79 protein-coding genes, 1 tRNA gene, 6 pseudogenes and 2 riboswitches (2 of these 88 cut by a window edge) are annotated in these 115,343 nt (G+C 59.7%); of the genes and pseudogenes, 50 read left to right on the top strand and 36 right to left on the bottom strand.

All coding sequences use genetic code 11. The features are described from left to right. The 3 genes from LPC22_RS00925 to LPC22_RS00915 form a co-directional block, all read left to right on the top strand. Positions 1-6 carry the end of a pyridoxal phosphate-dependent aminotransferase gene (locus LPC22_RS00925; RefSeq protein WP_229131692.1) on the top strand. 1,176 nt of this gene lie to the left of the window's left edge, so only the last 6 of its 1,182 coding nucleotides appear in the window; its start codon lies beyond the left edge, outside the window; the stop codon is at positions 4-6. A 131-nt stretch (positions 7-137) separates the two neighbouring features. After that, a complete protein-coding gene (locus LPC22_RS00920) occupies positions 138-1,514 on the top strand; it encodes an MFS transporter (protein WP_229131691.1) in 1,377 nt (458 codons plus the stop codon). A gap of 71 nt (positions 1,515-1,585) precedes the next feature. Beyond that, complete coding sequence (locus tag LPC22_RS00915; protein ID WP_229131690.1) at positions 1,586-3,823, top strand: exo-alpha-(1->6)-L-arabinopyranosidase; 2,238 nt, start codon at positions 1,586-1,588, stop codon at positions 3,821-3,823. 18 nt (positions 3,824-3,841) lie between these two features. Here LPC22_RS00915 and LPC22_RS00910 read toward each other — a convergent pair whose 3' ends face one another. Then, positions 3,842-6,100, bottom strand: coding sequence for a hypothetical protein (locus tag LPC22_RS00910; RefSeq protein WP_229131689.1), 2,259 nt, complete (start codon positions 6,098-6,100; stop codon positions 3,842-3,844). Positions 6,101-6,150: 50 nt separating this feature from the next. On the opposite strand from LPC22_RS00910, the gene LPC22_RS00905 reads away from it, so the two are divergent. The 3 genes from LPC22_RS00905 (at position 6,151) to LPC22_RS00895 (ending at position 13,402) form a co-directional block, all read left to right on the top strand. Continuing rightward, entirely contained in the window at positions 6,151-9,555 is a 3,405-nt protein-coding gene (locus LPC22_RS00905; RefSeq protein WP_229131688.1) for a tetratricopeptide repeat protein, read from the top strand. Further along, positions 9,548-12,136: an NAD-dependent DNA ligase LigA gene (gene ligA, locus LPC22_RS00900; RefSeq protein ID WP_229131687.1), complete on the top strand. Its 2,589-nt coding sequence runs from the start codon at positions 9,548-9,550 to the stop codon at positions 12,134-12,136. The genes LPC22_RS00905 and ligA overlap by 8 nt, the downstream gene beginning before the upstream one ends. A gap of 69 nt (positions 12,137-12,205) precedes the next feature. Beyond that, positions 12,206-13,402: an Mrp/NBP35 family ATP-binding protein gene (locus tag LPC22_RS00895; RefSeq protein ID WP_121914236.1), complete on the top strand. Its 1,197-nt coding sequence runs from the start codon at positions 12,206-12,208 to the stop codon at positions 13,400-13,402. A 44-nt stretch (positions 13,403-13,446) separates the two neighbouring features. On the opposite strand, the gene LPC22_RS00890 is transcribed toward LPC22_RS00895, so the two are convergent. From LPC22_RS00890 to LPC22_RS00870, 5 genes are all read right to left on the bottom strand, one after another. Then, a complete protein-coding gene (locus LPC22_RS00890; RefSeq protein ID WP_229131686.1) occupies positions 13,447-14,793 on the bottom strand; it encodes an MFS transporter in 1,347 nt (448 codons plus the stop codon). Positions 14,794-14,994: 201 nt separating this feature from the next. Then, complete coding sequence (gene glnA, locus LPC22_RS00885; RefSeq protein WP_024626535.1) at positions 14,995-16,431, bottom strand: type I glutamate--ammonia ligase; 1,437 nt, start codon at positions 16,429-16,431, stop codon at positions 14,995-14,997. Between the two features lie 142 nt (positions 16,432-16,573). Continuing rightward, positions 16,574-17,308 carry a DUF4191 domain-containing protein gene (locus LPC22_RS00880; protein WP_229131685.1) on the bottom strand — a complete coding sequence of 245 codons (735 nt, stop codon included), beginning with the start codon at positions 17,306-17,308 and terminating at the stop codon, positions 16,574-16,576. Between the two features lie 48 nt (positions 17,309-17,356). Then, a complete protein-coding gene (locus tag LPC22_RS00875; protein ID WP_229131684.1) occupies positions 17,357-18,844 on the bottom strand; it encodes a dihydrolipoyl dehydrogenase family protein in 1,488 nt (495 codons plus the stop codon). A gap of 141 nt (positions 18,845-18,985) precedes the next feature. Then, positions 18,986-19,612, bottom strand: coding sequence for a DUF3043 domain-containing protein (locus LPC22_RS00870; RefSeq protein ID WP_121914240.1), 627 nt, complete (start codon positions 19,610-19,612; stop codon positions 18,986-18,988). A gap of 66 nt (positions 19,613-19,678) precedes the next feature. Here LPC22_RS00870 and LPC22_RS00865 point away from each other — a divergent pair, with 66 nt between their 5' ends. The 5 genes and pseudogenes from LPC22_RS00865 (at position 19,679) to LPC22_RS08415 (ending at position 24,398) form a co-directional block, all read left to right on the top strand. After that, complete coding sequence (locus LPC22_RS00865) at positions 19,679-21,055, top strand: dipeptidase (protein ID WP_229131683.1); 1,377 nt, start codon at positions 19,679-19,681, stop codon at positions 21,053-21,055. 168 nt (positions 21,056-21,223) lie between these two features. After that, entirely contained in the window at positions 21,224-21,898 is a 675-nt protein-coding gene (locus LPC22_RS00860) for an ECF transporter S component (protein WP_229131682.1), read from the top strand. Between the two features lie 10 nt (positions 21,899-21,908). Next, positions 21,909-22,469: pseudogene (locus tag LPC22_RS08425) on the top strand (energy-coupling factor ABC transporter ATP-binding protein); the annotation flags it as partial. Between the two features lie 450 nt (positions 22,470-22,919). After that, positions 22,920-23,312: pseudogene (locus LPC22_RS08420) on the top strand (ATP-binding cassette domain-containing protein); the annotation flags it as partial. A gap of 36 nt (positions 23,313-23,348) precedes the next feature. Continuing rightward, the gene (locus LPC22_RS08415) at positions 23,349-24,398 is read left to right on the top strand and encodes a CbiQ family ECF transporter T component (RefSeq protein ID WP_373312875.1); all 1,050 of its coding nucleotides are present in this window, start codon (positions 23,349-23,351) and stop codon (positions 24,396-24,398) included. A 109-nt stretch (positions 24,399-24,507) separates the two neighbouring features. Here LPC22_RS08415 and LPC22_RS00850 read toward each other — a convergent pair whose 3' ends face one another. Further along, entirely contained in the window at positions 24,508-25,128 is a 621-nt protein-coding gene (locus LPC22_RS00850; RefSeq protein ID WP_024626528.1) for a superoxide dismutase, read from the bottom strand. 220 nt (positions 25,129-25,348) lie between these two features. On the opposite strand from LPC22_RS00850, the gene LPC22_RS00845 reads away from it, so the two are divergent. The 20 genes from LPC22_RS00845 (at position 25,349) to LPC22_RS00750 (ending at position 47,184) form a co-directional block, all read left to right on the top strand. After that, positions 25,349-26,269 carry a TrmH family RNA methyltransferase gene (locus tag LPC22_RS00845; protein ID WP_229131680.1) on the top strand — a complete coding sequence of 307 codons (921 nt, stop codon included), beginning with the start codon at positions 25,349-25,351 and terminating at the stop codon, positions 26,267-26,269. A gap of 69 nt (positions 26,270-26,338) precedes the next feature. Next, a complete protein-coding gene (gene pheS, locus LPC22_RS00840) occupies positions 26,339-27,406 on the top strand; it encodes a phenylalanine--tRNA ligase subunit alpha (protein ID WP_045935521.1) in 1,068 nt (355 codons plus the stop codon). 7 nt (positions 27,407-27,413) lie between these two features. After that, entirely contained in the window at positions 27,414-30,020 is a 2,607-nt protein-coding gene (gene pheT / locus LPC22_RS00835; RefSeq protein WP_229131679.1) for a phenylalanine--tRNA ligase subunit beta, read from the top strand. Between the two features lie 25 nt (positions 30,021-30,045). Further along, a complete protein-coding gene (locus LPC22_RS00830) occupies positions 30,046-30,654 on the top strand; it encodes a DUF4190 domain-containing protein (protein WP_229131678.1) in 609 nt (202 codons plus the stop codon). A 23-nt stretch (positions 30,655-30,677) separates the two neighbouring features. After that, positions 30,678-31,268, top strand: coding sequence for a DJ-1/PfpI family protein (locus tag LPC22_RS00825; RefSeq protein ID WP_229131677.1), 591 nt, complete (start codon positions 30,678-30,680; stop codon positions 31,266-31,268). A 108-nt stretch (positions 31,269-31,376) separates the two neighbouring features. After that, positions 31,377-32,471, top strand: coding sequence for an N-acetyl-gamma-glutamyl-phosphate reductase (gene argC, locus LPC22_RS00820; RefSeq protein ID WP_229131676.1), 1,095 nt, complete (start codon positions 31,377-31,379; stop codon positions 32,469-32,471). Then, on the top strand, positions 32,468-33,637 hold the full coding sequence (argJ, locus tag LPC22_RS00815) for a bifunctional glutamate N-acetyltransferase/amino-acid acetyltransferase ArgJ (RefSeq protein ID WP_229131675.1): 1,170 nt from the start codon (positions 32,468-32,470) through the stop codon (positions 33,635-33,637). The genes argC and argJ overlap by 4 nt, the downstream gene beginning before the upstream one ends. 71 nt (positions 33,638-33,708) lie before the next feature. Continuing rightward, entirely contained in the window at positions 33,709-34,656 is a 948-nt protein-coding gene (gene argB / locus LPC22_RS00810) for an acetylglutamate kinase (RefSeq protein ID WP_121914250.1), read from the top strand. Then, positions 34,643-35,938 (top strand): acetylornithine transaminase, encoded by a 1,296-nt coding sequence (locus LPC22_RS00805; RefSeq protein ID WP_229131674.1) that lies wholly within the window; start codon positions 34,643-34,645, stop codon positions 35,936-35,938. Before argB ends, LPC22_RS00805 begins: the two co-directional genes overlap by 14 nt. Before the next feature lie 47 nt (positions 35,939-35,985). Then, positions 35,986-36,960, top strand: coding sequence for an ornithine carbamoyltransferase (gene argF / locus LPC22_RS00800; protein WP_229131673.1), 975 nt, complete (start codon positions 35,986-35,988; stop codon positions 36,958-36,960). Beyond that, positions 36,960-37,496, top strand: a complete 537-nt coding sequence (locus LPC22_RS00795; RefSeq protein WP_229131672.1) for an arginine repressor — start codon at positions 36,960-36,962, stop codon at positions 37,494-37,496. The genes argF and LPC22_RS00795 overlap by 1 nt, the downstream gene beginning before the upstream one ends. Positions 37,497-37,555: 59 nt before the next feature. Further along, positions 37,556-38,791 carry an argininosuccinate synthase gene (locus LPC22_RS00790; RefSeq protein WP_024626517.1) on the top strand — a complete coding sequence of 412 codons (1,236 nt, stop codon included), beginning with the start codon at positions 37,556-37,558 and terminating at the stop codon, positions 38,789-38,791. A 17-nt stretch (positions 38,792-38,808) separates the two neighbouring features. Continuing rightward, positions 38,809-40,254, top strand: a complete 1,446-nt coding sequence (argH, locus tag LPC22_RS00785; protein WP_229132257.1) for an argininosuccinate lyase — start codon at positions 38,809-38,811, stop codon at positions 40,252-40,254. A gap of 92 nt (positions 40,255-40,346) precedes the next feature. Beyond that, positions 40,347-41,078 carry an SGNH/GDSL hydrolase family protein gene (locus tag LPC22_RS00780; protein ID WP_229131671.1) on the top strand — a complete coding sequence of 244 codons (732 nt, stop codon included), beginning with the start codon at positions 40,347-40,349 and terminating at the stop codon, positions 41,076-41,078. A 248-nt stretch (positions 41,079-41,326) separates the two neighbouring features. Next, entirely contained in the window at positions 41,327-42,658 is a 1,332-nt protein-coding gene (gene tyrS / locus LPC22_RS00775; protein WP_229131670.1) for a tyrosine--tRNA ligase, read from the top strand. A 23-nt stretch (positions 42,659-42,681) separates the two neighbouring features. Next, complete coding sequence (locus LPC22_RS00770; RefSeq protein WP_229131669.1) at positions 42,682-44,808, top strand: helicase; 2,127 nt, start codon at positions 42,682-42,684, stop codon at positions 44,806-44,808. Further along, positions 44,805-45,869: an HAD-IIA family hydrolase gene (locus LPC22_RS00765; protein WP_229131668.1), complete on the top strand. Its 1,065-nt coding sequence runs from the start codon at positions 44,805-44,807 to the stop codon at positions 45,867-45,869. Before LPC22_RS00770 ends, LPC22_RS00765 begins: the two co-directional genes overlap by 4 nt. Before the next feature lie 5 nt (positions 45,870-45,874). Then, on the top strand, positions 45,875-46,195 hold the full coding sequence (locus LPC22_RS00760; RefSeq protein WP_229131667.1) for a hypothetical protein: 321 nt from the start codon (positions 45,875-45,877) through the stop codon (positions 46,193-46,195). Between the two features lie 47 nt (positions 46,196-46,242). Then, positions 46,243-47,001: a TlyA family RNA methyltransferase gene (locus LPC22_RS00755; protein WP_229132255.1), complete on the top strand. Its 759-nt coding sequence runs from the start codon at positions 46,243-46,245 to the stop codon at positions 46,999-47,001. A gap of 106 nt (positions 47,002-47,107) precedes the next feature. Continuing rightward, positions 47,108-47,184 (top strand) — tRNA-Arg (locus LPC22_RS00750). A gap of 147 nt (positions 47,185-47,331) precedes the next feature. Here LPC22_RS00750 and LPC22_RS00745 read toward each other — a convergent pair. From LPC22_RS00745 to LPC22_RS00735, 3 genes are all read right to left on the bottom strand, one after another. Further along, positions 47,332-48,225: an Ltp family lipoprotein gene (locus LPC22_RS00745; protein WP_229131666.1), complete on the bottom strand. Its 894-nt coding sequence runs from the start codon at positions 48,223-48,225 to the stop codon at positions 47,332-47,334. 91 nt (positions 48,226-48,316) lie between these two features. Then, positions 48,317-48,517 carry a hypothetical protein gene (locus LPC22_RS00740; protein ID WP_229131665.1) on the bottom strand — a complete coding sequence of 67 codons (201 nt, stop codon included), beginning with the start codon at positions 48,515-48,517 and terminating at the stop codon, positions 48,317-48,319. 5 nt (positions 48,518-48,522) lie between these two features. After that, entirely contained in the window at positions 48,523-48,888 is a 366-nt protein-coding gene (locus LPC22_RS00735; protein WP_229131664.1) for a hypothetical protein, read from the bottom strand. Positions 48,889-49,673: 785 nt separating this feature from the next. Here LPC22_RS00735 and LPC22_RS00730 point away from each other — a divergent pair. Then, positions 49,674-50,153 (top strand): hypothetical protein, encoded by a 480-nt coding sequence (locus LPC22_RS00730; protein WP_229131663.1) that lies wholly within the window; start codon positions 49,674-49,676, stop codon positions 50,151-50,153. Between the two features lie 134 nt (positions 50,154-50,287). Beyond that, the gene (locus LPC22_RS00725; protein WP_229131662.1) at positions 50,288-50,605 is read left to right on the top strand and encodes a hypothetical protein; all 318 of its coding nucleotides are present in this window, start codon (positions 50,288-50,290) and stop codon (positions 50,603-50,605) included. Between the two features lie 1,840 nt (positions 50,606-52,445). Here the strand turns inward: LPC22_RS00725 and LPC22_RS00720 are convergent. From LPC22_RS00720 to LPC22_RS00710, 3 genes are all read right to left on the bottom strand, one after another. Then, complete coding sequence (locus LPC22_RS00720; protein ID WP_229131661.1) at positions 52,446-53,504, bottom strand: LacI family DNA-binding transcriptional regulator; 1,059 nt, start codon at positions 53,502-53,504, stop codon at positions 52,446-52,448. Between the two features lie 310 nt (positions 53,505-53,814). Continuing rightward, positions 53,815-55,257, bottom strand: a complete 1,443-nt coding sequence (locus tag LPC22_RS00715) for an MFS transporter (RefSeq protein WP_229131660.1) — start codon at positions 55,255-55,257, stop codon at positions 53,815-53,817. Positions 55,258-55,318: 61 nt separating this feature from the next. Beyond that, on the bottom strand, positions 55,319-56,263 hold the full coding sequence (locus LPC22_RS00710) for a nucleoside hydrolase (RefSeq protein ID WP_046323066.1): 945 nt from the start codon (positions 56,261-56,263) through the stop codon (positions 55,319-55,321). 1,426 nt (positions 56,264-57,689) lie between these two features. On the opposite strand from LPC22_RS00710, the gene LPC22_RS00705 reads away from it, so the two are divergent. Continuing rightward, a complete protein-coding gene (locus tag LPC22_RS00705; RefSeq protein ID WP_229131659.1) occupies positions 57,690-58,355 on the top strand; it encodes a helix-turn-helix transcriptional regulator in 666 nt (221 codons plus the stop codon). A 93-nt stretch (positions 58,356-58,448) separates the two neighbouring features. On the opposite strand, the gene LPC22_RS00700 is transcribed toward LPC22_RS00705, so the two are convergent. Next, the gene (locus tag LPC22_RS00700) at positions 58,449-58,919 is read right to left on the bottom strand and encodes a hypothetical protein (protein WP_121914269.1); all 471 of its coding nucleotides are present in this window, start codon (positions 58,917-58,919) and stop codon (positions 58,449-58,451) included. Between the two features lie 903 nt (positions 58,920-59,822). On the opposite strand from LPC22_RS00700, the gene LPC22_RS00695 reads away from it, so the two are divergent. Together LPC22_RS00695 and LPC22_RS00690 are read left to right on the top strand one after the other, a co-directional pair. After that, the gene (locus LPC22_RS00695) at positions 59,823-61,175 is read left to right on the top strand and encodes a 3'-5' exonuclease (RefSeq protein WP_229131658.1); all 1,353 of its coding nucleotides are present in this window, start codon (positions 59,823-59,825) and stop codon (positions 61,173-61,175) included. 235 nt (positions 61,176-61,410) lie between these two features. Further along, complete coding sequence (locus LPC22_RS00690) at positions 61,411-62,178, top strand: LOG family protein (RefSeq protein ID WP_229131657.1); 768 nt, start codon at positions 61,411-61,413, stop codon at positions 62,176-62,178. Positions 62,179-62,196: 18 nt separating this feature from the next. Here the strand turns inward: LPC22_RS00690 and LPC22_RS00685 are convergent, their stop codons facing one another. From LPC22_RS00685 to LPC22_RS00675, 3 genes are all read right to left on the bottom strand, one after another. Beyond that, the gene (locus tag LPC22_RS00685; protein WP_229131656.1) at positions 62,197-62,874 is read right to left on the bottom strand and encodes an O-methyltransferase; all 678 of its coding nucleotides are present in this window, start codon (positions 62,872-62,874) and stop codon (positions 62,197-62,199) included. 73 nt (positions 62,875-62,947) lie between these two features. After that, positions 62,948-64,021 carry a succinate dehydrogenase/fumarate reductase iron-sulfur subunit gene (locus tag LPC22_RS00680; protein ID WP_229132254.1) on the bottom strand — a complete coding sequence of 358 codons (1,074 nt, stop codon included), beginning with the start codon at positions 64,019-64,021 and terminating at the stop codon, positions 62,948-62,950. 208 nt (positions 64,022-64,229) lie between these two features. Continuing rightward, complete coding sequence (locus tag LPC22_RS00675) at positions 64,230-66,131, bottom strand: FAD-dependent oxidoreductase (protein ID WP_229131655.1); 1,902 nt, start codon at positions 66,129-66,131, stop codon at positions 64,230-64,232. Between the two features lie 78 nt (positions 66,132-66,209). On the opposite strand from LPC22_RS00675, the gene LPC22_RS00670 reads away from it, so the two are divergent. Then, positions 66,210-66,554, top strand: coding sequence for an MGMT family protein (locus LPC22_RS00670; protein WP_229131654.1), 345 nt, complete (start codon positions 66,210-66,212; stop codon positions 66,552-66,554). On the opposite strand, the gene LPC22_RS00665 is transcribed toward LPC22_RS00670, so the two are convergent. From LPC22_RS00665 to LPC22_RS00640, 6 genes are all read right to left on the bottom strand, one after another. Next, positions 66,470-68,101 (bottom strand): DNA-processing protein DprA, encoded by a 1,632-nt coding sequence (locus tag LPC22_RS00665; protein WP_229131653.1) that lies wholly within the window; start codon positions 68,099-68,101, stop codon positions 66,470-66,472. The two genes, LPC22_RS00670 and LPC22_RS00665, sit on opposite strands and share 85 nt — an antisense overlap. 1 nt (position 68,102) lies before the next feature. Beyond that, the gene (locus LPC22_RS00660) at positions 68,103-69,689 is read right to left on the bottom strand and encodes a YifB family Mg chelatase-like AAA ATPase (protein WP_229131652.1); all 1,587 of its coding nucleotides are present in this window, start codon (positions 69,687-69,689) and stop codon (positions 68,103-68,105) included. After that, positions 69,689-70,417 carry a YraN family protein gene (locus LPC22_RS08360; protein ID WP_284143450.1) on the bottom strand — a complete coding sequence of 243 codons (729 nt, stop codon included), beginning with the start codon at positions 70,415-70,417 and terminating at the stop codon, positions 69,689-69,691. Before LPC22_RS08360 ends, LPC22_RS00660 begins: the two co-directional genes overlap by 1 nt. 605 nt (positions 70,418-71,022) lie before the next feature. Next, complete coding sequence (locus LPC22_RS00650; protein WP_024626496.1) at positions 71,023-72,018, bottom strand: DUF5692 family protein; 996 nt, start codon at positions 72,016-72,018, stop codon at positions 71,023-71,025. An 82-nt stretch (positions 72,019-72,100) separates the two neighbouring features. Next, positions 72,101-72,724 carry a TetR/AcrR family transcriptional regulator gene (locus LPC22_RS00645; protein WP_229131650.1) on the bottom strand — a complete coding sequence of 208 codons (624 nt, stop codon included), beginning with the start codon at positions 72,722-72,724 and terminating at the stop codon, positions 72,101-72,103. 259 nt (positions 72,725-72,983) lie between these two features. After that, positions 72,984-73,874 carry a pyridoxamine kinase gene (locus tag LPC22_RS00640; protein WP_229131649.1) on the bottom strand — a complete coding sequence of 297 codons (891 nt, stop codon included), beginning with the start codon at positions 73,872-73,874 and terminating at the stop codon, positions 72,984-72,986. A 266-nt stretch (positions 73,875-74,140) separates the two neighbouring features. Here LPC22_RS00640 and LPC22_RS00635 point away from each other — a divergent pair, with 266 nt between their 5' ends. The 5 genes from LPC22_RS00635 (at position 74,141) to LPC22_RS00615 (ending at position 83,258) form a co-directional block, all read left to right on the top strand. After that, positions 74,141-75,460 carry an O-acetylhomoserine aminocarboxypropyltransferase/cysteine synthase family protein gene (locus LPC22_RS00635; RefSeq protein ID WP_229132252.1) on the top strand — a complete coding sequence of 440 codons (1,320 nt, stop codon included), beginning with the start codon at positions 74,141-74,143 and terminating at the stop codon, positions 75,458-75,460. 195 nt (positions 75,461-75,655) lie between these two features. Then, on the top strand, positions 75,656-76,546 hold the full coding sequence (locus LPC22_RS00630) for an ABC transporter ATP-binding protein (RefSeq protein WP_229131648.1): 891 nt from the start codon (positions 75,656-75,658) through the stop codon (positions 76,544-76,546). Positions 76,547-76,557: 11 nt separating this feature from the next. After that, the gene (locus LPC22_RS00625) at positions 76,558-79,251 is read left to right on the top strand and encodes an ABC transporter permease (RefSeq protein ID WP_229131647.1); all 2,694 of its coding nucleotides are present in this window, start codon (positions 76,558-76,560) and stop codon (positions 79,249-79,251) included. Between the two features lie 442 nt (positions 79,252-79,693). Beyond that, positions 79,694-80,578, top strand: coding sequence for an ABC transporter ATP-binding protein (locus tag LPC22_RS00620; RefSeq protein ID WP_229131646.1), 885 nt, complete (start codon positions 79,694-79,696; stop codon positions 80,576-80,578). A 31-nt stretch (positions 80,579-80,609) separates the two neighbouring features. Beyond that, positions 80,610-83,258, top strand: a complete 2,649-nt coding sequence (locus tag LPC22_RS00615; RefSeq protein ID WP_229131645.1) for an ABC transporter permease — start codon at positions 80,610-80,612, stop codon at positions 83,256-83,258. Positions 83,259-83,277: 19 nt separating this feature from the next. Here LPC22_RS00615 and LPC22_RS00610 read toward each other — a convergent pair whose 3' ends face one another. After that, positions 83,278-83,967, bottom strand: coding sequence for a response regulator (locus tag LPC22_RS00610; RefSeq protein ID WP_229131644.1), 690 nt, complete (start codon positions 83,965-83,967; stop codon positions 83,278-83,280). Between the two features lie 384 nt (positions 83,968-84,351). Then, positions 84,352-86,406, bottom strand: coding sequence for a histidine kinase (locus tag LPC22_RS00605; RefSeq protein WP_229131643.1), 2,055 nt, complete (start codon positions 86,404-86,406; stop codon positions 84,352-84,354). On the opposite strand from LPC22_RS00605, the gene LPC22_RS00600 reads away from it, so the two are divergent. After that, positions 86,386-86,559: a hypothetical protein gene (locus LPC22_RS00600; RefSeq protein ID WP_229131642.1), complete on the top strand. Its 174-nt coding sequence runs from the start codon at positions 86,386-86,388 to the stop codon at positions 86,557-86,559. The genes LPC22_RS00605 and LPC22_RS00600 overlap by 21 nt on opposite strands. A 147-nt stretch (positions 86,560-86,706) precedes the next feature. Here LPC22_RS00600 and LPC22_RS08505 read toward each other — a convergent pair. From LPC22_RS08505 to LPC22_RS00570, 6 genes and pseudogenes are all read right to left on the bottom strand, one after another. Then, a pseudogene (locus tag LPC22_RS08505) lies at positions 86,707-87,084 on the bottom strand (DUF7134 domain-containing protein); the annotation flags it as partial. Between the two features lie 610 nt (positions 87,085-87,694). After that, the gene (locus LPC22_RS00595) at positions 87,695-88,678 is read right to left on the bottom strand and encodes a ribokinase (protein ID WP_373312842.1); all 984 of its coding nucleotides are present in this window, start codon (positions 88,676-88,678) and stop codon (positions 87,695-87,697) included. A 54-nt stretch (positions 88,679-88,732) separates the two neighbouring features. After that, positions 88,733-89,767: a LacI family DNA-binding transcriptional regulator gene (locus LPC22_RS00590; protein WP_229131641.1), complete on the bottom strand. Its 1,035-nt coding sequence runs from the start codon at positions 89,765-89,767 to the stop codon at positions 88,733-88,735. Positions 89,768-90,246: 479 nt separating this feature from the next. Next, positions 90,247-93,865 (bottom strand): annotated as a pseudogene (locus LPC22_RS00585) (RCC1 domain-containing protein). 523 nt (positions 93,866-94,388) lie between these two features. Continuing rightward, positions 94,389-97,390 (bottom strand): annotated as a pseudogene (locus tag LPC22_RS00575) (RCC1 domain-containing protein). Between the two features lie 518 nt (positions 97,391-97,908). Then, a pseudogene (locus tag LPC22_RS00570) lies at positions 97,909-101,467 on the bottom strand (RCC1 domain-containing protein). 253 nt (positions 101,468-101,720) lie between these two features. Here LPC22_RS00570 and LPC22_RS00560 point away from each other — a divergent pair. From LPC22_RS00560 to LPC22_RS00540, 5 genes are read left to right on the top strand one after another with little or no spacing between them, the layout of a single operon-like run. Next, positions 101,721-103,100, top strand: a complete 1,380-nt coding sequence (locus LPC22_RS00560; RefSeq protein WP_229131635.1) for an alpha/beta fold hydrolase — start codon at positions 101,721-101,723, stop codon at positions 103,098-103,100. A gap of 10 nt (positions 103,101-103,110) precedes the next feature. Beyond that, the gene (gene proC / locus LPC22_RS00555) at positions 103,111-103,914 is read left to right on the top strand and encodes a pyrroline-5-carboxylate reductase (RefSeq protein WP_229131634.1); all 804 of its coding nucleotides are present in this window, start codon (positions 103,111-103,113) and stop codon (positions 103,912-103,914) included. A gap of 42 nt (positions 103,915-103,956) precedes the next feature. Further along, positions 103,957-105,063 carry a redox-regulated ATPase YchF gene (gene ychF, locus LPC22_RS00550; protein ID WP_229131633.1) on the top strand — a complete coding sequence of 369 codons (1,107 nt, stop codon included), beginning with the start codon at positions 103,957-103,959 and terminating at the stop codon, positions 105,061-105,063. Further along, positions 105,060-105,860 (top strand): alpha/beta fold hydrolase, encoded by an 801-nt coding sequence (locus LPC22_RS00545; protein ID WP_229131632.1) that lies wholly within the window; start codon positions 105,060-105,062, stop codon positions 105,858-105,860. The genes ychF and LPC22_RS00545 overlap by 4 nt, the downstream gene beginning before the upstream one ends. A 54-nt stretch (positions 105,861-105,914) precedes the next feature. Further along, positions 105,915-106,703, top strand: coding sequence for a L,D-transpeptidase (locus LPC22_RS00540; RefSeq protein ID WP_229131631.1), 789 nt, complete (start codon positions 105,915-105,917; stop codon positions 106,701-106,703). A gap of 308 nt (positions 106,704-107,011) precedes the next feature. Here the strand turns inward: LPC22_RS00540 and LPC22_RS00535 are convergent, their stop codons facing one another. Further along, complete coding sequence (locus LPC22_RS00535) at positions 107,012-109,345, bottom strand: KAP family P-loop NTPase fold protein (RefSeq protein ID WP_229131630.1); 2,334 nt, start codon at positions 109,343-109,345, stop codon at positions 107,012-107,014. A gap of 348 nt (positions 109,346-109,693) precedes the next feature. Between LPC22_RS00535 and LPC22_RS00530 the strand changes: the two genes are divergently transcribed. Further along, the gene (locus LPC22_RS00530) at positions 109,694-110,701 is read left to right on the top strand and encodes a bile acid:sodium symporter family protein (RefSeq protein ID WP_229131629.1); all 1,008 of its coding nucleotides are present in this window, start codon (positions 109,694-109,696) and stop codon (positions 110,699-110,701) included. 32 nt (positions 110,702-110,733) lie between these two features. On the opposite strand, the gene LPC22_RS00525 is transcribed toward LPC22_RS00530, so the two are convergent. The 4 genes from LPC22_RS00525 to LPC22_RS00510 all read right to left on the bottom strand — a co-directional run bounded on the left by LPC22_RS00525 (position 110,734) and on the right by LPC22_RS00510 (position 114,868). Beyond that, positions 110,734-111,114, bottom strand: coding sequence for a fluoride efflux transporter FluC (locus LPC22_RS00525; protein ID WP_229131628.1), 381 nt, complete (start codon positions 111,112-111,114; stop codon positions 110,734-110,736). Continuing rightward, positions 111,111-111,548, bottom strand: coding sequence for a fluoride efflux transporter FluC (locus LPC22_RS00520; protein ID WP_229131627.1), 438 nt, complete (start codon positions 111,546-111,548; stop codon positions 111,111-111,113). Before LPC22_RS00520 ends, LPC22_RS00525 begins: the two co-directional genes overlap by 4 nt. Positions 111,549-111,636: 88 nt before the next feature. Then, positions 111,637-111,709: riboswitch (Fluoride riboswitch) on the bottom strand. A gap of 46 nt (positions 111,710-111,755) precedes the next feature. Continuing rightward, the gene (locus LPC22_RS00515) at positions 111,756-113,108 is read right to left on the bottom strand and encodes an ABC transporter ATP-binding protein (protein WP_373312839.1); all 1,353 of its coding nucleotides are present in this window, start codon (positions 113,106-113,108) and stop codon (positions 111,756-111,758) included. A 20-nt stretch (positions 113,109-113,128) separates the two neighbouring features. Then, complete coding sequence (locus LPC22_RS00510) at positions 113,129-114,868, bottom strand: ABC transporter permease (protein ID WP_229132237.1); 1,740 nt, start codon at positions 114,866-114,868, stop codon at positions 113,129-113,131. Positions 114,869-114,965: 97 nt separating this feature from the next. Next, positions 114,966-115,124: riboswitch (M-box (ykoK) riboswitch) on the bottom strand. 142 nt (positions 115,125-115,266) lie between these two features. Between LPC22_RS00510 and LPC22_RS00505 the strand changes: the two genes are divergently transcribed. After that, positions 115,267-115,343, top strand: the start of a protein-coding gene (locus LPC22_RS00505; protein ID WP_229131625.1) for an NAD(P)H-dependent oxidoreductase. Its footprint extends 556 nt past the window's final position; 77 of the gene's 633 nt are visible here — the first part of the coding sequence; its start codon is at positions 115,267-115,269; the stop codon falls past the right edge of the window.

Below are 115,343 nucleotides of genomic sequence, written 5' to 3'. Positions count from 1 at the left end.
TTGTGATGAAAACCCTCCTCTTGCCTGGTTTGCTCCGATAATAAGTGCGGAATAATCACCCGTCATGGAAGGGGGAGATTGGTGGGGCTCAATGATGAGCCACTGATTGCAATGTTGCACACGAAGGAGCAGTAACGATGGGGAACGGAAACAAGGATCGAAGGGAAGACCCGGCAGAGGGGGTTGGTGCTCGAGTCGGAGAGGACATCAAAGCCATGGCCTCTGTAGATGAGACCGGAGGTGCCGTCGCAGACCAAGACGTGGATACGAGCCTGGCTCCGGATACTGGCAGAAAGCTCAACAGCAAGGAGAAGGTCCGTTTCGCCATTGGGTTCGCCCTGGTATCCCTGCTCTGGGCCGCGCCCTTTTCCATGGGTTCAGGCGTTCTTCTGCCTCAGATCTTCAATACCCTGCACGGGGTCAGCGCCGAAGCGGCCCTAGGGACGATGAATTCGATTGGCTGCGTATTCGCCTTGGTGGCCAACGTTGTTTTCGGCGCTCTCTCGGATATGTCCAGGTTCCGCGTCGGCAAGCGCACCCCCTGGATCGTGCTGGGCGGTATTATCGGTGCCCTCGGTTTTCTGATGATCATCCAGTCGCATACCCTTTTCATGATCATCTTTGGCTGGTGCATCGTCCAGGTGGGCATCAACTGCCTGATAGCCCCGGCTGTGGCGGTTCTCTCAGACAGGATTCCCGAATCGACCAGGGGAACTTATTCGGCTCTGTATGGTGCCAGCCAGGTGGTCGGCCAGCAACTGGGAAACATCATCGGCAGCTCGTTCATAGCCAACATCCGCACGGGCCTGATAGTCGGCATGATCATCTTCCTCTTCTCCGGAATCCTCACCGTGCTGATCTGGCCGCGCGAGAAGTCAGCTGCAAACACAGTCGTGGAACGGACTTGGGCTGACGTCGGCCGGTCCTTCATACCGCCCACCAAGAACAGCCGGGACTTCTACATGGCGCTTCTGGGCAGGTTCACTTTCATCGTCGGATGTTACATGATCCAGGGCTACCAACTCTACATTCTGCAGAAGTACTGCCGTTTGAGTGATGACCAGGCTGCATCCACACTCAAGATCATGGCTCTGCTCTCGGTAATCACCACCATTCTGGCCGCTGTGGTCTCAGGCCCTCTCTCGGACTTCCTGCAGAAGCGGAAAGTGATTGTGGCCATCAGCTGTCTGATCATTGCTCTCGGGATGGTTTTCCCCTTCCTGATGCCGACCGCAACGGGCATGTACATTTATGCCGCCTTGGCTGGAATCGGCAACGGTTGCTATATGTCAGTGGACCAGGCGCTGAATGTGGATGTGCTGCCGAATGCCAAGGAGGCCGGCAAGGACCTGGGCATCCTCAACCTAGCCAATACCATAGGCCAGGTGATCGCCCCCGGGTGCACCACCCTGGTCATCGGTATCTTTGGCGGCTACAGGATGATCTTCCCCGTTGCCATCGTCTGCCTGCTGGCGGGGACCTTCTTCATCATGATGATCCGCAAGGTCAAGTGAGTCTGAAAACCTGTAACCCGGACCTGTGCTGAGCAGCGGCCCGGCCAATCGAATCCGAAAGGAAAATAGACATGACGGAAAAATCGCATACCAAAGCCAAGGATTTGGATCTGCAAGAGGAGGCCTCGCTGACCTCGGGATCCGACTCCTGGCATCTGCAGGGACTTCCCGACAAGGGCTATGAAGGCTATATGATCACCGATGGCCCCTACGGCCTGCGCAAGGCCACTGGCTCCGACGTCTACGGATCGGTTCCGGCCACCTGCTTCCCTCCGACCGCTGGGTTGGCCTCCTCATGGAATCCTGATCTGACCTACCAGGTGGGCCAGGCCATGGGCGAGGAGTGCATCCAGGAGAGGGTGGCCGTGATTCTGGGCCCCGGCATCAACATCAAGCGCAGCCCGCTGGGCGGCCGCAACTTCGAGTTTTACTCGGAGGATCCGGTCCTGGCTGGGCATGAAGCCGCTGGTCTGGTCGAAGGGGTCCAGTCCAGGGGCGTGGGCACCTCTCTGAAACACTTTGCAGCCAACAACCAGGAGACCGACAGGCTCAGGGTCAGCTCTGACGTGGACGAGCGCACCTTGCGCGAGATCTATCTACCGGCCTTTGAATACGTGGTCAGGAATGCCAAGCCCTGGACCATCATGTGCGCTTACAACAAGCTCAACGGGGTCTTCAGCTCGGAGAACCGCTGGCTGTTGACGGACGTGCTGCGCGGCGAGTGGGGCTACCAGGGCATGGTCATGTCCGACTGGGGGGCCGTCCACAACAGGGTCAATGCCCTGCAGGCCGGGCTCAATCTGGAGATGCCGCCCTCCCACACTGACGACCAGGTGGTTCAGGCCGTGCAGGCTGGCAAGTTGGACAAGGAGCAATTGGATAGGATGGCCCAGGGGATCCTGGACCTGATCGACAAGGCTCGTCCAGCCATGTCGCAGCAGGGGTATCGCTACGATGTTCAGGCGCACAACGACATGGCTCGTCGAGCGGCTCAGGAGTCCATCGTCCTCTTGCGCAACGAGGATCGGATTCTTCCTCTTGACCACCAGAAGAAGGTCGCCGTTATCGGCGAATTCGCCCGGACTCCGCGCTACCAGGGCGGAGGCTCCTCGCACATCACACCCACCGAGGTCTCTTCAGCGCTGGATGGCTTCAAAGAGGCCGGAATGAATGTGGACTTCGCGCCCGGGTTCACGTTTGACGACAAGGAGCAGGATCCGGCTCTGACCCAGCAGGCGCTTGAGGTTGCGCGCGGAGCCGACACTGTGGTGCTCTTCCTGGGGTTGCCTGAAGATGCCGAGTCCGAGGGCTTTGACCGCACCAGCATGGATCTTCCCGACAAGCAGGTGGCTCTGCTCAAGGCTGTCTCCGAGGTCAACGATCGTGTGGTCGTCGTCCTCTCCAATGGTGCCGTGGTGGCTGTTGCCGACTGGATGGATAAGACCAAGGGTCTGCTGGAGACCTGGCTGCTGGGCCAGGAGGGCGGACGTGCCGTGGTGGATGTGCTCACCGGTGCCGCCAATCCCTCAGGCCATCTGCCTGAAACCATTCCGGTCCGGTTGGAGGACAACCCCACCATCACCTCCTTCCCTGGCGAGGAGGGACACTCCCGTTATGGCGAGGGCGTCTACGTGGGCTACCGCTATTACGACACCTTCCAGCGTCCGGTGGCCTTCCCCTTCGGCTTCGGGCTGTCCTACGCAGACTTCGATCTGGATCAGGTTGCAGTGACCAAGACCGGAGCCAACTCGGCTCGGGTGGAGGTGACGGTGACCAACACCTCGCAGGTGGATGGCGCTCAGACCGTGCAGGTCTATGTGGCCCCCTGCGCCAGCCGGGTGAACCGGCCCAGCCATGAGCTCAAGGCCTTCACCAAGGTCTTCCTGAAGGCCGGGCAGTCCCGCCGGGTGGGCATGGACCTGACCGAGCGTGACTTTGCCTACTGGTCCACGGCCATGGATACCTGGCATGTGGAGGAGGGCACCTACCGCATCCAGGTAGGCACTTCCAGCCGTGATCTGGTTGCGGAGCAGGATCTGCAGGTGGACGGCGACGGTAGGTTCATTCCCTTGAATGCCGAATCGACCATGGCTGAGTGGCGCGAGAATTCGATTGGCGGGCCCATCCTGCGCGATCGTATCGAGCAGGATGGTATACCGCTGCCTGACGATCCCAATACGGCCCAGCTTTTCGACACCATGCCTCTGGCCTCGGTCATCACCCTGTCGGGTGGCGATGGCAATGGCATCGTGGCCGACATGGTCGACCGGTATCACGAGGCCCTCAAACAGCAGGGCCTGGACTCCTGATACTGTAGTAGGTTGGGCTCAGGGTCCTAGGAACCAGACGGCCACATTCATGGCCTGACTGGAGTCGAAGTGCTCCAGCAGGACCATGGCGTTGGCCAAGGTCAGGACCAGGCCAGCCAGACAGGCCAGTGTCAGCAGGCTCATGATGGCCGCTCCCTCTGTGGAGCGGCCATCTTCGTATATTGAGGATGCAGCGGCCATGACCACCACGGCGGCCAGGCAGATCAGCCAGGCGAAATCAATGGTATAGCGCACTGAAAATCCGCCAATATAGGAGTCCGCGGCCATGACCAAGGCCGCCAGGGCCAGGGCCAGGATCAAGGTGGGCATCCATTCCCGGCGCTGCAGATCTTTTCGCACTCGGGGCAGGGCGATAAGGGCGATGGCCAGCAATAGTAACGGGGCGGTGACCAGGAGCCCTCCCAGGCCAGGTTCGGTGAAGTGCCAGACCCGCATGGGAGCGGGGGAGAATTGCAGGTAGGGGAAGATCGGCAGACTGGTCAACGGCTGCAACAGGTAGTAGCCAAAGATCTGAAGCAAGCCTTGGGTGCCGGGATGATAGTTGGTCAGATCCAGGACGGTCATCTGATACCGGTTGCCGAAGTCCAACAGGGATCCGAAGCGCCATCGGTTGTACCAGAGCAGGGGGGCGGCCACCAGGAGGACTGGCAAGAGGCCGCAGACCAGCAGGGATAGCGCCCGCCCCCGGGACAGGCCCTCAGGATGGCTTCCACGCGTGAACAGAGTACTGAACACTGCCTTTATTTCCCGGGCAAATAGGGGTAGTGCCAACAGACCGGCGGCCAGGAAGGTGGGTCGGCAACCCAGGGTGGCAGCCACTGACAGCGATCCCCAAAAGAGCCGGGTTCGGGACAGATGCCAGGAGTGGTCCCCGTCTTCTATGGTCCACATACGTGTTGACCGATGACTCGGATGTTCAGCAGCGTCTGCAGTCTGTCGCTGGACCCGTCTGGCCCCCATCCAGAGCCAGAGTCCGGTCATAACGGCCAGCAAGGAGGCATCGAAGGGAATCGTATAGAAGTTCCGGCGGCACCAGAGGTAGACCATGCCGGATCCTCCTAGCATGGTCATAAGGGCCATGCCGACCACGGCCAAGTTGACCCGAGGGAACCAGCGGGCCAGCAGGCGGATGGTGGCCAGAGTCGTCATGACAGTGGCCGCCGCAACCAGTAGGGCTGCAGCCGAACTGGTGGGCAGGGCATAGCCGCCTGGATGCACCAGGCTGGTTATCACTCGATAGGGCAGGAAGAGCAGCAGCACCGGCAGGACACCGAAGTAGGAGTACCAGTGGCCGCCCCGGTAGACGTAATCCCAATATATGGGTTGTTGGTCCTGGGCCAGCAGTGCGTTGCGGGTGGGTATGTCAAAGGGGTTGGCTGCTTTGGCCAGACCCGGCGCCTGGCCCAGATCCAGCCAGGGTCGTCCATGAAGAAGGGCCTGGGCCACGTGATCGTACTGGTTGAAGTCGTAGACGTAGGCATGCGGCTGGTGGTAGGCCATGGGGGTGAAGGTGGACAGATCATGCTGGATGTTCCAGCAGGACCAGGCTGCCAGTGGGGCCAGAATCAGGGCCAGAACCAGACGTTGGCTCACTGAGCGCGTATCCAGCCGGGTCCGCCAGAGGATCGAGCCGGGCAGGTAGCCCAGGATCAGTGCCGCCAGACAGGTCAGCATCAGTATCCGCGCCAAGTTGAAATCCAGGGGGACCACCTTGGCTGGGGTCACTCCTGTCAGTTCCAGCCGGGAACCGATGGGCTCCTGTATCCACAGGCGCATGGCCTGTATCCGGGCGCCACTGGGTTTTCCGCGGATGCGCAGGTAGTGGCTACGGGCCTGACCGGGGCAGATCAGCCCTCGGGTGCCCTGGATCCATCCCTTGCCGCCGGCCGGGCGCTGGTCCAGACGTACATGGATCTGCGACAGGAATGAACCCTCGACATCCTCTGCCATATGGGCCTGAACAAAGGATGCCTGTCCATCGACGACAGGGACATCCACCCAGGCGCCAGCCGGATCGGTGACTTTCAGTCCCCCGCCCGGCAGAGGGGACAGCCCTGGTCCCAGCCGACTTAGTGGGGAGTGGGCATCGGCCGTAGTCTGTGCCGGAGAGTTTGATGTGGAGCCCATCAGCGACTGCCAATGGGCCAGATTGAATACTCCCAGTTCGAGGATGAGCACCACAACAAGTGCTACCAGCAGGCGAATGGTCGTGCCCCTGGCCGGGGTGGGTCGTCGCAGGGCTGGCAGAGTCATCACGGTTTTATTCTAACGGCGACATGTCTGGCTGGATTGGGACAATCAGAGGTATGTCCAAGAACGCGAAGAAGTCCCGGGGTTTCGGTGATCTGTCCGGCCTGGGCCGTTCCATTCTTTCCGCACTGGAGGGATTGGTGGGCTCCTCTCGGCCGACCAGAGGGGGTCGTGGGGATCATCCCCTGGATTCTTCGGTGGCCGACATGGTCGATCTAATCAACCGGACGGGAGGCCATCCGGATGATCGGCAGATGCGCGAATTCCTGGCTTCTCACAGCCGTATTCTGGGTATCGCTGTCAAGCGTCGGCTCTTTCCCCGCCTGCAGGGCGTGCCCGAGGGACTGACGCTGGGCTGGGTCCAGTGGCCCGATGCCCCGGGCCGGGGCTTCGCGTTGGGCATCTTTACCGATCGCCGTCACTTTGCCCAGATCGCTCTGGCCGACGACCATGGCCGGGTCTTCATCGGCGAGCAGAGCCGGATGGACCTTCAGAACATGGAGCCTGCCTTCTTGCTGGGTCGGGAGGAGGAGGTGACCCTGGCCGACGGTCGTCGGTTGGGCCGCGATCCGGGTCAGGATTCGGGACCGGTCCATGCCCTGCAGGGTGCCGTAGCAGGCCGTGATGATGCCGGCCACATGCGTTGGTTGGCCTCCTGGCTGCGAGCCGATGGTCGCTATTGTCTGGAGCAGCTGCGTCCCCTCCTGCCTCCTGAGATGCGCCTGGATCTGGAGTATCGGGATGCTGTGGCCATCGCCTTCTTCGCTGCTTACCTATTGCCGCGCATCCAGGGAACCTTCACCGGATTCGGCTCGGGCAATATCTTCTACCGGCTCAACCGGGAGGCGCCTATGGGAGCCATCCGACGTAGCGTGGGCGACATGATCCAGGCACGCTCCCACGGACAGCGGGTCTCCGGACTGGAGGATCTGTTCGCCGACCTGATGCGTGAGGCCGGTGCTCTATCGCCCGTCTCAGGCCTTGAGGCCGTCCATGGGGCGGAGCCCCTGCATCTGTACGCTTCCTCATACTCCGGCGCCTACTTTTTAAGCTGGGACAACGGACTGGAGTTCACTGCCGCCCTTGCGGCACTGCGTATCGAGGGCAACCTCAACAGATTCGCCGCAGTCAGCGCCTGGCTGGAGCGCAATGCCCGTCTGGGAACGCTACCCACCGAGGACTCGATCAATCGCGTCCAGGCAACGCGGCTGGACCAGGCCCTATTGGAGGATCCTGCCATCGTCGCCCTGCTGCGCCCGGGAGACTATCCGATTCGCTTCGATCCCCTGGAGGATGACGGCCGAACTGCTATCAATGCCATGGTCGACAAGGCCGCAGCCACTGCTGTCATGGTCCGTCAACAGGCTCCCCAGGCGCTGCCCGTGCGAGCGGACGGCCAGGGCCAGGAGCCGGTGCGATCCGAGTGGGTCTACCGGCAGACGATGGCCATGCTGATACGATCCCTTCGATTGCCCTTCCGCTTCGACGTGGAGTTCAGGTCCAATCTTGCCCAGGGACAGGTAGCTCTGGCCTTCACCGCGGCAGGGCGCACCATGATGCCCTCCAGCCGCTATGAGGACCAGTCGCGGGCCTGGCGGGACTTGGACGAGGGCGAGCGTTCCGCCATGAGCGCCGACTACAACCTGCGCGTCGGGCTGATGATGGCCGCACTGGCCTTCGGGGCGGATCCGTCCGTGCGCGAGGTCAGCCTGCAGATCGACTCCATCGGTCTGGAAGAGGCTGTCGACCAGCAGAACTCGGCCATCAGGACCATGATGGGGCAGGCCTTGGAGGCCTTTGAGCGCATGCGTTCAGGCGAGGTGGCCCCTACAGGGTCCAAGGCTGATCCCAAGGATGGTGACGTGCATGGCGATCCCACCAAGCCCATTGCCTCCCGAATGGCTCCTGAGCAACAACAGGAAGACGGGGAGGACAAGGCCGAGGATCAGGGCGAAAAGGAATCCGTGGACCGCGAGTTCAAGGATCTCATGCAGGGCGTGGACCTTGACTCTGCCACCTTTGCGCCGCCTTCGTCAGCCAATGGGGATGCATCGAAGGAGGATGTCCCGAATGAAGATGCCTCCACAGATCAGACTGGCGACGACGCATCCCAGAATCCGCTCAGCGCCCTGCAGAGCAATCCGACCATCCGTACCCTGGTCTCGGTGGTCTTCAGCAGGGAGCTCTTCCTCTCCCGCATCCGTTCACAGGGTCTGAAAGATCCACGTGCCATCTACCGTTTCTTCGATGCGGCCATGCAGGTGGATCCCCAGGGCGGGCTCAAGCCCACCGAGGCTGTCTTCGACATGCACGATGACCGCTTCAGCCCCCATGGCAGCCAGGAGGAGCCCGAGTTTTCCGAGGTGGCCTTTGCCGACAAGTCTGCCCAGGCCCTGGGCGCACATAAGGCCGTCAATCTGTCCATCCAGCGTGCCGACCTGCTGCAGAGGGCTGTAGGCGGTTTCCATCAGCTGGCCTCCGACCGTACCATGACATCAGCGGCCAAGGCCCAGGCGGCCACGGGCATCATCCAGAGCATCGGCGACCCGGAGCTGGAACAGCTGGCCCCTCAGGTTGCCAGCGCCATGATCGACGGCACCCCTGTTCCCGACTTCGACTTCTCACTGTCCTCGCAGCTGGACAAGGAGCGTGTCAAAGCCCGCGACCTGCTCTTCTCCGGCGGCGCAGCCCAGGGCATACAGGTTGAGCAGGATGCCATCGCCCATATGGATGCCGTCTTTGCAGCCGAGGGTCAGGTGCCCCGCTACTTCAACTCATACGCCGAGCGGGTGGTCTATAACCGCCTCTTCGCCACGCCGGGGGAGCGGACCCTGCTCATTCCTGACAACCTCTTCTATGCCCACCTGGAGATAGCCGACCTGCTGGCCCAACTCAAGGAGGACCAGGCGGCCCTCAAGCATCTGAACGCCATGGTGGCCTATGCTCCCGCCTACCCGCTCTCTCATCTGAAGTTGGCGGTCATGCTGGCCAACCGGGAGGACTGGGATTCTGCCCGGGCTGCCACCCTGAACGCTCTGCGGGTGGCTCTGGATCGGGACGATGCCTCCTTCGCCTACTACCGTCTGGCCTATGCCTCATGGATGCGCGACGAGTTCGACGTGGCTGCAGCGGCCTATCTGATGAGCGAGCACATCAGTCCCGACCGGATACCAGCCCTCAAGACCGAGCTTGCCGAGCTGCAAGCCAGGGCCCGCTCCCAGTGCGTGGTTCTGCCCGAAGACCACAGGCAGGCCCGCCGAGTGCTGGCTGAACACGGCCTGCCGGTCTGGCCTCACACCGAGGTGGCTTCGATAGTGCGTCAGGCCGCGCGCATCTGTGTGGACGGCGGGCTCTTCGTCCCGGCCCGGACACTGTCAATGGCGGCCGCCAGGATGAACGACGACGATAATGAAGGTGTTGATGTGGTACAGGCACAGTTCATGAGGTCGCTCAATGCATGACAAAACAGCTCAGGAAGATATTCAGCAAACCGGTGATGCGGGTGGGGATGCCGAGTCCAGGCCCAGACCGGGCACTGACCGATGGATAGCATCCCTCCAGCCCGACGATGCTGATGCCATGCGATTGGGGGAACTGGATCTTGACTCCTTGGGAGCCCAGCAGGCCCAGCGTCTCTGGTCCAGGCTGGCCGCCTGGGTGGAGTCCGACCAGGTCGCCTACTACATAGACGACGCGCCAGTCTCCTCTGACGCGGCCTATGATGCCAGGATGCGCTGCCTGCAGGAGCTGGAGTCCCGCTTCCCCAGCCTGGATACCCCCCAGTCGCCGACGCACCGGGTCGGAGGGACCTTCTCCAACGACTTCGCCTCCGTCCGTCACCCCTCCCAGATGCTCAGTCTGGATGACGTCTTCAGCATTTCGGAGCTACGCCAGTGGTATGACGGGCTTCGCAGCGAGCTCGACTGGCCGCAGGACAAGGCCCTGCCCATGACCAGCGAGGTCAAGATCGATGGCCTGGCCCTGAACCTTCTCTACCGCAATGGAGTCCTGGAGCAAGGCCTTACCAGAGGAGACGGGGTGACTGGTGAGGACATCACCCTGAACGTCAGAACCATTCCAAGCATTCCGCAGAACCTGTCAGGTCCGTCCGGCGACATCCCTGAGTTCGTGGAGGTCCGCGGCGAAGTCTTCATGCGGTTTGACGACTTCAACGCCTTGAACGAGCAGCAGGAGCGGGAGGGCAAGGCGCCCTTCGCCAACCCCCGCAACGCCGCCGCCGGATCCCTTCGACAAAAGGACCCACGTATTACGGCCAGCCGCCGTCTGAGCTTCTACGCTCATGGCCTGGGCTCCCTGAGGTGGGGACCGGCCCATCCCAAGGGGACCCACGACGAGGTCATCGACCAGTCCCAGGCCTATGACCTCTATAAGCAGTGGGGGATTCCGGTCTCCCCTCACAACAGGGTCGTCACCTCCTTCGATCAGATCCTGGACATGATCGACTATTACGGCCAGCATCGCAATGACATCGAGCATGCCTTGGATGGCATCGTGGTCAAGCTTCAGGACCGGGATCTCCAGCGCAGGCTGGGTGCCACCTCACGTGCCCCCCGCTGGGCCGTGGCCTACAAGTACCCGCCGGAGGAGGTCAATACTCGGCTTCTGGACATCACCGTCCAGGTGGGCAGGACCGGGCGAATCACTCCGGTGGCTGTTCTCACTCCGGTCACCGTGGCCGGGTCCACGGTCTCCAGGACCACCCTCCACAACGCCTCCGAGGTCAAGCGCAAGGGCATTCTGATCGGGGACACGGTCGTGGTCCGCAAGGCGGGGGATGTGATCCCCGAGCTGGTCGGACCGGTCGTCGAGGCCAGGAAAGGGCGCGAAAAGGACCTGAGACCCTTCGTCATGCCCGAGACCTGCCCCAGCTGTGGCGCCCGCTTGGCCCCGGCCAAGGAGGGCGACGTGGACATCCGCTGCCCAAATGTGGAGTCCTGCCCGGCCCAGTTGACCGAGCGGATCATCCATATGGCCTCGCGAAAGGCCCTGGACATTGAGCATCTGGGGGAGCAGAGTGCCATAGCCCTGACCAACCCCGATGAGAACCGGCCCGATTCCGTTGAGGTATACGCCCCCGGCCTGCGTGAGGTCCTGGTCGACCAGGGCGGCCAGGCAGTCCCCTACCAGCCGGATCCGGATCTGAAGCTTCCGCCCCGGCAGGATCCGGTCCTGACCAGCGAGGCGGGCCTGTTCGACCTGAAGGTGGAGGACCTGCGCCAGGTCTATGTCTGGCGTGAGGTTCCCCTGATGGAGCAGGTGGAGGTCGAAGGCCGGCAGGGGCGTGCAACAACCAAGCGCCGGACTGGCGGCAGCGGTCTTTGGTACCGGGTGCCAGCCTTCTATAATCTGCCCAAGAGTGCCCAGGCGGGCCAGGGCGAGCGGGCCATGAACAGTCATGAGACACAGGTCCAAGAGGCTGCCCTGGGCAGTGCTGACGCCCAACCTTCCAGGAACACCCTGCAGATGCTTGAAGAGATTGACAAGGCCAAGCATGCCGATCTGTGGAGGGTCCTGGTGGCCTTGTCCATCCGGCATCTGGGACCGACCTCGGCCCGGGCCATCGCCACCCGCTTCCCCTCGCTCAAGGCCGTGGAGGAGGCCAGCATAGAGGACCTGTCCGAGCTGGACGGTGTGGGCCCCGAGATCGCGCACTCCATCTACGACTGGTTCCAGGGCGCCAGGCAGCCAGGTGACTGGCGTGGGCGCATCCTGGATGCCTGGCAGGCTGCCGGGGTGGGCGCTCATGTCGAACGCAGCACCAAGCCGCAGACTCTCAAGGGCATGACCGTGGTGGTCACCGGCAGCCTGGAGGACTTCTCCAGGGACTCAGCCAAGGAGGCCATCGTGGAACGCGGCGGCAAAGCCTCGGGGTCCGTCAGCAAGAAGACCACCTATGTGGTGGTGGGCGCCAACCCGGGTTCCAAGGCCGACAAGGCTGAGAGTCTGGGCCTGCCCATCCTGGACGAAGCGGCTTTCCACCGCCTGCTCGATACCGGCGACCCCAACCCGGCCCAAGGTTGATTGTGACATTCGCAATATCCGACCAGCCGCGCCCTAGCAGCCGATGGCTGGTCGCGATATGGTGACGGCATGGAACAAGTAGAGCATCGCAAGGAAGGGACCCGGAATCTGGAGGAGCTGCCTCGAAGAATCAAGGGGGAGGTCTATGAGCGGCTCAGCCGGGTCATCGATCCAGAGCTGGGACGGTCCATCACCGATCTGGGCATGATCACCGACATCATTGTCGAGCCAGCCAGGGATGCCCAGGCCGACTATGAGGTGACTGTGCGGGTGGAGCTGACCATCAAGGGTTGCCCGCTATCGACCACCATCACCAACCAGATCAATGGGACCGTGACTTCCTATCCGCGAGCCCGGTTGCGCCCCCATATCGATGTCTCCTCCATGAGCCGGGAGAAACTGGACAACCTGGTGGCCGATCTCAAGGCCGCCCGACGCAGCAACCCCTTCTCCAAGCCTGGCGTGGGTACCCGCATCTTCGCCATCGCCTCGGGCAAGGGAGGCGTGGGCAAGTCCTCGGTGACGGTCAACCTGGCGGCCACGCTGGCTGCCCTGGGCTATGACACGGCCGCCATTGATGCGGACATCTACGGATTCTCCCTGCCCGGGCTCTTTGGCGTACACAGTCGGCCCACCAATCTGCACGGCATGCTGATGCCGGTCACCGCATGGGGTGTCAAGCTGATATCCATCGGTATGTTCGCCGGATCGGACCGGGCCATCCTCTGGAGGGGTCCCCGCCTGCAGCGCTCGCTGGAGCAGTTCCTCTCTGATGTCTGGTGGGGCGACCCTGATGTGCTCCTGCTGGATCTGGCCCCAGGCACCGGGGACATGGCCCTGTCCGTGGCCCAGGCCCTGCCCAACAGTCGCCTGATCGTGGTCACCACCCCCCAGCCATCGGCCTCGCAGGTGGCCGTGCGTTCAGGTTTGGTGGCCCTCCAGCTACCCACCAAGGTCCAAGGTGTAATCGAAAATATGTCCTGGTACGAACACAATGGGGAACGGCTGCGCATCTTCGGTCAGGGAGGCGGCCAGCGTGTAGCCGACCAGCTGACCCGGGATCTGGGGTATCAGGTGCCTCTGCTGGAGCAGTTGCCCCTGCAGACCGACCTACGCGAGTCGGGGGAGTCCGGCCGTCCGGCTGTCTTAAGGTCAGATGGCTCCCTGGATGATTCGCCGCTGACCGAGCGATTCGTGGATCTGGCCAAGACCCTGATGGAAGGTTCGGAGCCTGGCGATGCTCGTCGGGCCGCCGGTGAGGACTGACTCTAAAACAAGGTTATTAGTCCGGTGCCGTGCTCTGCCTGAGGCTAGACGGCGGCCGAGCTCTTCTGGCTGGTGATCTGCCGCGAAGGGATGGCCAGGAACCAGGGGACTGCCAGCACGACCAAGCCGATGGCGCACATAGCCAGGAAGGGAATGACCTCATGTCCGGCCAGGATGTAGGAGGCGAACATGGGTCCCACGATGTAGCCCAGGGAGGCGGCCGTGTTGAGCAGGCCGAACATACGTCCGCTGAATGATGGCCCGGCCAGCTCAGCGGCCACCACCGGCTGGGAGATGCCCATCATGACCTCGCCCAGTCCGAAGATGGTGATGCCCAGGGAGGCCACGCTCAGAGCGCCGGGAGTGGAATCCAGGCGCAGACCCAGGACGATGATCACCCAGGCTGCAGCCCAAAAGACCGGCACGGTACGCAGCAGGCGTACATGGTTGGCGTCCTTGAGCCGAGGCAGCAGCACGATGTTCATGATGACCACCGAGAAGGTGTTGACCACGTCCACTACCGACAGGGACCAGCGGGGGATGTGCGGATCTGAGATCAGGGTGGTGACCAAGCCGGCGTCGAACTGGGAGTAGCCGAACACGTCCATGAAGAAGGTGCCCAGGGTCAGCAACGCCATGGAGGCCAGCACCCTGGTCAGCGAGCTGGTCCGCCCGCCGAAGGTGCCGTTGGCGGTCATGCTTTCTGTGCTGTCTGCCCGGCTGGCCTTTAGGGCATGGGTTGCCTCTGCGGATTCCTGGACGACCTCCCGTTCTGCCTTGGCCTTGAGCTCAGCCGTCAACCGTCGCAGCTGCCAGTGTCGTTCGATGACCAGCAGGGACAGGCTGAGCAGGGCGAATCCCAGGGCCCTGCCGCCAAAACCAATGCGATAGAGGAAGTCCTGACCACCTGCGGCCAGCAGACCGCCTACAGCCGCTCCCAGTCCGATGCCCAAGTTGAGCTCAGCCTGGTTGATGCCGTAGACGATCCGGTGCTGCTCCCTGGTGGAGATCTGCGTCAGAATGCTGGCCCAGGAGGTCTGCATGCCCATCCCCAGGCCCGAGACGAAGGCTCCCGCCACTGCTGCCCGGTAGTCGTGGGCCACGGTGAAAATCAGGGGGCCGATGACCGAGAAGATCATGGCCGTGTGCATGGCCAGCCAGGAGGAGCGACGATCCGAGACCCAGCCGATGATGGGGTTGGAGATCAGCGACCCTACCGAGCTGATGGTCACCAGGAGGGCGGCCTCGCTCATGGTGGCACCCAGGGAATGGGTGGCGAAGAGCAGTTCGATGGGCATAACCAGACCGATGCCGAAGTTGCACATGAGATCCACGATGAGCATGGCTCGCAGATATACGGGCAACTCCATGAACTCACGCAGCCAGCGCATCGGTTTCCACCTCCATCGGATCGGTTTTCGTACCTCTCCTCATTCTGGCCTGACCGCCTGCCGGGATGCCGGGGCTGGCGTGTTGCCATCAATGGGCGGATGCCGATGGTTGTGACGACGCAAAAAGGCCCGACCCTTCAGCAGGAAGGATCGGGCCCCATCTGACCTGGCCGGTCAGCCAGCGTCAGTCGTCATACGAACTCAGATGTGGAAGTAGAGCTCGTACTCCAGAGGTGTGGGGGCCAGACGGGTCTGGTCCAGTTCACCGCGCTTCAAGTCCAACCAGGTCTGGATCAGATCGTCGGTGAAGACGTCGCCCTCGCTCAGGAAGTCGTGGTCCTCTTCCAAGGCGTTCAGAGCCTCCTCCAGGGAGCCGGGCACCTGCTTGATCTGGGCATGCTCTTCGGGAGGCAGCTCATAGAGGTCCTTGTCGATGGGGGCCGGGGGCTCGGTGTGGTTGAGAATGCCGTCCAGTCCTGCCATCAGCTGGGCCGAGAAGGCCAGGAAGGGGTTGCAGGAGGGGTCGGGGGCGCGGAACTCGATCCGCTTGGCGGCAGGCGAGGTGCCGGCCAGGGGGATGCGGATGGCTGCCGAACGGTTCCGGGCCGAGTAGACCAGGTTGACAGGGGCCTCATAGCCGGGCACCAGACGCTTGTAGGAGTTGGTGGAGGGGTTGGTGAAGGCCAGAACAGAGGAGGCGTGCTCAATCAGGCCGCCCACATACCAGCGGGCAATGTCGGAAAGTCCGCCATAGCCGTTCTCGTCGTAGAAGAGGGGCTTGCCATCCTTCCAGAGGGACTGGTGGCAGTGCATGCCGGTCCCGTTGTCCCCGGCGATGGGCTTGGGCATGAAGGTGGCCGCCTTGCCGGCCAGGGCAGCGGTCTCATGGACCACGTACTTGTACTTCATCAGGTCGTCACCTGCATGCAGCAGGGTGTTGAAGCGATAATTGATCTCCTGCTGGCCGGCGCCGCCCACCTCATGATGGGAGCGCTCCAGAATCAGGCCCACCTTCTGCAGGTTGGCCACCATGTCGTCGCGCAGATCCTGGTAATGGTCGATGGGGGGCACAGGGAAGTAGCCCTTCTTGACCCGGTTCTTGAAGCCGATGTTGTCGGAGCCGTCTTCCTCGACGTCGACGCCCGAGTTCCAAGGAGCCTCGATGGAGTCGACCTCGTAGAAGGAGCGCTGCATGCTGTTCTCGAAGCGGACCTTGTCGAAGATGAAGAACTCGGCCTCGGGGGCGAAAGAGGCCGTGTCGGCGATGCCGGTGGAACGCAGGTAGGCCTCCGCCTTGGCGGCAATCTGTCGGGGGTCGCGCGAGTAGGGCTCGTCGGTCACCGGGTCAACAATGGAGAAGGCCACATTCAGGGTGCGATGACGGCGGAAGGGATCCATGTAAGCAGTCTCTGGATCGGGAATCAGCTTCATATCCGATTCGTTGATGGCCTGGAAGCCTTGGACGGAGGAGCCGTCGAAGGCCATGCCGTCCGTGAAAGCGTCTTTGAGGAATTCGCTGGCGGGGACGGTGAAGTGCTGCTGGACCCCGATCAGGTCCGTGAACCTGACTGAGACATATTCCACGCCCTCCTGGTTTATCAGAGCTTCGCAATCGGCCTTTGACTTAAGTTCGCTCACTGAACTGCTCCTTTCGTGGAAACCGTAACGGTCACCCAGTCTAGGGGACCGGTTTTTTCGGCAATGCACCGCTGAGGTTACGGGGGTGTTTCATGCGAAGGTCCCGGCGCCTCCCTGGGGAGATGCCGGGACCTTCAAAACATCAGCGCCCGCGCATGGCCTTGCGGCTGACGTGTATCTTGGTCGGATCAATGCCCTTGGGCATGCCCAGGGCGTTCTGCCGCTTTTGCAGGGTGACCAGCCGGTCGTTCAGGGTCTCCAGCTCGGTGGCGGTCAGCTTGACCTTCTTCTTGATCACGGTGCGCTGGAGCTTGTTGAGTGGAACCTGGTCAGGACCGTGGCCCACGCTGATCCTGTAGATGGGGATGGCCGACCCACGGGTGATGCGGCGGATCTTCTCCTCCTCGCGGTTCATGGCCTTGTTGACGCGGTTGTAGTCGCCCTCGGCTATCAGGTAGACCCCGGTGCGGCCGGTGCCCCTCCAAACGGCGTCCTTGGTCTTGGCATCAATCCATACAGGTTCCTGGGGGAAGGAGAAGCCCGCCTTGGAGATGCTGCTCAGCACGGCGGCGGCAGCGCCTGGACGGCCCTCCATCTTGGCGTAGCCGACCTTGTCGGAGCGCCTGGTCAGGGTCATGGTGGCCAGAAGCAGGCCGACCATGATGCCCAGAAGCACGGTCAGGATCCAGGACAGCCAGCCAAAGTGAGCCAGCAGGCAGATCACCACTGCTATCAGTGTGGGCACCAGGATGGCCGCGGCCAGCAGCCAGGGAAGAGCCTTGTCCTCTGCGTAAGTGAATTGGTAGATCTTGACGATCTGACTGATCGTGCTGTTCTTCTTTTTTTCTTTTTTGCCCTTGGTGTCCTCTGTAGCCATGCCATCCTCACTCGGAAACGTTCACTGGTTGACCAGTCTACCGCATGCCTACCGCATGTTCAGGGGTCTGCCGTCAGCCTTGAGCAGGGCCTCTCCAATGGCTTCCGAGAAGGTGGGATGGGGATGGATGAGCCCGGCCGCGCGGTGCAGGGGGATCTGGTTGCCCACCAGCTGCTGGGCCTCGGCGATGTTCTCGGAGGCCTGGGGGGAGACCATTTCCAGGCCGACGACTATCTGCTTCTCCAGATCGGTGGCTTGGCAGGCGGTGATCAGGCTGAGGGTGCCCTGCAGGCCGCTCATGCGCATGCGCGAGTTGGCCATCATGGGGTAGATGGTCTCCTTGACCTGGTTCAGCGAAGGATCGTCCTCGGCCTCCTGCCGGCTGAAGCCCACAGCTGCGGCCTGGGGGGAGGAGAAGACCACGCGGGGGATGGTGGCCTCGTTGACCGGTTCAGGATCCAGACCAGAGGCGGCATCGGCCAGGGTGATGCCCTGCTGGAAGGCCCTGTGGGCCAGATGGTGACCCGGGGTGATGTCGCCCAGGGCCCAGACCCGGTCACGGCTGGTGCGCCCCTGGGAGTCGGTCAGGACCTGGCCCTGCCCGTCCAGGTCGATGCCCAGCTCTTTCATATGCTCGGGGTTCGTGTTGGGGTCCCTGCCGATGGCCACCAGAACCAGATCAGTCTCGATCGCTCCTGCCTGGCCCTTGTCGTCGGTCGGCTGGTAGTCGACCTGCATGCCTCCATCTGCGGGCAGACGGTGTCCGCCCGAGCAGCGGGCATGGGTAATGATATGAATTCCCTGACGTTTCAGCTCCCGGGTCATGATCTGGCCGGTCCGCCGACCCCAGTGTGAGAGCACCCGGTCATGCCTGACCATCAGGGTCACCTGGCAGCCGGCTTGGTTCCAAATAGTGGCGAATTCCAGGGCCACCGCACCTGAACCGATAATCAGCGCCCGGCGGGGGAAGGGCTTGAGGGTCAGCGCCCGGTCCGTGTCGATGACCAGATCATCGAAGGGGAGCTCCTCCAAGGGCCTGGCGTGAGACCCAGTGGCCAGGATGGTATCGCAGGTGGTCAGCCGGGTTCGATTGCCGTCAGCAGCGGTCACCTCCACCAGGCCGTCGCCGACGATGGTGCCATGGCCGTGCACCACGGTGATGCCACGCTGCTTGAGCAGGCTCGCCAGGCCGCCGGTCATGGCGTCCACCATCCGGTCCTGATAATCCTGGAGTTTCTGGTAGTCGATGCTGGCCGACCCGATATTGATGCCCATGGCGGCTCCAAGGTCAGCCTGTTCAAGAACCTGGGTGGCGGTCAGCAGGGCCTTGGTAGGAATGCATCCGCGGTTCAGGCAGACGCCGCCGACTACGGGATCCTGCTCGACCAAGGCCACCCGTCCGCCCAGTTCTGCCGTGCGAAGGGCAGTGGCATACCCGCCTGGGCCGGATCCGATGATGATGGTGTCGTACTGGCGGCTGTCGGCATCCCAGGGGTCAAGAGACTCTGTGCCGGGTTGGTTGATCGATTGCTGCATAAGAATCCATGCTAGCCGTACCGGCTGGGAGAATGAAGAGCATTCGCACAATGTGGAGTGAGTACAAAAACCGCCCGGAGCCCAAAGGGCACCGGGCGGCGCTACCAGTCCATTGTTCGGTATGTCAGGACGATTCGCTTGTCAGTCGGGCCAGTGCCCACGCTTGCTCTGATTGGGCTTGGGAACCCGCCAGCGCCGTACCATCATGGCACGTTGCCAGGCGTAGGAGGCCGAACGTGAACCTTTGGCCACCGAGCGCTCGCCGAACTTGTCGATCAGCAGGCGCTTGAGCTTGCGCCACATCAGCCAGGTATCGATCAGGGCAATGATCAGGTAGCCATACAGCAGGACGGTCACCACCATGGTGAAAGTGGCATAATGCTGCGGACCCACGAACATGCCCATCAGGGTGGCGACGAACATAAGGATGATGGCCGGGAATATCCATTCCAGCAGATTGAAGCGGGCGTCCACATAGTTGCGGATGTAGATCCTCCAAGGGAGGCGTTCCGACTTGGGCATGTGGTCGAGGTCGCCGGTCCTCATGGCCTCGTACTGGGCATCCTCACGGGCCCGGATCCGGGCCTTGGCGGCCTTGCGAGAGGCCTTGCGGTCCTTGGGGACCAACGGTCGCAGGTTCCTAGCCTCGGCCTGTTTGCGTTTGGGGGTGGGGCGTCCCTTGCCTCGTGCCTCTTCAGTGGAGGCCGCCTGGTCCGCCTCCGCCTCTTTGTCCCGTCGATCCTTGCGTGAGAAGGGGTTCCATGTCATGCGAACAGGTTACGGTGACGCCTAGACTCGCAAGCATTGATTCGCAAGCAATCAGAGGAGGTAACGATGGCGGAGCTGGGGCTGGAGACGATCCGCACACGTGTGCAAGACGATAGGAGCCGGATCGTCGATCTGCTCAAGGACAAGATCACCCTGGCTTCGGTTTCGGCCAAGGGGATTACCGGGGATCACATGCGGCGATCGGCCGACTATGTGGCCGGGCAACTGCGGCAGGTGGGTGTAGATGCCCGTGTGATCCAGGCCACCAATCCTGACGGGACCCCTGGTGCTTTCGAGGTCATCGGATCCCGGCAGGTGGACGACAAGGCCCCGACCGTTCTGCTCTACGCCCATCACGACGTGCAGCCGGTGCCCGATCCCTCCCAGTGGTCCACTGACCCCTTTACCGGCGTGGAGAAGGAGGGACGGCTCTACGGACGCGGATCGGCCGACGACGGTGGCGGCATCGCCATCCACTCGGGTGCCCTGCATGCCCTGGGCAAGGACCTGCACGTCAACGTCAAGGTCTTCATCGAAGGCGAGGAGGAGATGGGCTCGCGCAGTTTCATCCCCTTCCTCCAAGCTCATCGGGACGACTTCGCCTCGGACCTGATCATCGTGGCCGACTCGGGCAACTGGTCGGCGGACACCCCCAGCCTGACCACCTCACTAAGAGGGAATGCGGACCTGGATGTCACGGTCACAGTCCTGGAGCACCCGGTCCACTCCGGACAGTTCGGCGGGCCCATCCTGGATGCCAACACCCTGGCCGCCATGCTGATCGCCTCCATGTATGACGACCAGGGTCAGCTGGCGGTGCCCGGCCTGGAGGGTGGACAGCCCATCGGCGGCCTGCAGCGTGACCTGGACCAGGCTCAGCTGCGTGCGGATGCCGGCGTGGTGGACTCCTACCGGCTGGCCGGAACCGACTCCCTGGCCTCCAGGCTCTGGACCAAGCCGGCGGCGGCGGTGATCGGCTTCGATGCCCACCCGGTGGAGGGCTCCTTCAACGTGCTGGCCGACAAGACCCGCTTCCGCATTTCTCTGCGCACTGCACCCACTCAGCGTCCCGAGCAGGCCGCGCAGGCTCTGGCTGATTTCCTGGTCGCCCATGCCCCTCATGGGGCCAAGGTGGAGGTCACCCCCAGCGACATGGGCATGGGATGGGCCATGGATGCCGATAGCCCGGTGGTCCGGCAGGCCGAGGAGGCCATGCGGCAGGCCTTCGGACGCGACCCGGTCAACAAGGGCGAGGGCGGATCCATCCCCTTCATCCCCGAGCTCAAGCGACTCTTCCCTGAGGCCCAGGTCCTGGTGACCGGCCCCGAGGATCCCCAGTCCAACGCCCACAGCCCAAACGAGTCCATCTCCCTGCAGGGGCTGATCGACAATATCATCACCGAGGCCCTCCTGCTGGATTCCCTTGACCATCGTATGTTCTAATATGGCGGGTGACACGGGGGCCGTATGCCTAAGGGCGTGCGGCTGAGAGGAGGCTCAGCCTCAACCGGACGAACGTTTACCGGGTAATGCCGGCGCACGGATGTCACTGGACCCGTGCCTGAACGGGATGGCGCTCATAGGGAGCGCCCCGAGGAAAGGCACAAGATCATGACCGATGGTCATTTCATCAACAATACTGTTTCTGGACCGGAGCCGGAGTCTGAGCGGACTCCCTCTCAGGTCAGGACCCCCTCCCGACGGTGGAGGGTGGTGGATATCGCTGTAGCCTCGGTCATCGGGGTGGCCTCCGCAGTCATCTACTGGGTGGTCGCCCTGGTGACCACCATTCCCTGGTCATTCCTGGACGGGGTTGTACCCGGTCTGGGCGGCGTGCTCAACGGGCTTTACCTGTTTGCCGGGCCCCTGGCTTCGGTCATCGTGCGCAAGCCGGGGGCGGCCGTCTATGCCGAGTTGGTCGCCGCCATCCTGGAGTCGCTGCTGGGCAGTCTCTGGGTGCCTGTGGAGACCATACTGATCGGTCTGCTTCAGGGCTTCATGGCCGAGCTGGTCTTCATGCTGTTGCGTTACCGGCGTTGGAACATGTCCACGGTGGCACTGTCGGGCGCTGCCGCTGGTTTCGGCTGCTGGCTGTATTCCTTCTGCACGCACCTACAGGCCATCAACCTGACCGGCCCCTATGGGGTGATCTATTTGATAGCCACCCTGATTTCGGGCGCGCTGATCGCCGGAGTTCTGGTCTGGTACCTCTATAAGGCCATTGCCGCCACTGGGGCTCTGGACCGCTTCGCCTCCGGCCGCGATATTCGCACAGTCGGGAAGTAGAGGTCCGGGCGTGGATCAGAGCATCCAGGACAATCCTTACCGCCCAGCCGCTTTGGAACTGCGCGGCTGGGGGTATCGCCATGCCTACAGGAACCACTTTGCTGTCAGGGACCTCTCCCTGAGTATTCCTGCGGGTCAGCGGGTGCTTCTGCTGGGAGCCTCCGGCATTGGCAAATCGACCATCCTTGAGGGTGTGGCCGGGCTGCTGGGCGATCATGCCCCGCAGAGCGGTCAGGACCAGGTCGAGGATGACGAAGGCGGGGTGACCCAGGGTCAGGTCCTGATCGACGGCAATCCCGCCGTATCCAGCCGGGGGCGTGTGGGTCTGGTCTTGCAGGATCCGGATGCTCAGGCCATCTTTCAGCGGCTGGGTGACAATGTGGCCTTCGGGCCGGAGAACATGGGGCTGCCCCGCGAGGAGATCTGGCCACGGGTGCGGAAGGCCATGGCCGAGGTGGGTCTGGCTGACCTGCAGCTGACCCGGTCCACCATGCATCTGAGCGGGGGGCAGATGCAGCGTCTGGCCTTGGCCGGCGCTCTGGCCATGCAGCCTGGGCTGCTTCTGCTGGATGAGCCAACGGCCAACCTGGACCCGGTCGGTGTCGAGCAAATTGTCGGTGCCGTCAGGAAGGTCCTGGACCGGCAAGGCTCCACCATGGTTCTGGTCGAGCACCGGGCAGGGCCTTGGATGGATATGATCGACAGGGTCATCGTGCTTGGGCTGGGCGAGGTTGAAGACAGCGCCGGCGGATCGGGTGCTGCAGCCTATCGCAAGACAGTGATCATGGCCGACGGCAGCCCCCAGGAGGTCTTCACTGATCCTGGATTGGATCTGGCCTCCCTGGGCATCTGGGTTCCCGAGGCCTATAGGAGCGCCAAGGATTCGCTCCCTGAGCTTGGACGGGTTCGGTCTGGGCAATCCGGCCACGGTCATGATGGTCATCAAGTCTTGTTGACCGCCCGGGATCTGGCGGTTGGTCGTCAGGGCAAGGCAGTGGCCGAGCACATCGATCTGGAATTCAAGGCCGGGCAGGTCACTGCCCTGGTCGGAGCCAACGGAGCCGGCAAGTCCACGCTGGCCATGACCCTGGCTGGTTTGCTGGAGCCCGTGGCCGGTTCGGTGCTTGCCCAGGATCGCCTACTTCGGGGACCCCAGGGGCAGATGCCTGCAGATCCCGAACCCATCCGGTGGACCTCATCCCAGCTGGCGGCGCGCATTGCCTATGTCTTTCAGAATCCCGAGCACCAGTTTGCCCGGGGCACGGTCTTGGAAGAGGTTAAGCTGGCCCCCATTCGCACCGGCATGACCGAGGACCAGGCCCAGGCCCGCGCCCTGGAGCTGCTGGAGCGTTTCAGTCTGAGACAGTATGCTCGTGCCAACCCTTATACGCTCTCCGGTGGCGAGAAGCGGCGGCTCACCGTGGCCTCGGCCCTGGCCGCTGCACCACAGATGCTGATTCTTGACGAGCCCACCTTCGGCCAGGACAGGAACACCTGGGTCAGCATGGCCCAGCTGATTGCAGACCTGCGCGACCAGGGAGCCTGCATCATCCTGGTCACCCACGACAGGGAGCTGGTTCGGGCCCTGAATGCCCGTCTGGTGGAGATGACACCCCCAGGAGCCCGGAAGGCCGTCTGGCCCGTATCAAGGTCAGATTTGCAGGCTCGTCAGAAGACCGTTGCGGTCAGACTGACCGTCACGCCCATGGATCAGCGGGACGAGCCGGTCAAGCCAGCCAGCCGATCGCCATACGTAGCCTCCATCAATCCAGCCTTCCGTCTGATCGGGGCCTTCCTGGCGGCTCTGCCTCTGCTGATCAGCCTGGACCCGATTTCGGCCACGACGGCCCTGATCCTGGAGTTCCTGCTGCTGGGCGCGGCAGGCTTCACGCCCCTGCGCGTGGTCAGGTCCACCTGGCCTATCTTCCTGGGGGCGCCAGGCTCGGCCCTGGCAATCATCCTCTATGGCAAGAGCGGCGGCGCCACCTTCTGGCAGTGGGGGATGATCCACGTCACCCAGCGGTCGCTGGACCTGGCTCTGGCTACTGCGCTGCGAATCCTGGCCATCGGGATCCCCGCCATCATCACCGTGCTGGGAATAGACGCCACCGACCTGGCCGATGCCTTCAGCCAGGTGCTCCACCTGCCTGATCGCTTCGTCTACGGCGGGTTGGCCGGCATGCGGCTTTTCACTGTTCTCAAGGACGACTGGTCGGCCCTGACCGCCTCGCGCCGCAGTCGTGGCCTGGGTGATGAGAACCGCTTCAAGGCCTTTATGCCCCAGGCCTTCGCCCTGTTGGTCCTGTCCATCAGGCGTTCGACGACCTTGGCCACGGCCATGGAGGCCCGCGGTTTCGGCGGCAGCACTCCGCGCACCCATGCCAGGGTTTCCCATGTCAGAACTCGTGATGTCGGTTTCCTGCTTATCTGCCTGGCTGTGCCCGCAATCTCCCTGACCATGGCTGCGCTGACCGGCTCCATCGCCTTCTTCGGCAACTGATCGTCAGGGTCTTTCGCAGGCTTCAGATATAGAGGAACCCTGGCCCTTTCCACCTCCCGCAGAGAGGGGAAAGGGCCAGGGTTTGCCTGTGGTTGGAAGCGCTGGTCTTTTACCTGGCCAGAGTGGTGTTGATGTTGCGCACCTCGTCGAAGCGCTTGGAGGCATCCTCCCAGTTGACGATGTGCCACCAGGCCTTGACGTAGCTGGCCCGGTCGTTCAGGTACTCCAGGTAGTAGGCGTGCTCCCAGAGGTCCAGCAGGACCAGCGGGAAGATGGTGACGGGCAGGTTGCCCTGGTGGTCGTACATCTGCAGGGTGACCAGGCGCTCGCCCAGGGTATCCCAGGCCAGAACGGCCCAGCCGGAGCCTTGGATGCCTGCGCACATGGACTCGAAGTAGGTCTGGAAGCCCTGGAAGGACCCGAACTGGTCCTCGATGGCGGCCTTAAGTTCGCCAGTAGGCTCCTGGCCGTCGGCCGGGGCCATGTTCTTCCAGAAGATGGAGTGGTTCTTGTGCCCGGCCAGGTTGAAGGCCAGGTTCTTCTCCAGCAGGTTGGACTGAGCCACGTTGCCGGACTCAGCCGCGTCGTGGATCTGCTCCAGGGCCTTGTTGGCCCCGTTCACATAAGCCTGATGGTGCTTGTCATGGTGCAGCTCCATGATCTTGCCGGACACGTACGGCTCCAGTGCCGAGTAGTCGTAGGGCAGATCGGGAAGTGTGTATACGGGCATATCGTCTCCTCACAATGATTCTGGCCAAGCCAGATGTGCCATGGTCGGTCTGCGCCATACCAGCGATGGACGTGGTCGACCCGACCGGTTCTTTTACACTAGCCTTTTGTTCGCCGAGCACAAGGGGCGCAGACCTTTCTTTCAGTGAAATTTCCCACAGATGTGGGCTCATGAAGGTCCGTCAGCCGTGCTCTCGACTGCCGGGGTTAGAGTTGTGCCCATGCCCTTTGATGAATCCCTTCTTGACAATCCCCGTGCGCAACGAATTCGTCGCTTGGCTGAACTGCAGGATCGGCGGGCTCGGCAGCGTCATGGCCGCTTCCTGATAGAGGGGCCGCAGAGCGTGCGCGAGGCGGTCCGCTGGCGACCCGACCTGCTGACCGACCTTTATATTCAGGCGGATGAATCCTCTCCTGCAGCCCAGGGCGGTCAACCGCAACCGGTCAATGAGACCGTGGGTGCCATCATGGAGCAGGCCCGGGAGTTGCCTGACTGCTACGGACACTTCGTCTCGGCCCGGGTCATGCGTACCATCAGCGGCAATGCCCAGGGAATCCTGGCTCAAGCGCGCACTGATGGATTCTTGGCTCAACCGACGGATCTTGAGGATCCCCAGCACCTGACGGGGGAGGGGAACGACCTGGTGGCAGCCTTCTGGCAGATTCGTGATCCAGGTAATGCCGGAACCGTCATTCGCACCGCCGATGCCGCCGGTTGCCGGGCGGTCATCCTGGTGGACCAGTGCGTGGAACCCACCAATCCCAAGGTCATTCGTTCTACGGCCGGATCGGCCTTTCATATACCCCTGATGAGCATGAGCACCGAAGACTTCCTGGGCCTGTGCAGACGGCAGGGCCGGTCCATGGTGGCTGCGGATGTCTATGGCACGCCGGACAAACCCGTCCGTTCCCTGACTGATTTGATGGCGAGCGGTGCCCTGGCCAAGCCAGACTCGTCGGGTCAACCCATGGCCCTGCTTTTCGGCAATGAGGCACGTGGACTGCCCAATGAGTTGCTGCAGTCCATGGATCAGATCGTTCGCATACCCATATACGGGCGGGCTGAATCACTCAATCTGGCCACCTCGGCGGCGGTGCTGCTCTACGCCATGGCCATGTCGAGTCGTATTGAAAGAATGTGAAGGCGTCAACGACCGGGATTTCCGCTGATTTGCGGCCCGGACACGGCATTGGCAACAGTGGAAAGGTCCATGGTGGCACAGGAAGAATTCGACCCCGCGGCGATGACCGACGAGGTCAACGAGGGCATCGGCAGGATTCGCGAAGCCTCCGATCTGGAAGAACTCAAGGCGATCAAGGCCAAGTATGCAGGGACAGGTTCAGCCCTGGCCGGATCCGGCCGGATCATCGGAAGGCTGCCAGCGGATCAGAAGAAGACCGCCGGCCGTTTAGCGGGCAAGCTCAAGGCTGACTTCGGCCGCGCCTACGGGCTCAAGGAGCGGCAGTTGCGCCAGGAGGAGGAGTCCCGCCGTCTTGCTGCCGAGCAGGTGGATATGACCCTGCCTGTCAACCGCCGTCCCCAGGGTGCTCGGCATCCGCTGTCCAAGCTCATGGAAGATGTGGAGGATTTCTTCGTCTCCATGGGTTGGAGCATCGCCCAGGGCCCCGAGCTGGAAGCCGAGTGGTACAACTTCGATGCGCTCAACTTCGGCCCTGACCATCCTGCCCGTCAGATGCAGGACACCTTCTACGTCAAGGGCAGCCAGGCCAGGGACGCCGCCGGTTTCGTCGGTTCCAACATGGTCATGCGCACCCATACCTCGCCCGACCAGGCCCGTTCCCTGATAACCCGTGGCGTACCGCTCTACGTGGCCTGCACGGGCAGGGTCTTCCGCACCGATGAACTGGATGCCACCCACACCCCGGTCTTCCACCAGTGCGAGGCCATCGCCGTCGATGAACATCTGACCATGGCCGACCTCAAGGGCACCCTGGACAAGCTCGCTGTGGCCATGTTCGGTCCCGAGGCCCGGACCAGACTGCGGCCCTCGTACTTCCCCTTCACCGAGCCCAGCGCCGAGATGGATCTCTGGTTCCCCGACAAGAAGGGCGGCCCCGGATGGATCGAATGGGGAGGCTGCGGCATGGTCAACCCCAACGTTCTGAGGTCGGCCGGCGTGGACCCGCAGCGCTACTCAGGCTTCGCCTTCGGTGTGGGCATGGAGCGCACCCTGCTCCTGCGCCACGACATCAACGACATGCACGACCTGGTCGAAGGCGACGTGCGGTTCAGCCAGCAGTTCGAGATGGGGGAGTGACCGTCAGATGCCAATGGTAGATATCGACTGGCTCAAGGAGCATGTGCAGGTCCCCGAGGATCTGACCTATGAACAGCTGGCCAAGGACCTGGTCCGGGTCGGTCTGGAGGAAGAGGACATCCACCAGTCCACTGTGACCGGCCCAATCGTAGTCGGCTATGTGGTGGATGCCGAGCCTGAGCCTCAGAAGAACGGCAAGACCATCAACTGGTGTCATGTTGATGTGGGCGAGCAGTACAACGCCGTGGACGACCAGGGTCGCAATGTGCCGCGTGGCATCGTCTGCGGGGCCCCCAACATGGCTGCGGGCGAGAAGGTGGTGGTGACCCTGCCAGGGGCCGTCCTGCCTGGTGACTTCCGCATCGAACCACGCAAGACCTATGGTCACATCTCGGACGGCATGTGCGCCTCCGAGCGTGAGCTGGGGCTGGGCTCGGACCATCAGGGCATCATCCTGCTACGCAACTACGGGTTCACCCCCGAGCAGTACGAGCAGCTCAAGCCCGGTGACGATGCCATGAGCCTCCTGCATATGAATACGCCCGTGCTTGAAATCAACATCACCCCTGACCGTGGCTATGCCTTCTCCTACAGGGGGGTTGCCCGCGAATACCACCACTCCACGGGCGCCGAGTACACGGATCCGGTGATTGAACTGAACAAGACGGTGCCGGCCTCGGCAGCCCAGGAGGATCAGGCACCGCTGGCCGTGCGCGTTCAGGATGAGAATCCTATTCACGGTCAGCCAGGCTGTGATCGGTACTACCTGCGTGCCTTGACCGGATGCGACCCCAAGGCGGCGACTCCCAGCTGGATGCGTCGTCGGTTGGTTCGGGCCGGCATGCGCTCCATCAGCCTGCCGGTGGACATCACCAACTACGTCATGCTGGATCTGGGCCAGCCCCTGCACGCCTACGATCTGGACAAGCTCAGCGGGCCCATCGTGGTGCGCAGGGCCAGGCAGGGCGAGCGCCTGACCACCCTTGATGGCAAGGATCGCGAGCTCAGCACCGAAGATCTGCTCATCACCGACTCGCCCCAGGGCCAAGAGGGTTCCCGCATCCTGGGACTGGCCGGCGTCATGGGCGGTCTGTACGGAGAAGTGACCGATCAGACGAAGAACATCCTGATCGAGTCCGCTCACTTCGACCAGGTGACCATCGCCCGGACCGCCCGTCGCCACAAGCTGCCCTCGGAGGCCTCCAAGCGCTTTGAGCGCGGGGTCGATCCGCAGATGCAGCCAGCCGCCGCAGCCATGGCCGCTGACCTGTTGCATCGCCTTGCCGGTGGCCAGGACCTGGATGCTCCGCAGGATATGGATCAGACCAAGCCCATGCCGGTCATCGACTTTGCCGTCAGCGAGGTGGCACGTCTGACCGGACTGGAGGTGGAGCCCCAGCGCATCGTGGCCATTCTGCGCGACATCGGCTGCATGGTCCAAGGTGATCCTCAAGACCGGCTGTCGGTGACTCCGCCAACCTGGAGGCCCGACCTGGGCGAGGGCTGTGATCTTGTCGAGGAGGTGGCCCGTCTGGTGGGTTATGACCGCATCCCCGTCACCGTGCCATCACCCAAGGTGTCCGGAGCGGTTGGTCTGACCGACCGTCAGCAGCGTCGTCGTTGGGTGGCTGACACCCTGGCCGAGTATGGACTGACCGAGGTTCTGGACTACCCGTTCGTCGGCGACAATGATTTCAAAGCCTTCGGCATGGATCCTGATGAGATCCATACCAACAGCGTGGAGCTGGCCAACCCCATGGCCGCTGACAGGCCCTACCTGCGCCAGAGCCTGCTGCTGCCGCTGGCCAACACCGTGGAGCGCAACCTGCGACGTGGCAACACGGATGTGCGTCTCTTCGAGATCGGCTATGTATTCCGTCGCGACCCCAAGGCTCCTGCGGTGCCCACCCTTCCGGGCGGTGTGCGGCCCAGCGACGAGGATCTGGCCCGCCTGGACCAGGGTCTGCCCGAGCAACGGCTGCATGTGGCGGCCTTGCTGACCGGCCGTGCCCAGGAGGACGGCTGGCTCAAGGACATTAGGGATGTGGACTGGACCGATGCAGTCGAATCGGCTCGTCGTGTCCTGGATAGGCTGGGAGCACATTATCGGCTGGAGCAGCCTTCGGCTGAGCAGGTGCCCGACCAGTGGCATCCTGGCCGTACCGCCAGGCTGGTCCTGGATGACGGCACGCTTGTCGGCATGGTGGGCGAGCTGCATCCTCGGGTTGACCAGGCCCTGGGCTTCCCTGCCCACTCCGCCGCCTTCGAGCTGAGTCTGGACATGGTGCTGGACCATTTGGACTACACCCCCCTGCAGGCCAAGCCCGTGTCGACCTTCCCGCCGGTCCGTCAGGATCTGGCCTTCACCGTGCCGGACACGGTCTCGGCAGCCGACCTGACTTCCGCCATCAGAGAAGCGGCTGGGTCTAGTCTTGAATCCATCGAGCTGTTCGACGTTTTCACTGGCGATCAGATCGGTGAGCATGCAAAATCGCTGGCCTTCGCAGTCACCTTCCGCGCCCCGGACCGTACTTTGACGTCCGAGGACAGCGAATCCCTGCGCCAGGCCATCGTTGACAAGACTGCAGGTCTGGGCGCCGTGCTACGTGCCTGACCGGGCATCAAGGGGACCGAGGGACATGACGGATTCTCAAGAACAGGGCACAGCAGGTGGACCCGACCGCCAGGATCATGATGGGGGCGACCAGCCCTTGTACGGCGCGCGCGCCGATCGTTATCCAGGATGGAATCCGTACATCTACGGTCGCCCAGACCCCGAACCCAAGGCCAAGGAATCCGATTCGTCCCAGGGCAACCCCGCCAATAGGCCCATGCCCATGGCGGGGCAGTCGGGTCCCAGTCGCGGCGGAAATCCTGGGAATCCTCAGACCCGTCCCGGTGCGCCAGGATGGCCTCCCCAGGGCATGCCCGATCTGAACGATCCCTCCCAAAATCCGGTCTACGGCCACTGGGATCCCTGCGCCATCATCGCCTTCCTTATGGCCCTCTTCCTGCCTATGCCTGTGATTCCCGCTTTGCTCGGCGGCGTTTCCATGTATCGTACCCGCCGACTGCATATGAAGGGCTATGGGTTGGCCATGGCTGCCCTGATCATCAACCTGCTCTTTACCTTGGCTTGGATCTGGCTTCTGGTCAACGGGGTCTCCCTGAACGACTTCTACCAGCAGATGGTGCCGTCGCCCTCGACGGGTGGCGGCGGCTCAGGCGGGGATGGCGTCAGCGCCTGAGATCTAAGCAGGGGGTCATTCAGATGGGCTTGGATATCAATATTGTCGTATTCGACGGGTTTGAACCCTTGGATGTCTTCGGCCCCTTTGAGGTTTTCATCAATACTGATGGTGCCCGGGTGCGGCTCTTCTCCTTGGAGGGCCCTGGAGTGAAAGTCGGGGAGGGCGGTGTCAGGGTCGAAGCTGTAGGACCCGAAGCGATCGATCCCAAGGGAGTTTTGCTGATACCTGGCGGGTCCGGCACGCGAACTCTGGTTGGAAACGACCGATGGATTGGGCAGTTGGCAAGCCTGGCCGCCCAGTCGCCGCAGGTAATGACGGTCTGCACAGGCTCGGCTCTCTTGGCTGCCGCCGGTGTGCTCGACGGTCGGCGTGCGACCTCCAATGACTTGGCCTTTGACTGGGTCGTCGGCACGGGGGAGCGCGTGGACTGGATCAAGGATGCCCGCTGGGTGGTCGATGGCAAGTTTCGTACCTCTTCGGGTATCTCGGCCGGTATTGACATGGCACTGGCCTTTGTGGAGGACACATGCGGGCCCGAGGCGGCGGACAGGGCCAGTAGGCAAATGGAATACATCCGCAACCGGGACTCCGGTTATGACCCCTTCGCATAGGTGACAGTGTCGCGCAGCTAAAACATGTGCATAGCGACACGCCGAATTGTATAAATATGCGTTTTACTGCATGAGTATGTATGATGGTGCCCGATGAAGGGAGCACTCATGCGGCAATACACGGTGGCTGTAGCGGGAGCTTCGGGGTATGCCGGCTCGGAAATGATCCGTCTATTGGCAGCGCATCCAGCCTTTCAGGTATGCACGGTCACCGGTCACGGCTCCGCTGGTCGACTGTTGGGGGAGTTCTCGCCCAACCTTCCGGAGTCGCTGGCCTCGCTGCGGATTCAGGATACGAAGCCGGAGATCTTGGCCGGCCATGATCTGGTGGTTCTGGCCCTGCCCCACGGGGCTTCGGGTCCCTTGGCCGAGCAGCTGGATCCGCAATCGCTGATGGTCGACCTGGGCGCTGATCACCGGCTGGAGGATCCGGAGGACTGGCAAGACTACTACGGCGGATCTTTCTCAAGTCCATGGACCTATGGGATGCCTGAGCTGCTCAATCCGGGTGGCAGTCGTCAGCGTCAGTTGCTTGGGCAGACCCGGCGGATCGCTGGTCCCGGCTGCAATGTCACGGCAGTCACTCTGGCCTTCCAGCCTGCCCTGGCCGCCGGACTGGTGCAGACCGATGATCTGGTGGCTGACCTTGCTGTCGGTTACTCGGGTGCCGGACGCTCAAGCGGCAGAATGGATCTGCTGGCAGCCCAGGCCATCAATTCAGCCCATCCCTACTCGGTCGGAGGCACCCACCGGCATATCCCTGAGATTCTGCAGAACCTGCGCAAGGCCGCAGCGGCGGATCCGAACCTCGGAGGTCTTGGGAAACAGCCCATCCGTTTGGGGCTGACCCCCATACTGGTCCCCATGTCAAGGGGGATTCTGGCTGTGGTCTCGGCCAAGCTGAGCGAGCGTGGACGGGGCATGGGGATGGCTGATATTCGTGCCGTCTGGGAAGAGACCTATGCCCAGGAGCAGTTCGTCGATCTGCTCCCCGAGGGCAGGCTTCCCTCCACGGCCGACGTGTACGGCTCCAACCGGGCTCAGGTCCAGGTCGCTGTGGACCAGCGCGCCGACCGCCTCTACGCATTCGCCGCCATCGACAACCTGACCCGGGGCACCGCAGGCCAGGCCCTCCAGGCCGTAAATCTGGCCCTGGGCCTGCCTGAGGAGACCGGATTGACAACCATAGGAGTGGCACCATGAGCATCACCTACCCTGCAGGCTTCCGGACCGGCACCGCCATCGCCCATCGTCCGGGAGGTTCACAGCGCCGAAACCTGGCCTTGGTCGTCAACAGCGGACCCATGGACACGGCTGTTGGGGTCTTTACCCCCAATCGTTTCCGGGCCGCTCCGGTCATCTGGACCAGCCGAATCCTTGAAGAAGGCCATGCCGGAGCCGTGGTCGTCAACTCCGGCAATGCCAACGCCTGCACGGGTCCGGAGGGCCTGAACCAGGCCAGGGCCATGGCCGAGCGGACAGGAAAGCAACTGGGCCTGCCGGCCAAGCGGGTTGCTGTCTGCTCCACCGGGATCATCGGCCATCTGCTGCATCTGGACTCCATATTGACTGGCATCGACCAGGCTGCCCAGGAGATGTCGGCCAGTCAGGAAGCCGGCGAAGAGGCCGCCAAGGCCATATTGACCACTGACACCTGCACCAAGACCGTGGCTGTGGACGGATCCGGCTGGCGGCTGGGCGGCATGGTCAAGGGTTCCGGGATGATCGCCCCGCAGTTGGCCACTATGATCTGTGTCATCACCACGGATGCCATTCTGGAGCCGGAACAGGCACGTCAAGCCCTGTCAGAGGCCTGCCGGCTCAGTTTCAACCGGATCGACGTGGACGGGTGCATGTCCACCAATGACACCGTCCTGCTGATGGCCTCCGGGGCCTCAGGAGTACGGCCTGATCCCGACCAGTTCCAGGAGAAGCTGGGTCAGGCCTGCACGGACCTGGCTCATCGGATTGTGGCCGACGGCGAAGGCTGTAGGCATCGGATCCGTATTCAGGTGGATGGTGCCGAGAGTGAGGATGCAGCCCTTGCCTGCGCCCGGGCGGTCTCCGGCTCAACACTGCTCAAGTGCGCGGTGGCCGGCGAGGATCCCAACTGGGGCCGAGTGGTGTCCTCCCTGGGCACTGTGCCGGTTGCAACGGCGGCCTATGACCCGGCCCATGTGGATGTCAGCTTCAACGGCATCAAGGTCTGCCAGGGAGGTCGTCCCGGCCAGGATCCGGAGCTGGTCGACCTGCATGTGCCCGAGGTCCATATCGACATCGACCTTGGTCAGGGTGACAGCCAGGCCACGGTATGGACCGATGATCTGACCCACGAATACGTGACCATCAATGCCGACTACCACACCTGATGGGAAGCCCGATCAGGCGCGCTGCCAAGAGCTGCAGCAATCGGAAGATGGTCATAAGGAAGGGGAAGAGGATGGCGGATGACGAGCAGGAAGCCGAAGCTGAAAAAGCCTTGGATGACGCCCGCAAGGCCCAGGTGCTCATCGAGGCCCTGCCCTGGCTGGAGGAGTTCGCCGGCCAGCGGATCGTAGTCAAATACGGTGGCCATGCCATGGTGGACGACCATCTGCGGCAGTGCTTTGCCCAGGACATGGTCTTCCTGAGGCAGGTGGGCATGCATCCGGTGGTGGTGCACGGCGGTGGCCCGCAAATCTCCAGCATGCTCCAGGCCCTGGGCATCCCCTCGGTCTTCCGCGGCGGCCTACGGGTGACCACACCGGAGACCATGAAAGTGGTTCGCATGGTGCTGACCGGACAGGTGGGCAGGGATCTGGTCGGGGCCATCAATGCCCACGGTCCCATGGCTGTAGGCCTGTCAGGTGAGGATGCTGGCCTGTTCAGTGCGGCTCGTCGTACCGGTATGGCGGATGGCAAGCCGGTTGATTTGGGCCTGGTGGGCGAGGTCGTGGGCGTGGATGCCTCGGCCGTCGAGGATCTGATCGATGCCGGGCGAATTCCCGTCGTCTCCTCTGTGGCTCCTGACGAGCAGGATCCCACCCAGGTGCTCAATGTGAATGCCGATGCGGCCGCTTCGGCTCTGGCAGTAGCTTTGGGGGCCCGGAAACTGGTCATCCTCACCGATGTGGAGGGACTGTACGCCAACTGGCCCCAGGCCGACTCCCTGGTCTCCAGCATCGGGGTAGACCGGCTGGAGGATATGTTGGAGGACATGCATGAGGGGATGCGTCCCAAGATGGAGGCCTGCCTGCAGGCCGTGCGTTCCGGGGTGGGCGAGGCCCACGTCATTGACGGACGGCGACCGCATTCCATGCTCAACGAGATATTCACCCGCAACGGCATCGGCACGGTGGTCGTGCCGGGCAAGGACATGATCATGAGGAGGAGCCATGACGAAGGCTGATGCACCTATGAGGACTCCCGAGGGGCCGCAGAGCAGTCAATGGGCAGACCGCTATGACCGCGTCCACGTGCAGGTCTTCGGTCGGCCGGGCAGGGTCATGGATCATGGTCGAGGGGCCTGGATCTGGGACCTGGACGGCAACCGGTATCTGGACATGATGGCCGGAATCGCGGTCAATGCTCTCGGTTACGCCCATCCTGCCTGGAACAAGGCACTGGCTGAGCAGGCCGGGAAGATGGCCCACATCAGCAACTTCTTCGCCTCCCAGCCTCAGATCGAGCTGGCCGAACGGCTGCTGGACCTGGCTCAGGCACCGGAGGGATCACGCGTCTTCTTCGCCAACTCGGGAACCGAGGCCAATGAGGCGGCCATCAAGCTTGCTCGGTTGCATGGCGCTCGCATGGGCGGGCATCCCGGTCGGATCCTGGCTCTGACCCATAGTTTCCACGGCCGCAGCATGGGCTCCTTGAGCCTGACATGGAAGCCGGCCATCCGTGAGCCCTTCCAGCCCCTGGTCCCGGGTATGGGCTTCCTGCCGGCAGAAGACGGCGAGGCTATAGAAGAGGCCTTCGCACAGGGGGAGACTTCGGGAGAGCCGGTGGCTGCCGTCATTCTGGAGCTTATCCAGGGAGAGGCCGGAGTGCTGCCGCTGAATCCTGACTACGTTCGGCAGGTGCGTGAGCTCTGTAGCCAGCATGGAGCCCTGATGATTCTGGACGAGGTGCAAACCGGCATGGGCAGGACCGGCCACTGGTTCGCCTTCCAGGATCAGAGCCTGTCCGGAGGAGCCTGTCCGGACGTGCTCACCTTCGCCAAGGGGGTGGCAGGCGGATTCCCCATGGGCGGGATGATCACCTTCGGACCTGGGCCGTCAGGTCTGCTGACCCCGGGCATGCACGGATCCACCTTCGGCGGCAATCCTCTGGGATCGGCTCTGGCGCTGACCACCTTGGATACCATCCAGCAGGAGGGCCTGTTGGAGCGGGCGCGGCAGATGGGCGAGAGGCTCCGCGCCGGCCTTACCGATTGCGGCAATCCCCTCTATACTCAGGTCAGAGGCAGGGGACTGCTGGATGCGGTCCAGCTGAGCGCTCCCTGTGCCGGGGATCTGGCCTCCTGGGCCCTGGATCATGGGCTGATCGTCAACGCAGTGGCCCCCGATGCCCTGCGTCTGGCCCCGCCCCTGATCATCCAGGCCGATCAGATCGACTTGGCCGTGGATATCCTGTCCAAGGCTCCGGCCAGTCTCGCGGACAAGGGCTTGCGGCAGGATGATCAGTGAGATCAGCCATCAATGACGTGCATAATCATAGCGATAGAAAGGCAGAGATGAACAAAGGTTTGCGGCACATGCTGCGTGACGACGACCTCAACCACGAGGAGCAGTTGGAGGTCCTTCGACTGGGCATGGCTTTCAGGGCAAATCCCTATTTATCTCAGCCCTATCAGGGGCCTCAGGCCGTGGCCATCATCTTCGACAAGCCCAGCACGCGCACCAGGACAAGCTTCTGCGTAGGCGTGGCCCAGCTGGGCGGCTATCCCATGGTCATCGATAGCTCTGGCTCGCAGCTGGGCCGTGGCGAGCCCGTGGCGGACACCTCCAACGTACTGACACGGATGACGTCCACCATAGTCTGGCGAACCTTTGGCCAGGATCGGGTGGAGACCATGGCTGCACATGCCACCGTGCCTGTCATCAACGCGCTGACCGATTCCTTCCATCCCTGCCAGGTTCTGGCCGACTTCCTGACCCTGGCACAGCACCGGGGCGGGGTCGACGCCCTGGCCGGCATGACCATCGCCTACCTGGGTGATGCAGCCAACAACATGGCCAACTCCTATCTGCTGGCCGGGGCAGTAGCCGGTATGAACGTGCGGATTGCCGGACCCAACGGCTTCCTGCCCGATCCAAACCTGGTGGAACAGGCGCGGACACTGGCCGCTGAAAACGGAGGATCCATTCTGATCACCATGGATCCGGTCCAGGCCGTGGAGGACGCCGACTGCGTCTTCACCGACACCTGGGTCTCCATGGGCGAGGAGGACCAGTACGCCATCCGCTCCCATCCCTTCCTGCCCTATCAGGTCAACGCCCAGCTTATGGCCCATGCCCGCCCGGATGCCCTCTTCCAGCACTGCCTGCCCGCCTATAGGGGCCGGGAGGTGACGGCTGAGGTCATCGACGGCCCCCAGTCCGTGGTCTGGGATGAGGCGGAAAACCGACTGCATGCGCAGAAGGCCCTGATGACCTGGCTGGTGGCTCGCTCCCGGGGTGACGAATCACTCCTGCAGGGGGTGTGCTGATGCGTCCGACGACCAAGGTGGCCCGGCTGGATGCCATCCGTCAGGCCCTGAACCGACATCGGGTCAACTCCCAGCAGCAGCTGTCGGCCCTGCTGGCTGAGCAAGGCATCGAGGTGACCCAGGCCACCCTGAGCCGGGACCTGGACGACCTGCATGCCACCAAGCTGCGGTATGCAGACGGCAGCATGGCCTACTGGATTCCCGCCACCACCGACCAGCAGGCCATGGAGGCCGCTGCCGCCGAGGGGCCTGAGGTCGAGGGGGAGAACAAGACCGATGCCTACCTGGCCAAGATTCTGACCGGGCTGATCACTTCGGTGGCCCGGGCCCGCAACCTGCTGGTGGTCAGAACCCCGGCCGGTGCCGCCCAGTATGCAGCTTCCGCCCTGGACCGCCAGCCCATCAATGGAATCCTGGGCACCATAGCCGGGGACGACACGATTCTGATCATCGCTGCAGACGATGAATCGGCTTCATCCCGGGCCGACTGGCTCATGACCATCGTTTCCGGCCAGGAGGATGTCAAGGCCCGATGATCGCCGGAAGCACGAACTGAATACTGACAAGTGTGAAATTACAAGGAAAGAGGATCGCCATGACCGAAAACAATCGCATCGTGCTGGCCTACTCGGGCGGCCTGGACACCTCGGTGTCCATTCCCTACCTTAAGGAGCGCACCGGCAAGGATGTGGTGGCCGTCTCCCTGGATGTGGGCCAAGGCGGCGAGCGTCTGCAGACCATCCGCCAGCGGGCCCTGGACTGCGGAGCCGTTGAGTCCGTCGTGGTGGATGCCCGGGACGAGTTTGCCAGGGATTACTGCATGCTGGCGCTCAAGGCCAATGCCATGTATGAGGGGGTCTACCCGCTGGTATCGGCAATCTCGAGGCCGCTGATCACCAAGCATCTGGTCCAGGCTGCTCACCAGTACGGTGCTGACACCATAGCCCACGGCTGCACCGGCAAGGGCAACGACCAGGTCCGTTTCGAGGTCTCCATCATGTCCATCGACCCCTCGCTGAAGGCCATCAGCCCCATCCGTGACCTGGGACTGATGAGGGACGTGGAGATCGCCTACGCCAAGGAGCACCACCTGCCCATCGAGCAGACCGAGGAGAGCCCCTATTCCATCGATCAGAATGTCTGGGGACGGGCCATCGAGACCGGCTACCTGGAGGATCCTTGGAACGGGCCCACCAAGGACGTCTACTCCTACACCGACGACCCGGCCTTCCCACCTGTTGAGGACGAGGTGACCATCGACTTCGAGCAGGGCATCCCCGTGCGCATCGACGGCAGGGCTGTCACGCCTCTGGAGGCCATCGAGGAGATGAACCGCCGGGCTGGAGCCCAGGGGATCGGACGTGTGGATCTGATCGAGGACAGGCTGGTGGGTATCAAGTCCCGCGAGCTCTATGAAGCACCCGGGGCCATTGCCCTGATCACCGCCCACCAGGAGCTGGAGAACTGCTGCTTGGAGCGCGAACAGCACCGGATCAAGCGCGACATCGACAAGCGCTGGGGCGAGCTGGTCTACGACGCCCAGTGGTACTCGCCGGCCGTCCGCTCCCTGAACGCCTTCATCGAGGAGACCCAGCGCTATGTCTCCGGCCGCATCCGCATGGTCATGCACGGGGGGCGGGCCGTGGTCACCGGTCGGCACTCCGACAGCTCCCTCTACGACTACAGCCTGGCCACCTACGAGTCCGGCGACAGCTTCGACCAGAACGCCTCCAACGGGTTCATCGCCATCTACGGCCTGGCCGACAAGGTGGCTGCCGCCCGTGATATGCGCTTCGGCAACGGCATCGCGCAGGACGGACAAGAGCAGTGAGCACCGGCGACAAACTCATGGCCCTCTGGGGCGGGCGCTTCAGCGGTGGTCCCTCGCCGGCGCTGGTCGAGCTCAGCCGGTCCACACAGTTTGATTGGCGACTGGCCGATGACGACCTTGCCGGTTCTCGGGCCCACGCTCGGGCTCTCAACCGTGCTGGGTTGCTGGACGATGGCGAGCTGGCACGTATGGAACAGGCCCTGGATGAGCTTCAGGATCAGGTGGACTCCGGCGCCTTCGCCCCTGAACCCGGCGATGAAGATGAGGCCACGGCCCTGGAGCGCGGCCTGATCGACATTGCGGGGGACCAGCTGGGCGGCAAGCTGCGGGCCGGGCGGTCGCGCAACGATCAGATCGCCACCTTGATTCGGATCTGGCTGCGTCGTCACGCCCGCGTACTGGCCAAGGATCTGCTGCGCACGGCCCAGGCTCTGATGGATCAGGCCCGTGCGGCGGGGACCACGGTCATGCCTGGCCGCACCCACATGCAGCACGCCCAGCCTGTTCTGCTGGCCCACCAGCTCATGGCCCATGTCTGGCCCCTGGTCCGTGACCTGGAGCGCCTGAGGGACTGGGACCAACGTGCCGATGCCAGTCCATACGGGTCGGGCGCGCTCGCTGGCACCACCCTGGGGCTGGACCCCCTGCCAGTGGCCCGGGATCTGGGCTTTAGCCGGGTCTGCGCCAACTCCATCGACGGGACTGCTGCCAGGGATGTGGTGGCCGAATTCGCCTTCGTTGCCGCCATGATCGGCGTGGACCTATCCAGGCTGGCCGAGGAGATCATCATCTGGAACACCCAGGAGTTCGCCTTCGTTCGCCTGGACGACGGCTATTCCACCGGATCCTCCATCATGCCTCAGAAGAAGAATCCGGACGTGGCCGAGCTGGCTCGCGGCAAGGCCGGTCGACTGGTCGGGGATCTGGCTGGTCTGCTGACCACCCTCAAGGGGCTGCCGACAGCCTATGCGCGCGACCTGCAGGAGGACAAGGAGGCGGTCTTCGACCAGGTGGACACCCTGGAGGTCCTGTTGCCCGCCTTTGCCGGCATGGTCGCCACCTTGACCTTCAACAAGGATCGGCTGGAGGAGCAGGCTCCCACAGGATTCGCCCTGGCTACCGACCTGGCTGAGTGGCTGGTCAGGCAAGGAGTGCCCTTCCGGCATGCCCACGAGCTCTCCGGAGCCTGCGTCAAGCTGGCCGAGGGTCGTGGCTGCGAGCTGGCTGACCTGGACGATGCCGATTTCATCAAGGTCTTCGCTGACTGGGTGCCTGCTGATCAAGCTCCAAAGGTCCGTTCGGTTCTGACCGCTGGGGGAGCCGTGCGCGCTCGCCGGGGCCAGGGTGGCACCGCACCGGAGAGGGTCAAGGAGCAGATGGACCAGGCTGCAGATGCGCTGAAGGATCTGAAGGCTTTCGCCAACTCGCAGTCTGATGGGCCTGCCTACCGTCCGCCCAGGTGAACTTTCCGGTTTCCGTCAGGCCGGTGGCCGCGTTAGAATGCCCAACGGCAATCCCCAAGAGGGAGGGCAAAGAGCGAAAGGCGGCGGCGAACATGAATCCGGTGGCACTGGTCCAGGCCTGGTGGGCCAAGCAGCACATCACTCTGGCCAAGGAGCCACCCGGCTCACGCCAAGGGCTGTGCTCGCCACCGGAACAAGGCCGCGACCTGGAGCCGCTGACCATGCTGGTGGTGGGCGACTCCATGGCGGTCGGCTGCGGGGTGAAGGACCAGAGCCAGGGCTTCGTCCCTGACATAGCCGCCTGCCTTGCCACCCGGCTGGGGCGTCCGGTACCCTGGTCGACCCAGGGTCGGTTGGGGGCCACCATCCGCAGGGTGCGTTACCGGTTCCTGCCCGCTCTGCAGGACCATCCTGATCTGCTGGTTCTGTGTGCAGGATCAAACGACATCATGGCCAACCGCACCGATGAGCAGTGGCGGGATGACCTGGCAGCCAGCATCGATCTGGCTAAAGACAAGGGCCGCCAGGTGCTGGTCCTCAGCTCCGGTCAGCTCTATCGGGATCCTGCCCTGGGTCGGGCGCTCAGGGCCGAGGTGGAGCGTAGGATAGCCCGCCAGACGCAGACCAGCCGTCGGGTCTGCCAAGAGGCCTCGGTGCCTTTCGTGGATGCCACCCGCGACGACGTTGGCACTGACCGACCCGATTTCTGGGGCATCGATCACTTCCATCCGGGGGTTGAAGGATATCGGCGCATGGCCGCCTGCGTGGTCGACCACATTCCCCAAGACTTGATCGATCAGTTGTCTGTGTCTGTGCATTCCTGACTTGAATGCAGCGATTACGCTGAAAGGTTCCTTCTGGTCGCCCTGCCATAGGTCAATAGTCGGCGGTCAAGAGTCAATCGACAGCGGCTGATCCGCAATGAATAATCAACCCAGCTTCATTCCTCGGGAATTCCGGCTTGGTGCGGTCTTGTCTGCGGCGATCCAGAGCCCTGCCGTGTCGGTATCTGTTGCAAGAATAGTAGGGTTTAGCATACATTCATCAAATTTTCGATAGGGAGTAGCCTCTCATGTCGCAGGTCACCGATTTCAGGCAGGCGGGTTTCGACTCGCTTTTCGACGAACTCAAGTGGCGCGGTCTCATTGCCCAGTGCACGGACGAGTCCGAGCTCAGGAAGGTGCTGGCCGACCCCTCGGTGACCTATTATTGCGGATTCGACCCCACGGCCCCCTCACTGCACGTGGGCAATCTGGTCCAGCTGCTCAACATGCGCCACCTGCAGGCGGCCGGTCTGCATCCAATCGCCGTTGTGGGCGGGGCCACCGGGCTGATCGGCGACCCTCGGCAGTCGGGGGAGCGCACCCTGAACCCCAAGCAGACCGTGGCCGAGTGGACCGAGCGCCTGCGTGGCCAGATCGGGCGCTTCCTGGACACCAAAGGTGAGAATCCCGTCCGATTCGTCAATAATTATGAGTGGACCGGCTCTATGAGCACCATCGACTTCCTGCGCGATGTGGGCAAGAACTTCCGCATGGGCACCATGCTGGCCAAGGACACGGTGGCCCGCCGTCTGGACTCCGACGAGGGCATCTCCTTTACCGAGTTCAGCTACCAGGTGCTTCAGGGCAACGACTTCCTGGAGCTCTTCGACCGCTACGGATGCAGTCTGCAGCTGGGCGGCAGCGACCAGTGGGGGAACCTGACCAGCGGCCTGGACCTGATCCGCAAGGTGCGCAATGCCTCCGTCAACGTGATGACCAGCCCATTGATCACCGACTCCCAGGGCAAGAAGTTCGGCAAGTCCGAGGGCAACGCGGTCTGGCTGGATCCCACCATGTTCAGCCCCTACCGCTTCTACCAGTTCTGGTTCAACCAGCCCGACGACCAGGTGGTCAAGCTGCTGAAGACCTTCACCTTCCTGCCCAAGGCCGAGATCGAGCGTCTGGAGGAGAGGACCGCCCAGGATCCGGGCGCGCGCGAGGCCCAGAAGGTTCTGGCCTGGCAGGTGACCTCATATGTGCACGGCGAGCATGCCGCCCAAGGGGCCATCGATGCCTCGGGTGCCCTCTTCGGTCGTGGCAAGACCCTGGAGGAGCTGGACGAGGATGTGCTGGATTCCGCACTCGACGGCCTCAAGGTCGATGATGGACAAGGCGGGCGAGCTCTGCCCGCAGCCAGCGAGGGCCAGCGTCTGGTGGAAGCCGGTGTTGCGGCCGGACTCTTCCGTTCGGTCTCCGAGGCGCGCAAGACTGTGGCATCGGGCGGTTTCTACCTGAATAACCAGCGGGTCGAGGATCCGGATCAGGTTTTGGAGAACAAGGACTTTCTGCATGGGCGCTTCGCCCTGGTTCGCAGAGGAAAGAAGGCCCTGGGCGCACTTGAGCGTCGGGCCGGCAAGTAGGAACGTAGGAATTAAGGACACTGATGGCAGAAGAACACAATCATTCCCGGGGCGATCGCGGACGGGGCCGGGGCGGTTCGCGCCCAGGAGGCTTCCGGTCGGGCGGCCGTCGCTCTTCGGGCTTCCACAAGGGCGGTTCGCATTCGGGCGGATACCGCTCCGGAGGCTACCGTTCGGGAGGTCACCGTTCCGGCAACTTCCACAACCATGACGGCGAGAGCGGCGAAGAGCGTCGCTCCGAGGGCAGGAATGGACAGCGGCCCTTCCGCGGAAGCGGACACGATCGGTTCGATCGCGATAATCGTGGATACAGGCATGATCGTCAGGATGGCCACGGCGGATTCCGTAGGGATTCCGACCGGGATCGCCATTTTGACAGGCGTGATGACCACCACGGCCGTCGGCAGGATGGCGACCGTCCTCGTCGCGACTTCCATGCCAACGGTCATGGTGGATACGGGCATCGTGACCACGACAACGACCGCGGTCGGTCGGGATATGGTTACCAGCGGCATGACCGTGACCGTGATCGTGGTCAGGGCTTCCGTGGCAACCGTCGTCGGGATGACGACCGGAGGTTTGATCGTAGGCAGGGTGAGCGGTCTGGTGGGGATCGCCCATGGAACAACCGCTCCCGTGATGACCGTCCACGCCAGAAGCGTTCACATGGAGATCGTCACTATGGCAACCGTTCCTATGGTGACCGTTCCCGTGACGACCATCGTCAAGGCGGCTATCGGGGCGACCGTTCCCATGGCGACAGATTCCAGGGCCAGCATGGTCGCGATGACCGTCGTCGTGAAGATTATCGCCGTGATGACCGCCGCGGGACTTATCAGCGTGACCGCCAGAATGGCTATGACCGCGGTCGCCGCAACTCAGACGGGACCATTTCCTACCCATCGCAGAACCCCTACACGGATCGTCGGCCTGGCGAGCCCAAGATGCCCAAGGGCCTGGAGTGGTCCATGCTCTCCAAGGATGATCGCCTACGCCTGCGCGGACTGAGCAAGGAGCATGCCGAGAACATTGGTCTGCACATCCTGGCCGCCTACGCGCTGGAGGAGACCGATCCCCAAGGTGCTCTAGCCCACGCCAAGTGGGCTGCCCGGCAGGCTTCGCGGATCGATCTTGCCCGTGAGACTCTGGCCCTGGTGGCCTACCGTCAGGGCGACTACAAGCTGGCCTTGAAGGAGTTCCGCACCGCACACCGTATGAACGGCTATTCTGATTACCTGCCCTTCATCGCCGACTGTGAGCGTGGCCTGGGCAATCCCCGCAAGGCCATTGAGGAGGCCACCTCCGAAGAGGGCAGCCAGCTGCAAGGCGAGTCCAAGGCGGAGATGTTCCTGGTTTATGCCGGAGCACTGGGCGATCTGGGCTTGTGGGACAAGGCCATCGAGACCGTTCAAGCTCTTGTCAAGGCCCGCGGGCTCAGCGGCGACTACCGAATGCGTGCCGTGCAGGCCGAGCAGAACTTCCTTGAGCAGGCTGGTCGCAGCCAGGAGGCTCTGGAGCTGGAACCTCTGCTGGATCGCCTGGAAGCTGAGTATGCCGACGAGGATGAGGACGAGGATGGCCAGAAGGACGGACAGTCTGAGGAAATCCTGATCGACTACGACCTGGAGCACCTGGATCCGGCCATGATGGAGGATCTCTCCATTGACCCGGATGGCGGTGAGGAGGACTCGGATGAGGCTGAAGTTGAGACCGAGGCCGCTGAGTCTGATGTCACTGACGAATCGGTACAGAGTGCCGATGAAAGCCAGGTTGAGGAATCTCCTGAATCAGTAGCTTCGAACGATTCAGCGGACTCGACTGATACAGCTGATTCAGCTGATTCGACTGAGTCAGCTGAATCATCCCCAATGTCCGAATCCGGAATGCAGGAATCGTCAGATGCTGTGAAGCAATCCGAGGGGGAGCCTTCTCGCTTTGATGCGGAAGCTTCGGGGAGTGGCTCTCAAAGTGACCAGACTGACGATGAAATCGACACAACTGTTGCCGATGAACCGGCTGCTGACGATGGTGATCTGTCTGGCAGGGACGCAGAATCCGAAGCCGATACTGCCGATCGTCAGAATGAACAGTCCAAGGATGAGCAGGTCAAGGAGTCGGATACGTCTGATGAAGCCAAGGCCGAATCATGACCGTCTTCCTTAAAGGAACTGAAGACGCCCCGGCAAAGATCTACCGTCTGGCTCTGCTGGATCTGGACGGAGTGGTCTACCGGGGCGCTGACCCTGTCGAGCATGCAGCCGAGGGCATCGACCGCGCTCAGACACTTGGCATGCGCATGGCCTATACCACCAACAACGCATCCCGGTTTCCCCATGTGGTGGCCGATCAGCTGCGAGGATTTGGGCTGACCCTGGACGATGGCCAGGTCATTACTTCCGCCGTCGTCGCCGCACGAATGCTGCGCCGATACCTGCAGGAGGGCGCCCGGGTGCTGGTCATCGGTTCAGACCATTTGCGCGAGCAGATCCGCATCAACGGTATGGTGCCCGTGGACAAGGCTGCCGATCAGCCAGATGCTGTCATTCAGGCTTGGTATCCCGAACTGAGCTGGCAGGACCTGGCCCAGGCCGCATTTGCCATTGAAAACGGTGCACGTTACTTCACCACCAACAAGGATCAGACCCTGCCCCGGGAAGGCGGTATGGCCCCCGGCAATGGGGCCATGCTCCAACCGGTGATTCTGGCTACTGGCAAGCAGCCGGAGGACTCGGCCGGCAAGCCGGAATCGGCCATGTACGACGAGGCCCGGCAGCTCTTGGCCGGCGACCAGAAAAAGATCCTGGACATTGACCGATGCCTGCCTGTGGGCGATCGTCTGGACACCGACATCGAGGCAGCCAACCGGGGCGGATACGACTCTATGCTCGTCCTGACGGGTGTGGCCCGAACACCCGCAATTCTGACTGCACCAGCCAAGTGGCGGCCGACCTATCTGGCTGAAGACCTGCGTGGCCTGGCCAAGTCGCAACCGCAGCCCAGCAAGGAGGCAGATCAGGTCTGGCACTGCGGCGACCAAACCGCAAGGGTGGATGATGACGGGCATGTCACCCTCCGTGCTCTTGAAGGCGGTAGCGACCCCATATCTGATCTGGATGCTGTGCGGGCCTGCGCCTGTGCGATCTGGGAGTATCAGGATCGTGGTGGCGATATGGATTTGCTGGATTTGCCTGCCTTTGTCGTCGGGGCGTAGCGCCCATGTCGAAAGAGGTCAAGTCAGGACAGCTTGGAGCGAGTGAATCTTCGCAAGGTTCCAATGACTATGGGCTGTCTGAGCAGTCCGGCCAGACAGGGCAGCCTGTTGAGTCTGAGGATTCTGGAGGGTCCTCACAGACGGAAGACGAGGATACGACTGCGTCTGCACCCAAAGAGCCCATGGATAAGCAAGCCATGGCCCCTCTTTTGGAGCGTTTCCCTGATTTGGCGAAATTGGACGATCTGGACGATGCCCAACAGGTTGAGATGCTCGGCAAGGTGCTGGCCGGGCTTCAGCAGGATCTGAATCGGGAGGGCAAGTGAACGATGAGGACGCGGTCATCAGCGCTGGAGCCGGTCGGCGAAGAACAGTGGCTCTTGCCCGCGATCGACTTGACCGTATCCTGCCTGCACAGGGGCTGACGGATTCGCGGGCCAGAGCTCAGGCGCTGATTCGGCAGGGCCGGGTTACGGTCAATGATCATTTGGCATCAAGGCCTGCTCAGAGTGTCCAGCCAGGCGATGTGATCCTTCTGGATCCGGGCGATGACTATGCCTCCCGGGGAGCACTGAAGCTGGAGGGTGCTCTGACGACTTTTAAGGCGCAGGGGATGCCCGGCCCGCAGGACAGGCTCTGCCTCGATATCGGGGCGTCTACGGGCGGTTTCACTGATGTTCTGCTCAGGCATGGAGCCAAGCGAGTTATAGCCCTTGATGTGGGCCATGGACAGTTGTTGGGTCGGATTGCCGCTGATCCTAGGGTGATTGACATGAGCGGTGTCAACATACGCGAAGTTCAGCTGGACGATCTGCCTTATCGTCCGGAATATGTTGTCTCGGATGTGTCCTTCATCTCGTTGACCTATGTCATTCCCGTACTGCCTGGGTTGCTGGCGTCAACTGCTAACTGCCTGTTGCTGGTCAAGCCCCAGTTCGAGGTCGGACGTAGCCTGCTTGGCCATCATGGCATTGTGACGGACGAGGACCGCAGGCAAGAGGCTCTGGAGCGCGTCTTGGCCTGTGCGCGCGAGCATGGATTCGCTGTACGTGCCACTATGCCATCGCCCATAACCGGAGCCCATGGCAACGTGGAATATCTGCTCTGGCTGTCTTGGTCACGGTCGGCCTGAAGTCTGTGGTTTCCCGCTTCCTTCGCGACACACCAGACTGGACACAATCCACAATTGCGATAATATAAATGAGTTGTCAAAAACGAGTTCCTCGTCAAGATGACATGCGCCAGTAGCCCAACGGATTAGAGCAGCTGACTACGGATCAGCAGGTTGCAGGTTCGAATCCTGTCTGGCGCACCACACGAAAGCCCTACAGCCACAACGGCTGCGGGGCTTTTCCATTGATCGAGGTATTCGCCTGAAATACGATTTTGTGTGACATCTGTGTGACAAAAGTCTTCGCAAAAGAAAAGCCCCGCCGGAGCGGGGCTGATATGTGGAGATTGGTTACTGGTTGAGATGTTGAACGGCGTAAGCCGCCTCTTCCTGTGTGAACTTCTCTCCGTACTGGCTGGTGAGCTGCTCCTGGATGGCTGCTGGGCTCATGTGCATGGTCTCCTGGTATTCTTTGGCTTTGGCAAGGGCATTGGCGTTGTAATCAGCTTGGAGGTTGTCTGCGGCGTATTGTGCCGCTTGCTGAGAGAATTGCTCTCCGTTCTCGCTTGATAGCTGTTCGCGGATACCTTCCTTAGACATGTGCATTATGCTTGAATAGTCTTGAGCCTTCGATAGAGCGGATTGGTACTCAGCTGGGATTTTTTTCTGCTGAGCGCTGCCCTGCGCATCATTGGATGACGCTTGGTCGGCGTTCCGTTTGATCCTTGCTGCTTGGGGGTGGTCTGGGCAGAAAGCTAGGACCTTGTATCCGTCCTTGGCTGCTTCTGCGTTGGCGAAGGGGTTCTTGTCTGGATCCTTGTTCGTGTCGCTGCGCCCGTCGATTGGGTATCCTGTGGTGCTGGCGCATTCTGCCAGCACGCGTGTGAATCCATCGTCCGCGTCGGAGGCGTCTTCCTTTGTTTGGACCTTGCTCAAGGCTGTTCTCTGTTCCTCGGTGGGGTCTGGTGTTTCTCCTTGGGCCATACAGTCGAGTGGCGACGGGTACTTCCATGAATCCTTGTAATTTTTAATGGTTATGAGCTTGGTCTCGCCTTTATCGTTTTTAACGTCGTTGCCATTGTCGTCTTTTACACTGCATGAGAAGAACAAGGGACGCCGGTCATACAAGGAGTCTGCGGAGTCGCTTGATGGTTTCGGTTTTGCGGTTGTGTTTTTAGGTGCACAACTGGCAAGGCTTGCCATCAAGCCGCAGCACATAATGAAACCAAGAACTCTCTTGCTCATATAACTACCTTAGCTGCTATTGACCTGCCGACCAGCAAGCTGCTTCGCGGGCATGGGAAAAGCCCTGCCGGAGCGGGGCTCATTTTTTGTCTTACTTGAACAGGTCCCAGATGCTGAACGTGGTCTTCCGGAAGATCTTGTTGTACATAGCTTTCCTGGGGTTTCGTATCCATCCCATGCCCTTCCTCCCGTATCCGGGAATCAGGGCCTTCTTCGTCTGCCTCTTCCACTTGCCGGTGGTTCGTGCTTTGAGGGAGCGTCTAGGACTGGGGGTGCGCATGCCGATCTTCATTGCCTTCACTTCTCTTGGTCTTCTATGGTACGCATGATATTTTGCCCGGTAGACGATATGCCTATGCTGTATCCGTTCTTCTCCAGAAATCCGCTGCCGTCGTCTTGCACTTGATCGTTCAGCTCATCAGCGGTAACGCCAACGGTTTTCGTGATGCACGATAGACTGGGCAAAGCCGCAGAGCTTGTGTCCGAGTCCAATTCAGACATGTACAGTATGCTGTTCTCTTTTTTGTTGTACTGAATGGGATGGGATGCTTTGTTGCATTTGGCGTTGAGTCGTTTTACTGCATCGGAGCTCTGTTCTCCGCATGCAGCCTGCGAGACTGATGCGCATATCACCAGGAGCAACGAGGCCAATTTCTTGACCATGTGATTCCTTGCATCGTCTGGGACTATCAGCACTACCAGCAAGATTAGAGCTGTATTCGGATACCCTAAGCGCACGGGAAAGGCCGACCTGTGCAGCCAGGTGGAGGATACCCTTCAGGGTGCACCTAGCGATATCGGCCTCTTGGGACGCAGAGCGCCCCAGCTGCTCGCCAAGCTGACAGTCCGGGTGGGCAGGCTCGCCGACGCTCCAAACGGCGGACGCGACTACCGGCACCTGACCAATGCTCTCCACTGGGTCAGGATGCGCACCACGCCATCGCAGGACCGGATCATCCACGGGCGATGCCTCAACCCCAAGCGCGGAGCGGATATCCTAGGCCCCCTGACGACCAGATGGCCACCTCCCTGTATGTGGCAGCTTGTGGAGCATAACAGCCATCAGACAATCCAGGATGGAGGAGTTCAAAGGCAGGACCATCACCTGCACGCCCAGGGATGCCGTCGACTGGACTCGAGGCAGATCGGGTGAAAAATCAATCGCAAGCAGGTGACCCTGTGGATCAAACACGGGAAACTGCCCTCAGCAGTGAAAACGGAAGAGCCTGGTAAGTGTGTGTTCGACATCGGCGAGCCTACGGTCTGCGCATACGCAACAGGAGTTGACAAAACTGGTCCGTTGACGTGTGATTGCCACGCAGGTTTTTTATTGTAAGGGGCGAGCAGAGATGCCCGGATCTTTCGTATGATGTGGCTGCTTGTAGAAACGTATTTCCGGATTTTGTTGTATTCTTTACCCAGCTAAACTTGTACGAAGGAGTAAGGTTATGGCTGGAAAAAGAAGGACCATATATTTTTACACCGGTGAAGAGACAGATAATAAGGGCAATGTCAAGGAATGGGGTCCAGCTGAGTGGGAGCGATTCTTAAAAGAATATACGAAACCATGGAAGTCATACTTTTTAGGGACAAATTATTATGAAGGAGAAGTTGGCGAAAGCTCAACTCCGGTAGCAGGATATTTTCATCTTTTGAAGCCTAGGTCGCTTCACGATTGGCCGAAAGGCAAAGATGCACGGGGGAATACGAAAAGCCTGGGTGTCCATAGAAAGGCACTCGGGTTGAGCGAGATTGACGAATACACGTATTTGCTGCCGGTGGAAGGCACCAATTATGTGGCAATGTTTCGCTCTTCGGCCGGCCCGACATCCGTAGCAGCCGCTGAAAGGATGACACTTTACTTGAAGCGGAAGCAAAAAGCCGAAGCTTTGTGTTTAAGCCCGTCCCTCGCAAGAATGCCGAGGTAAAACTCCAATCTGCAGTAGGCGTAAGATCCTTGTATGTCCAGTTCGAGGGACAACCGCATGGCAAGTCGGAAAGTCAGATTGAAAAGGGAGTAGCGGTCGCAGCATCGGCAAAAGAATTGTCCGGGAGTGACGACATGAAGATTAATTTAAATATCACTCTCGACCGCACGCAAAAAGGTGGCCGTGCCGTTGATGGGCTACTGAAAGAAACCGGGATACTCGCGAAAGGTGCAAACGGCGGATTACCCGGGGCACACGTTTCGCGGTTAAAGGTCAAGACACTCCAGCCTGGCAAAGATGGCAAAATCAAGGTCGAGCAGGTTGATTTTTTTAAAGAGAGAATGAGAGTGCGAACCGAGTTCGGCTACGCTGATGAAGCCATGGATCCGAACCAGATTATTGCTGGAATGTATGATGCAATTCGTAAATTCCGGAAGAAGTCAGGACAGTAATGATACTGAGTAGGACACAAGCAGGGTGCTAATACGAGTCTTAAACCGAAATCTCTTCTACGGAGAGTTAAAGACCACCCGACAATAGTGAATACCGTATTATAGTCGTACTCCAATTTCGCTTATGCTGACTTATATATCCGCTATATCCGCGACTCCCAATTTTGTGAAAATGATAGGCAACTCCAATACAGGGAATCTATACATAGTCATTCCAACCGTCGCAGCGCCGCCGGTAAGTTTCGCTGACGTAGGGGGTTGTTCCGTCTAGCCTACGAGCTGGAATCTTTCAGGGAATTGAGAGTAAGCGCAGGGGATGCCATGGTTGGCAACCGGCTTTCCATAAGCTACTGCAGGTTCATCAGTGCAGCATCGTCACCGGAGGCATTATCGATTGATATTTTAGGCAACACGAAGCTAGCGCCGTGGTTTTTCGGGCTTTCCGTGCTATCTTGCGCTCACCTAGCCGTCGGACTGCTTTGCTGCTTCTATGTTTGATTAGGATCGTCCAGCATGACGACGTGTACGATGCGCAGCATAAACTCGAACGCAGATGAACTTGGCGTAGCCTGTTAACGTGCGAGGGTCGGAACCCGAAAGAGGCTCCGGCCTCTTCATATACCTGTCCGTAGGTGCTGTTTTCCTGCTTTCGTCTTTCTGGGAGGACGCCCCCCTGCCTGCCGCGCCACAACCCCTACCTCTGGACGTGAGCTAGGCTATACATCCATATCTCAGGAGTGGCTATGCCGAGCAGGCACTGTAGATGGCGACCTCGCGCAGGCGCGACTGGCTGCCCGGCGACTGGCAGAGGATCAGAGCCAAGACCAAAGCCTGGGTAGACGGCAAATGCCAAGCCAAACACCATGCGAAAGGTTGCAACGGAATAGGAACCGATAGCGACCATAGCGTCTCAGGCGACGACAACAGTTGGACAACATCCAATGGCTTTCAAACGCTTGCCATAAAACAAAGACAGAAAGAGAGAAAGCGGCGCGCAATGCATGGTATCGCGAAGTCTGGCTCCATCCCGCCGAAACAAATCCGGGATCGATCCAACCTGTCCATAGTTCGGCGATTCCGGCAAAGGCACGATTTTGTGTGACACTTGGGCGGCAAAAGTCCTAACACGATAAAAGTACCTCTGAAGAGCAAGTCATCATCTACATTACTTGAACGGGTCCCGGAGGTTAATTATGGTCATCCAGTAGATTTTGCTGTAGGTGGTTTTCGTGGAGTTCTGTATCCACCCCATGCTTTTCGTTCCACATCCGCGAGTTAAGGCTTTCTTAGTCTGCCATTTTCGCCGGCTCTGATTCTCGCCTTGGGGGAGGGTCTGGGGTAAACGTGTGGATGCCGAACTTCATTGCAGCGGATACTCCTATCCGTGGCTTTCGTTCATTCGTGGGTAGCAAAGGGTTCAATTTAAGGAAGGTACGTCATATGACCCCGTCCTGCCTTTTATCCTGATTCAATGGGCACGGAAGCCAATTGTTTTCTGCCATGCCGGATTCCGAGGATTGGTGCATCTCGTTACACTGTGTGCCGTCTCTATGGATGAGCTGCCACCGTTTTGCAGCCACGATATTCAAAGAGCTGTCAATATGTCAGGATCGTCATTTTTGGTTCTTGTGGGTTGATGTCGAATTCGGTAAATAGCTGTGTATTGGATGCTCATGTCCTGATCTTGAGCAGGTCGGGTCAAGGAAAATTCTGGACACTATCCAGGATGCAGGATAATTAAGCATCGCTCTAATATGTAAGATTTTCTATTTATCACACGTATCTGTCTATGTCCTGTTTTGCTACGGACGACTGTTTAGTAGTGCGTTGTTGAGGATGATCAATCTGTTTCAGACGAAATATTCCGCACAGAACCGCGATAGACCACCGTTGGTTCGAGAACATGCGTGACAGGCGATTCCAACCAGGTCTTGTTCCTAGCGTCTTTTTGCAATTCAGAGATTCTACGCATCATTTGCGAGGAGCATGTTTTGGCCATTTCGGCGATCCCTTGATCGAAGGTTGTCAGGTTCTGCCCAACCCCTAAATGATTCAAAGTATTATCGTACCCGATGAGAGAACAGTCATCGGGTATTTTCATTCCACGTTCATTTAATCTGTTAACAAAACCAAGAGCCATCAGGTCGTTGCAGCAGAATACGGCGGTTGCACCCTTGTCGATCAGTGAATCCGCTGCTTCATAGCCGCTGCCGAAGCGATAATCTCCATTGACATCGAGCTCTGGATTAATGGGAAACCCTGCTTCTGAAAGACCGTCCAGAAAACCCGCCTTGCGGGCCTCTGAGGTATCGGATTCCCTATCACCGGATATGCATGCTATGCGTGTATGACCGTGACGTACCAGTATTTCAGCAGCTTGTCTTCCACCTGAATAGTTATTTGAACCCACGCTATCGCACCAGTCCATCCCAAGAAGTCTATCGGTGAGGATCACTGGGCAACTCATCCGAGTAACTTCTGCTTTAAGATCAGCGCTATTCCTTACGGATTCTTGAGAGGGGATCAAAAACAGTCCATCGATATCCTGTGAGTCGAGTTGAATTAACAACTCATGCTCGATTTTCTCCTTGTCATCGGAGTTGGCCACTATCAGTGAATATCCATATGACCGGCAGGTGTCTTCAATACGTTTCGCCAGCGAGGCGAAGAAGTAGTTTTCTATATCGGGGACCAGCAGGGCTAACAGCATTGAGGTATTTGTTACAAGACTGCGAGCATTCTGATTAGGAACGTATTTTAACTTCTTTGCAGTCTCAATGATGAGTTTCCGTTTGTTCTTGGACATGCGGATAGGTCTATCATTGAGAACCAAAGACGCGGCGGCCACCGATACGCCAGCAGCCGAAGCAACATCCTTCAACCTCACTCGTATGTTCATAGCCGCTCCTTTTGTTTTATCCAAGTACCGTCTTATAAGACAATTCGTTGTCGACTCTTGCTGTAAACCTACAATAACAAGCAATTCGCTTTTGGACCGGGGCTGCTAAGGGAAGAGTGAACATATGTTGTTCCCCCGAGTGGTAAGGGCCTTATTGCTTTAGAAAAGTGCTTTCTACAGAGGGAAACATTGGTAGGTCATTGGGAAGGCCCGGTGACGAATGTCTTTTGATGATCGCCACCAGGCCTTACTCATTCTGTTTCTTTACAAATATGATTGTCGCCACGATGGGGCTATAAGCTACTGATCATCACCGCTCATTCTGGAGGTCGGTACGAGAGCCATATAGCTTGTGACGAAGGATGAGTACTAGAACGACGCCTACAATCAGGGTACCAACCGAAATGAGAGCTAGGTTGGAGTATGTGGCACCCGTTCCGGTTTTCCCGATCAAGCTGCCTTTCGACAATGCCGGATTGGCCATCAGACTACCGAATACAGAGATTCCGATAGAACCGGTGGTGTTCATAATCAGATCATTCAGGCCAACACCACGTCCGGATTCGTCTTTATGCAGAGTTCCCAGAACCGTATCAACCAAAGGAGAATAAAGGAAGGCCTGGCCGCCGTTGAAGAAGATGGGGGCAATTGCCATGAAAATCGTGTTCTTCTGGGCTAGGAAAGCAACCATCAACATGCCGATGGCCATTGAAGTCGCAGCGCAGATAATTGATGCCCCACGACCGATCTTGTCGACAATGAAGCCGGAGCAGCATCCCACGATGACTGCAACGACAGGTCCCCATACGATGAGCAGGGACACCTTGGCGGAATTGATGGAATAAACATCGCGGCCAATGGCGTTGAGCATGGGCGAGAACCAGTTCGGCGTGAAATCAATGACGAAGACCAACAGGCATCCCAGCAGCCAGGGGACATTACGGAAGAAGCCGGGCGTGATGAAGGGCTCCTCCACCTTGTGGATGTACACCGCAAGGGCTGCAAACAGCAGAATGGAGACGATCAGCATCCACCACGCATTGAATGAGAAGAAGAGCGTGAGGAATGCAGCACCGCCACCGAAGAGTATGAAGCCTGGTACATCAATCTTTTTCCCATTACCGCTATCGCTGGGGAGGTTGTGCATCAGGATCGGGATAAAGAAGATGGTCACCACGGGAATGAGGAAGAGGAATTGCCAATGCAAGGTGGCCAGCCACCCACCTGCCAGAATGCCAATGACGTTGGAAAGCTGGAAGGCTGCAGTGAAGACGCCGAAGAATATGACCTTTAACGACGGTTTCAGATACTTCGTAGCCACCACCAGATAGACGGAGCCAGCGACCTGTTCGCCTGCCGTTTGAACTGAGCGTGCGATTATGACCACCCACAGATTGCCGGTGATGAAAAATGTGGCTAGGAATCCGAGAATCGAACCCGTCAAAAGGAAGGCCATGCCCACCATGACCATCTTTTTCAGCGAAACGAAATCTCCGAGAGATCCGTAAATGAAACAGACAATGCCGAGAATGATACCTGGTATTGCCGTGATTAGCGAGGCATGTGCGGGATCACCCACGTCTTGGCCAACTTGTTCGAAGACCAGATTAAATGCCTGCATGCACAATGTGCCCAGCACGAAGGTAATGAGGAGGGGAATCAAGGCTTTGACGGCAGCCCTGTTCGTAACTTCTGGATCTTGTCTGGGATCGAATTTATCAAGAGCTTCAGTTTGAGTATTTTGTGATGACAAAGTAGTTTCCTAACCAACCAATGCCGGGCGGCTATTGCCCGGCAAAGTTTGACGATTGTTTTCAGCGGCAGGCGGCACTTGTGCGGGACATAAATTCTTTCAGGAACCGGGGAACATCGACCTGTACCGCGACCTCCATGGTCTTTCGTGGATCATTCAAGCGCGTGTTGTCACCGATGGTACGGCCTCGGGTAGGCCCATCCACGTCTACTTGCATGTTCATAGGCAGTGTTTTTACGAAGGTGGGATCAATGGCCACTGCGGCAGCGAGAGGATCATGCAGACCGCATCCATGAAGGTGAGGGTGGAATTTCGCGTAGGCGCCGATGTAGAAATCAGTCATGTCAGCCAGGAATCTGGAGCCAGGAGTATCCATGTCGCGCCATTGCTGAGTTTCCTTCTTGGTCAGCAGCGTCTGGAGGGTGACATCCAGCCCGATCATTTTTGCGGGGATACCAGACCGGAATACTCTGTTTGCCGCTTCCGGATCCTGGGAGATATTTGCTTCCTCCCAAGGATTGACATTGCCGCATACTGTCAAGGCTCCACCCATCAACACCACTTGACCAATTTGGTCAACGATTTCAGGTGCACGCTTAATGGCGGCATCCAAATTGGTCAATGGGCCGGTGGGAACGTAGACCAGATCCTTGCCATAGGTCTTTACGGAATCAATAATGAAATCCACAGCGCTGGTTGTTTCAGGTTCCTTATTGGAGTCGGGAATTACTACTTCGCCGATGCCATTCTTGCCGTGAATATCCGCAGATGGAGTCAGAAACTCGTCTTTGTCGCTTGGGTGGTCAATGCCAGGATAGACCGGGATTTCGGGATGACCTAGCAGACTCAAAACGGCCAGCGAATTCCGCAAGCCCTGCTTGAGCACCACATTTCCGTAAGTGCCTGAGATTCCCAACAAATCAATGTCAGGGCTCCCAAGGGTGTAGCTCAGGGCCAAGGTGTCATCCACGCCTGTGTCCAAATCGAGAATCATCTTTTTCGCCATTGTGAAGCTCCTTCTACTCTGACTGGCTTTAATAGCGATTTCTCAACAAGCTCAGGCTTTCTCCCTGACTTGAACTTGCGTCAAAACACTACATTGTATTGATAAACCGTTATATCAACGCAACAAATTCATGATAAAACGTTAAATCTGACTTGTCAAAGCAACGTCTGTTCGAACATATATTGCGCGATACATTTATTAAATAAAATACGGAGAGCACTCAGCAAAAGAATGCTATAGATCAAGAATGGTGTTTCGTCCAAAAGACAGATCGTGAACCAGTGCTTGCCTGAAGGAGTGTGTAACGGGTAGGGATTTACATAGATGGGTCCATGGCGAAAAGCTGTTCTGGACAGAAAAATACTTGTGAGGACCTACCTGTTCTCACGACTCGATGACCTGCTGATCAAAGACATTGAGAGCAAGAGAATAAGAGTATAGGAACGCTAAGGGCTGGATACTAGAAAGCATGTCTTGTTATTTGGGGCGGAAACATGAACTGGACGGTGTTGCTGTCCTGGATGCCACAGCCAGTTTTCTGGAGCGTTGCTTGTGAAGCCGACCCGAATTGTACCTGTGCCCTGCGATTTCCTCCTGAATCTGACTTCCAGAGGAGGACGCTTCGGCGTAATCTGAGGCATTCGAATATCTGGCAAAAAAATGAAATACGCTGCTGCGATGATCTTGGGACCCAAGGAGCCTGTGCCAGTCAAATAAAACAGTGCCGTTCCCGGTCGGGGTTTCCGAGTGCCACGGTGTTGAGTATCTGGTTGTCCACTCCGAAGCAGCCGTCGATTCTCATCCGCTCCCTGGTCGACTCATAGTGGTTCTGAGCTCACGTATTGTATTGTCTGATGTCGATGTCATTACGCAGTATGCAAGCCACTTACCCTAGCTGCCCTTCTTAGGTTTGCTTTGGCGGATGGCCACCATTTTCAGGAGAAGACGTTTGGAATCTGCGCCGATGGTTATCCATGAACCGGCTCCATTGAGTCTTGGTGCGGAGAATATAGTCGATTTCTGTGCGTGGACCATCTTTGCAGTCTTGATCTCTCGATGTAACTTGCGAATCCTGGGGAGTATGACCGGGTCTTCTCCCACTGGCTACACGTTCTTATCCTTGTATCGCGTAATTGCATGACGATACTCAAGGCTTGGTAATGGGCAATGAGTTGTGAGCATGTTTGGTGTGTCGCTGATAGTTTGTCCGGAGTGTTTCCCCAACCTACATTTATGCTGAGCCATGCCGATAATCCTTGAAAAATGAGGGTGTCAAAGACTTTTGGCAGGGGAATTTTTGGTGGGCGAGGGGTTGGGTTGATAGCTTGAGAGGGTCGGACTTGCGCAGGTCACGATGATGCAACCACATAGTCATCAACCAACATCGGTTAGCGAACGATGGTCAAGGAAAGCGAGTGGCAGGGGTATGGAACTGGGCAATCAGATTCGACGGTATCGCTCGGAGTGGGGCATGTCCCAGGACGATCTTGCGGGGAAGATATTTGTGTCCCGCCAGACCATATCCAACTGGGAGAACGATCGTACCTACCCGGACGTGCAGAACCTGCTCCTCCTGTCCAACCTCTTCGATGTGACCATAGACCAGCTGATCAAAGGAGACCTCGACATCATGGATAAGAGCATTGATTCGGAAACCAAAAACCTTCGCCGACTCGGCTTGGTCTGTGGAATTCTCACAGTCTTCATGTTTTTGACCCTTATCGTCGGGTTTGCTCTCTATATGAAGTTGAACAAGTCAGATGTGATTCTGTATGCCATGCTCGCCATGGTTCTGATAACGGGCATTTTGGGTATCATAGCTGCCGCGTACATCGAGCAGATTAAAGCCCGCAATGATGTGCAGACCTTTCGGGAGATCAAGGCCTTTCTGTCGGGCGAGGAAGTGGACCGTAGTAAACGAACCCGCTTTGAACGAAAGTGGCTCATGCCCGGAAATCAATACTACAGCCAGGCGTTCAAGTCCCATCCGATTGCGGGGCCGGTCATCAATTTCTGTGTGACTTCAGCCGTTGGATTCTCTCTGGGTGCAGGTATCGTCTGGATTCTGATTCACATCTTTGGCATGACCTGACTTGTATAGGAAAAGCAGATCGCACCGCAGAAATACGCTTTTGTATGACATTTCTTGGGTAGAAGTTGAGGGGGGGGGCTATACAGATATTTTTTACTGCTTCTTGAGGTGAACTGTGGTTGTGGTGCCCATCGCGCTGGCCTTGTAGATGATTTCACCGTTTTCATACTTGAAATCTTTGGTATCGTCCTGTGAGGCGAGCAAGCTCTGCGGCATTTTGTCCTTGTTTCCCTGGCTGGTCCAAGAGTAGCCGCCAGCGGTGGTCGGCGGGGTGAAGCTGCCGGACCAATATAGGCTAGTGGTGTCGGGGCTCACCCAATTGATTTCTATGCTATCAGCGGTCACCGTTGCCTGCTGGTAGTGGTCTTTATCGGAACCGTTTGTCTGCTTCCATGTCCCTGTTAGATCGGCCGGTTGTGGGGCTTTGTTCGTTTTCCTGGGTTTCTCTTGTGAACTGGTCGTTTGCTTTCCTGCATCCGAGCTTGTTGAAGAATTTCCTCCGCAGGATGACAAGCCCATCAACATAACTATTGCGGCAACTGTAGTCGCGATGCCCTTACGCATTTGCGCTTCCTCTCGTCTTCAGTGAACGGCAATAGAATATCATGCAGGCTTAAGCGAGATTGAAGTTGGCATTCATATCAGCCCCCTGTTGGTCACAGAGATGACGGGTTCGCGATGTTAATCGAATGCTGTGGAAAACGGCTCCAAGTTTGGAAAAATTCGCTAGCGTTGCTTTTGTAGATAGCTCCTGTGGACAGGTATTTGATTGGATTGATAAGTTGCATAATAGGGTCCCCTTGCTCGAAAGTTTAAGCGTGATTCGTGCTAATACTTTTGCAGAGCCAATGTGCTGTCAATCTGTCAATTATTTGAAGAGCAGACGATATTGTTGATCAGATGCTTGAATGGGAAAGTCATCAGACGATAGATTGAGTCTTTTTTATCAAAGAGGTGTTTGCGTGGCAGGATTGATATGTCTGCTGTGACATTAAGGTTAAGCCTATTTACCTTAAAGCCCTAGCGTTTCAGGGCGCTTGCTGCTTACTGGGTCAGAATATACGAAAAGTACTGTATTCAGTATGTTTAAGGTTTGATACAGAGTCACGCCGCATTATATATTTCCCTCCACATCTTCTGCTGCAGAAGTTATAGCGGACAGGGAAGCAACGGGAATGTTCAAGAATTTGTTTCAAAGGTAAGTTTGTTTTCAGCGGTCATAGCAAAGACATATAAGCGACGTATCAGTTACTGCCGGTCGATGTTCAGTATCGTCTTGCCGAGTTACTTGATTATGGCATGTCGTGTGTAAGCGAACTTATGCAGAAAGCGATATATCCACACTGGACCTTGCATGAGTCATGCTCTTCGTTCCCTGTAATGGTGTCCGCTGATGTTTACACGCACTGATAGAGGGAATCCGAATAATGTTGATGGGTTTCCAGGCTGCGGTGTAGCTTATCAAGCGTGAGGAAGAGGAAGAATGACAAGGGCACGTTGCTGGGTATTGTCATTCTTGCGTTGCTTGGTGTGATCATCATGCATCCGGTGATCTCAGGAATCATTATTGCGGTTATCGTTCTGTTGGCAGTGCTGTATGCGATGGCGCATAAACAGCAGACTCAAGACCTCGGAAATGAGCATATAAGCCCAACCGCTAAGAAAAGGCATGGTCCGAGAGGAAAACACGCAAAACGGCCTGCTGACGAGCTGGTTCATTTGAACGATAATACGAAACCTGCCGACAACGATGACGGCTTGCCTGTGGATTATGTGGTGCTTGATACCGAGACGACGGGTCTGCGTGCACAGATGGATCAGATCATCGAGATCGGGGCAGTGAAGGTTCGTGGCCGGAGCATTGTCGACAGTTTTGATACCTTGGTCGATCCCGGCAGGAGTTTGGACAGCAGGATTGTCGAATTGACCGGCATTACTGATGCCATGCTGGACGGTCAGCCGAAGATCGGTGATGTGTTGCCTTTGTTCTGGTCCTGGGTAGGAGACGACCCTGTTGTAGGTCATAATTTGCGTTTCGATATGAGGTTTTTCGAAGCTGAGAGTGCACGAGTGGGGTATACCATGCCCGGCCCAGTGTGCATGGATACCTTGCAAATGAGTCGAGCTTTGTTTCCACAGGAGAAGCATCATCGGCTGCAGGATCTTATTCGCAGATTCGGCATCGCAGAGAACGAGGAGCATCGTGCATTGTCTGACGCCGCACAGACTCAAGAGTGCTTTGAATGGATGCGCCGGTATATGAGCGGGCTAGGCGGTGGGTTCACTACTGTCCTCAATTCGTCAGATTCTTCATCCAGTGCTTCTACGCTATTGAAGCAGCCTAGGCAGTCCCGGCGTTTCAAGGGAAGGGGTGTGCATCGCCCATGCAATCAGCGTCCCGATGGTCAGTGCATCGTAGAGGGTATAGATAAGTGGCAGACCGTTGGTGTGTCGGGTGCGGCAAAGCATCAGGATCTGTTTAACCGATTCTCCACCAGTGACGAGGTCTGGGTGAGATTGCTGCATGGATTCATCAAAACAGGTAAGTACAAGGGTTGGCCGACAATCCAAGTCTGGCTTGACGGAGAATATGCGGGATGCCTCACCGTATTGCAGACATCACGCCATTACCGCCAGGTTCCGTCCGAAGGCGGCGTATCGTACGCGCATTTCGGCGCGAGAACTAAAAGGGGAACCTGCCAGTTGCGGGTCTCATTTCCCTATGCCCATGCCGAGATGGAATTGAGCCAATTCGCGCAAACAGCTTCACTGAAGGAAGTTGATATGACTGGTTCGGCGCAGATGAAGTTTGAGATGTAGCCAAATATTCAGATCTGCCTTGATAGTTATCGAACAGAACCGTAAAGAACGGAAGCAAGAAACTTGGCTCAATAGTTCGTATTCCGGGTGAGCTCTGCCTAGGCAGATAGCATTCTGAATAGTCGAGTGCCGATGGCTACCTTGCCGTCAGCCGGGCGGCGGGGGCCGCTATCATGAGAGCCGGAACAGGATCGAGCGGGTCCTTCGGATCGGGGCCCGATGAAGGAATGCGTACATGGCGGATATGGTTGACAATCACAATGACGACGAAGGCCCGGACCTGGGCAGGACCTACCACAGCGGTCCGGTCATTATGCGCGGGCCCATGATTCCTGAGGCGGACGCCAATGCTGGTTTGCTCTCGTCGGGCGGTGACACGGACTGGCTGCATATGGATCCTTGGCGGGTGCTGCGCATCCAGGCCGAGTTCGTCGACGGGTTCGGTGCATTGGCGGAGCTTGGGCCGGCAGCCGCCATCTTTGGTTCGGCTCGGACCGGTAGTGAGGATCCTAACTATGCCGCTGCGCGCAAGATGGGCGGTGACTTGGCCAAGGCTGGTATGGCAGTCATTACCGGGGGAGGGCCTGGCATCATGGAGGCGGCCAACAAGGGTGCCGCTGAGGTCGGTGGCAAGTCCGTCGGCCTGGGCATCGAATTGCCCATGGAGCAGGGGCTGAACCGCTGGGTGAATCTGGGCATCACCTTCCGCTACTTCTTCGTACGCAAGATGATGTTCATGAAATACTCCTCGGGCATCATCGTTTGCCCCGGTGGGTTCGGCACCCTGGATGAGATGTTCGAGGTGCTGACCCTGGTCCAAACCCATAAGGCACCCAGCATGCCCATCGTCCTCTTCGACCGGGCTTACTGGCAGGGGCTCTTTGACTGGATTTCGGACACGGTGAAGCAGCGGGGCATGATTTCTGAGCTGGACCCCGATCTGGTCATCCGCACTGATGATCCTGACGAGGCTGTGCAGGCCATCCTGCGTCACCGTGCCTGAATAATAGGTGCGCGGCAGTCAGTGGGCGCGGGTGGCCATGATCATGCCCGTGCCGATGGGCAGAAGACAGGATTCCCAGGCGTTGTCTTTGCTTATGACCTCCATGATGGTGCGTAAGGTGGTCGTTTTGGCGGATCTATTGGCCGGGTTGAGCACGCCGCCCTTGTCTGGATCGTCCAGCAGGTCAAAGGCATCCGTGAAGATCAGCTGTCCCCGGTCCTTGAGCAGGCGCGGGGCCTGGTCCATAACCTGTTGGTAGTTGTCCCCATTGCCTGAGACGACGATAAGGTCGTAGTCGCTGGGGTTGAGCCTGGGGAAGTAGGTTCGGGCAGCCGCGTTGACCGCCCGCAGTCTCATGCCTGGATGGACTTTCTCCATGCCTGCGAATATTTTTTTGACCAGCGAGGTGCCTTGGGCTGTGGAGTCAACGGCGGTGAACTGGCCATGACCGTGCAGGCCCGTCATCAGGCGCAGGGCTTCGACCACAGAGCCGTTACCTACCAGGATGATGGATGCCGGAGCGTTCCGCCCGGCCAGGAACTGCAGGAAGGCGCCTTGAGACCGGGAGCATTGGGCGAATCCGGCCTCTGTAGCCTTGTCTCGCAAGGTCTGCAACTTGTCGGATTCGACGTTCAGAGCGCTTGCCTCGGCGAATTCCCATCCTCTGGCGATGTTGTTGTACGAGGTTTTGTCCATGCTAACCATGGTAACGACTAGAGGGCACAAGCCTGTCGCCGGCTCTTGCTGCCCCGTGTGGGCATGAGTCTGGCTACTCTTTGACGGCTTCAACCAGCCTCCACATCTCTTCGCCTACGTCGATACCCCGGGGGCAGGGTCGGGTGCATGCTCGTATCGACTGGCAAGCCTGGATTCCGTCCACCTGGTCAATGGCTTCAAGACGTTCCTGCCGATGGCTGTCGCGGGAATCGTTGATGAATCGAGCCGCTGCGATCATGGCTGCCGGTCCGGCGAAGGCCTCACCGCCCACATAAATGGGACAGGCCCCCTGGCAGAGTCCGCAGGCGATGCAGGTGCTGAGCAGCTCATACCGGGCCAGCTCTTCCGGGGTTTGCCGGTATTCCGACGATGGTTCTGCCTTGGCTGCCTTTGCCTGGGCTGCTCGGCTGCTATCAGCAGAGGAATCATTATGGAGCAGATAAGGCTTGAATCGTTGAATCTGCTCAAACATGGCATCGGTGTCCACTATCAGGTCTCTAAGTGGAGTGAAGCCGGGAAGCGGGCGGATCTCTACTACTGAAGATTCTGCATAGCTTGATGTTTCAGTAGAGTGTGGTGTGTCAGTATGGCTTGTAGCTGCTGTAACGGTTGCGGTTTCCGTAGGATTTGTAGCCGAGAAGTCTGTGGCCGTAGAGTCTGGGACTGAATCTGAGTGCGATGCCGACGTGGATAGGGCCGTTGCGGTGGTCGCCGTGCCGGTGCGACGGAAGGCTTGAGACTGTTGAACCTGCGGATTTCCAGTAGCTACCCCGGGTGTGGCGTATGCGTTTGGCATGGTTTTGGATGCGGAAAGGCAGTCGGCGATGGTGGCTGTGCAGAGCAGATCCGGGCGGCCGTTGATGAGCACGGCATCCGATCCGCACATGCCATGTCCGCAGGAGTACCGGAAGTTCAGTGTGGGGTCCACCTCTCGCTTGATCTGCAGAAGGGCGTCCAGAACAGTGCGCTGTGGGGCAATGCGGATCGTGTACTCCTGCGTCCAGCGGCGGCCTCGGGCCCGTCGGTTGCCAGCTGTGGCAAAGGGGTTGCTCTTGGCGAATGGGTTGGTTCGTCCCGGACGCTCTGATTGGGGTCGTGGGGTGAACCGGGCTATTCGGAAGGTCACCGGACGGGGATCGCGGTCCGGTGCTGGTGCCTTGGATCCGTCTGAGCCGGTGGACTGTGATGTCACGGTTGCTCCTGTCCTTGCTCGGGATATGGCCCGATGCCCATTGATATGCGCGGACTCCATCCTAATCCCTGACTGACCTGAATAGGTCTCGATTAGGTGCTCGTCTGACCAGATTGGATTCAGAGTCCATAATCGGGGTCCATCAGTAGTTGCGGCCCTTGGGAGGCATGTCGACGATATGAACAGGCTGCCAGGAGACGTCTTCCTTGGCATCGATCATGGTGTGAGCCAGATAGTGTTCGTCATCACGCTGCGGATAATCGCTGCGATACAGGGCGCCGCGGGATTCCTGACGCTGCAGACTGGCATTCAGCACGGCCCGGGCCAGTGTCAGCAGGTTGTCCACTTCCATGATGGCGGTGACCTCCTGGTTGAGTACTGCTGTCTCACTGTGCGCACTCAGCTGTTTTGCATCAGTTTCCAGTTGATCCAGACCGCGCAAACCCTTTTCAATGCTGCCCTGATCGCATCGGACGGCAACGGCCTCCTCCATCAGCCCTCCCAGTCGGCCCATCAGCGCATAAGGGTTGTTCAGGCTGGCCTCGTCACCGGGGTCGGAGGCTTCGCCTTGGTCGTCAGCCAATGCTGGTTCCGAGGGTTCGCCCTTGCTTGCGCCAGCCAGCAACTCGTCCAGGAAGGCCTGACGCTTTTCCAGAGCTTGTGTGAGCGGAGACGTGTCGATCATATCGTTTGGCTCGTCGGCTTTGGTCATGGCGGCGGCGATGGTCTGCCCGGTCCTGGTGCCAAAGAGGCAGGCGTCCAGCAGGGAGTTGCCGCCCAGTCGGTTGGCTCCGTGAACGCTGACACAGGAGCATTCCCCGGCGGCGAACAGTCCGTCGACGATTCGACGGTGGCCATTCTGCCAGCGATAGACGCGGCCACGATCGGTAATAGGGATGCCTCCCATGGTGTAGTGGGCGGTGGGTTTGACCGGAACCATGTCCACAGTGGGATCCAGGTGGGCGTAGCGATGGATGGTCTCGGTGACCTGGGGGAGTAGGGCAGTCATGCGCTGGCTATCAATACCGGTCATGTCCAGCCAGACACAATCATGAGGCCCGTCCGGGTTCGATGGATCGGCCACCCCACGACCTGCATCGATCTCGGCCATGATGGAACGGCTGACCACATCCCTGGCGGCCAGGTCGCCGTGTCCCGGCGCGTAGTCCTGCATGAAGGCCCGGCCCTGACTGTTCCTGAGCACGCCGCCTTCTGCGCGGGAGGCCTCCGACAGCAGGATGCCGGTGTGGCCCAGGCCGGTGGGATGGAATTGGATGAACTCCACATCCTCCAGTTGCAGACCGGCCTGCAAGGCGAGTGCCATGCCATCACCGGTCAGATCCCAGGAGTTGGAGGTTGTATGGAAGAGTCGGCCGGCCCCGCCCGTGCACAGGACGATATTGTCGGCTTGGATGGCTTGCAGCTTGCCGGCGTGGGTGTCCAGGACGATCAGTCCACGGGCCTGGCCGCCGGTTTCCTCATCAGCAGGCGGATCCACGACCAGATCGGTCACATACCATTCCTCAGCGAACTCGACTCCCAGACGCAGACACTGCTGCCAAAGGGCGTGCAGGATCTGGTGGCCGATACGGTCGGCTGCATAGGCTGCTCTCCTGACTGGGTGGCCGCCATAATCGGCGGTATGGCCGCCAAACTTTCGCTGGGCGATGTGCCCGTCTTCAGTCCTTGAGAAGGCCACCCCGTCATGCTCCAGTTCGATGATGATGCCCGGGGCCTGCTCAGCCAGAATCCGCACGGCATCCTGGTCAGCCAACCAGTCGCTGCCCTTGATGGTGTCGTAGTAGTGCCAGCGCCAGTCGTCCTTTTCCTGGTTGCCCAGGCTGGCCGCGATACCGCCCTCTGCTGAGCCGGTGTGGGATCGCAGAGGCTGCAACTTGGAGACGACCAGGACCTTTGGTGACAAGCTGCTTTCGCTCCTGTCGCTCTCCAGAGCCCTGTACAGTCCCAGAGCGGTTGACAACCCGGCCGCTCCGGCTCCGACGATGACGGCATCATAGCGGCTTCTGACCTTCTGCGGATTCATACCATTGATACTGTCACAACCCGTTGATAGTGGTGGCCCTTCGGGTCCATGTCTGCTAACGCGGGCAGAATGGGTCTTATGACCGAACTTTCCTTCTCCCAGCAGGTTTATCAGGTCGTCAGGCGGATCCCTCGCGGCAAGGTGGCCACCTACGGTCAGGTCGCCTCCCTGACTGGTCACCCACGTAACGCCAGATTCGTGGGTTATGCACTTCACGACAACCCCGAACCCGGGGTGATTCCCTGCCATCGTGTGGTCTTCCGCGATGGTTCTCTGGCGCCGGGATTCGCCTTTGGTGGTCCGGAACGTCAGCGTCAGCTGCTGGAGGATGAGGGCGTTCATTTTGTCCCTCCGCGTAGTGACGAGTTGGCTGGTGCAGACGGCTGGGTGGTGGATTTGGACCGCTGCCGCTGGCAGGCCTGATTCTTCGGGTGCTCAGCTACGACGCATCCGCCCTGCAGACTGATTAGACCGCGAATCTCTAGGGACCCCAGCAGTTGCATCAGATGTCTGACGGAGAGCTCACGTCCTTGATTCGCCAGTTCAGCGCGAAGCTGTCCCGTCATGGGCGGACCATTCCGGCGCTGGCAGGTGCGGATAGCCGCCAGCACTGTTGCCTCTTCTTTTGTTAGACGCTCGTCATCTGCTTTTTTGCATTCACTGTCAGTTCCCGAATTTGATGGCTGGGTTGAGGGTCCGTCTCTATCAGTCCGGGATTGTTTGAGCACGGTTGGGTCCGGTTGACCGCCGTTTATGGTCTGGGCCCGATGATCCGAACCAACCATCGGTGTGCGTCGCGCGTTCTGCCTGTTGATTTGGTTATCACATGATTCGGCGGTACTGACTGAAGCGGAGACATCTTGACGGACGGACTTGCCGGGGTGAACCGGTCCATGGGCAGGGTGGCAAATGTCTCGGATGTCGGATGCAGACAGGAGTAGCTCCGCCTTGCCCTCATGGATGAGCCGGTTGCAGCCGGTGTTTTCCGGTTGATCGATTCTGCCAGGAGCGGCCAGTACTCGACGACCCAACTCGACTCCCCAGTTGGCTGTGTTCAACGCGCCGGATCGGTGACGGGCCTGTGCCACAACGATGTCGGAGGCTAGGGCGGCGATGATCCGGTTGCGCAGCAGGAACCGACGCGCCTCGGGGATGGTTCCGGGCGGCAGTTCGCTGATCAGTGCGCCGCCATCTTCCTCGATGTTTTCGAACAGACGGCTGTTGCGTTTGGGACCCATATGCAGCAAGCCTCCGGCAAAAACGGCGACCGTGCGTCCGCCGCCAGCAGCCAGGGCTCCCCAGTGGGCGGCAGCATCCGTGCCCATGGCCCCGCCGGAGACGACCAGATGGCCTTCGCCAGCGGCCTTCCTGGCTAACTGGTGAGCAGTGGACCGGCCATACTCGTCACATGTCCTTGACCCGACCACGGCCAAGGGTCGGTCACAGCAGATCAATGTTTCGGGATTGCCTTGCCCCCACAGGCAGAGGGGAGGGGCCCAGTCGGAGCGGCGTGCAAGGTCATCCACCTGGCCTGGCCAGCAGGGATCGCTTGGGGTCATCACCCAGAATCGGCCACCGCCAGTCATCATGGTCCGCACCTGATCGGTGTCCATGGCAAGCAAGGGTGTCAGGCGTCTCCGCCAGGAGTTGCTGATCTTGTGGAACCGGGTGAGGTCCTGGGGGTTTGTTTGTCGTCCCCACCGAGCCGTCCCCTTCAGAAAGCGTTCATCCAGTCTCGTGCGAGCAGCATCATGATGGCCGTCAGTCCCTGCCTGGTTCGGCGTTCTCAGTTCGATCAGATTTCGACAAAGATCGGCCGCCTGGTCCGAGCCCAGCAGACAAGCAATCATAAAAGCATCGGGACCATCTGCCGCCAGAGTCAGCACGGTTCTGGCAAGCCAGTCGCTTTCGACCATGGTCATCGGTAGCGGCTGGCCGTCGGGCATGGTCTTCATCATGGGTTGGGCCATCTCAGACGGCCTTTGTTCTGAGCAGGATGCCGGTGGTCACATCGTCGGCACCGGGGCTGGTCCGCCCGTCCAGGTCTGCCAGAGTCCACGCCAGGCGCATGGTGCGGTCGGCCCCGCGCAGGCTGATCCGTTGCCTGCGCAGGGCCTGATCGACGACCGAACGTGCCTTGGCTGATGTGTTCTGACGCAGCCATTCGCCGCTGATCTGAGCGTTACAGGTCCAACCTTGCTTGCGAAAACGCTCTTTTGCCGTGTGGCGGGCGCGGGTCACACGCTGGCGGATCTGAGCGCTGTGCTGGCGTGGACGGTGGTCGTCGAATCCGGGGTCGGTCACCGGGGGGACCGTGGTCTGGATGTCGATGCGGTCCATGATTGGTCCGGACAGCCTGTTCCAGTAGCGGAGACGTTCGCGGGGCGTGCAGGTGCAGCGCTCGCCGGTACCGTATCCGTACCCGCAAGGGCAGGGGTTGGCAGCCATGACCAGCTGGAAACGAGCCGGGAAGGTGGTGCTGCCCTTGGCCCGGGACAGGAAGATTCGCCCGATCTCCAAAGGCTCGCGCAGGGATTGGATCACCCTTGGGGAGAATTCCGGAGCCTCATCCATGAAGAGGACGCCTCGGTGGGCACGGGTGATGGCACCGGGGGTGGCCAGTCCGGCGCCGCCTCCGACCATGGCCGCCATGGAGATCGTATGATGAGGAGCCTCGAAAGGCGGCACATCGGAGATCCCATACTGGCTCAGCGTGCCGCACAGGGATCGGATAGAGGCGACCTCCAGCTGTTGAACAGCGTCCAGGGCGGGCATGATGCTGGGAAGCCGTTCAGCCAGCATGCTTTTGCCGGCTCCTGGAGGGCCGACCATGAGCATGTGGTGACCGCCGGCTGCAGCCACCATCATGGCCCACTTGGTCTCCTCCTGGCCAATCACGTCAGCCATGTCCGGCTTGGGCGGAGATGGGTTGGCATTGGCGGGGGAGTTGTCTTCATGCTGCCCGATTCTGGGATGCGTCTTCGCTATGGCGGTCGATTTGTCGGTGTCTAGGTGGCTGTCTAGCTCAGGGGCGGTGATCCTGCTTCGCCCGCCCAAGGCCTGGATAAGCTGGCCCAAGTGGCGTAGTCCCACGACCTCGATATCGGGTACCAGATGAGCCTCGTCCAGATTGTCTGCAGGGACGAAAGCCCGCGTGATCTCCTGGGATCTGGCCTGCGTCAGGATGGGCAGCAGACCGTTGATGGGCAGAATCGTGCCATCCAGGTTGAGTTCGCCCAGGATGACCGTATGGTCCAGGCCTTCCGTCGGCAGTGCCCCGCCGGCTTCGAGGACGCTGGTCGCAATGGCCAGGTCGTGTGAGGAGCCATGCTTGGGTTTTGAAGCTGGGGACATGTTGACGGTGACCCTGGTCTGCGGCCACCGGAATCCACAGGCCGAGCAGGCGGATTTAACCCGTTCCCTTGATTCCGACAAGGAGGCATCCGGCAGACCGATGATGGAGAAGTAGGGCAGACCTGGGGAGATGAAGGACTGTACGTGGATCAGAAAGGCCTTGAGGCCTATCAATCCCACGGATTCAGCGGATCCAAGACGCATCAGAAGGCCTCCCTGGTGTGCCTGAGGAAGACTGATCCCGGATTCCATCCGCCTCTGCCCGAACAATTGGATCCTGTGGCGGCCTTGGCGGATGCCTGACTGGAAGCCAGGGGATAGGGGTTCTCGGAATGCATGCTTCTACTGGGGTCGGACTTGACTGACAGGCTGATGACATCGAAACGGGTGCCGCGATGCCGTGCGCTGGGATCTCGGTCATGGCTGATCAGCCATTGGACTGCAGCGCGGCGAAGGTGAGTCTGTTTGCGTGGGCCGACAGCCTGTTCTGGGGATCCGAACCGACCGGTGCGTCTGGTTTTGACCTCAACGAATACCAGAGTCGCCTCCGGATCCAGTGCGATGATGTCCAGCTCACCGAACCGGCTTCTCCAATTTCGGGCCAGGATTTTCCAGTTGCGTTGCAGCAGCCACTGGCAGGCGTAGTCCTCGCCCAATCGTCCTAGCTCTCGGCTGTTTATGCTGCTAGCTCTGATCTGTCGTTCAATATCTGCCAGCCCTATGTCGATAGATTCATCGTTGCCTGTATCTGATGTGGTCGTCCAAGATTGATTGATTTCTGGATCATCAGCAGATCCTTTGAAATCGGGCAGAGCGTTTAGGGACTGCGTGATCGATGGATCTGCAATTATATCGTCGGTACCGGTTCTCTCGTTCCTGTCATTGATGACTGTGTGGTGATTAGTTGGTCTGGTCAGTGCTTGTGTGTCCATGTTTCTAGAAGACCACTGGGAGGAAGTCGGCGACAATTCGAACCAGACATGTGGTCGAATGAGCCTGCGATAGCGACAAAGTGGATGAACAAGTGGATTTCCGATGTTGACCTTGTGTCAGTTGCACTCATCCAAGTATTAGTAGGGGCGGCAGAGGCAGAAAGAAGAAAAATGTTGAAATAGAGGTGAAAGCACAAACGAGAGAAAGCAGAAACCAAAGAAACAGAAACCAAAAGCAGAAATCAAGGAAGTAGAAACAAGTAGCCCTTGGAAGAGCGAGTAAGTGAGGGACGCAGGGCAACAGGCAGATAAAGGAATCAGCGAATATGACAAGACAAAAAGAGCCTGTGATGATCTTCGTCGCTGTCTCTCACCCGGATGAGGGGAGTGGGGATCCAAAGAGATCAAAGGAGACCAGGAGGTGCAACCGATGATTTCCTGAGAAGCACTTTCTGGTCTCCTGCTGCTGAATTGCTGTATAGCCTAAATGGCTGATTTGTTAGGTATTAATCGAATTTCTGATTGACGAGGACTAGATGGATGCGACGCAGCCCTCGGGCAACCGCGTCACATCCATATCGGTCCTAGTAGCCTGGCTGAAGGAATCAGGCCGCGGTGACCACATTCATGTCGGCACGGGCGATGGCCTGGTCGAAGTCCCTGGTTCCCTTGAAGACCTCCTGGGTCCAGGGGTTGATGTGCTGACGGCGTGCACGGACCAGGATGTAGCCCAGTGCGAGCACGTTGGCGGCCAGGGAGAGGATGGAGACCGTCAGGTTGACCCCGGCCTTGTTGACCGACTGGGTTGAGAAGACCGAGTAATCCTGGAACATGGGCAGGACCTGAGCGAACATGCACCAGATGGCCAGGGTGTTGGCCCGGTTCTGGATCCAGCCTCCCTTGTTCCAGAGGAAGTTCGCGAAGGTGGGCGCCAGGAGGAGGGCCAGGCCGCAGTACCAGGCGTGGTTGGGCAGGCAGTTGTAGGTGTAGCAGAAGTTCCACAGGTCATAGGAGATGATGAAGACCCAGGTCATGTCGGGCCAGAGCATGTCTCGACGGTCCTTGGAGGCGTAGATGCCGAAGATTCCGGTCATGCAGAAGATGTTGATCAGGCCCGCCACCCCATTGAAGATGTTGTGCCAGCCGCCCATCAGAGTGATGCCCTCGGTGGACACCCAGGTTCCGCCCCACCCGCGCAAGGCGGATTCGAAGTCGGAGACCACGGCGATCAGGATGTTGATGGCGACGATGATGAAGGGGAAGCACTTGAACCAGTGGGATTTGCCGATCTTGCCCCATCCGTACTTGAGGGCCATGAAGCCGATGCAGCCAGCGGTGGCGGCATAGAGCTTGGCATAGTGGAACCAGCTGGTCATATGGACGTAGGTTGGGTTATGAAGCGCCCAGTCGGCCCCGAAGGCCGCCGATACGTAGATGGTCAGGAAGTATGCGGTCAGGGCAGCAGGAATGGCCAGGAAGCAGATGATGCCTCCAGTCTTGCTCCGCCTGGCGATCTCGTTGAGACCGATCAGGCATGCGAAGACCAGAATCCAGCCCAGCCATTGGTAGGGGGCGTTGGCTCCGTAGACTTGGAACAACATGACGATGTCCTTTCTTCTGTTCTGTGTCAGGCGTTCGTTGGTTTGGTTCTTGGCAGCGGAAGTCGGGAAGGACGCCGTCGCTTTACAGGTAGGGCTCCAGGTGGAGCGTCTGGGCGGCCATCCGGATGAAGGTTTCGTCGCTGGTGTCCGGCTGCACTCTAAGGAGGGTGATGAAACCGGAAATCAGAACGATCAGCATTTCACGCACATGGTCGATGGGCAATTGATCCTGGTGGTGTCTGGCGAAGTCCTGAACTGCTGTCCGGCAGAAGTAGTCGGCTATGGCCGTGGAGACTTGGTCCACGAATCGCGTGTAGAGCCCTCCGTTGCCCGAGTGGATCATCTGCTGTCGGAGTGGGCTGTTGTCGGCGATGACCGACCGGGCCACCTGTACGACGGTCTCCAGTGCTCCTTTGACGTCGCCAGGTGTCCGCTTCCTGTTCCATTCCTCCATTCGTGCCAGGACCTGGTTGACGGACTTGTCCACCATGGCCTGGGCCAGGGTCTCCTTGTCGGGAAAGTAGTGGTAGAAGAGGGACCTGGTCATCCCCACCTGCTTGGCGATGTCCTTGATGGTGATGTGAGAGAATCCCTTGCTCCTGCAGATATCGATCACAGCCTGGACGATTTCGTCGCTTTTCCTGGACCTCTTGCGCGAGGGTCGCGGAGCGACAACTGACCCGTCTTCTGTAGCTGATGCCTGCATGGTTACTTCCTGTCCTTCCGGAGTCTGCCGACCCCAGGAACTGAACTTTGACACTTTGTCAACATTGACGATTTAAGTATAAAACCGGCTTTGACAAAGTGTCAATTTCGCATGGATGCCTATCTGTAGGCGGCTACCGAGTTTCACCTCATGGGGGGGGGATATAAGAAGACCCCGAAGCAGGGAATGCTCCGGGGTCCTATGGAAACCTGTGGTCAGTTGATCTATGACGCTATTACCTGAGGTGTAGGTGACCGCCTTACCCGACCAATCCGGTCATCTGCCCCAGGTCCAGCTCGAAGCTGACCCCGCGCTGCTGATAGTCAGGCTGATTGCGCGTGTGCTGCATGGCTGAGCGGACGAATTCGCCGGCGATCCGGGCGGCATCGGCCAGGCCTCGTCCTGCAAAGAGTGCCCCGCAGAGGCTGGAGGCAAAGGCATCGCCGGTTCCGTGGATCATGAATGGCAGCTTGTCGTGGACCAGCTCGGTGCGCTCGCTGACTCCACCATGATCTGCCGAGGCCACGAAGTTGCGCAGCTTGCCGTCCTTCCGGTCGATGCCCTTGATGATGACGTTTTTCGCGCCCATGTCCAGCAGGCGGCCCAGACGCTCGCCAACCTGGGCGTCGTCGAGGTCCTGGCCTTCATAGTCGATGCCGGTCAGCAGACTGACCTCGGTCAAGTTGGGCATGAGCAGGTCGGCCCCATCGACCAGATTGGTCACGGCCCGGCACATTTCCTCGGTGTAGGTGGGGTACATGGATCCGCCGTCGCCCATGACCGGGTCGACCAGCCGCAGGGCCTTGGGGTATTCGCGATACATGCGCTGAATGATGTCGACCTGCTCGGCACTGCCCAGGAACCCGCTGTAGATCCCGTCCAGTTCGACGCCTTCCTTCTGCCAGGCATCCAAGTATCCCGGCAGCATCTCGGTGGTGTCATGGAAGGTGTAGTCCTTGAACATGGTGTGCGCGCTGAACAGGGCGGTGGGCACCGGGCAAACGTCGCATCCGGCCGCCGAAAGGATGGGAATGGCGGCCGTCAGCGAGCACTTGCCATACCCGCACATGTCATGCACAGCGGCGACTCGGGGGATGTACTTGCTGTCGCGCTGGTAGAGCCTGTTCTGATCGTCCGTCTGTCCGGCCATCTTTGAACTCCTTCATGCCTGCTGAGGCTGTTCGCAGCGGAGTCTTCTCCGTCGCTTACTCGACTCTACAGCGGAGGGGTTAAACGGAAACCGCCGCGTGTGCAATGGCGAGATAAAAAAGGCCAGTTTTCAACCTTTTGGAAGCTGTTATAAAAAAGGACGATACCGAAAAGTCCCTTCTGGCTTGAACAGGTGGGCTTGTGCCGCTTATGGTCACATTCAAGAACATGGACGAGGACGCACGTCACCAACAGATAGGAATCGACATGACCGACCAGAACCCGCACAAGTACCATTTCGAGACGCTTCAGCTCCACGTGGGCCAGGAGCAGGCCGACCCAGCCACTGATTCCCGGGCCGTGCCCATCTACGCCACCACCAGCTACGTCTTTCACGACTTCGATCACGCCGAGGCCCGGTTCGCTCTGAAGGACCCGGGCAACATCTATGGCCGCCTGACCAACTCCACCCAGGGGGTCTTCGAGGACAGGATCGCCGCCCTGGAGAACGGCACCGCCGGTTTGGCCGTGGCTTCGGGAGCGGCAGCGGTGGAGTATGCCTTCCGGAACATCACCCAGACCGGGGACCATATCGTGTCCTCCAAGAACATCTACGGCGGCACCTTCAACCTCCTCAAGCACACTCTGCCCCGCGATGGTGTCGAGACCACCTTCGTGGATCCTTCGGACCCGTCCAATTTCGAGTCGGCCATCCAGGACAATACCAAGCTGGTCTTCTTCGAGACCTTCGGCAACCCCAACGCCGACCTGCCCGATTTTGAGGCCATCTCCAAGATCGCTCATGACCATAACCTCCCGGTGATCGTCGACAACACTTTCGCCACTCCTTACCTTTTCCGTCCGCTGGAGCACGGGGCTGACATCGTCGTGGAATCGGCCACCAAGTTCATCGGCGGCCATGGCACCACCCTGGGCGGGGTCGTCGTGGAAGGCGGACAGTTCGACTGGGCGGCAGTGCCCGGCAAGTTCCCCACCCTGACCGAGCCTGACCCCAGCTACCATGGCCTGCGCTTCTACCAGGATCTGGGCGCTGCGGCCTTCGTCACCCGCATTCGCGCCATCCTCCTGCGCGACACCGGTGCCGTCATCTCGCCCTTTGCAGCCTTCCTCCTCCTGCAGGGGACCGAGACGCTCTCGCTGAGGGTTGAGCGTCACGTCGAGAACGCCCTGAAGGTAGTGGATTACCTGCAGACCGTGCCGGAGGTGGAGTCGGTCAGCCATCCGGCCATCGAGGGGCGTCCCGACCACGAGCTCTACAAGCGCTACTTCCCCAACGGCGCTGGTTCCATCTTTACCTTCGATCTGAAGGGCGGCAAGGATGCGGCCAGGGTCTTCATCAACAACCTGCACCTCTTCTCCCTCCTGGCCAACGTGGCTGATGTGAAGTCGTTGGCCATCCATCCGGCATCGACCACCCACTCCCAGGAGACGCCGGAGGAGCTGGAGGATCAGGCCATCCATCCCGGTACCATCAGGCTCTCCATCGGCACGGAGAACATCGAGGACATTCTGGATGACCTCAAGGGTGCCTTCCAGGCATTGAAGGAGTCCGGTCTGGCCAAGTAACCGGCAATCACACTTCCTTCTTGGTGCCATATCTGCGCGATATATGACCGAGAAGGCACAGAAGCAGAAGGTGCCTGTCGAAACCTCATTACGTTTCGATGGGCACCTTTGTATATGCCCTCTCATTCCCTCTCTCCAGTGGCAGAGAGCACCTGACCAGTCAGGCGGAAACGTTCTGGTGGGTAAGATGGGAGTATGAAACATGGAGCAAAGACGAGGGTGTCTTCCGATTCGTCGTCCGGTGCGGGGAAACCGAGGCAGATCGCTCAGGTGGCCATCAAGGCCAAGGGACTGACCAAGGACTATGGGAGTGGGGAGAACCTGGTCCATGCCCTGCGGGGTGTAGATGTCGAATTCGAACGGGGTAGGTTCACGGTCATCATGGGTCCCTCCGGGTCGGGCAAGTCCACCCTCATGCACACCTTGGCGGGCTTGGACACCGTTACCTCCGGACATGTCTACCTGAACGGGACCGATGCCGCCGGTGTGAAGGGCAGGCGGGCCCGTCGTCAAGGAGGGCGGAGGGGCGTGGTCGATCTGACCAAGCTCAACGACAATCAGCTGACCCTCTTGAGGCGCCAGAGTCTGGGCTTCATTTTCCAGAGTTTCAACCTCCTGCCCATGTTTACGGCCAAGCAGAATATCCTCATGCCTCTGATCCTGGATGGGGCCAAGCCAGACACAGCTTGGCTGGAGGTTCTGGCCAAGACCCTGGGCCTGGAGGAGAGGCTGACTCACCGGCCCAGCGAGCTTTCGGGTGGCCAGCAGCAACGTGTGGCCATCGCCAGGGCCCTCATCACCAAACCTTCCATTGTCTTTGCGGACGAACCCACCGGAAACCTGGACACAGCCTCCTCGACCGAGGTGCTCAGCTTCCTGCGGGATTCGGTTCGCGAGCTGGGGCAGACCATCATCATGGTCACGCATGATGTCTTCGCGGCCTCCTTTGCCGATCGGGCTTTGGTGTTTGCGGATGGGCGAATCGTGGCAGATCAGGACAGACCAACCGTGGATTCCATGAACGCTTTGCTCTCCGAGGAAGTCATGGGCTCCGCAGCTACAGCTGACTCGGCTGCTCATCGCTGAGGGGAATGCTCATGTGGTTCGTTGCTAGGAAAATGATGCGGCATGACCTGGGCATGATGATTCCCGCTGGCATCGCCATTGTTGTCGGAACACTGTTTATCGCCATGACCTTCCTCTTCGGCAACACCATGGATGTTTCCATGCGGCGGATGGTCTCATCCGATGCCGCCCAGGCCAACTACGCCATCATCCCAGCGGAAGGCAACCATTCAGAGCAGAAAAGGGTAAAGGACTTCAAAACCGAGGAGCTGGCAAAAGTCCCAGGTGTTCACGCAGTCAGATCAGACACGCAGCTCATGGCGGATGTCCGCGCCGGCAAGGTCAAGAGCGAGAGCGTGATTGCCATTCCTATGGCGGATTCGTCGCTGATGCCGGTCGGTCTGTCCAAGGGATCCTGGCCTAGCGCTGATGACCAGGTGGTCCTACCCGGGCCGACTGTGTCCAGGCTCAAACTCTCTCTGGGCGACAAGGTGAATCTGAACCTCTCGCCTGACATGCTCTATATTTCCGAGGACCTTGGGCCGAAAGGGCAAGCCAGCGCTGACCAGGTTGCGGGCAGGTTCGTATCGAGGCCGCTGACTTTGTCGGGTGTCAGTTCGAACCAGGGCAACGAGGGCGGCAGGTTTGGCGAATCGGGCGGCGCAATCGTGCTGACCCCCAAGACCATAGATGCCTTGATGGCTACAGCAGGTCTTGGCAACATGGGTAACCTGTATGCCCAGAACATCTACCTGAATGTTGCCGGACAGGGCAGCGACCTCGATGGGAGTCTGGCCTCTCTGCGCAAGCTCATGCCTTCCGGCTATTCCCTTGAAAACCGTCACACTATGGAGGACCGACTGGTCAAGACCGCACTCGGCGGCTCCCAAAACCCCGTGACCACTTTCCTTCTGGTCTTTGGCACGCTGGCCATGTTCGTGGCTGCCACCGTCATAGCTAACACCTTCCAGGTCATGGTGGCTCGGCAACGTCGCTACCTGGCCCTCCTGAGGACGATTGGCGCCAATAAGGGGCAGGTCCGGGCCAGCGTCCTGTTGCGCTCCGTCATCCTGGGGGCTGTGGCCTCCCTGATCGGGGTCGGCGCCGCCATCGGCATCATGGCCATTCTGGGTGTAGCCAAGGCTCATACGAGTTCCCTCTACTTCCAATTGAAGCTGACTCCGGCAGTCATCCTGGTGCCTCTCGTTTTCGGCATCGTCGTTACGGTCTTGGCTTCCCTGGGATCTTCATGGGCCGCTACCAGGGTCAGTCCTTTGGAGGCGCTGAGGCCTGCCGATCTTCTGCAGAACAAGCGGACGAGCAGGATACGTCTGTTTGTCAGTGTGGTCATGATTCTGCTGGGCATCACCATGACGGTCTGGTCTCTCTGGCAGGTCAGGCTTAATGTCACGGCAGACAAGGCCAGCAAAGCATCCGGAGACGGGCCGAATATCGTCGCTGCCATGGCTGTCATCGGCATTGTCCTTGCCTTCCTAGGTATCCTTTTCAGCGCCAATCGTTGGATTCCTTTCATGCTCAAGGGAGTCGGTTCCCTGGTTTCGCGGATTGGACCCTCGTCCACAATCGCCGTGGCTAACATAGCTCGGAATCATTCCCGTGTGGCGGCTACGGGTACCGCCCTCCTGATTGGCGTGACGCTGGTCGCCACCCTGACCACAGGCGCCGCCGGCGCTAAGCAGACCATGGCCGACATGCTGGATGAGCACTACTCGGTAGATCTGCAGATTAGTGCCGATGGTCTGGATGACAAGGCTCTGAGCGCCATTCGACGGATCGACGGGGTCGCACAGGCCGAACTGGTGCCCCAGTATGCTGCCATGGTCAAATCAGGCGGCCAGAACGGTGCAGGAATGACTATTTTCGCTCTGGATTCAAACAAGATCGATCGCCTCCTGAATGCCAAGGTCGGCAAGGATCTTTCCGGACAAGATGCCCTTCTGCTTCCCAAAAGCCTCATGGATAAACAGAAGGATTTTCATGACGGCGGAAATCTGGGGCTCAATGTACTCAACCCGATTCAAGGCGACGCTCAAGGCGGATCCGCATCGGTGGCTCAAAGACTCTTTGTGACCAGTGTCTACGCGCCCTTCCAGGGGATTGATGCCAGCGATTTATATGGCCTGACCGACTCATCCTCGCTCAATGGCGTTCAGCCTCAGACCGTGCAGATCTGGGCCAAGGTCGATGGCTCGCCAACAGTCTCGGCGTTCATAGACAAGGTGAAGAGTGCGCTTTCTGGGTATTCGGCTGTTTCCGTGAAGGGCGGGCTGGCTGAGAAGCAACAGTGGGACCGGACCATCGACAACCTGCTCAAGATCATCCTGGCCCTGCTGGCGGTGGCAGTTGCCATCGCCTTGATCGGCGTTGCCAACACGCTTTCCCTTTCGGTGCTGGAACGTCGGCGTGAGTCCGCCACTCTGCGGGCCATCGGGATGACCCGCAAGCAGATCAGACGGTCCCTGGCTGTGGAATCAGGGCTGATAGCCCTGGGGTCGTCCTTGTCTGGCATGGTCCTGGGCCTGCTCTTCGGCTGGGCTGCAGCCTATGAGATCTTCTCCTCTCTGGGGACTGTGGCTTTCCCCATTCCCTGGTCCACTGGACTGGTGATTCTGGTGGTGGCGCTCGTAGCGGCGATCCTGGCAAGCGTCCTGCCAGCAAGACGCGTCAACAGGACTCCACCGGTTGTGGCTCTTGCTGAGGAATGACGGCAAGCAACCTGCGTGCATCATAAGCACAGCCTTTATCTCAGCGCGCCTTGGTCGGCGCCGGAAATGATTGATTTGTCTCCCCAGATGCCGGCTTCACTGCTGCTGCTTGGAAGCGAGCCGGCTTGAGCGAAGGGACCTTGATATTCCCGGAGTCAATCAAGGGGATCGAGGTAACTGTTGCAATCCATTGATCAGATGGTTGCATGTCTTGAGGCTCACGTCTTTTGCGCTGAACATGATGTTCTTCATCTCCCAGATGTCCATCCCCGCCGCCCCGCGTTGATTTGGATGGTGCCAGCCTAACAGGAAGTGTTTTTCAGCGCACTCATCCGTAAGAATGATTATTTTCATCCCTCCTAGGGACCATATCGCGGCAGTTGATAGCCGCATAGGGTCGGAAGCTAACGGGAAAAAGGCTTCCTGGCGGATAAGGAGCACCATGCAGAACAAAGCGGATACTTCACCTTCACAAGGGTTAATCGACAGTGCAGGCCCAGGCGTCGCGGGACCGCCGGCCGTCAGCGCCAGGCAGCTGACCAAGGATTATGGGCAAGGCTCGAATGCTGTCCATGCCCTGCGCGGAATTGACGTGAATTTTGAACGTGGCCGGTTCACGGCCATCATGGGGCCTTCAGGTTCGGGCAAGTCAACGCTCATGCACGTTCTGGCCGGTCTGGATACTGTCACCTCTGGCCATGTCTATATGGCCGCTGATCTTCTGCAGCCGAAGAGCAGACATCGTCATCATTCATCGATCGATCAGGCTGGCCGAGTCGACCTGACACGACTGGACGACCGTCAGCTGACCCTGATCAGGCGGCGACATCTGGGATTCATCTTCCAGAGCTTCAACCTGCTGCCTATGTTTACGGCCAAACAGAACATCCTCATGCCGCTGGTACTGGATGGCGTTCGGCCCGACAACTCGTGGATGAAGCAGCTGGTAGAGACGCTGGGTTTGTCGGAGAGGCTGAACCATCTTCCCGGTGAATTATCCGGGGGACAGCAGCAGCGGGTCGCCATCGCCAGAGCGCTGATAATCAAACCCGGTCTGGTCTTCGCGGATGAACCGACGGGGAACCTGGACCTGGCCGCCAGCACTGGTGTTCTGAAGTTCCTGCGTGATTCCGTATGCGAGCTGAATCAGACCGTCATCATGGTCACTCACGATGCCTATGCCGCATCCTATGCCGACCGTGCATTGGTCTTTGCCGACGGACAGATCGTTGCGGACCGACAGGATCCGACGGTGAAAGCCATGAACGATCTTCTGGCTGAACAAGTTTCGGCTGGCGCTGCTGGCTATTCCCAGGTACAGGACTAGGGGGTGCATTGTGTGGCGGATAACCCGTACGATGATGAAGCGCGATGTGCGAATGATGATGCCGGCTGGTCTGGCCATCGTGATCGGCACCCTCTTTATGTGCCTGACACTTCTTTTTGGCAACGTGGCGAATGCCTCCATGCGCCGCGAGATCAGCATGGGTTCCGGTCAAGCCAACTATGCTGTGACAGCCAGAAGGGATCAGGATAAGCCAATTCTGTTCGACGAGTTCGATAGCAGGGGGTTGTCGAAACTGCAGGGGGTTCGTGGTCTGCGCCCCGATGTCAACCTCATGGTGGATACGGAAGCAAACGGTCGGTCCAGCAAGGGGATTCTGGCCATTATGGGTGCCAGGCAGGAGCTCATGCCTATCGATTTGGATCGGGGACAATGGCCGGATTCAGATGATCAGGTTGTACTCCCACGTTCCGTCGCTGGCAGGCTCCGGGTGGGCCTTGGGGATAAGGTGCGCCTCCATCTGTCCTTGTTGATGCTGCCAGGAAGTGATAGTGCTCAGGATTCTTCAAATAAAGAGAGTCTTGTTCACCAAGGCACTGTGAACTTGACCATCTCAGGTATCAGCAAGAGCCGTGGTGGACAGTACGACGACTTCGGCGGAGCTGTGGTGCTGACGGGTTCTCGGATTGATCGTCTGCTGACTAAGGCGGGAATGGTTGGACCGGCGTCCCCTCCTGTGGAAAACGTCTATCTGCAGGTTGATGGCCAAGGCAAGGAACTTCAGAACACACTGCATGACATCAGTCGATACGTTCCCGACGGATACCGGCTGGAGGACCGTCGCGCCATGGAGGACAGGCTGCTCAGTGAGCAGACCGGCAATGGTGTGAACATCATGACTGTCTTCCTCATGACTTTCGGTGTGCTGGCCATGGTGGTGGCTGCCTTGGTGATTGCCAACACCTTCCAGATCATGGTGGCCAGACAGCGCAGGTATCTGGCCCTGCTGAGGGTTATTGGTGCGGATCGACGGCAAATCAGGTTAGGCGTGCTGCAGCAGGCACTGCTTCTTGGTGTCATATCGTCCTTGATTGGCATCCTGCTGGCCATGGGCTTGATGGGTCTTGCCGATTGCTTTGGTTTGCATTCGGGCACCATGGAGCTTGCACTTCTGCTTACTCCTGCTGCCCTTCTGGTTCCATTTGCGCTTGGCGTTCTGGCAACCTTGGTGGCTGCCTTTGGGTCTACTCGTTCGGCTATCAAAGTCAGACCGCTTGAAGCCCTGCAGCCAGTGGACTATCAGGAGCAAGGAAGCAGGAAACGGACCGGTTTGCTGATCAGCATCCTGTTGGCGGTCATTGGCATAGCGTTCGTGATCTGGTCCTCTTGGCGTGTCAGGGAGCTAGTCAGGACAAACACCGGCGGTACAGTCCAGACCACTAATCAGCAGGAACTCTTGCTAGGTCTCGCGGTATTTGGTGTTTTGCTGATTTTTCTGGGTGCGCTGATAGGTGCGCGTCGGTGGATTCCAGCTCTTCTGCGTTGCCTGGGTAGACCTGTGTCCCGGATTGGACCATCTTGCAGGGTTGGAGTGGCGAATATCGCTCGAAATCCCTCACGAGTCGCTGCCACAGGTGTTGCTCTGCTGATCGGTGTAACCCTGGTCTCCACTCTGGCTACAGGTGCGGTAACCACTAAACGGACCTTGGCAAAGGATATTGATCAGCGTTATTCCTTGGATATTGAAATATCTGGTCAGGGGCTGAATAAGAATAATGTGCGGGCCATTCAGCGTATCAAAGGTGTCGCTGATGCAGAGCTGGTGCAGCGATTCAATGCCAAGGTCGAGTCAGGAGGCCCTTCACAAGATTCCATGACTGTCTATGCCTTGGATGCTTCACGGATCAGGCGTGTGCTTCATGCGGATCTGGGTCCAGGTATGCAAAGGTCGAATGCACTGCTGATGTCGACCAGAACGATTTCCAAGCATTCCGGTTACCGGAACGGAGGTCAGTTGAAGTTGTCAATAGCTGACCCTCAGGCGGATGTTGAACGTGAAAAAGAGGCAGTTGCAAGAAGAACATTGACTGGGGTCCTTGCCGGATTCGGCGGGCTGGATACCAGTGGCGTCTATGCAATCACGGACTCCCAGAATGTCGCTGGGATAAACACCAAGACACATGAAATCTGGATCAGGACGCAGGGAGATCGTGATGCCGCACTGCTCTTGGATGACATACGTCAGGCTGTCGGAGAGCATGACGACATGGCTATCAGCGGGGGGCTGACGCAAAAGAGACTATGGGGCGAAAGAATCGATTCCTTGCTGGCGATCATGGTGGCATTGCTGGGCGTTGCCGTCATTATCGCTCTCATAGGGGTCTCCAACACTTTGATGATGTCGGTGCTGGAACGCCGTCGTGAGACCGCCACGCTCAGAGCAATCGGCATGAGCAGCGTCCAGGTTCGCCGATCCTTGGGAGTCGAAGCCTGCATGATTGCCCTAGGAGCCAGTCTGGCTGGAATCGTTCTAGGAATGCTATTCGGGTGGATAGGAGCCTATCAGGTCTTTGTGCCCTTAGGATCCGTGACCTTCACCGTGCCATGGTCGGCTTTTGCGCTGATACTGCCGGTGGCCTTGCTGGCTGCGGTGGTAGCCAGTGTGCTGCCAGCCAGGGAGGCAGTCAAGGTTTCACCCATTGAAGCGCTCAGTGACGATTGATGCTGACTGATGGCCTGGTTCATACCAGATGGTTTTCGTAAGCGAAGACCACTGCTTGGACACGGTCGCGGGCATTGATTTTCTGAAGAATATGAGTGACATGGGTTTTCACCGTGGGCAGTGAGATTCCCAGATTGTCGGCAATCTCCTGGTTGCTCAGGCCTTGGGCTATGTGAACCAGAACCTGCAGCTCGCGGTCAGTGAGCAGGTCCGCTTCGGGATCGCGATAGGTTGAGCCTGATGGCATGGATCCGGTCCCAGGCATGTCATGAGCCATATGTTCGATCAGTCGTTTTGTAGCCGAAGGGGCGATGATCGCATTGCCTTGGTGAACTGTACGGATGGAGGATAAGAGGGTTTCAGGCTCGGTATCCTTGAGCAGAAATCCTGATGCGCCGGCTTTTATGGCTGCCATGACGTATTCGTCAAGATCGAAGGTGGTCAGCACAATGACCCTGGGCTCCGGACGGTCAGGCGACAGAGCAGTGATCCGGCGGGTGGCTGTCAAACCATCCATGCCGGGCATTCGGACATCCATGAGGATCACGTCAGGCCGCAGGCGTGAAGCCAGGTCCACCGCTTGCTCGCCGTCTGCGCCTTGGCCGACCACGGTCATGTCATCCTGGGAGCCGATGACCATGGCAAAGCCAGCCCGGACCAGATCCTGATCATCCACGATGGCAACGCTGATGGGTTCGGTTCGTTCCATAACTTCGTGCTTCTTTCCGCTAGATGATGGTCAGCGCCACGATCCGATTTTATCTGAGTCGAGCGTGGCTAGGAATTGCGACTGGTTTCAATTTGTAGCCAAGGTAATCGCTGTCTGATTGAGTGTTGTCTAAGCGATGGTTGTCTGAGTGATTGTTACCGAAATAACTGTTGACGGAGCCACTACCAAATGGTGAAGTGAGCCGCTTCGGTTACTGACTCCTGGCCTGAGCTGATCTTCAGGTCCGTGATTCATAGAATGCTCCATTCTTCTGCTGGGCTGATTGTTTGCTGTGTTCGTTTCCTGTGTATCCATTTCCTGTGTGCTCGCCACAGGAGGTGCACATCATCAAGAACGCTCATGTCTGGAGTCCGGTTGGTCCGATTAGACATGCTTTGATTCCTTATCCTGTTGCGAATGTTGCGGAGGGTTGTCAGGCTGATCGTCAAGATCTACTGGCAGGGGTTTGGCTGGGTGAAGAGCCGGCAAAGGTGCGGTCTTGTGGGTGGGATCGACCATATGGTTCCTGTCTGAATTAGGGCTCACGTCCGGGTCATTGGTGGTGTCGATGTCTGAATGCACATCAGTGCTGGAACTGTGACGCAGGACTGTGAGTAGTTGTCGCATGCGAGCCAGGGCCTGGCGTCCTTGGGTTGCAATGTCGCCGAAGGCTTGTGCTACCTGTTCTGGGGGAGGGTCCACCCCCTTGACTCGATAATCGTTCAACTCGGCGATGGCCTTGCCGGTGGATGCAATGACTGTATTCAGTGTGGCGGCCACCTCTACCTGCATGGTGGCGCCGATGAGTTCACGCTCTTGATTGGCTGCCAGAGCCTGGCTTTCCTGCAAGGTCTGGTTTAGCGCGCGCTCGCGCTCCTGCTGGAGAAGCAGGATCGAACCACGAGTGCGTCGGCGTGAGGCAATCAGAATGGTCAGCAGGCAGATCAAGGCCGGAGCGACCATCACTATGAAAAGCGCTAAATGGGATGCAGAAAAAGAGGCTTCTGCTGGTCCTTCTGTCACGTAAGACAAAATGGTGGGACACCCTTGGTTATTGACTGCACATCTGACAGCCCACAAAACCATATCCGTGATGACCGCGAACGGAACCCAGCGCCTGGTGGAGTTTTTACCGTAAACCATCGCCGAATAGACGGCGATCGGGGACAAGACTGCAGCTTCCGGCAGCCAGGGCGAGAAGAGCAACAGCAGGGCGGCGACTGCAGCCACTATGGCGGCGCAAATGTCTGGACGGACTCTGCGCACAATCAGAGGCAAAGTGATAGCTAGTGTGGCAATGATTCTTGCTGGCCGGCCTGGATCATATTGGGGAGTGACAGGTGCTATGGCAAGAGCTTGACCTGGATTTTCTACCAATACGACTCCGATTACCAAACCCAGGTCGGCCGTCAACGGATGGCGTTGGAACCAAACGAAGAGCGTGGAGACAATCGAACGCAGGGACCATTGCGTCTGTCGGTTGGCATGTATTCCTGCTTCAGGGTCGGGTTTTGGCGGAGTAGCAAAAGGAATCCGCGCCTGGAGGTGGTAACCGCCTTCTGGCTTGGGACCAGCTTGAAGGCTGCCACCCAGGGAAGTCAGTCGTTCGCGCATTCCCAAAAGGCCGAAACCTGAATGCTCAGGTCGGTCCATCTGCGGCGGAGAATCTGAATTGGTAGTGGCATGATCGAGCGGTTGGTCGTCAATGGTTAGGCACAGACCGTCTGTGAGCCACTGTTCTTCAATCAGCACATCCGAAGCCGGAGCGGCATGCTTGCGAACGTTGGTCAAGGCTTCTTGGAGGACCCGATAAGCAGTCATGGCGCGGCTGCGATCCAACTTTTCTGGGTGGGGTCGGCCTTTGAGGCGTCGGTTGAATTGAGATTCTGGCTGAGCAAGTTGGGCGGCATCTATCAAGTTTGTCCATGATTCGTAGCTGGTCGGCGGATTGCTTGAAGAGGTGGCACCTGAGGGCCAAATACACGCATTGTCGGCCGTATCAACGTTGGCCTTGGCAGTATTAGCAGCTGGAGTCTCTTTGCTTGTATGAAGATAGTCGCTGGCTTGACTTGGCTGAGTGCGATCTGTTCCGGCTGGATCCGGATCATCAGCGTTCGCGGATTGACAAGGGGAATTCGTTTGGGCAGTTGCTTGAGATTGGTCAAGGGTATGGATGTCGGCAAGGTCCGTTGGTGATGGGGAAGACGGGTGCTGACTGGGAGGGGGATTTGCTGCTTTTTGGCTGGTTTCGGTTGCTGGGTTGGTCGGTGATTTAAGCTTGCCGAAGAGGGAGCTCAGCTCGCGTAGGGCGCGACGGCTCTCTTGATAGATGGTGCGCATGGTCTTGAGGGCCAGGCTCGCATCGGCAGTGGCTGCGTATCTGCCGGCATCCGCCTGCACAATGACGATGGACAATGTGTGGGCGACGACATCGTGCATGTCGCGAGCTATGCGGGCCCGCTCAGCGCTGGCAGACAGGGCGGCGCTCTGTTCTGCCTGCAGGGCCAGGGCGTGATTGCGTCGACGAGCCTCGTCAAGGGCATCTCGCCTGGTCCGCGTCCAGTAGGCTGCGACGATGGCTACGAGCAGTAAAAGCCCTTCGATCAGAAAATTCGATAGGAAGGTGGTCGCCAGTTCTCTGAATGAGATCGGCCACATTGAGGTGCGGTCCGGCTGTGCTCTGCCCGGAGGCAGAAACCTCAAATCGACCAATGTGAAGATAAGGCAAGATAGGGGCGTCATGACCCAGGCCAAGGTCAGGTAGAGTCGACGCAGGGATGGGCGTCCGTAAAGCAGACATGAATAGACCATAACCAGGCAGACTGCATCGGCGGGCATGATGGCTGGCCCCAACAGAAGCTGAGCCAGAGCCATAGCGACGAAGAGCCAGGCTGCCAGGTCGGGGAATCGACGACGGATAACGACAGGGGCTATGAGCAGGACAGTCCACATCAGGGTTAGGTTTTCCTGCAAGGGGATCAGGGCCCCATCTTTGAGATTGGCGGTGGAGCCGCTCAATAGAAGCAACAGAAGGATGGCGAAGAGAGCGTCAGTCAGCAGCGTTCGATTGTTGGACCTGGTGATTGGTCGCTGCGCTGTTTGACTGACTGTGTTCATGGAATCAACACTATTCGAGGGCGGGGGGAGGCGCCATCAGTCCGAGGGATGATGTGGTCAAATGTGGTCCCGGGCTCTCCCAAAGTGGATAAGTCGGAGCAGTCGCGATCGGGAGTGGATGCTGAACGGCGAGTTGGAAGATAGTGAGTCGGAAGATGGCGGCTTTGCAGGTGGCGATTGCCGTTTACCGGTCTAGCCACTTCGGCTTTGGGAGGCCTGATACCGTTCCTTGCCATGGTGCTGTACACGCATTCTTACTTGGAATGGCTTTCTGCATAGCATGCACGGTCGAGACGTATGCGTACCCCAATGCACGTCCCAACCTTTAGAGGGCTTTACTGGCAATAAACTCGGATTCCGTGCTTGGATTCACCAGGCAGTGAGAGCGGATCGAAGACTTGCGCTCAGTCGGCAATGAGTATGGGTTCCATATGGATTCCACATCTGCGCTCAACCGGCACCGGCAATTGGCAATTGGCAACCGGCAACAAGTATGCATCCCATATCCAACCATCCAGCCTGTATTCCACAGATACCAGTCAGGCCGACGAATCGTCGTGCATTCCGCAACGGTTCGTCGGCCTGACAACGCAGGGGAGGGCACCCAGTCTCAGGAGAAGCGCAGCCGAATCTGCTCGGCCGTGCCGTAGGAGGCCTGCGCCCCCTGCCCGGTGGCGGCGTAGGCGGAGACGTAGGAGGCCAGCTGGGCGGCCTGCACCAGGGTCATGTCGGAGGCCAGGCCGGCAAGCACAGTGCCCATGAAGGCGTCCCCGCAGCCGGTGGTGTCCACAGCGTCCACATGCACGGCGTGAATCCGGTATGTCTGGCCCTGGTCCAGCACCATGGATCCTTCGCCGCCCAGGGTGACGATGGCCCGATGGAAGCCGAAGTCCTGCATGGTCTGGTTGATCCGGTCCCAATCGGCCCCCAGCCAGTCGCCGTCCTCGGGCTCGTCGATGCCCAGCAGCTGGGCCATCTCATGCTCGTTGACCAGGATCAGGTCCGAGTTGGCGATCAGGTCGGCGGGCAGGTCGGCGCGGAAGGGGGAGTCGTTGAGCAGCACGGTCATGCCTGCCTCGTGGCCCATGCGCGCGACCTCGGTGACCGTCTCGATGGGGCTCTCCAGGCACAGCCCCAGCACCTTGGCCGAGGTCAGGGCCTGGCGCGAGCGGTGGGCGTAGTCCACATCCACCTTGCCGTTGGAGCCGGGGGAGTAGACGATGGTGTTCTCGCCGCGCGCATCCACGGTGATGACTGTGGTTCCGCTGGCTCCCGGCACGGTCATCACATGGGAGACGTCCACCCCGGCGTTGCCCAGCTGCCCCAGCAGGAAGTCGGCGTTGGAGTCGGATCCCACGGCCCCGAAGAGCCTGACCTGGGCGCCGATGCGGGCCGCGGTCGCCGCCTGGTTGGCCGACTTGCCCCCGGGCAGCACCTGCAGGGGACCGCCGTTGATGGTCTCGCCGGGCTTGGGCAGCCGGTCGGTGTTGACGGTGTAGTCCGCATTCATGGACCCGACCACCGAGATGGATCCCGTGATGGCATCCAGTCCCTTGAGCACCTGGTCGGGTGCCGCCGCCATATCTTGAATCATGTTTCTCCGTTCCTTGATGAGCTTGTCCGCCTTGATGATCACGCTGTGACAGGTTCAGGGATCCTGGCCGGTGTGCGCGGGCGGGCGACCCACCGAGGCGCAGTGGCGGTAGCTGGTCTGCAGTCGGACCGACCGCACGGGAGAGCCTGCCATCAGAGCCAGGAGCATGTCCACGCAGCGGGTCCCCATGGTGTCGATCTGCTGGGAGATGGTCGACACTGCCGGGGTCAGGATGCGGAAGACGGGCAGGTCGTCGAAGGTGATCATGGACAGGTCCTCGCCGATGCCGATTCCCCGGGACTGGGCCGTTTTGATGGCGCGAATGGCATCCAGGGAGGATCCGAAGAGCACGCCGGTGATGCCCTGCCGGGCCCAGAGGTCGATCATGTCGGGGTCGAAGGTGCCGGGCTCCACCTGGTCGGCCAGAGGGTCGTCCATGCCCTCGATGCCTGCCAGCAGGTCCCGGTAGACGTCCAGGCGTTCCCGGAAGGTGGCCGATTCCCTGAGGGGTCCGGGCACCAGGGTGATGCGTCGGTGGCCCTGGGCGTGCAGATCCTCAAGGGCCTGCCTCAGGCCGGGCTCGGGGTCGGCGTCCACGCAGGGGATGACCCGCCCGTCGCGCCCGGCGGCACCCTCGGCGGCACGGTCCACGCAGACCAGAGGCAGCCCGCGTCTGGTCAGCTCCTCCAGGGTGCGCGAGGAACGCGGCCCGGGCACGATGATGGCTCCGTCGATGTGCTGGCCCAGCAGATTGCGCACCTGGGCCCGGTCCTCGCCGGGGTCGCCCTGGGTGGAGGTGCAGATCAGGGTCTGGAAGCCGTGGTTGAGCAGCTGGCCCTGAATCAGGTAGGCCAGATCCGCGAAGTAGGAGTTGCGAATGTCGGGGATGAGCAGGCCGATGGTGCGCGAGTGTGCGGAGTGCATGGACCGGGCCCGAGAGTCCGGCACATAGTGCAGGTCGTGGATGACCTGGTTGATGCGCTGTCGTGTGGCGGGGGAGATGCGCCCGGAGTCGTTGAGGGCTCGGGAGACCGTCGATACGGAGACACCGGCCCGTTGGGCCACATCCCTGATCGTCGCGTACGCCATCATGGCCTTTCGTCGAAGTGGTCGGCCGCCGGGCCGGACTGCCGACCTCGGCGGTTGCCTGACCGCCGCCATGGGCAGGCGAACGGTTCTGACAGCCTTCAGTTATATCAGTGCGGTAACGATACCGCAACTTTCACAGCATGGCCCGTCGAGGCTTGGCTATGAGTGAAGGCGGTTGAGGCTAAATGTTCGGGGGTGGGGCTGTTGTTTGCGCGATTATGCTGGGGTAGGGAGATGAACAGCGGCCGGGCTGGTCGGAGGCTGTTGAGCCTCTTGGCCGGCCTGGCCGTGTTTCCTCCTCTCCCAGGCGGGGGCAGGGGCGTGCATGCCTGTCCTCGGCTGCTGCCTGCGGAAGTGTGGTGGGGGCGCGGGAGGGAAGTGTCGGCTCTCTTGGGGTTTGAGCCTTCAGTGACACTTTTCCTCCCTGCTCCCCCTATGTAGGGCCGGGGGCGGGGGGATTGATACGCCCCCGGCCGCTCTTACTCGTGCGAAGCATGTGAGAGTTGGTGTTGTTCCCTCCGGTGGCGGCGGGATGCGAGGACCCCGCCCATGCCGGTCATGCCGGTGGCCAGGGCGAGCAGGATGCCTTCCCCGCCTGCCTTGGGGAGCACGCCTGCTGGCAGGTATGTGTACTTCAAGGAGGTGTCCGGCGTTTGGGGTGCGCCGCCCAGCGTGTAGTCCACGCTGACGGTGACCGTGCCCGGCTGGTGTGCGGGCGTGGTCACGGTCACGCTGCTGCCGTCGCCGCGCGTCAGCCCTGATGCGGGGGTCTGGTCGAACCTGACGCCGGTGATCACCAGAGCCAGGTTGAACGACACCGGCACAGGAGTCAGCTTGTTGCTTGCGGTGCCGTCGCCGAGCCGGCCATAGCCGTTCCATCCCCATGCCCAGGCGTTGCCGTCGCTGCCCACGGCCAGCGAATAAGCGCCTCCGGCGCTGACCTGCACGGCTTGCAGTCCTTTGCTCTTGTCGGTGGGGCTGGCGGGGTCGCGCACACGGACAGGAACAATCGAGCCCTTGGTGGTGTTGTCGCCGAGCAGGCCAGCCCCGTTGCTTCCCCATGCCCAGGCGCTCCCATTGCTGCCCAAGGCCAGCGAATGAGCGTATCCGGCGCTGACCTGCACGAAGGTGAAATCCTCTGGCAGGTCCGGGTAGGTCTTGTGGTCGGGCGTCTTCACCCTGACCGGCGTAGTCCGCCTGGTGGTGATTGTCCCGTCGCCGAGCTCGCCATCGTGGTTGTATCCCCAGGCGTAGGCGTTGCCGTCGTTGCCCAGGGCCAGCGAATGCAGCTCTCCGGCGCTGATTTGCACGAAGGTGAAATCCTTGGGCAGGTCCGGGTACGTGTTGCGGTCGGGCGTCCTCACCCTGACCGGCGCAGATCGGACGTTGTTGGAGGCCGTCCCGTCGCCGAGCTGGCCAAAAGTATTGGATCCCCAGGCGTAGGCGTTCCCGTCGCTGCCCAGGGCCAGTGAATACCAGGATCCGGCGCTGACCTGCAGGTAGGTGAAATCCTTGGGCAGGTCCGGGTACGTGTTGCGGTCGGGCGTCTTCACCCTGACTGGCGTATACCGGTCGGTGGTCGTCCCGTCGCCGAGCTGGCCCCGGTTGTTGCTTCCCCATGCGTAGGTGTTGCCGTCGCTGCCCACGGCCAGCGAATGATCGGTTCCGGCGCTGACCTGCAGGTAGGTGAAATCCTTGGGCAGGTCCGGGTACGCCTTGCGGTCGGGCGTCTTCACCCTGACCGGCGTATTCCGGTCGGTGGTCGTCCCGTCGCCGAGCCGACCATTGCTGTTGGATCCCCAGGCATAGGCGTTGCCGTCGCTGCCCAGGGCCAGCGAATGAAAGTGTCCGGCGCTGACCTGCACGTAGGTGAAATCCGTGGGCAGGTCCGGGTACGTGCTGCGGTCGGGCGTCTTCACCCTGACCGGTGAATGCCGCTCGGTGCCCGTCCCGTCGCCGAGCTGGCCCCGGTTGTTGTATCCCCAGGCGTAGGCGTTGCCGTCGCTGCCCACTGCCAAGGAAAAACCATAGGTAGCAGTACTGTCGTATTTTCCTCCGCTGACCTGGCTGAACCTGATGCCCCGGCTGGCGTTGTCTGGCGGGGTGATGGTGGCGGGTTCCCTGCCTAGCTGGCTGCCCTTGTCGGGGCTGATGCTCCACTTGGTGTTCCGGCTTGCCGGCGTCCAGTGGGCGGCCAGGGTCAGGTCCTTGTCGACGGGCCTGCTGAAATCGTAGGCGACATCCCCGGTGAACCATCCGTCGAACAGGAAGCCTTCACGCACAGGGTCGGGTGAGGGGCGCTTCACCCTCCCGTACGGGGAGGAGACATGCTGGTCCGCTGGTATAGGGCTTCCGCCGCCCGTGTCGAAGCGGACCGTGAACGTGGATCGTGGTTCAGCAGCTCGCGCCAGCGGCTGGTCGACCGTGTAGTTGAGGTTTCTGGTGAAGGGCTGGCTGTCCTGCCTGCCGGTGATGGTGATGGCGGCTGGTCCCGGCTTGTGGGCGGGCATCTGCGCCTGCCAGGAGCTGTTGTTCCTGGTGAGTTTGAGCGGCTGGCCGTCCATGCTGGCTGATTTCAGGATGGGCGCCTGTGCGGTGTCGAGCCGGGCTGGCTTGCCGGGCTGGCCCTGCTCGTCTAGGCTCCACCTGTATAGGCTGCCCTGTCTGCTGATGGCGGTGACCCTGCTGCCGGTTGCGGCGGCCTGCACGTATGGCTGATTCCCGTTGTCCGTCCGGGTGGGCTTGCTGCCTGGCTGCCAGGCCCAGATGCGGCCGTCCTTGCCGGTGATCATGGCCAGGCTGTCGTTGGCGGTGATCCTGCTGGCTTTCATGCCTTCCGGCAGGCTGACTGGGGTCATGCTGGCATTGCTGCCAGCCAGGTACCAGGCCTGCACGTCCGTGTCCAGGAGGATGAACCCCTGGCTGAGCGCCTGGGCTTGAATGATGCGCATGTCCGGGTCCAGCTTGATACGTTCGGGTTTGGCTTTCCTGGTGTTGCTTGTGTCCCAGGTCCAGGCCTGCCCGTCCGCGTCCACGATGAGAGTCTGGCTGCCGGAAGCGACGGCGAGGACGGCCTGCGCCTGCCCAGGCAGGCTGGTTGCGGCCTGCTTTGTGAATTTCAGGTTCAGACCCTGACTGTCGGCATCGCTGGCCTGATAGGTGTGGATTCGTCCCTGCTGGTTCACGGCAAGCAGCCGGTCATCGTTCATGCTGATGCTGGTAAATCGGATGTTCCCATCGGCGTTAAGGATGGTGGGTGTGGGCTGTTGGCTGTTCCAAGCGTAGATCTTCTGGTCGGATCCGAGCGCCGCCTGCCATCGGCTGCCGGATGCGGCCTGCAGGTAGTGGAACCCGTCGGGAGCCTGGACGGGAGAAAGTACCTGTTTAGGTGTGCTGTCCTGCGTCCAGGTGTAGATGCGGCCGTCGCCGGTCAGGCCGACTGTCTGCTCGCCTGCAGTGTGAATGCTGGCGAATTGAGGCTCCTGCCGGTTGGGTAGGCTGATGGTCAGCTGCGCGCCGGTGGCGGGCCCATGGTCCGGGTTCAGCGTCCAGTCCGCGGCTTTGGTCCACTTGGCTTTCAGTGTGGTGTTTTGGAGGATGGGGGTCTGGAAGTCGAAAGGCTGGCCGTCAAGCGTCCATCCGTCGAACCGGAAGCCATCACGTTGCGGGTTCTGTTGCGGGGGAGTGGCGAGGGTGCCGGTTTGCACGGTTGACTGGGTAGGCTTGCTGCCGTCGGCGGGGTCGAAGCGCACTACATGCGTGGCTTGATTATCTGTCTTTTTGGCTGATTCAGCCGGAGCGGAGGCCATTCTGTCGGGTGTTCCCGTAGTCGATGACGAGGTGCCCGGACTTGGCGTTGCGGGGTTTAATGGTGTGGTGGTTTGTATTGGTGAGGGTGTGGGTAGTGGTGTGCTGGTTGCGTTGCTGGGGAGGGTGCCGGGGGTTTGCTTAGCTACGCGAGGGGTCTGACGACCCCCCCCCCCCGGTGAGTATGGGAGCATCCGCCGCGTTGGCGGATGCGACGCCCAGGCCTGCCAACAGGCTAATCATGACGACCATCATCGCCATGATGCGACGCAGACGGGAAACCACATGCATGAAACCAAAACCCCTTCACCAAACACCAAACGGAATCAACGCCGCTTGTCTAATAAAGTTCTTCCTGTCGGAAAGCCGTGCTGCCTGTCAATGCCAGCCCTGCATCGGATTACAGGAACCATGGCGCAAGCCAGTCGTCTTCTCGACATCCCCCGCTTTTCACCCTACCACCCAGTCCGCAGACAACACACAAGCCAGAACCAATCGTCCGGCGACAATGAGCGTGGCAATTGGGGAAAAGCGATTGTTTACGAAATTATGAGGTTGTAGGGAATGAACGGCGACTTGCCTGACTGAGTGCTGTAAGCTTCATATGTCGGCCTGTCTGTGTTTCTCTGTTTCTCTCCTTTTCCGAATGTGGGTGTGTATGCCTGCCCTGAACTCCAGCAGATAAAAGTGTGGTGGGGGCGCGGGAGGGAAGTGTCGGGCTCTCTTGGGGTTTGAGCCTTGATTGACACCTTTCCTCCCTGCTCCCCTGTGTAGGCCGGGGGCGGGGGGATTGATACACTGCCCCCGGCCTCTCTTACTCGTGCGAAGCTTGTGACAGTTGGCGTGTTTCCCTCCGATGGCGGCGAGATGCCAGAACCCCACCCATGCCCGTCATGCCGGTGGCCAGGGCCAGCAGAATGCCCTCACCGCCGGCCTGAGGGAGCACGCCTGCAGGTGTGTACGTGTATCTGAGGGACGTGTCGGTCAGTGTGTTTCCCGCGCCGCCCATCGTGTATTCCACGCTGACCGTGACCGTGCCTGGCAGATGTGCAGGCGTGAGCACTGTGACGCTGTTGCTGTTGCTGTTGCTGACAGGAGTCAGATGCGTGCCAGGGCTGGTGTCGAACTTGGCTGCGGCGATCACCGGCTGCGGGTTGAACATCACCGACACGGGAACTAACTTGCCGTTGGTGGTACCGTCGCCGAGCCGACCGTTTCCGTTGTTTCCCCAGGCGTACACGTATCCGTCACTGCCCACGGCCAGCGAATGCCAGTATCCAGCACTGATCTGCGTGGCTTTTAATCCTTTGCTCGTATCAGTAGGGTTGGCGGGGTCACGCACGGGCACAGGAACATACGAATCCGTTTTTGTGTTGTTACCGAGCTGGCCATACCAGTTGTATCCCCAGGCGTATACGTATCCGTCGCTGCCCAGAGCCAGCGAATGCCAGTATCCGGCGCTGACTTGTATAGCTTTCAGTCCTCTGCTCTCATCAGTAGGGCTGCCGGGGTCGCGTACGCGCACAGGAACATGCGAATCCGTTTTCGTGTTATTGCCGAGTTGGCCAGAGCTGTTGTATCCCCAGGCGTATGCGTATCCGTCGCTGCCCAGGGCTATCGAATGCCGGCCTCCGGCGCTGACCTGTACGTAGGTGAAATTCGTTGGCAGGTCTGGATACGTCTTGCGATCAGGTTTCTGAACCATGACCGGCGTATATCTGGAGTTTTTGGCCGTCCCGTCGCCGAGTTGGCCATACGTGTTGTCTCCCCAGGCGTACGCGTTCCCGTCGCTGCCCACAGCCAGGGAGAATGAACCAGTGTTTGAGCTGCTGATCTGGTTGAACTTGATACCGTTTGTATTGGTTGGTGGGGTAATGGTGGTCCTTTCACCGCCGATTTGGCTGCCCGTATCAGGGCTTATTGTCCACTTGTTTGACGACCAATGGGCAGTAAGTCTGAGGTCTTTGGTCACAGGCTTGCTGAAGTCGTAGGCGACGTTGTCGATGAACCATCCGTAGAACTGGTAACCATTGCGCGTCGGGTCGGGGGAGGGCCGCTTCACCCTACCGTAGGGGTAGCCGACTTGCTGGGGTTGGGGTGCCTGGCTTCCTCCTGCTGTATCGAAGGTGATCGTGTGGGTGGAATCCTGTTGAGCATCCCTTAACAGCGGCTGGTCGACGGTGTAATTGAGGCTCTTGGTGAAGGGCTTATCGTCCTGCCTGCCGGTGATGGTGATGACGGCCGGCCCGGGATCGCGGGCGGGGACATCTGCCTGCCAGACATCACCGGTTTTGCTGAGCGGCAATGCTTGGCCGTCCAGGCTGGCTGATTCCAGAGTGGGCGCTGTGGTGGAGTCGATTTTTGCCGGCTTGCCGGGCAGGCCTTGGGCGTCGATGCTCCACTGATATAGGCTGCCCTGCCTGTCTAGGGCGGCGCTTTCGTTGCCGATGCGGACTGCTTGCATGTAGTGCTGGTTCCCGCTGTCTGCGCGCATGGGCGCTTCGCCTGGCTTCCATAACCAGAGGTGCCCGTCCTTGTCTGTGATGATGGCTTGGTCATTGCTGGCGCTGATCCGATTGGCTTTCGTGCTTTCTGGCAGGTTGACGGCTTTGGCGCTGGTCGTGCTGTCGGCCAGGTACCGGGTCAGCCCGTCAGCGTCCAGCAGGAGCAGCCCCTGGTTGAGGGCTGCAGCCTGCATGATGGGTGATGGCTTCGTGTTTCCTGCCTGGCCTGGCTTCCATGCCCAGGCTTGCCCGTCAGCGTCCACGATGAGTGTCCGGCTGGGGGAGGCGACGGCGAGTATCGCCTGAGTTTGCCCGGGCAGGCTGATCGTGGATTGCTCAGTGGGTTTCATGTTCCGGCTGTCGGCCTGGCTGGCCTGGAAATTGTGGACACGGCCCTGCTGGTCCACGGCCAGCAGCCGGTTGCTGCTTGTGCTGATGCTGGTGAACCTGATGTTCAGGTCAGTGTCGAGGATGGTGGGCATGGGCTGTTGGCTGGTCCAGGTGTAGATGTGCTGGTCGGATCCGAGGGCCGTCTGCCATTGGCTGCCGGCTGCGGCCTGCAGGTAGTGGAATCCGTCGGGAGCCTGGGCAGGGAGAGGAACCTGTTTTGGTGTGCCGTCTTGTGTCCAAATGTAGATGTTGCCGTCGCCTGTCAGACCGACAAACTGGCTGTTTGCCGTGTGGATGCTCGTGTAATAGGGTTTTTTCTTGTCGGGCGGACTGACGGTCAGCTGTGTACCTGAGGAGGGTCCGTGGTCCGGGCTCAGAGTCCAGTCCGTGGCCTTGGTCCAACGGGCGGTCAGCGTCGTGTCTTGCAGGATGGGGGTCTGGAAATCGAAGGGCTGGCCATCAAGCGTCCACCCGTCGAACCGGAAGCCCTCACGTTGCGGGTTCTTTTGCGGAGGTGAGGCAAGCGTCCCGGTCCTCACGGTCGCTTGGGTGGGTTTGCTTCCGTCGGCCGGATCGAAGTGCACCGTGTGCGCGGCCTGATCATCTGTCCGCCGGGATGGCCTGGTTGAAGCGGAGTCTGCACTGCTTGGACTATTTGTCGGCGATGACGGGGTGTTTGGGCTTGATGTCGTGGGGCTCAGGGGCGAGGGCGAGGGAAGCGGCGTGCCGGTTGTGCTGCTGGGAAGAGTGGCGGGGGTTTGCTTAGCTACGCGAGGGGTCTGACGACCCCCCCCCCCTCGATCAATATAGATTCAGTACCAGCGTCGGTTTCAGCTTCGGCTCCGACCATGCCCAAGCCTGACAGGAGCAGCAGAAGAATAATTACGAACGACAGCGAACGCAATCGGGAGCTTATACGCATGACTTACAAACCTCTTCCCCAACAACAGGCTTGCCTGCCATCTGTTCTTCCCCAACGGCCGGCCAACACCACTGCTACGTCTTACTTTCAGAAGAGTCTCTCGGCCATTCAAGGCTGATCTGGCGCCAATTGCGCTGATGCAGTCAGAAGACGAAAGACCCCTCAACATCCCCACAAAAATCATACCATTGCAACATGCAGGCATCGGCCAAATCCCCGTCCAGCGGTTGAGAAAGAGCGACTGCTTATAGTAATTATTTGAGATAGAGAAACAAACAGCGGCCGGGCTGGCTGGGGGCTGTTGAGCCTCTTGGCCGGCCTGGCCGTGTTTCCTCCTCTCCCGGGCGGGGGCGGGGGCGTGCATGCCTGCCCCTTGGCTTCCCGCCTGCGGAAGTGTGGTGGGGGCGCGGGAGGGAAGTGTCCGCTCTCTTGGGGTTTGAGCCTTGATTGACACGTTTCCTCCCTGCTCCCCCTAGGTGGGCCGGGGGCGGGGGGATTGATACGCCGCCCGGCCGCTCTTACTCGAGTGAAGCGTGAAGCAGTTGGCGTTGTTCCTTTCGGTGGCGGCGGGATGCAAGGACCCCGCCCATGCCGGTCATGCCCGTGGCGAGGGCGAGCAGGATGCCTTCCCCGCCTGCCTTGGGGAGCACGCCTGCGGGCAGGTACGTGTATCTGAGGGAGGTGTCCGGCGTTTGGGGTGCGCCGCCCAGCGTGTAGTCCACGCTGACGGTGACCGTGCCCGGCTGGTGTGCGGGCGTGAGCACGCTGACGCTGCCGCCGTCGCCGCGCGTCAGGCCTGATACGGCGGTCTGGTCGAATCTGACGCCGGTGATCACCAGCTGCAAGTTGAACGACACCGGCACAGGAGCTGACTTGTCGTTTTTGGTGTCGTCACCGAGCTGGCCACAGCTGTTGTATCCCCAGGCTTTGGTGACTCCATCCGTACCGATAGCAAGTGAATGATACAGTCCGCCGCTAACCTGTACGGCTTGCAGCCCCTGGCTGGTGTCAGTGGGGTTGCTTGGGTCGCGCACGCGCGCAGGAACAAGCTTTTTCTTCGCGGTGCTGTCGTTACCGAGCTGACCATAGTCGTTAGCTCCCCAGGTGTAGACGTATCCATCGCTGCCCACGGCCACCGAATGATAGTCTCCGGCGCTCACCTGTAGGGCTTTCAGTCCTTTGCCTTTGGCGGTGGGGCTGGATGGGTCGCACACGTGGACGGGAATATGGTTCCCGTCGAATTTACTGCTGGTGGTGTTGTTGCCGAGCTGGCCATAGTAGTTGTATCCCCAGGCGTAGGCGTATCCGTCGTTTCCCACGGCTAGCGAATAATCGGTTCCGGCGCTTACCTGTGCGACTTGCAGTCCTTTGCTCGCGTCTGTGGGGCTGGCGGGGTCACGCACGTGGACAGGATAAGTCGAAGAGATGGCGCTGGTGTTGTTGCCGAGCTGGCCAAATGTGTTCCTTCCCCAGGCGTAGGCGTATCCGTCGCTGCCCACGGCCACCGAATGCAGGCCTCCTCCGCTTACCTGTGCGGCTTTCAGTCCTTTGCTCGCGTCTGTGGGGCTGGCGGGGTCACGCACGCGCACGGGGAAAGACAAATTGCTGGTGTTGTTGTTGCCGAGCTGTCCTAAAGTGTTGTATCCCCAAGCGTAGGCGTATCCGTCGCTGCCCACGGCCAACGAATGCCAGTATCCGGCGCTTACCTGTGCGGCTTTGAGACCTTTGCTCGCGTCTGTGGGGCTGGCGGGGTCACGCACGCGCACAGGAACAGAATTCGCATCGGAATCACTGGTGGTGTTGTTGCCGAGCTGGCCATGGTCGTTCCTTCCCCAGGCGTAGGCGTATCCGTCGCTACCCAAGGCCAGCGAATGAAACCATCCGCCGCTGACCTGCACGTAGGTGAAGTCCTCGGGCAGGTCCGGGTACGTCTTGCGGTCAGGCGTCCGCACTTTAACCGGCGTAGTCCGGGTGGTGGTCGTCCCGTCGCCGAGCTGGCCGTACGTGTTGTCTCCCCATGCCCAGACGTTCCCGTCGCTGCCCACGGCCAACGAATGATTGCCTCCGCCGCTGACCTGGCTGAATTTTATGCCGCTTATGCTGTCTGGGGGGGTAATGGTTGTGGATTCCCTGCCCAACTGGCTGCCCTTATCAGGGCTGATGCTCCACTTGTTGTTATGGCTTTCAGTCCACTTGGCGGTGAGGGTGAGGTTCTTGTCGACAGGCTTGCTGAAATCGTAGGCGACCTGCCCGATGAACCATCCGTCGAACAGGAAGCCTTCACGAGCCGGGTCAGGGGAGGGCCGCTTCACCCTGCCGTTTATGGTGGAAAAACTCTGTTCTGCTGGTACGGGGTTTCCCCCACCCGTGTCGAATCGGACCGTGAGCGTGGATCTTGGTTCGGCGCCTCGTGCCAGCGGCTGGTCGACCGTATACGTAAGGCTCCTGGTGAAAGTCTGGCCGTCCTGCCTGCCGTTGATCGTGATGGCGGCTGGCCCCGGCTTGTGGGCGGGCATGTCAGCGTGCCAGGAGCCGTTGTTCTTGGTGAGTTTGAGCGGCTGTCTGTCCATGCTGGCTGATTCCAGGGTGGGCGCCTGTGCGGTGTCGAGTCTAGTTGGCTTACCGCCGGGCTGGCCCTGCCCGTCCAGGCTCCACGCGAACATGTCGCCCTGTCTGTTGATGGCGGTGATCCTGCTGCCGGTTTTGGCGGCCTGCATGTACTGCCGGCTTCCGTTGTCCGTCCGGGTAGGTTTGCTGCCTGGCTGCCAGGCCCAGGTGCGGCCGTCCTTGCCGGTGATGATGGCCAGGCTGTCGTTGGCGGTGATCCTGCTGGCTTTCATGCCGTCCGGCAGGCTGACGGCTGCAGAATCGGCTGTGCTGTCGGCCAGGTACCAGGCTTGTCCGTCCGTGTCCAGGAGGAGGGCTCCTTGGTTGAGGGCTTGGGCTTGGATGATGTGCGTGTGCGGATTCTGCGTAAGGCGTTCGGGTTTAGCGTTTCCGGTGTTGCTTGCGTCCCGGGTCCAGGCTTGCCCGTCGGAGTCCAGGGCGAGGATCCGGCTGCCGGAGGCGACGGCGAGGACGGCCTGCGCCTTCCCGGGCAGGCTGGTTGTGGCCTGCTCCGCGGGTTTCGGGTCTTGGCTGGCCTGGTAGGGGTGGATCTGTCCCTGCTGGTCCACTGCCAGGAGCCGGTTATCGTTCATGCTGAGGCTGGTGAATTGGGTGTTCCGGCCGGTGTCAAGAATTGTGGGTGTCGCTTGCCCCCAGGCCCAGGTGTAGATCTGCTGGTCGGATCCGAGTGCTGACTGCCATCGGCTGCCGGCTGCGGCCTGCAGGTAGTGGAACCCGTCTTCGGCCTGGGTGGGGAAGGGGACCTGTTTGGGTGTGTTGTCTTGCGTCCATGTGTAGATGCGGCCCTCGCCTGTCAGGCCGACAAACTGGTCTCCTGCGGCTTGGATGCTGGTGTAGTAGGGTTCCTGCTTGTTGGGTGGGCTGATGGTCAGTCGGGCGCCGGTGGTGGGCCCGTGGTCCGGGCTCAGCGTCCAGTCAGTTATCTTGGTCCACTGGGCTTTCAGACTCGTGTCCTGCAGGATTGGGGTCTGGAAGTCGAAAGGCTGGCCGTCAAGCGTCCACCCGTCGAACCGGAAGCCCTCACGCTGAGGATTGTGTTGCGGGGGAGCGGCGAGGGTGCCGGTTTTCACGGTTGACTGTGTTGGCTTGCTGCCGTCGTCGGGGTCGAAGCGCACTATGTGCGAGGCTTGGTCATCCTTCTTCTCTATTGACTTAGCCGGAGTGGGGTCTGCGCTCTCGGGTGTTCCCGTCGCCGATGACGGGGTGCCCGATGTGGGGCTTAATGGTGTGGTGGTTTGTATCGGTGATGGTGTGGGAAGTGGGGTATTTGGTGCGTTGCTGGGGAGGGTGCCGGAGGTTTTGTCAGCTACGCGAGGGGTCTGACGACCCCCCCCCCCCGGTGAGTATGGGAGCGTCCGCCTGGGCGGATGCGACGCCCAGGCCTGCCAGCAGGCTGATCAGGACGGTCATCATCGCCAGGATGCGACGCAGACGGGAAACCAGATGCATGAAACCAAAACCCCTTCACCAAACACCAAGCGGAATCAACACCGCCTGCCTAATAAAGTTCTTCCTGTCGGAAAGCCACTCATTGCTCAATGTCAGTCCGTGCAACAGATTGCACGAGCCGGGACAAAAGCCAGTCGTCTTCTCGACATCCCCCGCTTTTCACCCTACCACCCAGCCCGCCAACAACACACAAGCCAGGTCCAACCGCCCGGCGACAATGAACCCGACTGATCTCAAAGAAAGGAGCCAGCGCATGACCAACCAGGGATACTATCTGCCGGGACTCTACGTTCGGGAGGGGTCCATCTCCGTTCCTTTTGACTGGGCGGGCAGTGAACCTGGCGTCTGGCGAGCCGAAGATCATTCGGACCAGGCGGTCATCCGCTGCTTCTACCGTGTGGTCTGCGCCCCCGAGCACATCCACGACGACCTGCCGCTGCTGGTCTACCTGCAGGGCGGACCCGGCTCGGGCGCCCCACGGCCGCTGAACGCCACTGCCGACGGATGGATGGCCGAGGCCCTGCGCCACTTCCGCATTGTCCTGCCCGACCAGCGGGGTACGGGTCGGTCCAGCGCCATCGACGGCTCCACCATGGCCTCCCTGGGCGAGCCCCGGGCCCAGGCCGACTATCTGAAGCATTTTCTGGCGGACTCCATCATCCGGGACTTCGAACACCTGCGTCGCACGGTCTTCGCCGGCCGTCCCTGGGTAACCCTTGGGCAGAGTTTCGGCGGCTTCCTGACCATGGCCTACCTGTCGAACTTCCCCCAGGGGCTGGCTGCGGCTTTCACTACCGGTGGTGTGCCGCACATTCCCACTGATGCCTATGAGCTCTATTCCCATACCTTCACCAAAATGGCCCAGCGGTCCCAGATCTTCTATCAGCGCTATCCAGGGGACCAAGACCGTGTGGCGGCCATTGCCGACCGGCTGGCCCAGGGCGATGTGGTTCTGCCCGGAGGCGACCCCCTGAGCGTGGAGCGGCTGCAGACCCTGGGCGCCGACCTGGGCAAGAGCGGTGGGTTCGAGCGTCTCCACTGGCTGTTGGACACGGCCTTCCTGGACGGCGACGGCAGCCTGCCCGCTTCTGGCTCTAGCAGCTCCCGGGCCACCCTCTCGCAGGCCTTCCTGGAGGGGGTGCGGGCGGCCACTACGGTTACGCCGCTCTACTGGCCCCTGCAGGAGTTCATCTACGCCGATGGGGACTGCGAACCCCTGCGCTGGGCCGGGCAGCGGGTGCGTGATGCCCGTCCTGAATTCGACACTGCTGCCCGCCCGCTCATGTTCACCGGGGAGGCGATCTTCCCCTGGATGTTCGAACAGGAGTCGGCCCTGCGCCCCTTCGGCCCGGCGGTCAGCTTGCTCATGGAGGAGGGCTCCTGGGGCCGCCTGTACGATCCCGACCGTCTGGCCGACAATCAGGTTCCCCTGCAGGCCGCGGTCTATGCCGACGACCTCTATGTGCCCTCGGAGCTCCAGCTGGACACCCTCTCGCGCGTGGGTCACGCCCATGCCTGGGTGACCAACGAGTTCGAGCATGACGGCCTGCACGGGGACAGGGTCTTTGCCCACCTCTACCGGCTGGCCCTGGATCGCGGCGATCTGGAGGGGCTCTTCCCGGCGCGCAGCTAGACTTGAGGGCATGAACACGGACTCATTGACTCTCGGATTCATCGGATACGGCAACATGGCCCAGGCCATGGCCCAGGGGCTTGTCGATGCGGGCGTGCTGCCCGGCGGCCGGATTGTCGCCTGCGCAGCCCACTATGACCGGCTGGTGGAGCGGACGGCCCAGTTGGGGGTGCGGCCCATGCACTCGGGCACCGAGGTGGCTGCGGCCGCCGATCTGGTGATTCTGGCTGTCAAGCCGGAACAAGTGGCCCAGGTCTGCGAGCCCATCCGCCATGAGCTGGCTGACCCGGACCGCATGGTCCTGTCTGTTGTGGGCGGCATGACCCTTGAGGACTATACCGATCTCCTAGAGGAGGGTACCCACCTGATCTGCGCCATCCCCAATACCCCCATTTCAGTAGGGCAGGGGGTTCTGGTCACCCAGGAGGACGATACCCTGACCGACCAGCAGCGGGAGCTCTTCACCCAGGTCTTCGACCCGGTGGCCATGATCGAGCGGCTGCCCCGAGAGCTGGTCTCGGTGGGCACGACCATCGCCGGATGCGCGCCCGCCTACACGGCCATGTACATGGAGGCCTTGGCTGACGCCGGGGTGGAGCATGGGCTGCCCAGGCAGGCGGCCTACCGGCTGGCGGCGCGGATGGTGGAGGGGACCGGAGCCCTCTACCTGGCCACCGGCACCAACCCCGGGGCCATGAAGGACGCGGTCTGCTCGCCGGGCGGAACCACCATCAAGGGCGTTGCATCCCTGGAGAAGCACGGCTTCCGTGGAGCGGTCATCGAGGCCATCGATGCGGTGGAGCGCGGCGACTAGGGGGAGCCACGCCGGGGCAGTCCGGGCAATAGACTGGTGCATATGTCGTTAACCATAGGAATCGTCGGGCTGCCCAACGTCGGCAAGTCCACACTCTTCAACGCCCTCACCCGCAACAACGTTCTGGCGGAGAACTACCCCTTCGCCACCATCGAGCCCAACACCGGCATCGTGCCCCTGCCCGACGACCGGCTGCCCGTCCTGGCCAAGCTGGTTCACACGGACAAGATCGTGCCCGCCACGGTCACCTTCGTGGACATCGCTGGCATCGTCAAGGGGGCCTCGGAGGGGGAGGGGCTGGGCAACCAATTCCTGGCCAACATCCGCGAGGCCGACGCCATCTGCGAGGTGGTTCGCGCCTTCAATGACGACGACATCGTCCACGTCAACGGCAAGGTGGATCCGGCCGACGACATCGACACCATCAATACCGAGCTGATCCTGGCCGACATGCAGACCATCGACAAGGCCCTGCCCAAGCTGGAGAAGGACCAGCGCGGGGGCAAGATCAAGCCCGCCTACCTGGACACGGTTCGTAAGGCCAAGGAGATTCTGGGCCAAGGCCGGACCATCGACCAGGCGGCCCAGGCCGGGGACATCGACAAGGATGAGCTCTACGACCTGCATCTGATGACCGCCAAGCCTTTCATCTACGTCTTCAACGTGGACGACGACGAGCTGCAGAACGAGGACATGGAGAAGCAGCTGACCGACTCCGTGGCTCCCGCGCCCGCCATTTTCTTGAATGCCCAGTTCGAGTCCGAGCTGACCGAGCTGGATGAGGCCGACGCCCGCGAGATGCTGACCGATGCCGGGCTCAAGGAGTCCGGCCTGGACCAGCTGGCCCGGGTGGGCTTCGACATCCTTGGTCTGCAGACCTTCCTGACCGCCGGGGTCAAGGAGGTACGCGCCTGGCAGATTCACAAGGGCTGGACCGCCCCTCAGGCCGCCGGCGTCATCCATACCGACTTCGAAAAGGGCTTCATCAAGGCCGAGGTGGTCTCCTACGACGACTTCGTGGCCGCCGACGGGTCCTACGCCAAGGTGCGCGAGGAGGGCAAGATGCGCCTTGAGGGCAAGGACTACGTCATGCAGGACGGCGACATCGTGGAGTTCAAGACCGGCATTCCCTCCGGTTCGAAGAAGTGAGCGCGAAGCCAGGGTTCGCCATTCGCCGTGGCCATGGGCTGCCGCTGATTTTCGTGCATGGGTCCGGTGTGGACCACCACATCTTCGACGACCTGGATCCCGTATTCGAGCGGGTGTGCGGTTTCGAGCGGATCTATCTGGACCAGCCCGGTTTCGGCCGTACGCCGCCCGACCCGTCCATCCTCGACCTAGACGGTCTGGCCCGGTGGCTGGATGACCAGGTGGACATTTTCAGCGGCGGCGGCCCTTTCGCCTTGGTGGGCAACTCCCTGGGCGGGCTGCTCAGCCGTCATGCCGCCGCCGGTCGACTGGACCGTTGCCGGGGGATGGCTCTGCTCTCCTCGGTGGTCGACCCGGTGACCGCCCACAGGCGTCTGCCCCCGCGTCAGGTGCTGGTCCGGGACGACCAGGGCCTGGCCGATGTGGACGAGTTCACCAGGCATGCCTACCGGCAGATGGCCGTGGTGGAGTCCCGGGAGCATCTTGAGGCCTACCAACGCACCATCATGCCCGGCATTCGTTCGGCCGATGCCGACACGGTGGCGCGAATGGAGGGGCACTACCAGCTGGACCTGGACTTCGACCAGGTTTGGTCCGGGTTCATAGCCCCTGTGCTCTTTGTTTGCGGACGCCAGGACGACCGTGTGGGCTACCTGGACCAGTTCGACCTGGCCTGCCGCTTCCCTCGAGCCTCCTACTCGGTGCTGGATCGGGCCGGCCATAATGTGCAGATCGAGCAGACCGCCCTAGTTTGTGACCTGCTGGAGGACTGGGCCAGGCAGGTGCTGAAAGGCTGAGTCTCTCCCGGTTTCGTCTGCCATTACAATGAACTGTGCATACAGGTTCGTTCAATGGCGACGAAGGGGAAGGACATGGCTGTCTGGGGATTGGATGGCGAACGCCTTAAGCGGCGTGCGCTTGCCATGCTCCGTTGGCTGCTGGACCCTGTCCGCCGCACGCCTGTGGTAGTGACAAGTGCTCTGCTGACGCTGCTGCTGACAGTCCTGATCGTCAATCTGTTCCAGCCGGTGGATGCGGCTCATGCGGAACGAACCACAGCTGCGGGTGCTTCGAGCACATCCACCGTTTCGGTCAGACGATTTCCCAAGGCACATCATCCCAGTAAATCTGCCTCCTCCTCATCGGCCACGAAGGATCAGACAAAGCAGCAGAAGCCAGACCCTGCTGCTACTTCCGCTCATCCTGTCGATTGGCTCAAGCCTTCCCAGCAGGTCGATTACCCGGATCCTGCAGCCCACCCTGGCCTCTCCCTGGAGGTCAGCCTTCAGGACCAGCGGGTCTATGTGCGCGACGGGTCTGAACTGCTCTACACCATGTACGCCTCGACGGGCATGGATGACTCCACGCCCAGGGGCAGCTTCCGCATCCAGGCCGAGCGCGGCGACCACTTCTACAATCCCGGCGAGGGGATGGGCGCCCGCTACTACACCAGTTTTTTGAACCACGGGGTCTTTCTCTTCCACTCGGTCCCCACTGATTCCAAGGGCGGCTACATCAAGGAGGAGGCCGATATGCTGGGCATTCGCCCCGGCTCCCACGGCTGCATCCGACTGACAGTGCCCGACGCTCGATGGATCATGCAGTCCGTACCCGCCGGCACGCCCGTTCTTATTGAATGAGACACATGATTTTGATGTTCAAATTAGTTGCAGTAGCTTGATATGGACTCGATAAAAATATATCCTAAAATTTCTGATCTGCTTTCACTGATTTCCTCAAATTTGAGTAAATGTCCATCTTCGTTATATACAGACTATTGCACTTGTTGATTGTTGTTCAATTAATATTTTGAATATCTCATTTCGTTACTGAAAAGCTACTGTATACATGCTTAACACAAGTAGTGGAGTTGTCGTCCAAATAAATAGGAACTATTTTGCTGGGTAAGTGAGTTCTACATATAAACAGTGGCTGGTGTGCCTATGCTTTACTGGGTTCTAAGCTGCTTTTCCCATTCTTCGATGACTGTATGTACCTTCTTTGCAGAGACTGAGTTGGTAGAAGTATTGTTTTGAAGTACGACTTGATAAGCTGCAACTGAATAGATATTGATAATAATGTCGCCGTCATGTTTAGCAATTTTGTTCATTAGTTTTGCAACGGCAGCTTTGTATGCATCAGCATTGATGAATTGCTGTATAAGCGGCAAATTCATGACATAGTTATCATCGACTTTTTGTGTCAGTGCATCAAGTATGAAGATAACGAAATGTGCCTTATCTACCATGTGAGAGAAAACAGTAAACGCTTCATGCTGGTCATAGTCTTTATTAAATAAAGTTGGAATGCAATTTGCATACAATCTCATGCCTTTGCCTGAAAAAGTTTTTATGTGGGATTTGAACTCCCATTTTTGTAGTCGATCATTGAATTTGGTGCTGAGTATGTTGAGATTATTTTTCCAATCGTCAGATCGAGTGGGAATTCGAATATAAGAAAAATCAGGCAGCTCTAATGACAAATGTTGAACTTTATCGTTAGATTTTTTAGTGCGAGTTTTTTGCGAAAGCTCAGCATGGATTTTATACGAAAGATAAGCGCACAATACCAAGGATAGCGGAGAGTCTGAATCCAAGATTTGTTGAGTCAGCGTATCAAATAGGGCCTCATAGTTCGGATAACTGCAACCTGCTTTCAGGATACTGAGTGTTACATTTAGAGTTATATATCCTTGATTTATCTTGCTGAACTTTTCTTCGAGTTTGAGGCAAAAGTCTATCACTTTTGCAGCTCGATCATTATTGCTATTGCCGAGATACTTACCTGCCTTGTTGGCAAATAGAGTATTTTGGAAGATATCCCAGTGGTGCTTATCTATATCTGCAGAGTTTAGCGGATCATAAAGCAGGAATTCCTTGTATTCGTTTTCATGAATACTATCTTGTTGAATAGATAAGCGGAAATATGCATCAAAATATTCAGGTCTATATATATGGCGATCTGCTCCATAGGGGTTGAGAGATGCTGCAGAAACATATTTCTGACCGTTGTGGCGCAACGTTGACACTTTGGCAAAGGGGAATAGCGCTTTGACAGCTGCGCTATCTTGTCTGCCCGTTTCTCCATTGTTGGAATCCATGACTTTTAGCAGCTCTTCAAGTATATCTGAAAGAGTTTCAATATAAGGGTCTCCGGAAAGGCGGGATGAAAGTGTTGACGAAACATTATGACTGCATAGAAGGTTCTTGTGCTTGATGATCCATCTATAAAGACTCGGTCGAAAAACCTCAAGGCTTGTAATTCCTAGTAAATCTCCTGGTTCAACATCGTCTTTTAAAACCTGATATCGTATTTTGAATTCATTTGTCAAGCGGATTGCGTCTCGTAAATTATTGACAAACGGAGCTATGCAAGTTCGGTTGATATCTACGAATGAAATTGTACTTAAATCCGTACTTGGCTGGGCTATAGGCTCACGTTTTTCTAATTGTATGATGCTTTCTATTTCTGATGTGAGCATTCTTTCTATGACTTCTTTGGACGGCTCCGGTAAGCCGATAGGGACTTGGATGATCTTTTCCAGATACTCATCACCCTTGTTGTGACATTTTTTGTCTAAGGACTTAGTGACAGCTTCACGATCATATAAGAGTACATACGTCACATATGGAAGATCACCCACGGCCTTAACAGCCCGGAGCATTTCGGCTATTTCGCTGTCCGTCAAACGATCTAAATCATCGATAAAGACAATAATTTTAGTTTTAGTTGTGTCAAGCTTTTTCTTGAGCTTTCTTCGTTGTTCAGCAAGCACTTGCATATCTGCGTTATAGGGATTGAGATAATCTCCAATATTGTTAAAGAATGTTGCAATTAGGTTAATACTATAAGAAGAGCTTTGCGACACTAGATTGCATAAAGCTGATAACAGAGAACTCCATCGATTGGAAAATGTAGCTAATCGTAAAGCCAGTCTAGAAACAGAATTGGTTTTGCTGGACAGTGTTTGTGATATTTGTTTGAATAAAAGAGAAACTACCTGACCACTGCCAGAGTACATCCAGGGTTCGAATTCAATGATATGGTATTCGTCTGTGTCCTTAGATGCTTTGAGTGCATTAATAAGCAAATTTTTTAACGATGTTTTGCCTGATCCCCATGGGCCATGAATACCAATAATGAGTCCATGCGGGTCAGTGCTATGAAGAAGAGCGTCTGCAAGATTTTGTGTATATTCTGCTCGTTGATATTTATCCTCGGACTTGTCTGTAATTGGTTCGTCGAAAAGCCACGAAGAAGGCTGCCTTGAATCCTCTTTCATGCTATAAGGATACAATCTAAAGACAGGCGCTTACTGAAGCTTTGATGTTGAGTAGCCTCTTGTGTTTGTATTACGGATCCGATCCATGTTGGTTTGGACATTGATCTCTCTATCTGTGTTCGTGCTTGATGTGCGAATCGAACCTCAACTTTTATTATTTTCTTCGCTTCGAGTTTTGCTACGAGAATTTCCAATGTTGAAAAGTCTGCGAACTGTATCGACCATATTGGCATCTGGAGGACTAAATAGCCTCGTCCAAAATGTGACCATCCGCCGTCGTGCCTGCCCTCGGTTTTCTAACTTTGCCCTACCACAGAGAGAACTATCGAGAGGAAGTGGTCAGGAATCATGCAAAAGGTGCAGCGGTTCAGTGACTGGTTGACTAAGTGGTTCATCCTGGTGGTCCTAGTGTGGGCCGCCATCAACTTCTTTGTCCCGCAGATTAGCATTTGGGCCCGCAGCTACACCAACTACTTCCTGAGCATTATTCTCTTCGGCATGGGGTTGACCCTGAGCCTGGACGACTTCAAGCGAATCCTCAAGATGCCGCTCATGGTCATCGTCGGCACCATAGCCCATTACCTGATCATGCCCCTGCTGGCCGTGCTGCTCTGCCGCATCTTCCGCCTGGACGGCATGATCGCCGTGGGAGTCATCCTGGTGGGCTGCTGCCCCTCGGGGACATCCTCCAACGTCATGTCCTACCTGTCACGAGGAGACGTGGCCCTGGATGTGTCCATAGGTCTGCTTTCCACCTTGTGCGCGCCCTTCATGATCCCCATGCTGATGAACCTGCTGGCCAGCCAGTATGTGGCCATCCCCACCAAGCAGCTCTTCCTGACCGCCCTTGAAGTGGTGCTGATCCCCATCGCCCTGGGCCTGGCCGTCCACGCCATATTCAAGGAGAAGGTGCAGAAGGTGACCGTGGCCCTGCCGGCCGTCTCGCAGATCGCCATCCTGGTCATCATCGGCGTGGTCGTCTCCGTTAACCATGCCAAGCTCTTCACCGCCGCCACCGCCCTGGTCCTGCCGGTGGTCATGCTCCACAACCTGTGCGGGTACGGGCTGGGCTTCCTCTTCAGCAGGCTCATGTACCGCCTCTACCCCAAGGGATTCCGCTACGCCCAGCAGAAGGCCATCACCTTCGAGGTGGGCATGCAGGATTCCGGACTGGGGGCGACCCTGGCCCTGCAGGCCTTCGCCGCCGACCCGATCGTGGCCATCCCCTCCACCTTCTTCAGCGTCTGGCACAACATCTCCGGCTCGGTCCTGTCCGCCTGGTGGCGTCGGCATGACGACCGGCTGGGGATTGCCGCCGACTCCGCCCAGGGCCGTCCTGAACCGGCTCGCGCCTGATTCTGGAACGCCTTGATTGCTGGCTGGATCTGCTACATGCCCGGTCCGGCCAGTATGAAACCTAGGGCCGTCAACAGAGGCGGCAGGAGGATCGAAGCTGCTAGATAGCTGAGGGCTGCCAGATGCCTTCTCTGCCGGGCCAGGGCCAGCACCTCGTTGACCGCTGTCGAAAAAGTAGAGAAGCCGCCCAGCAGTCCTGTGGCCAGCAGTAGCCGTCCCCAGTTAGGCAGTCCATGGAAGGCGGCCAGAGCGGCCACCAGCCCTGCGGCCAATCCGGCCAACAGGTTGATGATCATGGTCGACAGGGGCAGGTCCACCTGCCAGCGGGCCTTGACCAGGGTGTCCAGCAGGTAGCGCAGTCCAGCCCCCAGGCCGCCGCACAGGCAGATCAGCAGTGTAAATGTAATGGTCATCGCGCACCTGCTTGGATGTGTGCGGCCAGACGGGCTCCCAGCGCTGCCATAGTCCAGGAGACCAAGAGGCCTCCGGCGAAGGAGACCAGCAAGTAGGCAAGGGTTGCCTGGACTTGACCGCTCGACAAGCCTTGGACCAGTTCCAGCGAGAGGGTGGACATGGTCGACAGCCCTCCGCACAGGCCCATACCCAGACCCTTGTTGGTCAGCTGCCTTCGGCGCTCATGTGCGCTTTGGGGCAGTCCGGCCAGGAAGGCGGTCAGCAGGGCGTAACCTGCGCAGGCGATCAGGTTGGCCAGGAGCGTTCCTGGATGCAGGGGGCTGCTCTGGCCCGGCAGCAGGCTCAGGGCGTACCGGCAACCGGTGCCCAGGGTTCCGCCCAGTATCACCACCAAGGCTGTGGCCATATCAGGTCCGGTAGGTGGTTTGGTCATTGGAGGCTCGGTTCCCGACGGGTCAGCGTCCGCAGGGGCGGGCTGAATGGCATACGCCTGCACCCGGCCCACAGACGGGTCGTCGAATCATGGTGCAGGAACTATCAGCAGTTTGCGGTTCGGGGCTCAAGCCCCGGGCGGGTTCCATCGCCCGAGGCTCATTCTAGGAGCCCAAGAGGACCACAGCCGTCGCAGCTGCGAGACTGCTCACCCGGTGTGGTTCTCCGGATCCAGGGTCAGCCGGTCGTCGTCCGCATCGTAGTCGAAGAGCTCGCCGTAGCGGCCCCAGGTGATGGCCGTGTCGAACTGCTGGACGGCTTCCTTGTCCGAGTGGTGGGCCCGCAGCAGGTCCAGGATCAGGGAGCCATGCAGGCTCTTGTCGTCGCTGTTCTTCAGGGCCCGGTCGATGATGCGGATCAGCGGAACATGATCCATCAGCATCCGTGAGAACATCTCCTTGCTCTCCAGAATGTCGGCGTCGTGCCAGGCACGGCCCTGGTCGGTCAGCCTGACGTGCCCGTTGTCCGCCTGGAAGATGCCCAGCATGAGCCCGGCGTCGATCAGGGGGAAGAGGTCGTCCACCTCGAAGGAGAGCTTGGCGGCCAGGTCGGCCAGATCCATGCCGTTGGGCTGGTTGACCATGACATCGGCCAGACCGGCCAGGCCGCCGGGGGTGGCATCGGGCAGGTTGCGCTCGGCGGTGTCCTCGTCCCGCACCGAGTCCCGCACGGCCTGCCGGTTGCGCACCTTGGTCTGCAGACGGCGGCGGATGTCCTCGCTGTCACGCTGGCCGGTCAGGATGGAGTAGAGGTAGTCCACGCAGGACTGGAAGAGGTCGGACTGCTTGTCCCGAGGCCTGTCCAGGTTGATGGGCACGTTGGCGATGACCCGGCCCGGGTGCGAGTCCAGGACCAGGACCCGGTCGGCCATTTCCACGGCCTCCTCGATGTTGTGGGTGACGATCAGGACCGACTTGACGCTGCCTGCCTCCTCGGACCAGACCTTGAGGACCTCCTGGCGAAGATTCTCGGCAGTCAGCACGTCCAGGGCGGAGAAGGGCTCATCCATGAAGAGGGCGTCCGGCTTGAGGACCAGGGCCCGGGCGATGCCCACGCGCTGGCGCATGCCGCCGGAGAGTTCCTTGGGGTAGGCGCTTTCGAAGCCGTCCAGGCCGATGGCATCGATGGCGGCCAGGGAGAGTTTCTCGCGCTCCTTCTTGGGTACGCCCCGGGCCTGCAGGCCCAGTTCCACGTTGTCCTTGACGGTCAGCCAGGGCATCAGGGCGAAGCTCTGGAAGACCAGGGCCACGCCGGGGTTGGGCCCGTCCAGCTGCTTGCCCCGGTATTCGACGCTGCCCTTGCTGGCCGGAACCAGGCCGGCCAGGATGCGCAGCAGAGTGGACTTGCCGGCGCCTGAGCGGCCCAGGATGGCCACCACCTCGCCCTCGTGCAGGGTGAAGTCGATGTTGTCCAGGACGGTCAGCTCCGCGCCCTTGTCGGACTGGTAGGTTTTGGTCACGTGCTCGGCCGTGATGATCCCGTTGGAATTGATCTTGGTCATTGTCGAACCTCTCAGACTTCTCATGTCAGGGAATAGCGCCGTTGTGCCAGTGATTGCAGGGGAGACCAGAAGAACCGGTCGGCCAGGACCACGAAGATGCTCATGACGGCAACCCCCAGGATGATGCGTGGGGTGTCGCCGGTGGCGGTCACCTGGGCGATGTAGGCGCCCAGGCCCTTGGCCGTCAGTTCGGTTTTGCCGTAGGAGACCACCTCGGAGACGATGGAGGCGTTCCAGGCCCCGCCGGCCGCTGTGATGCCGCCGGTACACCAGGAGCCGAACAGGGCCGGCAGGATCAGGGTCTTCCATCGCTGCCAGCGGTTCTGCCCCAGGCTGCGCGACATCTCCAGCAGGTCGTCGGGGATGGCCGAGGCCCCGGCGATGACGTTGAAGAGGATGTACCACTGGGTGCCCAGGGCCATGAGCAGGATGCTGCCCCAGTTGATGTCGATCCGCCAGATGATGAAGACCATGGTGACGAAGGGGAAGATGAAGTTGGCCGGGAAGGAGGCCAGGATCTGCACTAGGGGCTGCAGGTAGCGGGAGATGCGCGGATTCATGCCGATCAGGGCGCCTATCGGGACCCAGACGATGGTGCAGACCACCATCAGGATCAGCACTCGCAGGAAGGTCAGCAGACCCAGCTGGAAGACGTGCCCGACCTCGCCCAGACCCAGCGGGCGGATGACCAGACGGTCCAGCTGCCAGAGTCCCCACAGGCCTATCAGCGCCAGGAAGACCCACCAGATCAGGTCACTTGCCCGCCGGCGTCCGCCTCCACGGCTCCAGCGCGATCCGGTGCGGCCCAGGGGGCGGGTGATCCGGTCCAGCAGGTCGGCCAGGGGATGGCCCACCAGGCCCAGCAGGTCCTTAACTCCGGACAGGCGGATGATCGTCAGCACCAGGCTGCGCCGGGGCTCGGTGGACTGGCTGCTGGTGTAGCGGAATTTCTCGGCCCAGGCGGTCAACGGCTTCCAGAGCAGGAAGTCAATCAATAGGACCACCACGATCATGGTCAGGATGGCCAGCCCCACCTTGCCCAGGTCCTGCTCGGCGGTGGCCTCCTCCACGAAGGAACCGATGCCGGGCAGGGCCAGGGTCCTGTTGTTGACCGAGATCATCTCGGAGGCGGTCAGGAAGAACCAGCCGCCGCCCATGCTCATCATGCAGTTCCAGAGCAGGGGGATCATGGAGTTGGGCACGTCCAGTTTCCAGAAGCGCTGCCAGCGGGTCAGGCGCATCAGTCTCACCGCCTCGTCCAGGTCGGCGGGCTCGCTGGTCAGGGAGTTATAGAAGGAGAAGGCCATGTTCCAGGCCTGGCTGGTGAAGATGGCGAAGATGGAGGCCGCCTCCACGCCCATGATGGACCCGGGGAAGAGGACCAGCCAGATGGAGATGGTGGCCGACAGGAAGCCCAGGACGGGCACCGACTGCAGGATGTCCAGCAGGGGGATGAGCACGGCGCCCAGGCGGCGGGAGCGCGCGGCGGCCAGTCCGTAGAGGAAGGCGAAGACCAGGGAGATGATCAGGGCTGCGAACATGCGGAAGAGAGAGCGCAGCGCGTAGTAGGGCAGGTTGGACGGGTCGGTGGAGACGTGCGAGGGTACGCCCGCCGGGCCGATGGGTGCGCCCAGGGCCGGCAGCAGATAGGCCAGGGCCCCCAGCAGAACTAGGGCGCCTATGGCTACGGCCAGGCCCGTCCATATGCGGGTGGAGCGCGATGCCTGGCTGCGGTCGTCGTTCAGTGGAGAACGGAGCATTCCTGGCAGTGCGACAGTATTCACGATGGCCTCCCTCCAAGGTGCGGAACATCCCTGTCGGCAGCCTCGAAGACGGCGTGGCGATCGGCCATGAGCCGACCATTGTCATCGTTCAAGCTTCGGCTTCGCATGGTATTTGGCCCTGCATTAGTCCCTGCCTTGATCCGACGGGGACTGTTGACCTGCGCGGGGTGTCTCCACCACTTTGCGGCAGCATGCCTTGTCCATGCGGTAGCTTCACCTACCGACCACCCAATAACATAGATGGGCCCAAGAGCAGTGTCAAGCATTTGCGAAACCAGCGTTGCCAGCCTTGCCGTCCTTGCCAGGACTGACAATGACAAGGGTCTGCACGCAGTCATTGCAGGCGCGAAATGGAATGTAAGGAGTGAATCCCTATGAAGATCGTGGCAGTCACGGCCAACCCCGAACCCAAGAGTCTGACCGATGCGGCGGGCAACGCCCTGCTGGACGG

The sequence above is a fragment of the Bifidobacterium mizhiense genome (genome assembly GCF_020884755.1).
Lineage (GTDB): Bacteria > Actinomycetota > Actinomycetes > Actinomycetales > Bifidobacteriaceae > Bombiscardovia > Bombiscardovia mizhiensis.
This window is presented reverse-complemented; position numbering and strand designations above follow the sequence as displayed.

What these genes read in the sequence shown, in the direction of transcription:
- LPC22_RS00530 (WP_229131629.1), top strand. Translation starts at nt 109,694, where the DNA reads ATGCAAAAGGTGCAGCGGTTCAGTGACTGGTTGACTAAGTGGTTCATC.
- LPC22_RS00780 (WP_229131671.1), top strand. Translation starts at nt 40,347, where the DNA reads ATGAATCCGGTGGCACTGGTCCAGGCCTGGTGGGCCAAGCAGCACATC.
- LPC22_RS00795 (WP_229131672.1), top strand. Translation starts at nt 36,960, where the DNA reads ATGCGTCCGACGACCAAGGTGGCCCGGCTGGATGCCATCCGTCAGGCC.
- LPC22_RS00650 (WP_024626496.1), bottom strand. Translation starts at nt 72,018, where the DNA reads ATGTTGTTCCAAGTCTACGGAGCCAACGCCCCCTACCAATGGCTGGGC.
- LPC22_RS00510 (WP_229132237.1), bottom strand. Translation starts at nt 114,868, where the DNA reads ATGCTCCGTTCTCCACTGAACGACGACCGCAGCCAGGCATCGCGCTCC.
- LPC22_RS00540 (WP_229131631.1), top strand. Translation starts at nt 105,915, where the DNA reads ATGGCGACGAAGGGGAAGGACATGGCTGTCTGGGGATTGGATGGCGAA.
- LPC22_RS00725 (WP_229131662.1), top strand. Translation starts at nt 50,288, where the DNA reads ATGAAGATTAATTTAAATATCACTCTCGACCGCACGCAAAAAGGTGGC.
- LPC22_RS00620 (WP_229131646.1), top strand. Translation starts at nt 79,694, where the DNA reads ATGCAGAACAAAGCGGATACTTCACCTTCACAAGGGTTAATCGACAGT.
- argC (WP_229131676.1), top strand. Translation starts at nt 31,377, where the DNA reads ATGCGGCAATACACGGTGGCTGTAGCGGGAGCTTCGGGGTATGCCGGC.
- LPC22_RS00595 (WP_373312842.1), bottom strand. Translation starts at nt 88,678, where the DNA reads ATGATTCAAGATATGGCGGCGGCACCCGACCAGGTGCTCAAGGGACTG.
- LPC22_RS00645 (WP_229131650.1), bottom strand. Translation starts at nt 72,724, where the DNA reads ATGCAGGCATCAGCTACAGAAGACGGGTCAGTTGTCGCTCCGCGACCC.
- LPC22_RS00675 (WP_229131655.1), bottom strand. Translation starts at nt 66,131, where the DNA reads ATGAATCCGCAGAAGGTCAGAAGCCGCTATGATGCCGTCATCGTCGGA.
- LPC22_RS00720 (WP_229131661.1), bottom strand. Translation starts at nt 53,504, where the DNA reads ATGAACATACGAGTGAGGTTGAAGGATGTTGCTTCGGCTGCTGGCGTA.
- LPC22_RS00805 (WP_229131674.1), top strand. Translation starts at nt 34,643, where the DNA reads ATGACGAAGGCTGATGCACCTATGAGGACTCCCGAGGGGCCGCAGAGC.
- LPC22_RS00560 (WP_229131635.1), top strand. Translation starts at nt 101,721, where the DNA reads ATGACCAACCAGGGATACTATCTGCCGGGACTCTACGTTCGGGAGGGG.
- LPC22_RS00630 (WP_229131648.1), top strand. Translation starts at nt 75,656, where the DNA reads ATGAAACATGGAGCAAAGACGAGGGTGTCTTCCGATTCGTCGTCCGGT.
- LPC22_RS00830 (WP_229131678.1), top strand. Translation starts at nt 30,046, where the DNA reads ATGACGGATTCTCAAGAACAGGGCACAGCAGGTGGACCCGACCGCCAG.
- LPC22_RS00845 (WP_229131680.1), top strand. Translation starts at nt 25,349, where the DNA reads ATGCCCTTTGATGAATCCCTTCTTGACAATCCCCGTGCGCAACGAATT.
- argH (WP_229132257.1), top strand. Translation starts at nt 38,809, where the DNA reads ATGGCCCTCTGGGGCGGGCGCTTCAGCGGTGGTCCCTCGCCGGCGCTG.
- LPC22_RS00525 (WP_229131628.1), bottom strand. Translation starts at nt 111,114, where the DNA reads ATGACCATTACATTTACACTGCTGATCTGCCTGTGCGGCGGCCTGGGG.
- LPC22_RS00895 (WP_121914236.1), top strand. Translation starts at nt 12,206, where the DNA reads ATGGAACAAGTAGAGCATCGCAAGGAAGGGACCCGGAATCTGGAGGAG.
- LPC22_RS00880 (WP_229131685.1), bottom strand. Translation starts at nt 17,308, where the DNA reads ATGGCTACAGAGGACACCAAGGGCAAAAAAGAAAAAAAGAAGAACAGC.
- LPC22_RS00890 (WP_229131686.1), bottom strand. Translation starts at nt 14,793, where the DNA reads ATGCGCTGGCTGCGTGAGTTCATGGAGTTGCCCGTATATCTGCGAGCC.
- LPC22_RS00790 (WP_024626517.1), top strand. Translation starts at nt 37,556, where the DNA reads ATGACCGAAAACAATCGCATCGTGCTGGCCTACTCGGGCGGCCTGGAC.
- LPC22_RS08415 (WP_373312875.1), top strand. Translation starts at nt 23,349, where the DNA reads ATGCTGATTCTTGACGAGCCCACCTTCGGCCAGGACAGGAACACCTGG.
- LPC22_RS00700 (WP_121914269.1), bottom strand. Translation starts at nt 58,919, where the DNA reads ATGCGTAAGGGCATCGCGACTACAGTTGCCGCAATAGTTATGTTGATG.
- LPC22_RS00735 (WP_229131664.1), bottom strand. Translation starts at nt 48,888, where the DNA reads ATGGTCAAGAAATTGGCCTCGTTGCTCCTGGTGATATGCGCATCAGTC.
- LPC22_RS00915 (WP_229131690.1), top strand. Translation starts at nt 1,586, where the DNA reads ATGACGGAAAAATCGCATACCAAAGCCAAGGATTTGGATCTGCAAGAG.
- LPC22_RS00670 (WP_229131654.1), top strand. Translation starts at nt 66,210, where the DNA reads ATGACCGAACTTTCCTTCTCCCAGCAGGTTTATCAGGTCGTCAGGCGG.
- LPC22_RS00640 (WP_229131649.1), bottom strand. Translation starts at nt 73,874, where the DNA reads ATGGCCGGACAGACGGACGATCAGAACAGGCTCTACCAGCGCGACAGC.
- LPC22_RS00875 (WP_229131684.1), bottom strand. Translation starts at nt 18,844, where the DNA reads ATGCAGCAATCGATCAACCAACCCGGCACAGAGTCTCTTGACCCCTGG.
- argJ (WP_229131675.1), top strand. Translation starts at nt 32,468, where the DNA reads ATGAGCATCACCTACCCTGCAGGCTTCCGGACCGGCACCGCCATCGCC.
- proC (WP_229131634.1), top strand. Translation starts at nt 103,111, where the DNA reads ATGAACACGGACTCATTGACTCTCGGATTCATCGGATACGGCAACATG.
- ychF (WP_229131633.1), top strand. Translation starts at nt 103,957, where the DNA reads ATGTCGTTAACCATAGGAATCGTCGGGCTGCCCAACGTCGGCAAGTCC.
- LPC22_RS00605 (WP_229131643.1), bottom strand. Translation starts at nt 86,406, where the DNA reads ATGCACGATGTCGTCGCCCACACATTGTCCATCGTCATTGTGCAGGCG.
- LPC22_RS00610 (WP_229131644.1), bottom strand. Translation starts at nt 83,967, where the DNA reads ATGGAACGAACCGAACCCATCAGCGTTGCCATCGTGGATGATCAGGAT.
- LPC22_RS00760 (WP_229131667.1), top strand. Translation starts at nt 45,875, where the DNA reads ATGTCGAAAGAGGTCAAGTCAGGACAGCTTGGAGCGAGTGAATCTTCG.
- LPC22_RS00740 (WP_229131665.1), bottom strand. Translation starts at nt 48,517, where the DNA reads ATGAAGATCGGCATGCGCACCCCCAGTCCTAGACGCTCCCTCAAAGCA.
- LPC22_RS00905 (WP_229131688.1), top strand. Translation starts at nt 6,151, where the DNA reads ATGTCCAAGAACGCGAAGAAGTCCCGGGGTTTCGGTGATCTGTCCGGC.
- LPC22_RS00690 (WP_229131657.1), top strand. Translation starts at nt 61,411, where the DNA reads ATGGCGGATATGGTTGACAATCACAATGACGACGAAGGCCCGGACCTG.
- tyrS (WP_229131670.1), top strand. Translation starts at nt 41,327, where the DNA reads ATGTCGCAGGTCACCGATTTCAGGCAGGCGGGTTTCGACTCGCTTTTC.
- LPC22_RS00765 (WP_229131668.1), top strand. Translation starts at nt 44,805, where the DNA reads ATGACCGTCTTCCTTAAAGGAACTGAAGACGCCCCGGCAAAGATCTAC.
- LPC22_RS00865 (WP_229131683.1), top strand. Translation starts at nt 19,679, where the DNA reads ATGGCGGAGCTGGGGCTGGAGACGATCCGCACACGTGTGCAAGACGAT.
- argF (WP_229131673.1), top strand. Translation starts at nt 35,986, where the DNA reads ATGAACAAAGGTTTGCGGCACATGCTGCGTGACGACGACCTCAACCAC.
- pheT (WP_229131679.1), top strand. Translation starts at nt 27,414, where the DNA reads ATGCCAATGGTAGATATCGACTGGCTCAAGGAGCATGTGCAGGTCCCC.
- LPC22_RS00590 (WP_229131641.1), bottom strand. Translation starts at nt 89,767, where the DNA reads ATGGCGTACGCGACGATCAGGGATGTGGCCCAACGGGCCGGTGTCTCC.
- LPC22_RS00770 (WP_229131669.1), top strand. Translation starts at nt 42,682, where the DNA reads ATGGCAGAAGAACACAATCATTCCCGGGGCGATCGCGGACGGGGCCGG.
- LPC22_RS00825 (WP_229131677.1), top strand. Translation starts at nt 30,678, where the DNA reads ATGGGCTTGGATATCAATATTGTCGTATTCGACGGGTTTGAACCCTTG.
- LPC22_RS00615 (WP_229131645.1), top strand. Translation starts at nt 80,610, where the DNA reads ATGATGAAGCGCGATGTGCGAATGATGATGCCGGCTGGTCTGGCCATC.
- pheS (WP_045935521.1), top strand. Translation starts at nt 26,339, where the DNA reads ATGGTGGCACAGGAAGAATTCGACCCCGCGGCGATGACCGACGAGGTC.
- LPC22_RS00730 (WP_229131663.1), top strand. Translation starts at nt 49,674, where the DNA reads ATGGCTGGAAAAAGAAGGACCATATATTTTTACACCGGTGAAGAGACA.
- ligA (WP_229131687.1), top strand. Translation starts at nt 9,548, where the DNA reads ATGCATGACAAAACAGCTCAGGAAGATATTCAGCAAACCGGTGATGCG.
- LPC22_RS00660 (WP_229131652.1), bottom strand. Translation starts at nt 69,689, where the DNA reads ATGCGTCTTGGATCCGCTGAATCCGTGGGATTGATAGGCCTCAAGGCC.
- LPC22_RS00920 (WP_229131691.1), top strand. Translation starts at nt 138, where the DNA reads ATGGGGAACGGAAACAAGGATCGAAGGGAAGACCCGGCAGAGGGGGTT.
- LPC22_RS00705 (WP_229131659.1), top strand. Translation starts at nt 57,690, where the DNA reads ATGGAACTGGGCAATCAGATTCGACGGTATCGCTCGGAGTGGGGCATG.
- LPC22_RS00665 (WP_229131653.1), bottom strand. Translation starts at nt 68,101, where the DNA reads ATGGCCCAACCCATGATGAAGACCATGCCCGACGGCCAGCCGCTACCG.
- LPC22_RS00515 (WP_373312839.1), bottom strand. Translation starts at nt 113,108, where the DNA reads ATGACCAAGATCAATTCCAACGGGATCATCACGGCCGAGCACGTGACC.
- LPC22_RS00635 (WP_229132252.1), top strand. Translation starts at nt 74,141, where the DNA reads ATGACCGACCAGAACCCGCACAAGTACCATTTCGAGACGCTTCAGCTC.
- LPC22_RS00710 (WP_046323066.1), bottom strand. Translation starts at nt 56,263, where the DNA reads ATGGCGAAAAAGATGATTCTCGATTTGGACACAGGCGTGGATGACACC.
- LPC22_RS00745 (WP_229131666.1), bottom strand. Translation starts at nt 48,225, where the DNA reads ATGAGCAAGAGAGTTCTTGGTTTCATTATGTGCTGCGGCTTGATGGCA.
- LPC22_RS00850 (WP_024626528.1), bottom strand. Translation starts at nt 25,128, where the DNA reads ATGCCCGTATACACACTTCCCGATCTGCCCTACGACTACTCGGCACTG.
- LPC22_RS00870 (WP_121914240.1), bottom strand. Translation starts at nt 19,612, where the DNA reads ATGACATGGAACCCCTTCTCACGCAAGGATCGACGGGACAAAGAGGCG.
- LPC22_RS00625 (WP_229131647.1), top strand. Translation starts at nt 76,558, where the DNA reads ATGTGGTTCGTTGCTAGGAAAATGATGCGGCATGACCTGGGCATGATG.
- LPC22_RS08360 (WP_284143450.1), bottom strand. Translation starts at nt 70,417, where the DNA reads ATGGACACACAAGCACTGACCAGACCAACTAATCACCACACAGTCATC.
- LPC22_RS00535 (WP_229131630.1), bottom strand. Translation starts at nt 109,345, where the DNA reads ATGAAAGAGGATTCAAGGCAGCCTTCTTCGTGGCTTTTCGACGAACCA.
- LPC22_RS00520 (WP_229131627.1), bottom strand. Translation starts at nt 111,548, where the DNA reads ATGACCAAACCACCTACCGGACCTGATATGGCCACAGCCTTGGTGGTG.
- LPC22_RS00685 (WP_229131656.1), bottom strand. Translation starts at nt 62,874, where the DNA reads ATGGACAAAACCTCGTACAACAACATCGCCAGAGGATGGGAATTCGCC.
- argB (WP_121914250.1), top strand. Translation starts at nt 33,709, where the DNA reads ATGGCGGATGACGAGCAGGAAGCCGAAGCTGAAAAAGCCTTGGATGAC.
- LPC22_RS00860 (WP_229131682.1), top strand. Translation starts at nt 21,224, where the DNA reads ATGACCGATGGTCATTTCATCAACAATACTGTTTCTGGACCGGAGCCG.